At 37.7% G+C, this 113,921-nt stretch carries 125 protein-coding genes, 4 pseudogenes, 1 riboswitch and 2 other annotated features (1 of these 132 only partly in view); of the genes and pseudogenes, 88 read left to right on the top strand and 41 right to left on the bottom strand.

Annotated elements, in window-relative coordinates; translation table 11 throughout:
* Positions 1-93, top strand: partial view of a MerR family transcriptional regulator gene (locus C8K15_RS06655; protein ID WP_108585638.1) — the 3' end only. Its footprint begins 672 nt before the window's first position; the window shows 93 of its 765 coding nt (coding positions 673-765); its start codon lies beyond the left edge, outside the window; the stop codon is at positions 91-93.
* 274 nt (positions 94-367) lie between these two features.
* Positions 368-1,039 carry a YqjF family protein gene (locus C8K15_RS06650; RefSeq protein ID WP_108585637.1) on the top strand — a complete coding sequence of 224 codons (672 nt, stop codon included), beginning with the start codon at positions 368-370 and terminating at the stop codon, positions 1,037-1,039.
* A gap of 132 nt (positions 1,040-1,171) precedes the next feature.
* Here the strand turns inward: C8K15_RS06650 and C8K15_RS06645 are convergent, their stop codons facing one another.
* Both C8K15_RS06645 and asnB read right to left on the bottom strand, forming a co-directional pair.
* Complete coding sequence (locus C8K15_RS06645; RefSeq protein ID WP_108585636.1) at positions 1,172-2,422, bottom strand: erythromycin esterase family protein; 1,251 nt, start codon at positions 2,420-2,422, stop codon at positions 1,172-1,174.
* Between the two features lie 270 nt (positions 2,423-2,692).
* The gene (asnB, locus tag C8K15_RS06640; RefSeq protein WP_108585635.1) at positions 2,693-4,540 is read right to left on the bottom strand and encodes an asparagine synthase (glutamine-hydrolyzing); all 1,848 of its coding nucleotides are present in this window, start codon (positions 4,538-4,540) and stop codon (positions 2,693-2,695) included.
* 150 nt (positions 4,541-4,690) lie between these two features.
* Between asnB and C8K15_RS06635 the strand changes: the two genes are divergently transcribed.
* The gene (locus C8K15_RS06635) at positions 4,691-5,182 is read left to right on the top strand and encodes a DinB family protein (RefSeq protein WP_108585634.1); all 492 of its coding nucleotides are present in this window, start codon (positions 4,691-4,693) and stop codon (positions 5,180-5,182) included.
* Positions 5,183-5,294: 112 nt separating this feature from the next.
* Here C8K15_RS06635 and C8K15_RS06630 read toward each other — a convergent pair whose 3' ends face one another.
* Both C8K15_RS06630 and C8K15_RS06625 read right to left on the bottom strand, forming a co-directional pair.
* Complete coding sequence (locus C8K15_RS06630) at positions 5,295-6,605, bottom strand: NAD(P)-binding domain-containing protein (protein ID WP_108585633.1); 1,311 nt, start codon at positions 6,603-6,605, stop codon at positions 5,295-5,297.
* A 70-nt stretch (positions 6,606-6,675) separates the two neighbouring features.
* A complete protein-coding gene (locus C8K15_RS06625; protein WP_108585632.1) occupies positions 6,676-7,122 on the bottom strand; it encodes a MarR family winged helix-turn-helix transcriptional regulator in 447 nt (148 codons plus the stop codon).
* Between the two features lie 91 nt (positions 7,123-7,213).
* Here C8K15_RS06625 and C8K15_RS06620 point away from each other — a divergent pair, with 91 nt between their 5' ends.
* Positions 7,214-7,711, top strand: a complete 498-nt coding sequence (locus C8K15_RS06620) for a GNAT family N-acetyltransferase (protein ID WP_199224071.1) — start codon at positions 7,214-7,216, stop codon at positions 7,709-7,711.
* A gap of 85 nt (positions 7,712-7,796) precedes the next feature.
* Here C8K15_RS06620 and C8K15_RS06615 read toward each other — a convergent pair whose 3' ends face one another.
* Genes C8K15_RS06615 through C8K15_RS06605 form a run of 3 tightly spaced genes read right to left on the bottom strand, consistent with a single transcriptional unit; the run spans position 7,797 to position 9,558 of the window.
* On the bottom strand, positions 7,797-8,003 hold the full coding sequence (locus C8K15_RS06615) for a tautomerase family protein (RefSeq protein ID WP_108585631.1): 207 nt from the start codon (positions 8,001-8,003) through the stop codon (positions 7,797-7,799).
* 15 nt (positions 8,004-8,018) lie between these two features.
* Complete coding sequence (locus C8K15_RS06610; RefSeq protein WP_108585630.1) at positions 8,019-8,390, bottom strand: VOC family protein; 372 nt, start codon at positions 8,388-8,390, stop codon at positions 8,019-8,021.
* Positions 8,377-9,558, bottom strand: coding sequence for a YbfB/YjiJ family MFS transporter (locus tag C8K15_RS06605; protein ID WP_108585629.1), 1,182 nt, complete (start codon positions 9,556-9,558; stop codon positions 8,377-8,379). The genes C8K15_RS06610 and C8K15_RS06605 overlap by 14 nt, the downstream gene beginning before the upstream one ends.
* Before the next feature lie 125 nt (positions 9,559-9,683).
* Between C8K15_RS06605 and C8K15_RS06600 the strand changes: the two genes are divergently transcribed.
* The 4 genes from C8K15_RS06600 (at position 9,684) to C8K15_RS06585 (ending at position 13,610) form a co-directional block, all read left to right on the top strand.
* Entirely contained in the window at positions 9,684-10,202 is a 519-nt protein-coding gene (locus C8K15_RS06600; protein ID WP_108585628.1) for a TraR/DksA C4-type zinc finger protein, read from the top strand.
* A gap of 148 nt (positions 10,203-10,350) precedes the next feature.
* A complete protein-coding gene (locus C8K15_RS06595) occupies positions 10,351-10,854 on the top strand; it encodes a GNAT family N-acetyltransferase (protein WP_108585627.1) in 504 nt (167 codons plus the stop codon).
* Positions 10,855-11,189: 335 nt separating this feature from the next.
* Positions 11,190-12,266 carry an ATP-binding protein gene (locus tag C8K15_RS06590; RefSeq protein ID WP_108585626.1) on the top strand — a complete coding sequence of 359 codons (1,077 nt, stop codon included), beginning with the start codon at positions 11,190-11,192 and terminating at the stop codon, positions 12,264-12,266.
* A 285-nt stretch (positions 12,267-12,551) separates the two neighbouring features.
* Positions 12,552-13,610, top strand: a complete 1,059-nt coding sequence (locus C8K15_RS06585) for a two-component system sensor histidine kinase NtrB (protein ID WP_108585625.1) — start codon at positions 12,552-12,554, stop codon at positions 13,608-13,610.
* A gap of 153 nt (positions 13,611-13,763) precedes the next feature.
* Here C8K15_RS06585 and C8K15_RS06580 read toward each other — a convergent pair whose 3' ends face one another.
* The gene (locus C8K15_RS06580; protein WP_108585624.1) at positions 13,764-14,555 is read right to left on the bottom strand and encodes an SDR family oxidoreductase; all 792 of its coding nucleotides are present in this window, start codon (positions 14,553-14,555) and stop codon (positions 13,764-13,766) included.
* Between the two features lie 19 nt (positions 14,556-14,574).
* Positions 14,575-15,012 (bottom strand): OsmC family protein, encoded by a 438-nt coding sequence (locus tag C8K15_RS06575; protein WP_108585623.1) that lies wholly within the window; start codon positions 15,010-15,012, stop codon positions 14,575-14,577.
* A gap of 153 nt (positions 15,013-15,165) precedes the next feature.
* Here C8K15_RS06575 and C8K15_RS06570 point away from each other — a divergent pair, with 153 nt between their 5' ends.
* The 5 genes and pseudogenes from C8K15_RS06570 (at position 15,166) to C8K15_RS06560 (ending at position 17,543) form a co-directional block, all read left to right on the top strand.
* Complete coding sequence (locus C8K15_RS06570) at positions 15,166-15,561, top strand: DUF4181 domain-containing protein (RefSeq protein ID WP_158268267.1); 396 nt, start codon at positions 15,166-15,168, stop codon at positions 15,559-15,561.
* A 78-nt stretch (positions 15,562-15,639) separates the two neighbouring features.
* Positions 15,640-15,900 (top strand): hypothetical protein, encoded by a 261-nt coding sequence (locus C8K15_RS20725; protein WP_233260399.1) that lies wholly within the window; start codon positions 15,640-15,642, stop codon positions 15,898-15,900.
* Positions 15,870-16,031, top strand: a pseudogene (locus tag C8K15_RS21330) (histidine kinase); the annotation flags it as partial. The gene C8K15_RS20725 and the pseudogene C8K15_RS21330, both read left to right, overlap by 31 nt.
* A gap of 51 nt (positions 16,032-16,082) precedes the next feature.
* Positions 16,083-16,505 (top strand): STAS domain-containing protein, encoded by a 423-nt coding sequence (locus tag C8K15_RS20720; RefSeq protein WP_233260398.1) that lies wholly within the window; start codon positions 16,083-16,085, stop codon positions 16,503-16,505.
* Positions 16,506-16,766: 261 nt separating this feature from the next.
* Positions 16,767-17,543, top strand: coding sequence for a LysM peptidoglycan-binding and 3D domain-containing protein (locus tag C8K15_RS06560; RefSeq protein ID WP_108585689.1), 777 nt, complete (start codon positions 16,767-16,769; stop codon positions 17,541-17,543).
* Positions 17,544-17,657: 114 nt separating this feature from the next.
* On the opposite strand, the gene C8K15_RS06555 is transcribed toward C8K15_RS06560, so the two are convergent.
* Genes C8K15_RS06555 through C8K15_RS06545 form a run of 3 tightly spaced genes read right to left on the bottom strand, consistent with a single transcriptional unit; the run spans position 17,658 to position 20,360 of the window.
* The gene (locus tag C8K15_RS06555) at positions 17,658-18,323 is read right to left on the bottom strand and encodes a (2Fe-2S)-binding protein (RefSeq protein WP_108585621.1); all 666 of its coding nucleotides are present in this window, start codon (positions 18,321-18,323) and stop codon (positions 17,658-17,660) included.
* Complete coding sequence (locus C8K15_RS06550) at positions 18,316-19,359, bottom strand: FecCD family ABC transporter permease (RefSeq protein WP_108585620.1); 1,044 nt, start codon at positions 19,357-19,359, stop codon at positions 18,316-18,318. Before C8K15_RS06550 ends, C8K15_RS06555 begins: the two co-directional genes overlap by 8 nt.
* Positions 19,360-19,361: 2 nt before the next feature.
* Complete coding sequence (locus C8K15_RS06545; RefSeq protein ID WP_108585619.1) at positions 19,362-20,360, bottom strand: FecCD family ABC transporter permease; 999 nt, start codon at positions 20,358-20,360, stop codon at positions 19,362-19,364.
* A 121-nt stretch (positions 20,361-20,481) separates the two neighbouring features.
* Between C8K15_RS06545 and C8K15_RS06540 the strand changes: the two genes are divergently transcribed.
* From C8K15_RS06540 to C8K15_RS06510, 6 genes and pseudogenes are all read left to right on the top strand, one after another.
* On the top strand, positions 20,482-21,426 hold the full coding sequence (locus C8K15_RS06540) for an ABC transporter substrate-binding protein (protein ID WP_108585618.1): 945 nt from the start codon (positions 20,482-20,484) through the stop codon (positions 21,424-21,426).
* Between the two features lie 101 nt (positions 21,427-21,527).
* Positions 21,528-21,728 carry a YwbE family protein gene (locus tag C8K15_RS06535; protein WP_108585617.1) on the top strand — a complete coding sequence of 67 codons (201 nt, stop codon included), beginning with the start codon at positions 21,528-21,530 and terminating at the stop codon, positions 21,726-21,728.
* A gap of 118 nt (positions 21,729-21,846) precedes the next feature.
* Positions 21,847-21,999, top strand: a pseudogene (locus tag C8K15_RS20715) (Type 1 glutamine amidotransferase-like domain-containing protein); the annotation flags it as partial.
* Between the two features lie 141 nt (positions 22,000-22,140).
* Positions 22,141-22,761, top strand: a complete 621-nt coding sequence (locus C8K15_RS06520; protein WP_108585615.1) for an FMN-binding negative transcriptional regulator — start codon at positions 22,141-22,143, stop codon at positions 22,759-22,761.
* Positions 22,762-22,773: 12 nt separating this feature from the next.
* Positions 22,774-23,277, top strand: coding sequence for a GNAT family N-acetyltransferase (locus C8K15_RS06515; RefSeq protein ID WP_108585614.1), 504 nt, complete (start codon positions 22,774-22,776; stop codon positions 23,275-23,277).
* 161 nt (positions 23,278-23,438) lie between these two features.
* A complete protein-coding gene (locus tag C8K15_RS06510; RefSeq protein WP_108585613.1) occupies positions 23,439-25,106 on the top strand; it encodes a hypothetical protein in 1,668 nt (555 codons plus the stop codon).
* Positions 25,107-25,148: 42 nt separating this feature from the next.
* On the opposite strand, the gene C8K15_RS06505 is transcribed toward C8K15_RS06510, so the two are convergent.
* Positions 25,149-26,093 carry a 3-hydroxyacyl-CoA dehydrogenase NAD-binding domain-containing protein gene (locus C8K15_RS06505; protein ID WP_108585612.1) on the bottom strand — a complete coding sequence of 315 codons (945 nt, stop codon included), beginning with the start codon at positions 26,091-26,093 and terminating at the stop codon, positions 25,149-25,151.
* A gap of 208 nt (positions 26,094-26,301) precedes the next feature.
* Between C8K15_RS06505 and C8K15_RS06500 the strand changes: the two genes are divergently transcribed.
* From C8K15_RS06500 to serA, 5 genes are all read left to right on the top strand, one after another.
* Positions 26,302-27,036: an SDR family NAD(P)-dependent oxidoreductase gene (locus tag C8K15_RS06500; protein WP_108585611.1), complete on the top strand. Its 735-nt coding sequence runs from the start codon at positions 26,302-26,304 to the stop codon at positions 27,034-27,036.
* A 31-nt stretch (positions 27,037-27,067) separates the two neighbouring features.
* Complete coding sequence (locus tag C8K15_RS06495; RefSeq protein WP_108585610.1) at positions 27,068-27,490, top strand: NUDIX hydrolase; 423 nt, start codon at positions 27,068-27,070, stop codon at positions 27,488-27,490.
* 2 nt (positions 27,491-27,492) lie between these two features.
* The gene (locus C8K15_RS06490) at positions 27,493-27,687 is read left to right on the top strand and encodes a hypothetical protein (RefSeq protein ID WP_108585609.1); all 195 of its coding nucleotides are present in this window, start codon (positions 27,493-27,495) and stop codon (positions 27,685-27,687) included.
* A gap of 62 nt (positions 27,688-27,749) precedes the next feature.
* Positions 27,750-27,989: a binding site (T-box leader), on the top strand.
* A gap of 55 nt (positions 27,990-28,044) precedes the next feature.
* Entirely contained in the window at positions 28,045-29,205 is a 1,161-nt protein-coding gene (locus C8K15_RS06485; RefSeq protein ID WP_108585608.1) for a pyridoxal-phosphate-dependent aminotransferase family protein, read from the top strand.
* Positions 29,206-30,792, top strand: a complete 1,587-nt coding sequence (serA, locus tag C8K15_RS06480) for a phosphoglycerate dehydrogenase (protein WP_108585607.1) — start codon at positions 29,206-29,208, stop codon at positions 30,790-30,792. It abuts the gene before it with no gap.
* 232 nt (positions 30,793-31,024) lie between these two features.
* Here serA and C8K15_RS06475 read toward each other — a convergent pair whose 3' ends face one another.
* Complete coding sequence (locus C8K15_RS06475; protein WP_108585606.1) at positions 31,025-31,810, bottom strand: HAD family hydrolase; 786 nt, start codon at positions 31,808-31,810, stop codon at positions 31,025-31,027.
* Between the two features lie 104 nt (positions 31,811-31,914).
* On the bottom strand, positions 31,915-33,345 hold the full coding sequence (gene proS / locus C8K15_RS06470; RefSeq protein WP_108585605.1) for a proline--tRNA ligase: 1,431 nt from the start codon (positions 33,343-33,345) through the stop codon (positions 31,915-31,917).
* 100 nt (positions 33,346-33,445) lie between these two features.
* Positions 33,446-33,647: a binding site (T-box leader), on the bottom strand.
* Between the two features lie 103 nt (positions 33,648-33,750).
* Between proS and C8K15_RS06465 the strand changes: the two genes are divergently transcribed.
* From C8K15_RS06465 to C8K15_RS06445, 5 genes are all read left to right on the top strand, one after another.
* Positions 33,751-34,218 (top strand): hypothetical protein, encoded by a 468-nt coding sequence (locus C8K15_RS06465; protein ID WP_108585604.1) that lies wholly within the window; start codon positions 33,751-33,753, stop codon positions 34,216-34,218.
* The gene (locus C8K15_RS06460; protein ID WP_108585603.1) at positions 34,218-34,676 is read left to right on the top strand and encodes a GNAT family N-acetyltransferase; all 459 of its coding nucleotides are present in this window, start codon (positions 34,218-34,220) and stop codon (positions 34,674-34,676) included. The genes C8K15_RS06465 and C8K15_RS06460 overlap by 1 nt, the downstream gene beginning before the upstream one ends.
* Before the next feature lie 86 nt (positions 34,677-34,762).
* Positions 34,763-36,064 carry an RNA-binding domain-containing protein gene (locus C8K15_RS06455; RefSeq protein ID WP_108585602.1) on the top strand — a complete coding sequence of 434 codons (1,302 nt, stop codon included), beginning with the start codon at positions 34,763-34,765 and terminating at the stop codon, positions 36,062-36,064.
* Positions 36,065-36,069: 5 nt separating this feature from the next.
* Positions 36,070-36,453 carry a DUF3221 domain-containing protein gene (locus C8K15_RS06450; RefSeq protein ID WP_108585601.1) on the top strand — a complete coding sequence of 128 codons (384 nt, stop codon included), beginning with the start codon at positions 36,070-36,072 and terminating at the stop codon, positions 36,451-36,453.
* 52 nt (positions 36,454-36,505) lie between these two features.
* Positions 36,506-37,144 (top strand): pentapeptide repeat-containing protein, encoded by a 639-nt coding sequence (locus C8K15_RS06445; RefSeq protein WP_108585600.1) that lies wholly within the window; start codon positions 36,506-36,508, stop codon positions 37,142-37,144.
* Positions 37,145-37,185: 41 nt separating this feature from the next.
* Here C8K15_RS06445 and C8K15_RS06440 read toward each other — a convergent pair whose 3' ends face one another.
* Entirely contained in the window at positions 37,186-38,184 is a 999-nt protein-coding gene (locus C8K15_RS06440) for an inorganic phosphate transporter (RefSeq protein WP_108585599.1), read from the bottom strand.
* A 14-nt stretch (positions 38,185-38,198) separates the two neighbouring features.
* Positions 38,199-38,819, bottom strand: coding sequence for a DUF47 domain-containing protein (locus tag C8K15_RS06435; protein ID WP_108585598.1), 621 nt, complete (start codon positions 38,817-38,819; stop codon positions 38,199-38,201).
* Positions 38,820-39,099: 280 nt separating this feature from the next.
* On the opposite strand from C8K15_RS06435, the gene C8K15_RS06430 reads away from it, so the two are divergent.
* From C8K15_RS06430 to C8K15_RS06415, 5 genes are all read left to right on the top strand, one after another.
* Positions 39,100-39,645 carry an NfeD family membrane protein gene (locus tag C8K15_RS06430; RefSeq protein ID WP_108585597.1) on the top strand — a complete coding sequence of 182 codons (546 nt, stop codon included), beginning with the start codon at positions 39,100-39,102 and terminating at the stop codon, positions 39,643-39,645.
* A gap of 2 nt (positions 39,646-39,647) precedes the next feature.
* Complete coding sequence (locus C8K15_RS06425) at positions 39,648-41,189, top strand: flotillin lipid rafts scaffold protein FloT (protein ID WP_108585596.1); 1,542 nt, start codon at positions 39,648-39,650, stop codon at positions 41,187-41,189.
* Positions 41,190-41,354: 165 nt separating this feature from the next.
* A complete protein-coding gene (locus C8K15_RS06420) occupies positions 41,355-42,293 on the top strand; it encodes an HD-GYP domain-containing protein (protein WP_108585595.1) in 939 nt (312 codons plus the stop codon).
* 96 nt (positions 42,294-42,389) lie between these two features.
* Positions 42,390-42,539, top strand: coding sequence for a hypothetical protein (locus C8K15_RS20240; RefSeq protein ID WP_158268266.1), 150 nt, complete (start codon positions 42,390-42,392; stop codon positions 42,537-42,539).
* Positions 42,514-42,978, top strand: coding sequence for an NUDIX hydrolase (locus C8K15_RS06415; RefSeq protein ID WP_108585594.1), 465 nt, complete (start codon positions 42,514-42,516; stop codon positions 42,976-42,978). Before C8K15_RS20240 ends, C8K15_RS06415 begins: the two co-directional genes overlap by 26 nt.
* 126 nt (positions 42,979-43,104) lie before the next feature.
* On the opposite strand, the gene C8K15_RS06410 is transcribed toward C8K15_RS06415, so the two are convergent.
* The 4 genes from C8K15_RS06410 to C8K15_RS06395 all read right to left on the bottom strand — a co-directional run bounded on the left by C8K15_RS06410 (position 43,105) and on the right by C8K15_RS06395 (position 45,175).
* Complete coding sequence (locus C8K15_RS06410; protein ID WP_108585593.1) at positions 43,105-43,830, bottom strand: hypothetical protein; 726 nt, start codon at positions 43,828-43,830, stop codon at positions 43,105-43,107.
* A 159-nt stretch (positions 43,831-43,989) separates the two neighbouring features.
* Entirely contained in the window at positions 43,990-44,328 is a 339-nt protein-coding gene (locus C8K15_RS20710) for a GtrA family protein (protein WP_233260397.1), read from the bottom strand.
* 106 nt (positions 44,329-44,434) lie between these two features.
* Positions 44,435-44,605 (bottom strand): hypothetical protein, encoded by a 171-nt coding sequence (locus tag C8K15_RS20705; RefSeq protein WP_233260403.1) that lies wholly within the window; start codon positions 44,603-44,605, stop codon positions 44,435-44,437.
* A gap of 315 nt (positions 44,606-44,920) precedes the next feature.
* Positions 44,921-45,175: a hypothetical protein gene (locus C8K15_RS06395; protein ID WP_108585590.1), complete on the bottom strand. Its 255-nt coding sequence runs from the start codon at positions 45,173-45,175 to the stop codon at positions 44,921-44,923.
* A 108-nt stretch (positions 45,176-45,283) separates the two neighbouring features.
* Between C8K15_RS06395 and C8K15_RS06390 the strand changes: the two genes are divergently transcribed.
* Genes C8K15_RS06390 through C8K15_RS06380 form a run of 3 tightly spaced genes read left to right on the top strand, consistent with a single transcriptional unit; the run spans position 45,284 to position 47,425 of the window.
* A complete protein-coding gene (locus C8K15_RS06390; protein ID WP_108585589.1) occupies positions 45,284-46,282 on the top strand; it encodes a GNAT family N-acetyltransferase in 999 nt (332 codons plus the stop codon).
* Positions 46,272-46,763 carry a P-loop NTPase family protein gene (locus C8K15_RS06385; RefSeq protein WP_108585588.1) on the top strand — a complete coding sequence of 164 codons (492 nt, stop codon included), beginning with the start codon at positions 46,272-46,274 and terminating at the stop codon, positions 46,761-46,763. The genes C8K15_RS06390 and C8K15_RS06385 overlap by 11 nt, the downstream gene beginning before the upstream one ends.
* A gap of 2 nt (positions 46,764-46,765) precedes the next feature.
* Entirely contained in the window at positions 46,766-47,425 is a 660-nt protein-coding gene (locus C8K15_RS06380) for a Dph6-related ATP pyrophosphatase (RefSeq protein ID WP_108585587.1), read from the top strand.
* Between the two features lie 51 nt (positions 47,426-47,476).
* Here C8K15_RS06380 and C8K15_RS06375 read toward each other — a convergent pair whose 3' ends face one another.
* From C8K15_RS06375 to ribE, 5 genes are all read right to left on the bottom strand, one after another.
* A complete protein-coding gene (locus tag C8K15_RS06375) occupies positions 47,477-48,640 on the bottom strand; it encodes a class I SAM-dependent methyltransferase (RefSeq protein WP_108585586.1) in 1,164 nt (387 codons plus the stop codon).
* A gap of 365 nt (positions 48,641-49,005) precedes the next feature.
* Entirely contained in the window at positions 49,006-49,536 is a 531-nt protein-coding gene (locus C8K15_RS06370) for a histidine phosphatase family protein (RefSeq protein ID WP_108585585.1), read from the bottom strand.
* Between the two features lie 85 nt (positions 49,537-49,621).
* Positions 49,622-50,089 (bottom strand): 6,7-dimethyl-8-ribityllumazine synthase, encoded by a 468-nt coding sequence (ribH, locus tag C8K15_RS06365; RefSeq protein ID WP_108585584.1) that lies wholly within the window; start codon positions 50,087-50,089, stop codon positions 49,622-49,624.
* Between the two features lie 12 nt (positions 50,090-50,101).
* Positions 50,102-51,295 (bottom strand): bifunctional 3,4-dihydroxy-2-butanone-4-phosphate synthase/GTP cyclohydrolase II, encoded by a 1,194-nt coding sequence (locus tag C8K15_RS06360; protein WP_108585583.1) that lies wholly within the window; start codon positions 51,293-51,295, stop codon positions 50,102-50,104.
* A 15-nt stretch (positions 51,296-51,310) separates the two neighbouring features.
* Positions 51,311-51,940, bottom strand: a complete 630-nt coding sequence (gene ribE / locus C8K15_RS06355; RefSeq protein ID WP_108585582.1) for a riboflavin synthase — start codon at positions 51,938-51,940, stop codon at positions 51,311-51,313.
* 413 nt (positions 51,941-52,353) lie between these two features.
* Positions 52,354-52,498, bottom strand: a riboswitch (FMN riboswitch).
* 186 nt (positions 52,499-52,684) lie between these two features.
* On the opposite strand from ribE, the gene C8K15_RS06350 reads away from it, so the two are divergent.
* From C8K15_RS06350 to hflX, 6 genes are all read left to right on the top strand, one after another.
* On the top strand, positions 52,685-54,319 hold the full coding sequence (locus C8K15_RS06350) for an AMP-binding protein (RefSeq protein WP_108585581.1): 1,635 nt from the start codon (positions 52,685-52,687) through the stop codon (positions 54,317-54,319).
* Between the two features lie 152 nt (positions 54,320-54,471).
* A complete protein-coding gene (putP, locus tag C8K15_RS06345; protein WP_108585580.1) occupies positions 54,472-55,956 on the top strand; it encodes a sodium/proline symporter PutP in 1,485 nt (494 codons plus the stop codon).
* A 113-nt stretch (positions 55,957-56,069) separates the two neighbouring features.
* Positions 56,070-56,753, top strand: coding sequence for a VOC family protein (locus tag C8K15_RS06340; RefSeq protein WP_108585579.1), 684 nt, complete (start codon positions 56,070-56,072; stop codon positions 56,751-56,753).
* Positions 56,754-56,919: 166 nt separating this feature from the next.
* Positions 56,920-57,291 carry a DUF485 domain-containing protein gene (locus tag C8K15_RS06335; protein WP_233260396.1) on the top strand — a complete coding sequence of 124 codons (372 nt, stop codon included), beginning with the start codon at positions 56,920-56,922 and terminating at the stop codon, positions 57,289-57,291.
* The gene (locus C8K15_RS06330; RefSeq protein WP_108585578.1) at positions 57,288-58,823 is read left to right on the top strand and encodes a solute symporter family protein; all 1,536 of its coding nucleotides are present in this window, start codon (positions 57,288-57,290) and stop codon (positions 58,821-58,823) included. Before C8K15_RS06335 ends, C8K15_RS06330 begins: the two co-directional genes overlap by 4 nt.
* 369 nt (positions 58,824-59,192) lie before the next feature.
* Positions 59,193-60,464 carry a GTPase HflX gene (gene hflX / locus C8K15_RS06325; RefSeq protein ID WP_108585577.1) on the top strand — a complete coding sequence of 424 codons (1,272 nt, stop codon included), beginning with the start codon at positions 59,193-59,195 and terminating at the stop codon, positions 60,462-60,464.
* Between the two features lie 166 nt (positions 60,465-60,630).
* On the opposite strand, the gene C8K15_RS06320 is transcribed toward hflX, so the two are convergent.
* Entirely contained in the window at positions 60,631-62,346 is a 1,716-nt protein-coding gene (locus tag C8K15_RS06320; protein ID WP_108585576.1) for an ABC transporter ATP-binding protein, read from the bottom strand.
* Positions 62,347-62,612: 266 nt separating this feature from the next.
* Here C8K15_RS06320 and C8K15_RS06315 point away from each other — a divergent pair, with 266 nt between their 5' ends.
* Together C8K15_RS06315 and C8K15_RS06310 are read left to right on the top strand one after the other, a co-directional pair.
* On the top strand, positions 62,613-64,100 hold the full coding sequence (locus C8K15_RS06315) for a peptide MFS transporter (protein WP_108585575.1): 1,488 nt from the start codon (positions 62,613-62,615) through the stop codon (positions 64,098-64,100).
* Between the two features lie 178 nt (positions 64,101-64,278).
* Complete coding sequence (locus C8K15_RS06310) at positions 64,279-65,136, top strand: DUF6612 family protein (RefSeq protein ID WP_108585574.1); 858 nt, start codon at positions 64,279-64,281, stop codon at positions 65,134-65,136.
* Positions 65,137-65,195: 59 nt separating this feature from the next.
* Here the strand turns inward: C8K15_RS06310 and C8K15_RS06305 are convergent, their stop codons facing one another.
* A complete protein-coding gene (locus tag C8K15_RS06305; RefSeq protein WP_108585573.1) occupies positions 65,196-65,540 on the bottom strand; it encodes a YflT domain-containing protein in 345 nt (114 codons plus the stop codon).
* 173 nt (positions 65,541-65,713) lie between these two features.
* Between C8K15_RS06305 and C8K15_RS06300 the strand changes: the two genes are divergently transcribed.
* The 16 genes from C8K15_RS06300 to C8K15_RS06220 all read left to right on the top strand — a co-directional run bounded on the left by C8K15_RS06300 (position 65,714) and on the right by C8K15_RS06220 (position 80,522).
* Positions 65,714-66,334, top strand: coding sequence for a phosphatase PAP2 family protein (locus C8K15_RS06300; protein ID WP_108585572.1), 621 nt, complete (start codon positions 65,714-65,716; stop codon positions 66,332-66,334).
* A 95-nt stretch (positions 66,335-66,429) separates the two neighbouring features.
* Complete coding sequence (locus tag C8K15_RS06295; protein WP_108585571.1) at positions 66,430-66,567, top strand: uracil-DNA glycosylase family protein; 138 nt, start codon at positions 66,430-66,432, stop codon at positions 66,565-66,567.
* 167 nt (positions 66,568-66,734) lie between these two features.
* Positions 66,735-67,952, top strand: a complete 1,218-nt coding sequence (locus C8K15_RS06290; protein ID WP_369973713.1) for an MFS transporter — start codon at positions 66,735-66,737, stop codon at positions 67,950-67,952.
* A gap of 143 nt (positions 67,953-68,095) precedes the next feature.
* A complete protein-coding gene (locus C8K15_RS06285) occupies positions 68,096-68,467 on the top strand; it encodes a VOC family protein (protein ID WP_108585569.1) in 372 nt (123 codons plus the stop codon).
* Positions 68,448-68,990 (top strand): DNA topology modulation protein, encoded by a 543-nt coding sequence (locus C8K15_RS06280; RefSeq protein WP_108585568.1) that lies wholly within the window; start codon positions 68,448-68,450, stop codon positions 68,988-68,990. Before C8K15_RS06285 ends, C8K15_RS06280 begins: the two co-directional genes overlap by 20 nt.
* Positions 68,991-69,960: 970 nt before the next feature.
* Entirely contained in the window at positions 69,961-70,707 is a 747-nt protein-coding gene (locus C8K15_RS06270) for a gluconate 2-dehydrogenase subunit 3 family protein (protein WP_108585567.1), read from the top strand.
* Between the two features lie 16 nt (positions 70,708-70,723).
* Complete coding sequence (locus C8K15_RS06265; protein WP_108585566.1) at positions 70,724-72,433, top strand: GMC family oxidoreductase; 1,710 nt, start codon at positions 70,724-70,726, stop codon at positions 72,431-72,433.
* A 15-nt stretch (positions 72,434-72,448) separates the two neighbouring features.
* Positions 72,449-72,649 carry a twin-arginine translocase TatA/TatE family subunit gene (gene tatA, locus C8K15_RS06260; protein ID WP_108585565.1) on the top strand — a complete coding sequence of 67 codons (201 nt, stop codon included), beginning with the start codon at positions 72,449-72,451 and terminating at the stop codon, positions 72,647-72,649.
* 12 nt (positions 72,650-72,661) lie between these two features.
* Positions 72,662-73,480, top strand: a complete 819-nt coding sequence (tatC, locus tag C8K15_RS06255) for a twin-arginine translocase subunit TatC (RefSeq protein WP_108585564.1) — start codon at positions 72,662-72,664, stop codon at positions 73,478-73,480.
* Between the two features lie 149 nt (positions 73,481-73,629).
* A complete protein-coding gene (locus C8K15_RS06250) occupies positions 73,630-74,490 on the top strand; it encodes a GNAT family N-acetyltransferase (protein WP_108585563.1) in 861 nt (286 codons plus the stop codon).
* 412 nt (positions 74,491-74,902) lie between these two features.
* On the top strand, positions 74,903-76,555 hold the full coding sequence (gene abc-f, locus C8K15_RS06245; protein ID WP_108585562.1) for a ribosomal protection-like ABC-F family protein: 1,653 nt from the start codon (positions 74,903-74,905) through the stop codon (positions 76,553-76,555).
* Between the two features lie 137 nt (positions 76,556-76,692).
* Positions 76,693-77,670, top strand: a complete 978-nt coding sequence (locus C8K15_RS06240) for an ABC transporter ATP-binding protein (RefSeq protein ID WP_108585561.1) — start codon at positions 76,693-76,695, stop codon at positions 77,668-77,670.
* Positions 77,663-78,304, top strand: coding sequence for an ABC transporter permease (locus tag C8K15_RS06235; protein WP_108585560.1), 642 nt, complete (start codon positions 77,663-77,665; stop codon positions 78,302-78,304). The genes C8K15_RS06240 and C8K15_RS06235 overlap by 8 nt, the downstream gene beginning before the upstream one ends.
* A gap of 11 nt (positions 78,305-78,315) precedes the next feature.
* Positions 78,316-79,218 (top strand): ABC transporter substrate-binding protein, encoded by a 903-nt coding sequence (locus tag C8K15_RS06230; RefSeq protein WP_108585559.1) that lies wholly within the window; start codon positions 78,316-78,318, stop codon positions 79,216-79,218.
* Between the two features lie 428 nt (positions 79,219-79,646).
* On the top strand, positions 79,647-80,150 hold the full coding sequence (locus C8K15_RS06225; protein ID WP_108585558.1) for a DUF2716 domain-containing protein: 504 nt from the start codon (positions 79,647-79,649) through the stop codon (positions 80,148-80,150).
* A 72-nt stretch (positions 80,151-80,222) separates the two neighbouring features.
* Positions 80,223-80,522 carry a hypothetical protein gene (locus C8K15_RS06220; RefSeq protein WP_108585557.1) on the top strand — a complete coding sequence of 100 codons (300 nt, stop codon included), beginning with the start codon at positions 80,223-80,225 and terminating at the stop codon, positions 80,520-80,522.
* 160 nt (positions 80,523-80,682) lie between these two features.
* Here the strand turns inward: C8K15_RS06220 and C8K15_RS06215 are convergent, their stop codons facing one another.
* Positions 80,683-81,351, bottom strand: coding sequence for a hypothetical protein (locus C8K15_RS06215; RefSeq protein WP_108585556.1), 669 nt, complete (start codon positions 81,349-81,351; stop codon positions 80,683-80,685).
* A 533-nt stretch (positions 81,352-81,884) separates the two neighbouring features.
* Here C8K15_RS06215 and C8K15_RS06210 point away from each other — a divergent pair.
* A pseudogene (locus C8K15_RS06210) lies at positions 81,885-82,262 on the top strand (putative iron-sulfur cluster-binding metallochaperone); the annotation flags it as partial.
* Positions 82,263-82,551: 289 nt separating this feature from the next.
* Here the strand turns inward: C8K15_RS06210 and C8K15_RS06205 are convergent.
* From C8K15_RS06205 to C8K15_RS06195, 3 genes are all read right to left on the bottom strand, one after another.
* Positions 82,552-83,358, bottom strand: a complete 807-nt coding sequence (locus C8K15_RS06205; RefSeq protein WP_108585555.1) for a YitT family protein — start codon at positions 83,356-83,358, stop codon at positions 82,552-82,554.
* A 201-nt stretch (positions 83,359-83,559) separates the two neighbouring features.
* A complete protein-coding gene (locus tag C8K15_RS06200; RefSeq protein WP_108585554.1) occupies positions 83,560-84,375 on the bottom strand; it encodes an SGNH/GDSL hydrolase family protein in 816 nt (271 codons plus the stop codon).
* A gap of 90 nt (positions 84,376-84,465) precedes the next feature.
* Entirely contained in the window at positions 84,466-84,768 is a 303-nt protein-coding gene (locus tag C8K15_RS06195) for a nucleotide pyrophosphohydrolase (RefSeq protein WP_108585553.1), read from the bottom strand.
* A 68-nt stretch (positions 84,769-84,836) separates the two neighbouring features.
* Here C8K15_RS06195 and C8K15_RS06190 point away from each other — a divergent pair, with 68 nt between their 5' ends.
* Positions 84,837-85,427 carry a DNA-3-methyladenine glycosylase gene (locus C8K15_RS06190; protein WP_108585552.1) on the top strand — a complete coding sequence of 197 codons (591 nt, stop codon included), beginning with the start codon at positions 84,837-84,839 and terminating at the stop codon, positions 85,425-85,427.
* 64 nt (positions 85,428-85,491) lie between these two features.
* Positions 85,492-86,010 (top strand): type 1 glutamine amidotransferase domain-containing protein, encoded by a 519-nt coding sequence (locus C8K15_RS06185; RefSeq protein ID WP_108585551.1) that lies wholly within the window; start codon positions 85,492-85,494, stop codon positions 86,008-86,010.
* Between the two features lie 76 nt (positions 86,011-86,086).
* Here C8K15_RS06185 and C8K15_RS06180 read toward each other — a convergent pair whose 3' ends face one another.
* A complete protein-coding gene (locus tag C8K15_RS06180; RefSeq protein WP_255421047.1) occupies positions 86,087-87,406 on the bottom strand; it encodes a DUF2254 domain-containing protein in 1,320 nt (439 codons plus the stop codon).
* Between the two features lie 364 nt (positions 87,407-87,770).
* Between C8K15_RS06180 and C8K15_RS06175 the strand changes: the two genes are divergently transcribed.
* The 4 genes from C8K15_RS06175 to arsC all read left to right on the top strand — a co-directional run bounded on the left by C8K15_RS06175 (position 87,771) and on the right by arsC (position 91,536).
* Positions 87,771-88,913: a M20 peptidase aminoacylase family protein gene (locus C8K15_RS06175; protein ID WP_108585549.1), complete on the top strand. Its 1,143-nt coding sequence runs from the start codon at positions 87,771-87,773 to the stop codon at positions 88,911-88,913.
* A 546-nt stretch (positions 88,914-89,459) separates the two neighbouring features.
* Positions 89,460-89,792, top strand: coding sequence for an ArsR/SmtB family transcription factor (locus tag C8K15_RS06170; protein WP_108585548.1), 333 nt, complete (start codon positions 89,460-89,462; stop codon positions 89,790-89,792).
* Between the two features lie 14 nt (positions 89,793-89,806).
* Positions 89,807-91,102: an arsenic transporter gene (locus C8K15_RS06165; protein WP_108585547.1), complete on the top strand. Its 1,296-nt coding sequence runs from the start codon at positions 89,807-89,809 to the stop codon at positions 91,100-91,102.
* Between the two features lie 14 nt (positions 91,103-91,116).
* A complete protein-coding gene (gene arsC, locus C8K15_RS06160; RefSeq protein ID WP_108585546.1) occupies positions 91,117-91,536 on the top strand; it encodes an arsenate reductase (thioredoxin) in 420 nt (139 codons plus the stop codon).
* A gap of 19 nt (positions 91,537-91,555) precedes the next feature.
* Here the strand turns inward: arsC and C8K15_RS06155 are convergent, their stop codons facing one another.
* Positions 91,556-92,371, bottom strand: coding sequence for a GNAT family N-acetyltransferase (locus C8K15_RS06155; RefSeq protein ID WP_108585545.1), 816 nt, complete (start codon positions 92,369-92,371; stop codon positions 91,556-91,558).
* 223 nt (positions 92,372-92,594) lie between these two features.
* Between C8K15_RS06155 and C8K15_RS06150 the strand changes: the two genes are divergently transcribed.
* Together C8K15_RS06150 and C8K15_RS06145 are read left to right on the top strand one after the other, a co-directional pair.
* Positions 92,595-93,386, top strand: coding sequence for a GNAT family N-acetyltransferase (locus tag C8K15_RS06150; protein ID WP_108585544.1), 792 nt, complete (start codon positions 92,595-92,597; stop codon positions 93,384-93,386).
* A 78-nt stretch (positions 93,387-93,464) separates the two neighbouring features.
* A complete protein-coding gene (locus C8K15_RS06145; protein ID WP_108585543.1) occupies positions 93,465-94,265 on the top strand; it encodes an alpha/beta fold hydrolase in 801 nt (266 codons plus the stop codon).
* A 15-nt stretch (positions 94,266-94,280) separates the two neighbouring features.
* Here C8K15_RS06145 and hmpA read toward each other — a convergent pair whose 3' ends face one another.
* Entirely contained in the window at positions 94,281-95,465 is a 1,185-nt protein-coding gene (gene hmpA, locus C8K15_RS06140; RefSeq protein WP_108585542.1) for an NO-inducible flavohemoprotein, read from the bottom strand.
* Between the two features lie 153 nt (positions 95,466-95,618).
* Between hmpA and C8K15_RS06135 the strand changes: the two genes are divergently transcribed.
* Positions 95,619-96,056 carry an RrF2 family transcriptional regulator gene (locus tag C8K15_RS06135; protein ID WP_108585541.1) on the top strand — a complete coding sequence of 146 codons (438 nt, stop codon included), beginning with the start codon at positions 95,619-95,621 and terminating at the stop codon, positions 96,054-96,056.
* A gap of 129 nt (positions 96,057-96,185) precedes the next feature.
* Positions 96,186-97,115, top strand: a complete 930-nt coding sequence (locus tag C8K15_RS06130) for a manganese-dependent inorganic pyrophosphatase (RefSeq protein ID WP_108585540.1) — start codon at positions 96,186-96,188, stop codon at positions 97,113-97,115.
* Positions 97,116-97,153: 38 nt separating this feature from the next.
* On the opposite strand, the gene C8K15_RS06125 is transcribed toward C8K15_RS06130, so the two are convergent.
* A complete protein-coding gene (locus tag C8K15_RS06125) occupies positions 97,154-97,348 on the bottom strand; it encodes a hypothetical protein (protein WP_199224069.1) in 195 nt (64 codons plus the stop codon).
* A gap of 158 nt (positions 97,349-97,506) precedes the next feature.
* Between C8K15_RS06125 and C8K15_RS06120 the strand changes: the two genes are divergently transcribed.
* Complete coding sequence (locus C8K15_RS06120; protein ID WP_108585539.1) at positions 97,507-98,214, top strand: DsbA family oxidoreductase; 708 nt, start codon at positions 97,507-97,509, stop codon at positions 98,212-98,214.
* 106 nt (positions 98,215-98,320) lie between these two features.
* A complete protein-coding gene (locus C8K15_RS06115; protein WP_108585538.1) occupies positions 98,321-98,956 on the top strand; it encodes an FMN-dependent NADH-azoreductase in 636 nt (211 codons plus the stop codon).
* A gap of 65 nt (positions 98,957-99,021) precedes the next feature.
* Here C8K15_RS06115 and C8K15_RS06110 read toward each other — a convergent pair.
* Positions 99,022-99,321, bottom strand: a pseudogene (locus C8K15_RS06110) (DUF2500 domain-containing protein); the annotation flags it as partial.
* Between the two features lie 101 nt (positions 99,322-99,422).
* Here C8K15_RS06110 and C8K15_RS06105 point away from each other — a divergent pair.
* On the top strand, positions 99,423-100,445 hold the full coding sequence (locus C8K15_RS06105) for a S66 family peptidase (RefSeq protein WP_108585537.1): 1,023 nt from the start codon (positions 99,423-99,425) through the stop codon (positions 100,443-100,445).
* Between the two features lie 72 nt (positions 100,446-100,517).
* On the opposite strand, the gene C8K15_RS06100 is transcribed toward C8K15_RS06105, so the two are convergent.
* Complete coding sequence (locus tag C8K15_RS06100) at positions 100,518-101,039, bottom strand: YceI family protein (RefSeq protein WP_108585536.1); 522 nt, start codon at positions 101,037-101,039, stop codon at positions 100,518-100,520.
* Positions 101,040-101,312: 273 nt separating this feature from the next.
* Here C8K15_RS06100 and C8K15_RS06095 point away from each other — a divergent pair, with 273 nt between their 5' ends.
* From C8K15_RS06095 to C8K15_RS06075, 5 genes are all read left to right on the top strand, one after another.
* Complete coding sequence (locus C8K15_RS06095) at positions 101,313-101,621, top strand: winged helix-turn-helix transcriptional regulator (RefSeq protein ID WP_108585535.1); 309 nt, start codon at positions 101,313-101,315, stop codon at positions 101,619-101,621.
* 75 nt (positions 101,622-101,696) lie between these two features.
* Complete coding sequence (gene murB, locus C8K15_RS06090) at positions 101,697-102,611, top strand: UDP-N-acetylmuramate dehydrogenase (protein ID WP_108585534.1); 915 nt, start codon at positions 101,697-101,699, stop codon at positions 102,609-102,611.
* A gap of 280 nt (positions 102,612-102,891) precedes the next feature.
* Positions 102,892-103,185 carry a penicillin acylase family protein gene (locus tag C8K15_RS06085; protein WP_369973712.1) on the top strand — a complete coding sequence of 98 codons (294 nt, stop codon included), beginning with the start codon at positions 102,892-102,894 and terminating at the stop codon, positions 103,183-103,185.
* A 137-nt stretch (positions 103,186-103,322) separates the two neighbouring features.
* The gene (locus C8K15_RS06080; RefSeq protein WP_108585533.1) at positions 103,323-103,670 is read left to right on the top strand and encodes a fluoride efflux transporter FluC; all 348 of its coding nucleotides are present in this window, start codon (positions 103,323-103,325) and stop codon (positions 103,668-103,670) included.
* Positions 103,667-104,011 carry a fluoride efflux transporter FluC gene (locus C8K15_RS06075; RefSeq protein WP_108585532.1) on the top strand — a complete coding sequence of 115 codons (345 nt, stop codon included), beginning with the start codon at positions 103,667-103,669 and terminating at the stop codon, positions 104,009-104,011. The genes C8K15_RS06080 and C8K15_RS06075 overlap by 4 nt, the downstream gene beginning before the upstream one ends.
* A 47-nt stretch (positions 104,012-104,058) precedes the next feature.
* Here the strand turns inward: C8K15_RS06075 and C8K15_RS06070 are convergent, their stop codons facing one another.
* A complete protein-coding gene (locus C8K15_RS06070) occupies positions 104,059-105,039 on the bottom strand; it encodes a DmpA family aminopeptidase (RefSeq protein ID WP_108585531.1) in 981 nt (326 codons plus the stop codon).
* A gap of 59 nt (positions 105,040-105,098) precedes the next feature.
* Complete coding sequence (locus C8K15_RS06065; protein WP_108585530.1) at positions 105,099-105,518, bottom strand: universal stress protein; 420 nt, start codon at positions 105,516-105,518, stop codon at positions 105,099-105,101.
* A gap of 360 nt (positions 105,519-105,878) precedes the next feature.
* Between C8K15_RS06065 and C8K15_RS06060 the strand changes: the two genes are divergently transcribed.
* Genes C8K15_RS06060 through C8K15_RS06050 form a run of 3 tightly spaced genes read left to right on the top strand, consistent with a single transcriptional unit; the run spans position 105,879 to position 109,477 of the window.
* Complete coding sequence (locus C8K15_RS06060) at positions 105,879-106,244, top strand: ArsR/SmtB family transcription factor (RefSeq protein WP_108585529.1); 366 nt, start codon at positions 105,879-105,881, stop codon at positions 106,242-106,244.
* A complete protein-coding gene (locus C8K15_RS06055; protein WP_108585528.1) occupies positions 106,231-108,339 on the top strand; it encodes a heavy metal translocating P-type ATPase in 2,109 nt (702 codons plus the stop codon). Before C8K15_RS06060 ends, C8K15_RS06055 begins: the two co-directional genes overlap by 14 nt.
* Positions 108,340-108,358: 19 nt before the next feature.
* Positions 108,359-109,477, top strand: a complete 1,119-nt coding sequence (locus C8K15_RS06050; protein WP_108585527.1) for a GNAT family N-acetyltransferase — start codon at positions 108,359-108,361, stop codon at positions 109,475-109,477.
* Positions 109,478-109,513: 36 nt separating this feature from the next.
* Here the strand turns inward: C8K15_RS06050 and C8K15_RS06045 are convergent, their stop codons facing one another.
* Positions 109,514-109,669 (bottom strand): lmo0937 family membrane protein, encoded by a 156-nt coding sequence (locus tag C8K15_RS06045; protein ID WP_108585526.1) that lies wholly within the window; start codon positions 109,667-109,669, stop codon positions 109,514-109,516.
* 261 nt (positions 109,670-109,930) lie between these two features.
* Between C8K15_RS06045 and mntR the strand changes: the two genes are divergently transcribed.
* The 5 genes from mntR to C8K15_RS06020 all read left to right on the top strand — a co-directional run bounded on the left by mntR (position 109,931) and on the right by C8K15_RS06020 (position 113,724).
* Positions 109,931-110,353: a transcriptional regulator MntR gene (gene mntR / locus C8K15_RS06040; RefSeq protein ID WP_024536757.1), complete on the top strand. Its 423-nt coding sequence runs from the start codon at positions 109,931-109,933 to the stop codon at positions 110,351-110,353.
* A gap of 24 nt (positions 110,354-110,377) precedes the next feature.
* Positions 110,378-111,244, top strand: coding sequence for a CvfB family protein (locus C8K15_RS06035; RefSeq protein ID WP_108585525.1), 867 nt, complete (start codon positions 110,378-110,380; stop codon positions 111,242-111,244).
* A gap of 161 nt (positions 111,245-111,405) precedes the next feature.
* Entirely contained in the window at positions 111,406-112,320 is a 915-nt protein-coding gene (locus tag C8K15_RS06030) for a DUF1002 domain-containing protein (RefSeq protein ID WP_108585524.1), read from the top strand.
* 119 nt (positions 112,321-112,439) lie between these two features.
* Positions 112,440-113,408 (top strand): ring-cleaving dioxygenase, encoded by a 969-nt coding sequence (locus C8K15_RS06025; protein WP_108585523.1) that lies wholly within the window; start codon positions 112,440-112,442, stop codon positions 113,406-113,408.
* Between the two features lie 34 nt (positions 113,409-113,442).
* Entirely contained in the window at positions 113,443-113,724 is a 282-nt protein-coding gene (locus C8K15_RS06020) for a GNAT family N-acetyltransferase (RefSeq protein ID WP_108585522.1), read from the top strand.
* Positions 113,725-113,921: the final 197 nt, after the last annotated feature.

Genomic DNA, 113,921 nt, shown 5'->3' with positions numbered 1-113,921 from the left:
GAACGATTTACCATGTATTACGATAAAGAAGTTCCAGGTACCGCTGAATTTCTTAAAGATGCTATCCATGTCTACACTGGGTTGCGCAAATAAAAAAACGTGTATCGATGACTAAAACATCGATACAAGTTTTTTGACGTCTGAAAAATTATGGGTCACGTCCGATAAATTGAAGTTGACGTCTGACTTTTTTGGCTTCACGTCTGAAAAATAGCATCTTACGTCTGAAATCATTGAATAGGAAATTTCCCTCTATAAAATCTTTTGAAATCATAGAGAGATCCCTGGATATGATTTATTCGTTTGAATATCCCACATGTAGGAAACAATAAGTATCTAGACCTTACCGAGAGGAGAGATTTAATTCATGATAAGAAAGCCATGGTTAATGACGCAGGAATGGCACGACGTATTATTTCTTCATTGGCCTGTGCCTGCAGATTTGGTGAGGAAGTACATACCTAAAGAACTGGAACTCGATTTATATAACAACATGGCATGGATCGGTTTTGTGTTTTTTAAGGTAAAAGGGAATCGACCTAGGTTTATACCTCCTGTACCTGGGGTGAGTTCTTTTTTAGAATTAAATATTCGAACGTATGTTACATACAAGGGAAGAAAAGGTATTCATGCCTTTAGTTTAGAAGCCAGTAATTCTTTGATTGTTAAGTTGACGACTCTTGGTAACTTTTTGCCTTACAGATATGCGAATGTGAGATTAAAACGACATAAGAAAATATTCACATATAGTATATCTGAAACGTTCGTTTCTACATTTAAAGTGGTGACTAAACCAATTGAAAGTAATCATTTTGAACGATGGCTAACGGAGCGTTATCACTTATGGACCAAAACGCAACATCATTTATTTAGAATAGATACCTATCATTCGCCTTGGGTGTTGCAACATGTAAGCGGAAGAATTCATGATAAATCGAAGTTGTCGTTTTTGCAGATGGATTTTCAAGAAGATAGTCCAGTCGCTCATTATTCCAAAATGAAAAAAGCGCGATTTTTCGCGCCTGTGAGGGAATATTAAAAGGTTTTTCTTGAACCGTGTTGAGAATTTGGGGAATCGCGAATAGTCGACAAGAATGCGCGAATAGACGACATATAACCGCGCGTAGTCGACACAAAACAGCGCATAGATACATAAAATCACTATGAAGTTCTAGTCAAGAGGAGTAAGAGCTTTCGTCTGATCCATGTAGATAAAGGCATCATAACGACTTCCGATTTTTGAAGGGACGTAATTGCCATATGCTTCGTATTCGGGATTGTACACCACGCCAATTGCTCTATGGCCAATCCAATCATTAAACAAATGTCGATTTTCTTCATTAAAGATTAACAGTTTATTAATTGCACCTGTATTATGCAGTGCAGCTTCCCAAGAGTCTTTCATGGCTGGAGGCACATCAATTTGTTTATATGCAATTCCCCATTCATCAGCAGCGATGACCGTCCCTCTATTGGTTCCAAATCCCACAGCGTAGACATTTTCCTTTCTATTCTGTTGACGAAGGATTTGCCCAACATTAATCATGCCTGCCGCTTCCATGTCTGTTGCAGATGCGTCTCCAATGTGTGTGTTATGTTCCCAAATGATAATTTTCGCGTCATTACCATGGTAATCCAAGATTTCGTTGATCGCCTCAACCATATGCTCATCCCGAACATTCCAGGACAAATCATCACTTTGAACCATTGCACGATAATATTCTTCAGCATTTTGGACAACCATCGCATTGATTTTAAGACTCAAGTCCAATTCCTGTGGATCTTTGTAGTTTTCTTCGTGAGATCGAATGGAAGTTAAGAGCTTTGAAACTTCATCTACACATGCTTGTGAGAGATTAACGGAGGACATTGCATAGCTTTCAGGATGTCGGTTATATGGTTCAAAACAAGAGAATGCTTTTTTTGCCAGTACCAACTCCATGCTATCTGGTTTTGTCTTGCTTAAGTATGTAATCACTTCATTAATAGATTCCCACAAACTGTATACATCAATTCCATAGAAACCTACTTTCAGCGACGCTTCTTTTTGTTCATTGTGCACCTTCAACCATGAAACAAATTCAGCAATTTCTTCATTGGCCCACATCCAAGTTGGCCATCGATTGAATGACTTCAACACACCACGGACGTCTTTCTCCTCCTCGGTATAACCTTTTATATATCTATTAATTTGCTGGGTGGAAGGCCAATCTCCTTCCACAGCGATTAGTGTAAATCCTTTTTCCTCAATAAGCCTTTTTGATAGTTCTGCTCTTACCGTATAAAACTCGGAAGTGCCGTGACTAGCTTCACCTAGGAGAACGATCTTTGCGTCACCAATTGCTTCAATAATTGGATCTAAATCTTCAGTTGTTTCGAAAGATATAGCATGTTTCTTTATGGATTCTTTAAGAGATTTCAATTAAAACACTCCTTTTCAATGTCTGGCTTTAATTACTTTCGCTTTCGTGATGTCTAGCTCCAAGTGCCAGCTCGCACCTCCGCTTCAGAAACTCATGCGAAAACAGGTTTTCGATTCGTTTCTTCCACCGTCGGAGTCGAGCTAGAATGGCACTTTTCCCTTTTCGTATAAGTTTGAGTTAAGTGGTGCTTTTTCATTCATTTCAAGTTTACTCTGTTTCGAATAATAAAAAGAATTGATCCAAAGTTTTGACTCTGGACCAATTCTTTATTAATCAATTATTTGAATATGTGTATCTTCAAACCACACATGCATTTGTGCTAGATGGGCCAGTAACTGAGGTCCAGACATTAATTGGCCAAACCAAGGAACTTTAAATGCTGTACCTTTAGATTCAACAAGTTCGTTTAGACGGTTGCGATCAAATAATTCGTGAAGAATGGAATTTTTATCTGTTAGAATTTCTTTCAGCCACAATTGAACCTTGTCTGTGTAGTAAGGGTTATGCGTTTTTGGATATGGGCTCTTTTTTCGGTAAAGGACATCGTCAGGTAATAGACCTTCTAATGCTTTACGCAAAATACCTTTTTCTCGATTTCCAACCATTTTAATTTCCCATGGGATATTCCAAGCATATTCAACGAGTCGATGATCTGCAAATGGTACACGTACTTCTAAGCTAGCCCCCATACTCATGCGATCTTTGCGATCGAGTAGCGTAGTCATGAACCACACGATATTTAAATAAAACATTTCTCTTCGTTTTGCCTCGATAGCTGTCTCTCCATATAGTCGTGGAGTTTCAGAGACGGTCTCTTCATAAGCTTGTCGGGCATATTCTTCGAGTTTAAGTTTTTGGCGCCAATGCTCTTTTAATAACGAGGCACGTTCGGTTGTTGAACGCATCCATGGAAAACCTGTTCCGTTTAAATCATTGGTATTGTGAAACCAAGGGTAACCTCCAAAAATTTCATCCGCACATTCACCAGATAACCCGACTGTGAAATCTTGTTTTATTTCTCGACAAAACCAGAGCAAGGAAGAGTCCACATCCGCCATTCCTGGTAAATCTCGCACATGAACGGCTTCTGTTAAATAATCGATTAGTTGATCCTGTGTAATAATCGAAGAATGATGTATGGTTTGAAAAGCATTGACCACTTTCCCGATCCATGGTCCGTCTGCATTGGGCTGAAAATCATTTGCTTTAAAAAACTTGTCATTGTCTTCGTAGTCGATAGAATACGTATGAAGTGGACCTTTTCCTTCTTGCTTATAACGGTTAGCTGCGATAGCAGTAATGGCACTTGAATCAACTCCACCCGATAAAAACGTACATAAAGGAACGTCTGAAACGAGTTGCCGCTCGACTGCATCTGTTACGAGGAATCGCACTTTCTCAGCCGTCTCATCGACAGAATCCGTGTGGACTTCACTTTTAACGTTCCAGTAACGCCAAATTCGAAGACCTAGCCGTGATACAGACATTGCATGAGCAGGGCGTAATTCATTGACTCCGTGGAATACCCCTGAACCTGGCTTTCTAGATGGACCAACGGCTAATACTTCAGCCAATCCTTCCCTAGACAATTGTGATTTTATATCAGGGTGCGCAAGTAACGCTTTTATTTCTGAACCGAGAATTAAGCCACCATTATTTTCACTATAGAATAACGGTTTTACTCCTAGCCGGTCGCGCGCAATAAAAACTTTTTGTTCTTTATCATCCCAAATGGCAAAGGCGAAAATCCCATTAAAATACTCCACGCACTGCTCTTTCCATTCAATATAAGAAGTCAGTAATACTTCTGTATCGGAGTGTCCAGAAAAGGTATAGCCTCTTTGCAATAACTCTTTCCGAAGATCTTCCGTATTATATAATTCGCCGTTGTAACAAAGGGTATAGCGATTGTCTTGATGTATTTTTGTCATTGGCTGTTTACCACCGATAGGATCAACAACTGTTAATCGTCGATGACCAAAAAGTACATGTCTTTCTATCCACACATTGTCATCATCAGGACCTCGCTTAGACAGTGTCTTCGTCATTTTTTCAACGACTAGTACTTGCGTTTGTAAGTCGCGATTGAAATGAACCCATCCTGTAATACCACACATTAATCATCATCCCTTCTTGCTTAAAACATCATCAAGTTGCATCTTTCTAGCCTATGCAAAAAAATTAATATTGCTCATACGGTAGGAGTTCATCACAAGGAAGTCGAATCAATTGTATATAGAGAATGATGTTATTAAGGAGGAGTAAGCATGAAAACTTTGTTTACCTATAACTGGATGGTAAGAGAAGACTGGTATAAATGGTGTGAAGATGTACCGTTGGAAGAACTTCTCAAGGTTAGGACGGGAGGAGTAGGTGGGATTTTACATACGCTATTTCATATTATTGATGTGGAGTGGAGTTGGATTCGTGTTTTAAAAGGTAAACCCGATTTTCAGGAGAGTTTTGATGGATACAAGAGTTTAGAGAAGGTGAAAGAGTTAGATGAACTCTTTAAAAAAGAAGTCCAGGAGTTTGTAGGTTCTTGGGAAAGTGGATTGGAAAATAAGCTTTTGCAAGAAACTAGACAAGACGGAAGCATCGAAACTCTAACGTGGGGTGAAGTGATGAGGCATACCATTGCTCACGAAATTCATCATGTAGGACAGTTATCCGTTTGGTTTAGGGAAATAGGGAAACAACCCGTATCTGCGAATTTGATTGGTAAAGGCCTCACAATTTTAGAAGAACTAAAAAAGTAGCTCTCTCTCATAAGGTGAGGCTATTCCTGGTTCTATTAAATTCATATGCGGGTATGGATAAATATAAAAGGCACGGCTACTTGGATATCCAAGTAACGTGCCTTAAGCTTGATTAACAACAGCTACTTTTCCCACGGATAGTAGAACTACAAACACCCGTTTCAGGTAAATCTAATTCTACTCGTGTGGCAGCTTCTTGATCACCAGTTAAATGGGCGACGATTGATCGGACTTGTTCATAGCCTGTTGCCATTAAAAAGGTAGGTGCACGTCCATAACTCTTCATACCCACTACATAAAAGTTTTTTTCTGGTTGGCGAAGTTCAGCTTCCCCGTGAGGTCGCACAGTGCCACAGCTGTGAATGTTAGGATCGATGAGTGGTGCTAAAGCAGAAACGCTTTCTGTTGTGGAATCTATTTCCAGACGAATTTCGCGTAAAAAACTGAAATCAGGACGAGACCCTGTATTAGCAATAATTTGATCGATATTTTGTATTGATGAATCTTTCTGCTTTGAAGAACCTTGAATGGTTAAAGTGCCATCCTCTTCGATTACTTGATGTATGAGGAAAGGGGTATGGACGTTGATTTTTCCGCTATCAACTAATTGGTGAATCCGCGATCCTAGTTGACCTCTAGCTGGGAGTGCATCCAAGGCTTCACCGCCATATACTTCATCTACTCGGTTTTTACGAAGAATCCAGACGATTTCGGTTCCTTCCAGGTTGGCTAATTCCAAAATAGTATTGATTGCAGAATGACCACCGCCAACTACTGCCACGCGTTTATGTTCAAATGTAGAACGATCCTTTCCTTTAACGTCAGGGATGCCGTACGTTATCCGAGATGAAAGTGATCTTTCTTGTTGTGTCCATACATTATCCGCATTCACAGGATTAGGTTGGCCCCAAGTTCCGGTTGCATCTATCACTGCCTTTGCTTGAATACGCTCGGTGTGACCATCTCTTTCTACATATATGATAAATGATTGTTCACCACGTTCAGCATTTTTCATTTTATCTAACCCTTGTTTACTAATTGCCACTACTTTTGAATTCATCTGGATGTAGGGTTTAATTTCAGGCAAATTGGCTAATGGCATTAAGTAATCTTCTACTAGCTCTTTTCCAAAAGGTAATCGTTTCATGACTGGAGCTTTCCAGCCACAGTTCTCTAAAAGCTTTACTGCTACTTTATCTACATTATAATTCCATGATGAGAATAAACGAACGTGACTCCATTGTAAAATATTAAAACCTACGGAATGGCCAGATTCGAAAATGACGAACTTTTCATTTTTAGCTGATAAATGTGCAGCCGTTGCCAATCCAATGGGGCCAGCTCCAATTATTGCGATTGGCAATGTAGAAATAGATGGTTCACAATTCGTTAAAATGTTAAAACTCATTTTATTTGCGTTCATTGGACTTCCTCATTTCTTTTATTTGTAAAATGCAAGTATATAGCAATAAGGAAAGCAAGATTTCTCTTGCTTATAGATATGGTGTACAGCATACGCTTGATTTCGCCATAGCACTGTTTAATAATTTAATAGAGCGTAGCACTGTCTCTTGTTCAAATTCATTCATATGGGAAAATATTTCATCTAAATATGCATTCATTGATGTTTCAATTGATTGCGCTAATTTTTGTCCTTCTGCGGTTAAAGATAAGTTGAAAAAGCGTTTATCATCTAAAGAAGGGGACTTAGAAACTAACTGCATTTTTATTAAGGTTTGTATTTGTCGACTAAAAGTCGTAACGTCAATTGCTAAAGTATCTGCAATTTGTTGCATCGTAGGGCTGTGTTGCTTTTCAATTTCATATATTATATGGCTATGCACAGTTGAAATTTCTATCCCTTCAGCAGTACAACAGTTTTTATTCAAAAGAACGAAGCGGCGAGTTAAAATTTGAAAAAGCTCACGTTTGTTTTCCATGTTTCACCTCTTTAAACTAGTTATACGCTTATTGATTGCAAAATGCAACTAATACTTTGATAAAAATATTTATAAAGAACGGAGCTTGAACATGGTAATGAATATTCGTCACATGACACCTTCAGATTGGCCGCAAGTGAAAGACATTTACGAAGAAGGTATTAAATCAAAAAATGCTACATTTGAAACACAAGCACCTACATATGAGAAATGGATGGAAGCTGCTCATCCACAATGTCATTTGGTTGCAGAAGAAGATAGTCAAGTGTTGGCGTGGGCAAAAGTACTCTTTACATCTGTACGTCCTGTCTATGCAGGTGTGGGGGAAGTCAGTATTTATGTGCATCCAAGTGCGAAGGGAAAAGGTGTCGGTGGAAAACTGCTTCAAGAGCTCATTGCCGAATCTGAGCAACAAGGGTTTTGGACATTAAAGGCAGTTATTTTTCCTGAAAATGAAGCAAGTATCAACCTTCATAAGAAATGTGGCTTTCGAGTTGTTGGAACGCATGAAAGAATGGGGAAAATGGACGGGATTTGGCGAGACAATATTGTAATGGAAAGAAGAAGTACCAACGTAGGAATAAACTAAGTCTTAGTATTCGAGCGTAGGTAAGTTCGAACGAATGTCACACAAGTAATTGCAAATAACTTGTGTGACATACATGTTCAACTTTTCATTTGTTATTTGCTTGACGACGTGCAGTAACCGATTGACCACCGATCCCCCAGTTGTCAGTTTCGACTTCATCTATTACGACTACGGTTGTTTCGGGATTTTTATTTAATACATCTACGAGCAACTGCGTGACGCCATGAATAATTTCCGCTTTTTTCTCAGGCGTCACATTTTCATTTGTGATTTTAATATTCACATATGGCATTTCAATCACTCCTCGTTATTTCTCCAACCACTCAAGAAATTCCAATCGGTTACCAAAGGGATCGTTCACATAAAAACGTTTAGCTCCCGGTAATCTATGGTCCTCTTGAATTGATACGCCTTTTTCAATTATATGGGAGGAAAGTGCATCGATATCGGACACTTCGAAAGCTGGATGTGCTTTTTTAGCAGGAAGGAAGGGTTCTTCAATTCCTACATGAATATGAATATGTCCATTTGAAAACCATACACCACCATTTTTCTTTAGTTCATGTGGTTTTTCAACTTCGTCCAAAGAAAGGACACCTTGAAAAAATGAACGAGCTTCGTCTTCACTACCAATTGGTGCAGCTAGTTGAATATGATCAATTCGTTTAATTAACATCATTGGTGATTTCCACCCTCTCTTGATTAACTAATGGGAATAAAAATAGAGCACCGATAAATACAAGAAGAGCTGCGCCTAGAAGTGCCCATGTATAACTTTCTGTCTCTGCTGTTAAAACTCCTGCAAGCGAGGGCCCAATCATTTGCCCTAGAGCATAAATGGTAGTCATAATTGCGATGACCTGTGCACTTCCATGTGGATTTTTGTTACGTGCATAAGCTGTTGCAAGTGTGGTAACCCCCATAAAGGTAGCTCCAAACAAAATAGCACTTACATAAAAACTTACAGAAGAAGGAGATATGGCTGGTAAGGCTATGCCAACTGCTTGAATCACTAATAAAATCATTAATGACAACATATAGCCGTATTTACTACCGAAATATGCCCAAATGACACATGAAGGGATGGCTGTTAACCCTACTAATACCCAAACACTCGTGGCATTTCCGCTAAAAGCAGGTGTTTGTTCAGCGATTGCTACTATGAATGTTCCTGTGACGATATAACCTAACCCCTCTAGTCCATATGATGCCAGTAACCAGGGAAACCATTTGGGAGTCTTGGTCGGCTGTATATGTTTTGGTGATGGTGTTATGGGAAGTGCTGTATTATCTTCTTTAACAGTGAGAAATACGATGATACTTAATAATCCTGCCAAGCAAGCAAGGCCAATCCAAGCACCTTCATAGTGAAAGTGCTCTATTAATAACGGAACAAGCAATCCGGATATGAAAATCCCAAGACCAACCCCACCATACATAACCCCAACCCAACCAAGTTTTCGTTGCTTTGCCAGTTGATCAAGAATTAAACTCGAAGCTAAGACGAAAACGAATGCACTGGTAATACCAGACAAAAACCGCCAAAGCATCCATGAAGTATGACTATATGTAAGACCCATCAATAACGTTAATAAAATACTAATGATTATACTAAAGCGTAAATATATAGCACGCTTCCTTTTTAAAGGGACAATACTTGCGATAATGGCACCGACCAAATAACCTGCATAATTACTAGAGGCTAAGAAACCGGCAAAGCGGGTTGTAAATCCTGCTTCTTGCTGCATAAAAGGTAAGATAGGCGTGTAAGCAAAACGCCCAATACTCATGGCGATAAAAAGCGCGAAAACGCCACCGATGACGAGAGTATATGGATTTCTTAACAAGGCGGTACCCCCTTCAATTCTCTTTCTTCATCATACGCCTTTGACTCGAAATTTGAAATTAAGGTTTGATTTTCGTGATAAAGGTAATAGATAAGAAAGCGAAAAGAACATTGGAGGAACAACAAATGAATGAGAAACAATTATTACAATTAAAAGACCAACTAACTCAAGAATTAAAAGATGTAAAGAGCCGTCTTCATGATGAAAGCCATTTGGAAACTACTGAGTTATCTAATTATGATAACCATCCTGCTGATAATGCTACCGATTTAACGGATCAAAATACAGAAATGGCCATTGAAAATCATAAAGAAGAAGAAGTAGAACAAATAGAAGATGCCTTACAAGCGATGGAAAATGGAACTTACGGTGTTTGTACAGTTTGCGGAGAAGATATTCCGTTTGAACGATTAGAAGCTTTGCCTTTTGCACAAACATGTATTGACCACGCCAATCCTGATGTGGACTCGGAAAGTAGACCCTCTGAAGAAGCACTACTTGGCTCTACTACTGATCATCCACTAAAGAATGAAGGAGGAGTTCGGGATTACAATAATAGTTTTGAGGAAGTAGAGGATTTTGGTTCATCTGACTCTCCCCAAGATGCAACTAAAGGGAATCAAAAAAACTTTTATAAAAAATAAGAAAATGCAAAAGGAGATTCCATGGGAGTCTCCTTTTTTTGAATTTAATTTTTAAATCCCACAAATTTAATGTGAATGGTAAATTTTTTACCTTATAATCTAAATAACTACTAATGATAAGGAACGAGTAATTTGGGAGGAATTCTACATGAGACTAGTAGAGCCATCACTTGAGTGGAAAGAACAACATGAGAATTATACGGAGGAGTGGGGTCTTGAGAGAATGGTCCCGAGTAGCATGGATTTATCTGGATTTCGTAGTTATGAAGAGTATTTAAAGGCATTAGACATGCGGGTACAAGGTAAAGGTCAATGGGTACCAAGTTCTCATTACTTTCTAGTAAATAATTTTAATCAAATAGTGGGTATGATTGATATTCGTCACGAACTCAATGAGTATTTAAGAACGATAGGCGGCCATATTGGATATAGTATCAGACCGTCTGAACGTAAAAAAGGTTATACAAGTTATTTATTAAAAGAAGCTCTTATCATATGCAAAGAGCTCAATATAAAACAAGTTTTAATTACATGTAACGAGGATAATATCGGTTCTGCTAAAGTCATTCTAAATAACGGGGGTATAGAAGTGGATTTATTTATTACGGAAGAAGGACTAATGAAGAGAAGATTTTGGATATCTTTAAATTAACTTCAAATATATTTTAGTAGCTAATTCTTTTATATAAATATTACTTTTAACCCAATACAATAAGCCTGTTACATAGTTATAAATACCTTGATAATGATATAATATTATTAAAAAGTCTATTTATTATTAATATTACCAATTTAAAAAGCAAAAATTCATCAGAAATCATTCTAAAAATGGTAAAAATATGTTTTCAATCTAGAGTTAATCAGTTACAATGATAATTACAAGAAAATTCGGATTAGTCAATTATTTAATTGCGATAATAATCGGTTTTATACGATTTTTTGAGATCCTTCACATGTTTGTCCAGTTCGATAGAATGGAGCGGATTTATGAATCAAGTGTTAGAATCTATGGAATCAAAAGAAATTGTTAATAGTGAAGCTATGTATAGACAAATAATTGAATATTCTGTTGAAACGATTATCATTCATTTAGATCACAAGATTCTCTATATTAACCAAGCAGGCGCAGACTTTTTAAAGGGGAAAAAAGACGAAATAATAGGCGGGGACGTTTTATCTATTTTTAATGTGGAAGAGAAAGCCATGATTCGTGAACGAATTAAACAAGGAATGGATGGAAAAAAAGGAGCAACTCAATTAATTGAACAAAGCATTATACGGTTCGACGGCAGTCAGGTAGATATCGAACTATATTGTCACCCTGTTCAATATGGGAATAAAAAAGCCATTCAATCCGTTTTGCGAGATATTACGGTTCGGAAAGAAACAGAAAAAATGTTACAAGATCGTCAAAAGTTAGCATCTATCGGACAAATTGCTGCAGGGATTGCACATGAAGTGAAAAACCCACTTACTTCAGTAAAAGGATTTTTGCAATTATTAAAGGAGAGCAATTCACATCCTTATTTATTTACAATGGAAAATGAATTAGAAAAAGCAATTGATACATTGCAAAACTTGCTTCAAGTATCTAAACCAAATCTTCATGAAGAACCAATTATTCAAATTGATCTATGTAAAGAACTGAACTCTCTCATGTTATTATTTCAGGAAAAGTTATACAACATAGAAATAAAAATGGATGTTCGAGACTGTGATAAACATATCTTTGGGAAAAAGAATTTATATTTAAAAGCGTTTTTTAATTTAATGAAAAATGCTATTGAAGCAATGCCGTTCAAAGGGACACTACGGATTGAACATTATTTTCAAGATGACTATGTTCATGTGAAAATTAGCGATACGGGAGTTGGTATTCCTAAAGAGAAAATGAATTTACTTGGAACTCCGTTTTTTTCAAGTAAAACTGATGGAACTGGATTAGGCTTAACTCAAGTTTTCACCACTATTAATAATCATAACGGACAAATTGCTGTTAACAGTGTAGTGAATCAAGGTACAACCTTCCATTTGAAATTACCTCAAAATCCTGGTGGTATGTAGGAAGCAAGTTTTGGTATATTTGTAAATTTACAAAAAGTGTGGATAAACTCGAAGAATAGATAAATCGTAAACTTCATTTTGTGGAAGCATATCAGTATTTGCTATTCCTGATGAAGAAGTAATTTATTGATAAAAAGAGGCCGTTCACTTAGTTTGGACATAATACAAATCTGTTTCCTTCGTGTAGGGACAGATTCACGTTAATACCAGTCCAACGGCCGTTCTAATGCTAGAGCGGTTTTTTCTTTATGTAAAATCTTACTTCGTATTGAAAGGAGCCAAATTATGAATCAAATGATAGAGTCAGTTCAATCCAAAGACATGCTTCAAAATCAAAAGATGTATAGTCAGATATTGGAATACTCTGTTGAGACGGTTTTTATTCATGTGGATCATAAAATTTTATATATTAATCAAGCGGGTTCGAATTTTCTAAAAGGATCAAAAAAAGACATCATTGGTGCAAATCTATTAAGTATTATTCAAGACGAGTTTAAATCAATAATAGTTGAACGCATTCAAAAAGCAATGTTAGCTACAGGTCCAATTGAGGTGATCGAACAAACAATTACACGATTGGATGGGACATTTGTGGATGTGGAATTTTATTGTCATCCTGTTGAGTTTGGGGGCCGAAAAGTCATTCAAACGGGCCTAAGAGATATTACCAAACGTAAAGATGCTGAAAAACAGTTAATTGAACGAGAAAAATTAGCGTCTATTGGACAAATGGCAGTTGGGATCGCACATGAAGTCAAGAACCCATTGACTTCTGTAAAGGGATTTTTACAACTAATAAAAGAGACTAATCCTCATCCGTATTTACAAGCAATGGAATCAGAACTCGAAAAGGCGATTGATACACTCCAAAATTTGTTACAGGTTTCAAAACCAAATTTGTACTCAGAGCCAATAACTAAAATTGACTTGTGCAAAGAACTGACATCCCTTATCTTTTTATTTCAGGATAAGATGTATAACACTGAAATTGAAATGGATTTACGTAATTCAGATCAAATGATAATCGGGAAGAAAAATTTATTTTTAAAAGCATTTTTTAATTTAATAAAGAATGCACTAGAAGCTATGCCTGAAAAAGGGAAGATTAGAATCGAACATTATTTTCAGGGTGACTGTATTTACGTGAAGATTATGGATAATGGTGTTGGAATTCCAAAAGATAAAATATGTTTTTTAGGCACTCCTTTCTATTCAAGTAAAGGTGAAGGTACGGGTCTAGGTCTCGCTCAAGTATTTTCGACCATACATGAGTATGGTGGAACGATACAAGTTCAAAGTGAGCTCGGAATTGGGACAACTTTTATTGTTCGATTACCGCTGTAGCCTGATGGTAGTTATGTAGTATTCTTTTACCAAACTGGATAAGTAAGAATGCCCATTCAGATTGCATGAAAAGGGCATTTTTTGATTTACGGAATAACACCTTACAACAGCGATAAAAAAAGCACTAATCTTTGAAAGACTAGTGCAGAAAAGTTATAGGGCCTTTAACATACCGCCATCAATGATTAGTGATTGCCCAGTCATATACGTATTTGCAGGAGAAGCCAAAAATACGACTGCTTTGGCAAACTCTTCTGGTTCCCCATAGCGTCCAATTGGAATAAGATTCTTGTTAGTTTTTATGACGTCTTCAATAGAGATACCTTGTCGATCTGCTGTCAATTGATCGAGTTCGGCTACACGGTCTGTTGCTATACGACCAGGACCAATCGTATTCACTAAGATATTATGCTTGCCATATTCGCGTGCTAAGCTCTTCGTCAGTCCCACCATTCCGGATCTAAACGTATTAGAAAGAATTAATCCATCAATTACTTCTTTCGTTGAAGAAGAAGAGATATTAATAATTCGACCAAAATCGTTTGCTTGCATGTATGGTAATACAGAACGAGTCGTCCGGATATAACTTAGTAAATTTTTCTCAAAAGCAGTCATCCAGTCTTCATCTGCTAAGTCTTTAAATCCACCTGCAGTTGGTCCTCCTGTATTATTAATTAATACATCCACACCACCAAACTCTTCAATTACCCATTTAAAAAGAGCGTTCAATTCTTGGGCAGAAGACATGTCACAAGTTTTATAATGGACATTCGGGTTATTTGTCAGGTCCTTAATTTCCTCAACTGTCAGAGCAAGTGTTTCTTCAGTACGACTGGATAAAAGGACGGTAGCTCCTTCTTTTGCAAACTCAAGAGCTGTAGCTTTTCCTAGCCCTTTACTTGATGCAGTTACTAAAACGATTTTATCTGTTAGATGTAAATCCATTGAATCCCTCCTAATAAACTTAATTAACTTCAATATTCTCTGCTAATTCAATTTCAACATTACCTTTGAGCGCCCGGCTAATCATGCATGAGCTTTCTGCTTTTCTTGCTAGTTTTTGTGCTAATGCCAAATCCTTTTCCGATTGTAAGATAAGGTGAGGACGATGAATGATTTTTTTGTAGGTGATAATGCCATTACTAATATCAACAATTCCTTCTGACGTCATCGTTAAACTGTTCTTATTAATTTTGCTACGTTCTAGCATCGCTGCGAGCGTAATAATATAACAGGTTGCGGCGGCGCCAAGTAACATTTCATCCGGATTCGTTCCAATACCAGGTCCATCCATTTCCGGAGGGATTGAAATCTTAGTATGTAAGTTTGCGGTTTCAATAGTTCCTACATCATTACGAAGGCCTGGCCAATTTGCGGTTAAATGAAAAGAATGAAGTGCCATCTAACTCCTCCTTGTATGTCTATATTCTAGTGTAATTGATTATGCGAAATAATATTGTAATGAAGATTCAGAATTTGAAACTTTCTGGCAAGATTTTCAGTAAAGTTAATATAGAAACTCTATAGAACAGATATGAAAAGGGGATGTGAAAAAATGTTTTTTATTAAAGGGATCGTTTTCATACTGATTATAGTAATGATTTTTGTAGCGGGTGAAAAGGTGTTACGCAAAAAATTCAATATTGGTAAACGAGATAAGAATCGACCTCGCTATGTAAATAAGGTTCAAATGTGGGGAGAGACTATATTAATCATTGCATATATAGCAAGTATGTTCTTTGTCGCCAATGAATTATCAGAAACACGATGGATAGGCTTAGGCGTTGCTTTCTTATTCTTGATTATTGAGTTATTTCGAGCTTTAATCGAATGGATATATCAGAAGGAACAGCGTGAATATATTATTCATCTATATGCTTCTCTTATTATTGTTATATTTGTGCTAATAGCGGCATTTACGAATTGGCTTGATTTATTGATAGGATTTTAAAAATTGTTAGTTTATCTCATAATTATGGTTGGTTAGTAGAGGTGGTACACTAAGTTTACATAGTATTGGTGTAAAGGGATGTGTAAACACATGAATGAACGCATGTTAGATTTGAAAGGTAAAATCTTCCGAAACTTCGATGAAGCAGCTGAAAGTATTTTACACTTGATGAGTAAAATCGTCGAAATGAATACGTTATTCATTGCTAAGAACGATAAGAATACCAATCGTATTGTTAAAGCTGTGAATACAAAGAATGCTCTTGTTAATGAAGGTGAAGAATTACCGTTTAAAGAGACATTTTGTAAATTGAGTGTAGACCTGGCCGAGAAATATTAGTAATTGAAGATATAAATCAGTTCGAACAATCTCAATCTCTTCAAGTAACAGCAAATTTAGGAGGGGGATCGTTCATTGGTATTCCTATTTATTATGAAAATGGTGATAACTACGGAACGATTTGCGGGTTAGATACGAAAAACATAACGTTTTCTCCCCAGCATATAGAAATATTTGAAACGATGTCTTCTATACTTACATATGTACTAGAACTGGATAAAGCGAATCAACATATTCATACATTAACTGCACCATTGGTACCAATAACGAAGGGTGTGGCAATTTTACCGATTATCGGCGATGTGTCTGCTAAGCGTGCAGAAAGTATAATTCAGATTGCTTTAGCGAAGAGTCAAGATTACGATTTAGACTATTTAATTGTTGATTTATCTGGAGTTACTCAAATTAATGCTACAGTGAGTGGAGCTCTTCTAAAACTTGTAAAGATATTAGAAGTTATTGGAGTTAAGCCGATTTTGACAGGCTTCCAACCTCATATGGCCATGAATGCTCTACAAGTACATGCCGATTTAAAAGACATCATCATAGAGTCTAACTTAGAGAGGGCACTCCATGTAATTGGTTTTGTGTTAGTACGTGAATAATGAAAGTAGTAGAAACACCTTTCACATATGAAGGGTGTTTTTTTGTTTTCCTTCTCTCATGATTTATCGAAGTGTCACTATCAATTTAGTAAGAAGTGTATATTATTATCGTAAATTGGCTATTAATATATATATTACATGTGTGACAGATAGTCGACTTCTGTAATGTAATTGATAACACTTACACACGACTGTGCAATAGGTCTGACATCTGCAGGTGTTATGATGATGGTCGTTAGTGAAAAGGAGGAAATTCATATTATGAAAAAGAAGATCGTTGCACTAACTGCAATTGCAGTACTATCAGTAGGGGTGGCAGGTCAAGCATCTGCATCTAACGTTCATACGGTAGAATCAGGAGACACATTATGGTCTATATCACAAGATAATAATGTTAGTGTTGATGAATTATATGCTTGGAACGACCTAGATTCTTCTCTTATATATCCATCTCAAGATCTTAAAGTGGAAGACAAAGTAGCAACATATGTTGTTGTGAAAGGTGATTCACTTTATAAAATTGCAACTAAACACAACATTTCAGTGAATGATTTAATGAAGTGGAACAATATTTCCAGTGATTTAATTTTCCCAGGTGAGAAATTTGTATTGCAAGATACAGGTGGTGCTACTTCAACCAATAAAACGGTTCAAAAAGCAACTGCTCCTGTTTCGGCACCAACCTCTGCACCAGCTGAAAAAGCAGCTTCTGCTCCAGTAGCAGCTAAAGCTCCTTCTTCAAATAAAGGTACAGAAATGACAGTTACCGCAACAGCTTACACCGCATATTGCCCAGGTTGCTCAGGTACAACGGCAACAGGAATTGACTTACGTTCAAATCCGAATCAAAAAGTAATTGCAGTTGATCCATCAGTGATTCCACTTGGATCACGCGTATGGGTTGAAGGTTATGGTGAAGCAATCGCCGGAGATACTGGCGGAGCCATTAAAGGTAAAATTATAGATTTATTCATGGAAAATAAGCAAGACGCTTTAAACTGGGGTCGTAAAACAGTTACAATTAAAATTTTAGATTAATGCATTGTAAAAAGAGGAGCAACCGGCTCCTCTTTTTTTATTGTACTTAGTATGTGTGAAATCTAGAAAAGTATGTAAAAAAAGATTGAGCAGATGGCTCAATCTTTTTTTTTCTTATAGAGGACATGTTGAACATGGCTTAACAGCACCAGTTGTTTGATAAGAAAGACAACATGTTTTTCGTAAATCATTTTGTTCGCTCTGATAAATAGCTAAAGGATGTTGTTTTTTAACACCAAATTCACTTGCAGGAGTGTTGATTAACTGTTGAAATGTACTGGTATCTTGAAGTTTAGTTATGAAAATCCACTTCATATAAGTAAATATATTTTCAAACAGTACAACACGGGAGATACCTTTTTCTCGAGCAAGCAATTCAACTAGAGGCACAAGTGATTTTGTATACAAATCTTTAGTTATCCAGTCAACTGTATTCTGATAAACTCCTTCGGTTTTGACGGGAAACGAATAAATAGGTAACCAACTAGCCTTTGTTGATTCTTCAGCAACAGTCATAAACCTACAATCAATGGGATTAATTAATACTTCGTGTTTAATACGAGCATAAATCGTAAGAGCCGCACCGTATCCAAGTCGTTTGGCTGTCATCGAAGCTGCATGTGCTCTTGTAGGACTGCCAAAATCACTCATTAATCTAGCTATATGTTGGTTAAGGACGGTTTCTTCAAATAAATCTTTTATTGTTAAAGTGTGGAGAATTGGTTGATCTACATGCCAACGGAAATTTGCCTCCATGTCCTTCGTCAAAACACTATGCATTGGTACCACCTTTTTTCCGCTCTGTCATTAATAAGAAAATGAAATACGGTGCTCCAACAGCGGCAGTCCATACCCCTGCAGGGACTTCAACTGGAGCAAATGCAACTCGTGCAATCCAGTCGGCAATAAGTACGAGAAGGGCGCCAATTCCTGCTGAAAATAACACCATTGATTGGAACTTCGGTCCTACAATTCTTCTGGCAATATGAGGTGCGAGCAATCCAACAAATCCGATTCCTCCCGCAAAGGCAACAGCCACTCCGGTTAAACCAGTACTTAATAAAAGTAGAAGAACCCGATTTTGTATAACCCGAGAACCAACTCCCGTTGCAATATCGTCACCAAGTTCAAGAATGTTCATTTGCCTACGCATCAAGAGAGAAATCACGATTAATAGAAGAACCCATGGCATAATTATATAAATTTGAGACCAATTCGCTCCATAGATGCTTCCTGTCGTCCAAATTGTAGCTTGGCTTGCTTGATAAATAGGTCCCATTAGTATCCATACGGTCGTACCTGCGTGCATAAATGCTGCAACCGCGATACCAATTAATAAAAGTCGGAATGGAGCAATACCATTTTTCCATGACAATAAAAAGACGATAAGTGCCGTAATTGTAGCTCCTGCAAAAGCGAACAACGGTAACCACTGAATGCTCACAGTCAGAGAATTATTTTCATCTGAGAATAATGTTAAAAACAACACAACGGCAAATGATGCACCAGCAGTGACACCTATTAAGTCAGGAGATGCAAGAGGATTTTTCGTAATACCTTGTAATATTGCTCCTGATACGGCTAGTGCCATTCCAACAAAGAGAGCCATTATGATACGAGGTAATCTAAAGTCGACTAAAATAGTTCGGTCAAATTCGTCTCCGAAACCAAATAATGCAGCGATTACTTTAGCTGGAGATAAAGGAAATTCTCCAGAACCAGCTGACAAAAGCATGACCGTAACAACTGCAAGAAAAACAAGGACTGTGGCATAAAAGGGATGGCGTGTAAAATCAAGTCTATTGAAAATTTTCATTGTTATATTCCCAACTTTCTACGTGCCACAAAAATAAAGAAAGGCACCCCTATAAGAGCGGTCATAACGCCTACAGGTAATTCTTGAGGCATTAATACATAGCGGCTGCCAATGTCTGCAAGCAGTAAGAGTGCGGCACCACCTATTGCTGAATAAGGTAGAATCCAGCGATGATCGAGTCCTACCAATGAACGGATTAAATGGGGAATAATGATGCCGACGAATCCGATAGGTCCAGCAACAGCTACAGCAGAACCTGCCAAAACTACTGCGCAAACTCCGAAGAAAAACTTAATCCATACGGTTCTTTGACCTAGACCAACAGCCACATCATCACCAATACTTAATACATTAAGTTCTTTAGCACGTAAGAAAGAAAGCAAAAGGGCCCCAATCATATAAGGTAAAGCGGTAACCAGTAAATCGAGAGGTCGATTAGCTACTGAACCAGCTAACCAGAATAAAACTTGATCTAGGGCAGTTTCATTTAAAACAAGCAGTCCTTGCGTAAACGACGCAAATAACGCAGTAATAGCTGAACCTGCCAAAGTTAATTTAAGTGGTGTTAGTCCTTCGCGACCAGTACTGCTTAAGATAAATACAAGTAAAAAAGCAAATGATGCTCCTGCAAAACTAAGCCACATATAAGATTGTAAACTTTGAACAGATAAAAAAACGACGCCCACAACAACAAAGAAACTAGCTCCGGCATTTACACCGAGGATACTAGGTGAAGAAAGTGGGTTTCTAGTGATGGACTGCATAATGGCACCGGAAACACCCAGACATGCTCCTACGAAGCATGCAATTAGTGCACGAGGGAACCTAACATCACGAATAATAAGGTGTTCATTTGAAGTAGTTGGATGAAAAAAAGCTAAGTATGCATCGTGCCAGGTTGTATTGGTATAGCCGTAAACCAAACTAGCACTCATAAGAAAAAGAATGGAAATAATGCCAATTGCAATTCCCCATCCGCGGGTAGTATTTGTATGTAACATAATAAGACCTCTGAATTATTTATTTTATATAAAGCTTGTTGACAAATAAAATCGTAGCATATAAAGTACTAATTGTAAATGAAATTCATTCTCAATTGAGTGATAAAAAGGGGAAAACAAAATGAAAAAATTAGTTCTTTTATTAATAGCTTTCATGCTCGTTTTAGCAGCATGTGGAAAAACAGAAGAAAAGTCTACGAAAAATACTGAAGATAAAGCATCAGAGGAAAGCTACACAGTAACACATGCAATGGGAGAAACAACGATTAAAGGGGAGCCAAAGCGAATTGTTGTTTTGACAAATGAAGGAGTAGAGGCGCTACTTGCAATGGGTGTTACACCTGTTGGAGCAGTTGAGGCATTTACTGGTGACACATGGTATGCACATACGGCTGAACAGTTAAAAGACACGAAGTCAGTTGGTACCGAATCGGAGCCTTCTTTAGAGGCGATTGCTGCATTGAAACCTGATTTAATCATTGGGAACAAAATGCGCCAAGAAAAAGTCTATGATCAATTGAACAAAATCGCACCAACAGTATTCGCTGAAACATTACGTGGCGACTGGCAAGAAAACTTTAAACTGTATTCAAAAGCAATTAATAAAGAAGAAGTTGGGCAAGAAAAGTTAGATGCTTACAATAAACACGTTGAAGATTTGAAAGCAAAACTAGGAGATCAAACACAGCAAAAAGTGTCAATGGTCCGTTTTATGGCTGGGGATGTTCGTATTTACCATAAAGACACATTCTCAGGTGTGATTTTAGAGCAACTTGGTTTTGCTCGCCCTGCAGAACAAGACATAAATGATTTCGCAGAAAAAGGTCTCACAAAAGAACGTATTCCAGCAATGGACGGAGACATTATGTTCTACTTCACTTATGAAACTGGTGATAAAGAAGCATCGAAATTAGAAGAAGAGTGGATTAACGATCCATTATTCCAAAACCTTGAAGTGGCAAAAGCGAAAAAAGTATTTAAAGTAGATGACACGATTTGGAATACAGCTGGTGGATATTTAGCTGCAGAATTGATGTTAGATGATTTGGAAACTTACTTCAAATAAGAAATTATCGTACGTTTAATTTTCCTAGAGCCAGTGCTTTGTTTGTCAAAGCACTGGCTCTTTTTATGGTAAAATAGTGTAAATAGAAAGGGTGAGAAATCATGGCGAATGGTCAAATTCGAGCTGATGTAAAACCGGGTTTAGAAGTAAATGTGGTATTGAAGAAAGATCAACGTTCAGGCGTTAAAACAAAAGGAATTGTAAAGGATTTACTAACTAATTCTCCTCGACATCCTCACGGTATAAAAGTTCGATTGGAAGATGGACAAGTAGGACGTGTTTGTGAAATTTTAAATTCTTAACGTATGGGTGGTTAAGGCATAAATTTTTACGTGGCATCTAGTTTTCAAAACAAAGAAGTAGTTAGAGAGGTGTCACTACAACTCAAGCAAATAGGGTGGCACCACTGGGTATTAGCCTATTTTATGTCTTGGTATATTACGCGGCAGTCATTGTCCGCACTATGATGGTGGAGATGATCGAGGGTCTACCTATCAAAAGTTCATTCAAGAAGGAAAGATTGGTAGTGGCTTTGCTGCAGATGATGGTGTTGCTCTTCACTTTAGGGATGAAGAATTGCATCGAGTGGTTAGCTCTCGCCCGGATGCACAAGGTTACCGTGTGGATAAAGAGAAAGAAACGAAATTATCTACTATTTATTTAGGCTTGGAGCATTAAATTACCGCCTCAAGAATAGAAAAGGGAGCTGTTACTATTTACATTCCATCTTATTTTGAATTAAAGAGTGAACAAGAAATGCATGAAGTAATTAGGGACAATGGATTTGCAACTATTACCTCATTTCATGAAGGAACATTGACTGCTACACATCTTCCATTACTGTTGAGTGAAGATAAGAAGACATTGGTTGGTCATTTTTCAAAAGGAAATCAACAATGGAAAGACATAGAAGAGCAAGAAGTATTGGTGGTGTTTCAAGGACCCCATTGTTATATTTCTCCTTCATGGTATGAAAGCCAAGATGCCGTTCCCACGTGGAATTATGTAACAGTTCATGTGAATGGGAAGGTTCAACTTCTAAAAGAAGAAGATCCGCGACTTTGGCAATCAATGGTGAATTTAACAGAAAAATATGAAGAACTTAATAGTCCATACAATTTATATCATGTGGATACAAAATATATTAACGCATTATCGAAAGGTGTGATTGGCTTTACTATCTCTATCGATAAAATCGAAGGAAAAGCGAAGCTTAGTCAAAATCATTCAAAAGAGCGAGTGGAGCGGGTTATTGAACAGCTATCGAAAATAGAAAAGTCTGATGAACAAGATATTGCGAAACGGATGAGAAAAAAATCGCTACCTTTGGAATAGAGGAGGAGAAGTATGGAGATTCGGAAACTAAACAGTGAAGATGCTGAAGCGTATTGGGACTTGAGACTTGAAGCATTGCAACAAGATCCTGAAGCTTTTGCAACTACTTATGAAGATGCGATATCAAGAGTGAACCCTTTAAAAAGTGTTGCAAGTAAAATGGATGCTGACGATTCTGCAACACTTGGAGCGTTTATCGATAACGAATTAGTAGGCGTGATGACCATTGCAGAAGAAGGAGCCCCAAAACTTCGTCACCGAGTGAACTTGTTTGCCGTTTATGTAACGCCGAAAGTACGAGGTAAACAAGTAGGAACGGCTCTCTTGCAGGAAGTGATTAAGTATTCAAAGCAATTGCCGCATGTAGAAAAAATTAATTTAACAGTAGTATCTACAAATGAATCAGCCATAAATTTATATGAGAAATTCGGTTTTAAATCATTCGGCCTAGAACATCATGCGATGAAAATGAACGATACATATGTAGACGAAGTTTATATGAGTTTAGTTTGGTAGACGTGAGAGTAATCATCGTAATTAACTTTAATAACTACATGAAAAGAGTGATTGCTACTATTTAGCAGTCACTCTTTCTATTGGATGAGAAGTGTTCATTGAAACTTTTCACATGTTCAACCGTATTAAAGAAGACAACATCTAAGAAATGAGGAATTCAAATGGGATTAACTTTCCTTTATAGCATAGTAGTAGCCATCGTTGCGGCTTTGTTAATTATGCCGTTAACGTTACCTAAAGAGAAAAGAAAGGGTATCGTTGCTGGATTGATTGGAACAGGCGTTATATTAGCAATCATTATTTTTGCACTATATTATGTAACGAATATAGATCGAAATCCGTCGGCACTTTGGCCACTAGCTATTGTAGCGACAGGAATTGGAGCATTCTCAGCAACAGGCAAGGAACAAATGGTGAAAGGTGTGCTGTTTTTAGCAGCCATTGTCTTTGGTGGTTATATGCTAAGCGCAGTATTATTTAATGCAGATGATAAATTCGAATCAGCAAAAATGAAACAAGAAGTGGAAATCGAAGCATTCGATGAAACTGAAACACCAGCTAGTGTGCCACCAAAATTTGCACGAAACAAAATGAAAAAAGCATTTGGTCAAGTACCAAATACCAGTTACTATGAATTAGGCAGATTGCAAATTCAAAAAGTAAATGATGCGTACGTATATATTGCACCAGTTGAATTCTCTGGGTTTTTCAAATGGATGAATGGTGATACAACACCAGGTTATTTCACGATGAGTGCAACTGACTCATCAGACAATCCTAAGTTTATTGATGCAGAAATGAGTTATACACCATCTTCATTCTTCCATAAAAATGTAGCCCGTCATTTACGATTTGAAATGCCTGAAACTATTTTTTACGGAGATATGCAACTTGAAATTGATGATGAAGAAAAACCACATTATATCCGTTCTTACGGAGAATTTGTGTCAGCACGAAATGGTTTTGAAGTGACTGGAGTAGCTGTGGTGGATCCTCAATCGGGTGACATTAAAAAGTACGCACTTGATGAATTACCTGCCTTTATTGACGGAGCAGTTTCACCAGAAGTTGTAAGTTTACAAAATAGTTATTTCGGAAATTACATCCATGGTTTCTGGAATAGTAAATTTGGCAAGAAAGACGTGAAATTGCCTTCTGGCTATGGAACCGAAGCGAATGTCAGTCCTATATTTAATGTGGATGGGGAAATGTTTTATTTCACAGATTTCACAAGTCCGAAAGAAGGCGTTGATTCAATGCTCGGGTATGCCTTAACGGATGCACGAACGGGAGAGGCGACGTATTTCACAGGAAATATGGAAGAATCTTATATGGATTCACAAGCTGCACTACAAATAATTGAAAAGAAATTCATTGAGAAAAAATGGTCAGGTGAAATGCCGATCTTGTATAACTTCTACGGTGAAGCAAGTTGGTTAACACCCGTATTAGATGCCAATGGGTTCTTACAAAACTACTTTATTGTGTCTGCAGCGAACCCTGAAATATCCGCTTTTGCCAACACACCTAATGAAGCATTAAAGCTTTATAAAACAGCATTGCAACGCGGAGGAAGTACGGTCGATGGTAGTTCGAATGCTGAAGAAGCTACAGTAACAGGAAAAGTACAACGAGTGTATAAAGAACGGGTGGGTGACTTTACCCTTGTGTCGTTCATGTTAGCAGATGGAACCAATTACTTGGTATCCACTGAAGTGACACCTCTAGCAGTCTACTTAGAAGTAGGCGATACCGTAACTATTTCCTATTTGAACACAGGAGAATTGTTCTTACCTGTAAAAGAATTAACGATCACTGGATTGGAATAAGAAAAAGGCTGCCTCAGTTTTAATACGAGGTAGCCTTTTGATTTATTTAGTACGTGTTTTCAGTATCGCCATTTGTTTTTGATCTCGTGTTTGAGCGAGTTCATTAATCGTAAAGTCTCCATAAGAGTCACGCGATTTTTTAGCTAAGCGTAAGATTGTTTCTTCATCCATCATGAGATTTCCTTGTGCCGCCCAACTTTTTTCCATCGTCGAACCTAAGTGCCGCATAAATGCTTCCATACCCCCTTGGCCTCCACCTAAATGCATTCCAAGCATCGGACCAGCTACAGCCCAGCGTAAGCCAATAGAATCTTTTACGATTTCGTCGACGTCTTTCATTTCGACAACTCCTTCATCCACTAAATACATAGCTTCGCGCAACATCGCGAACTGCAAACGGTTTGCTACAAAGCCAAATACTTCTTTTTGTATATGTTGCGGAGCTTTGCCAAGTGCTTTGTAGAATGCCAGCGCATCTTCAACAGCTTCAGCTGAAGTAAAAGTGCCTGGTACAACTTCCACTAATGGCATAACCAGTGGAGGATTAAACGGATGGCCAATAAGCATACGACTCTTATTTTTCATTGATGCCGAAATATCACTTGCTGGAATGGTTGAAGAAGAGGACAGTAACAATGTATGTGGTTCAATGTAACTTTCAATCTCAGCAAACAATTGTTGTTTCAGTTCTAATTTTTCAGGACCATTTTCTTGAATAACGGCTGCGCCCCTAACAGCTTGTTGTAAGTCGGTTTCGAGTGTTAAGCGCGATTCAAAGCCGCTTGAAGGAAGTCCAAGTAACGATAAAGTTGAACCTATGGACTTGAAATATTGATCCACGACTTCTTGTAAATCAGTTCTTGGATCGAATAATCGCACGGTTAATCCATGAGCTAAAAACAAAGTGGCCCAAGAAACTCCAATTGTTCCTGCGCCTATTACAGTGACTGGATTAAAACGTTGTAAATCACTATGTACGAGTGTCATGGTTCATCCTCCTTCTTTTAACTAAAACCATGTTATCATATTTAGACAAGCTCATTGCGCGAATTTTTTGAATGAGAAAAGGATGTGCTGATATGTTTAGTGGAGTACCCGAGTGGTTTTATCTATTGGCGTTCGGAGTAGTTATTGCAATTGTAGTCATTAACGAATGGTGGACGCGTTAATATAATTTTGAAAGGTGGGATTTACTATGTATCATGCGCAGGTTGTTATTGTAACAGGTGCATCGCACGGTATTGGGCGGGGCGTTGCAGAAGCTTACGTAGCAAAAGGAGCACAAGTAATCCTAGCTGATATAAATGAGAAATTAGGAAATGAAGTGAGTCAACAGCTTAAACGTAGTGTGTTTATAAAAACAGATGTCCGTAAAGAAGAAGACGTTAAAAATTTAATAGAACAAACAATTACTCAATTCGGCCGGATTGATATCTTAATTAATAACGCAGGGAAAAGCGATTTTAAGCCTTTATTCGAATTATCGGTATCTGAGTGGGATGATGTATTCAATACTAACTTAAGAAGTGTTTTCCTATGTTCTCGTGAAGCGGCTGTACATATGCGGGAACAAGATGGAGGAGGCTCTATCGTGAATATTGCTTCTACTCGAGCAACCATGTCTGAACCGAATTCAGAAGCTTATGCCGCAACAAAAGGTGGAATTGTGGCCATTACACATGCGCTTGCAGCAACGCTATCAGAACATCATATTACAGTGAACGCAATTTCACCTGGTTGGATAGAAACGGGCGATTATAGTGAACTTCGTGATATCGACCATGAGCAACATTTATCAGGGCGGGTAGGTACTCCTTCTGACATCGCGAAAGCTTGTCTTTATTTAACGGATCCACAAAACGATTTTGTCACAGGTATTAATCTAGTTGTGGATGGAGGCATGACACGCAAAATGATTTACGAACACTAGGTTGAATTTAAATGAGTAAGGTGGGATTTCGATGTTCAAGTGGAAGGGTGCATCAGGTGTGTGCATCAATGAAGAGAATCAAATATTAATGGTATTGCAACCTGCCCATGATGAAGAACCCAAATGGACTGTTCCTTCAGGCGGACTTGAAGACAATGAGACGTTCGAACAATGTTGTGTTCGTGAATTTGAGGAAGAGACAGGTATGAAAGTGGAAGTCATATCGAAGCTTCAAAACAAGAGTGGATCTAATAAGGAATATAAAATAGAATATGAGCTGCAGTATTTTCAAGTAAAAGTAGTAAGCGGGGAATTGACATTACAAGATCCCGATGAGTTCATTTTGGATATCGGGTGGAAGTCTGTTGCTGAATTAGATCAACTCGACATGTGTTATCCGGAAGATGTTGAATTTTTAAAAGGTTTATTGCGAATTGGCAATGAGATTAATTAGACGTGTATATATGGAGTGGAATCGTGTCACGCTGGGGACGAATGGTCGAAAACATCATTCAGTGGACGGAATATCATTTTATAGTCGGAAATAAAATAGTAATGACAGAAAGTCATCCCGTAACTTGGGGTGGCTTTATTTACCACATCTTACTTGTGAAAAAATATTTTCTAAAGCAAGCGTTTACATTGAATTAATCGCATAAATGCGTATTGACAATAATTTTAAGTTTGTTATTATTAACAAAATTCAATATTTTGAAAATATGTTGATGAAGAAAGATTTTATGGGATGAAATCTTAAGAGAGCTGATGGATGGTGAGAATCAGCGATTTCTACATAAAGTAGCACTTCTGAATAGATGAGTTGAATCAATTTATTTAGGCTCATTCGCTTCATGCACGTTAAGCATGTTAACCAATGAGGCTATACTCTGTTATGACAAAGGGGTAGCGAAAAAGGGTGGTACCGCGATAGTTTTAAGCTTTTCGCCCCTTACACTAGTAAGGGGAGGATGGCTTTTTTTTGTTGGCAAAATAGAGAGGAGAATGATTATGTTAGCAGATCAACAAATCTTACGAATTCCCGGGCCTAGCCCAATCCCGCCAAGTGTTCAACGGGCTATGAGTCAACCTATGATTGGTCACCGAGGTCAAAATACATCAGAACTATTAAGAAGAATTGCTCCTAAATTAAAGAAGATTTTTGGTACATCACAAGAAATAGCTATTATTACTGCAAGTGGTACCGCGGGTTTAGAAGCGGCCGTAGTGAATGTAGTAAAACCGGGCGATGTGGTGTTAGTAATTGTTACCGGAGCTTTTGGTGATCGTTTCACATCGATATGCAAAGCGTACAACATTAGTTATCAAAGGATTGATGTTGAATGGGGCAAAGCATTAGATCCTGATGCGATTAAATCGTATCTAGAAGAACACCCGGAAATAAAGGCTATTTTCTCTACATATTGTGAAACTTCTACGGGTGTCTTAAATCCGATAAAAGAATTAAGTGAAGCTGTTCGACAAGTTAGTGAAGCATTAATTGTTGTCGACGGAGTTTCTTGTGTAGGAGGTGTAGAGACGAAGATGGACGACTGGGGAATTGACGTCATGGTTACAGGCTCTCAAAAAGCACTAATGCTTCCTGCAGGATTAAATTTTGTGGCCGCAAGTGATCGAGCATGGGACGTAATTGACCAAAATGATCAACCTCGTTTTTATTTGGACTTGAAAAGATATCGCGATAATTTACTAAAAGATACTACTCCGTTTACGCCTGCTTTGTCATTATTATTCGGGCTAGAGCAAGCTTTGAATTTGATAGACGAAGAAGGTTTGGATGAAGCTTACAAGAGACATACATTGATGATGGAAATGACACGTGGAGCTTTTCATGCATTAGAAATTCCTTTATTGACTAGTGATTCTGATGGTTCTCCTACTGTTACCGCAGTAAAACCAGATGATTTTGATGCTGAAGAATTCCGGAAAGTATTGAAACAAGAATTTGGTTTGTCCATTGCTGGAGGTCAGGGACATTTAACAGGAAAGGTAGTTCGCATCGGACATATGGGCTACTGTTCACCAGCAGATGTTCTTCAAATTATCGGAATGGTTGAAATCGGGTTAGTACTGATTGGAAAAGAGATAGTCTTAGGTAAGGGAACGGCTGCTGCTCAAAAAATTTACTTAAACCAAGGAGTGCTTAAATAAATGGCGTTTAATATCTTAATCAGTGATCCACTAAGCGAAGACGGAATTTATCCTCTAAGACAAGCAGAGGGAATGAATATTGTTATCGAAACTGGATGGTCTCCTGAAGAATTAGCAAATCGCATTAGTGAATTTGATGCCTTGCTTGTTCGAAGTCAGACCCAAGTAACAGCTGATATTATTGCCAAAGCAACTAATTTGAAAATCATCGGCCGTGCAGGAGTCGGTGTTGATAACATTGATTTAACTGCCGCTACAGAGCATGGAATAATCGTTGTTAATGCACCTGATGGTAATACAAACTCAGCTGCCGAGCATACGATGGCTATGCTAATGTCACTTGCAAGGAAAATACCCCAAGCATTTCATGCACTAAAAAATAATGAATGGGATCGAAAAAAATATGTGGGAGTCGAACTGAAAAACAAAACGCTCGGTGTAATCGGCCTCGGTAGGATTGGAGCAGAGGTTGCCGCAAGAGCTCAAGGGCAAAGGATGAATGTGATTGCCTATGATCCCTTCTTGACCGCTGAAAAGGCGCTGAAGATGGGCATCGACTTTGGTTCAGTAGAAGATGTACTTCGAAAAGCCGACTTTATTACCGTGCATACTCCATTAATGAAAGAAACAAAGCATTTAATTAATGCAGATGCATTTAAGTTGATGAAAGATGGCGTACAAATTATCAACTGCGCAAGAGGGGGCATCATTGATGAAGAAGCACTATATGACGCAATCGTTTCTAAAAAGGTAGACGGTGCGGCTTTAGATGTTTTTGAACAAGAACCGGCTGTAAATCACAAGCTCCTAACTCTAGCCGAAGTTATAGCGACCCCTCATTTAGGGGCAAGTACAATTGAAGCGCAGGAAAGTGTGGCAATCGACGTAAGTCAAGATGTCGTTAATTTTTTACATGGTGGACTGGTCCGTAATCCTGTCAATCTTCCTTCGGTATCAAAAGAAATCATGCTTAAAATTGAACCTTACTTTACCTTATCAGAGAAATTAGGTGCATTCCTAATCGGCTTAACAAATGAGGTAATTGAAGAAGTAAATATTTACTACTCAGGTGATTTGGCTAAATATGAAGTTAGTCCATTGACTCGCAATACATTAAAAGGAATGTTGAAACGCCACTTAGGCGAACATGTGAATGAAGTAAATGCTAAGTTCTTTGCAGATCGTATTGGAATACAAGTTAATGAACATAAATCAACAGCTTCAAAAGGATTTACAAATTTATTGACGGTAGAAGTAACAACGGAAAGTGGCACGAGAAGGGTAGCTGGTACACTTCTAAATGGCTTGGGAGCTCGAATTGTTAAAGTAGATAACTATATTATAGATGTTGTCCCTGAAGGGCATATCGTATTTATCAAACATAAAGACCAACCAGGTGCAATTGGTCGAGTAGGAACATTGTTGGCAAAAGAAAATATCAATATCGCTACGATGCAGGTTGGAAGATCAACGCTTGGTGGGGATGCGATTATGATGTTAACAATCGACAAACACATCGAACAAAATGAAATCGAGCACTTGAAAGAGCTGGCAGATATTTATGATGTCACGGCGATTGATTTATAGAAATTGGAATGAATAATAAAAAGTGTGGAAAATCTAAGTTGATTTTCCACACTTTTTTGTGTTTTTTTTTTAGTAACGCTAATAGAACGCCGTAATCGCTTATAGTCGACAGAGAAACGCGCATAGTCGACAAAAATCCGCGAATAGAACGGTCAGTTCCGCGCATAGTCGACAAGAAACCGTGAATAGAAAAAAATCGTCAGCCAAGAGGTCCTCACTTCAGGACACCCTTCTATAAATCCTTCAAGATAGGAAATAGGTCTTCCAAGTTGGTAATTTCATAGGAAGGTTTTATGTCTTTATCCGGTTGTTTATTCTCTCTATTTATCCATATGGAACGGATACCTGCTCGCGATGCTCCTAAAATATCGGTCATCAAATTATCGCCGACCATAATGGCATCATCTGCTTGTAGGTTACATTGAGAAAGCGCAAATTGAAAAATGGAAGGGTCAGGTTTTCCTTTTCCAAATGCTCCTGAAATGACAATGTGAGTGAAATAAGGAGCAAGTTCTGCTGTTATTTCAAGTTTGGTGTTTTGCAAAGTTGGTGAACCATTTGTTAAGAGCACAAGTTGATAATGATTTTTGAGACGATCAAGTACTTGGAGCGTTTCTGTGTATAAGAATGGATGAGCTTTCCTGGCTTTTGGAAAATGGTCAGCCAATTGTTTGCCAAGTTCTGTATCGTCGATTCCTACCCTTAGCAATCCTTTAGTCCAAGCTTCTTGACGATAGGCAGGAACTATTGTTTTCATTTTTTGAAAAAGTTCTCCCTCATCATCAAAGGTACCCCACAATCCTTCGAAAGGATTAATACCAATCATTTTAGTGAAAGGGTAGGTCTCGTAGGAAGCATAAAGTTCACTTGCTTCTATTCTGACAGCATCTTCTAACTTGGAAGGATCTATAGGAACTTTTTTTGCAGCAATTTGGCATGTGACTTGAAATGCGGTTTCTACACTTTTTTTGTCCCATAATAACGTGTCATCTAAATCAAAAATAATGGCTTTTATCAAATATAGACAGCTCCTTATTGATTAATAATCGGACAAGTAAAAGCGATGGATGAAAGAAAATAACTTTAATGCATTACGCGAACTGTAGCTTAGGCATTCTTTTGTTAATACGCTTTTGCCCAATAAACCATACTGATTGCTGGACTTTTACAGCATACACAGGTATCGCTTAAGTGCTCTTGTTCAAATGGAATGCAACGTGAACTTGCAGACGTTTCTTCTTTAATAAACTCTTCGCAAGCTAGATCTCCACACCACATAGCCTTAACAAACCCTGGGTTATCAACTAGTTTGCTTTTAAATTCATCAAATGTCACGGCTATGGATGTATGTTGTTCACGGTGTGATAAAGCCTTATCAAATAAATCTCTTTGAATTTCTTCCAGTAATGCAGGAATCTTTGTTTCAAGTTCGCCCACTGGTACGATAATTTTTTCACCGTTATCCCGTCGTACCAACACAACTTGTTCGAGTTCGATATCTTTTGGTCCCACTTCTAAACGAATTGGTATTCCTTTCATCTCGTATTCGTTAAATTTCCACCCAGGCTTTTTATCGGATGAATCAATACCCACCCGTGCAATGCTCACCAAACGGTCTTTTAACTCATATGCATAATCTAATACACCTTCTTTATGTTGGGCAATAGGTACAATCATCACTTGAGTTGGAGCGATTTTAGGTGGCATGACGAGGCCACGATTGTCGCCGTGTACCATAATCATTGCACCAATTATACGTGTAGTAAATCCCCAAGATGTTTGATGTACGTATTGTTGTTTGCCTTCTTTATCTAAATATTTAATGTCAAAAGCACGTGCAAATCCATCACCAAAATGATGAGAAGTGCCGGATTGCAAAGCTTTGCCATCATGCATTAATGTCTCAATTGTATAGGTTGATTTGGCTCCAAAAAATTTCTCTTTATCTGTTTTCTGTCCCTTGACCACTGGAATAGCTAACCACTCTTCACAAAGCTTTGCATATTCATCTAACATACGCAGAGTTTCGACTTGCGCATCTTCTTCAGATGCATGTGCCGTATGACCTTCTTCCCATAAAAATTCAAGTGTACGCAAGAAAGGACGTGTCGTTTTTTCCCATCGCACCACATTTGACCACTGGTTATATAGCTTAGGTAAGTCTCGATAAGAATGAATTATATTGCTGAAATGCTCACAAAATAAAACTTCTGAAGTAGGACGAACACATAATCGTTCAGCCAGTTTTTCATCTCCGCCATGCGTCACCCAAGCGACTTCAGGTGCAAATCCTTCGATATGATCTTTTTCTTTTTGGAGTAGAGACTCTGGTATAAATAGAGGCATATAGACGTTTTCATGACCAGTTGCTTTAATACGTGCATCTAAAGCTTCTTTAACATTGTCCCAAATTGCATAACCGTATGGCCGCAGTATCATCGACCCTCGTACGCTTGTATAATCGGCTAATTCTGCTTTCGTCACGATATCAGTAAACCATTGAGCGAAATCATCATCCATCGCTGTTATGCTTTGCACAAACTCTTTTTTCATCAGAAACACTCCTTTTAGAATTAGTTAGTCAAAATGTCCTGCTCGCATTTCAGCTTCGAGCAAGTGTAGTGCATGACTTTCAAAAAAAGCTCTGCTTCAAACGAGGGACCATATCATGGCGGTACCACCCTCATTTGAAGCAAAGCTTCACACTTTTACATGTTAACGACTGTCGCCGCGATAATCTTTCGACTTCGAACTCAAAGGTAGGTTCAAGAAGCGGTAATTAGGAGTCTTTCACCACTCAACTCCCTCTCTACAAAAACACACATTTCTTTACTAGTCCTTCTCAACGTACTTTTATATTTCTGTGATTATAGCGGTTATTGTTTTAGACTGTCAACTAATATTTAAGCGCTCTTGTGATATAATAAGCCAAAGAACTACTATGAAAAGAGGCGCATTATGTTAACATTTGAACAAAAAACCGAGATTATTGAATCTTTCCCTGAACTAACCAAAAGAGACGTTTCGTTAAAGCGTGTGAACTATCACTTCGAAGGTAGTTTATATGATAAAAAAACCGTCATTTATCATTTGCATCCTAATGGTAACGGGTTTGTATTTGTTGGAGATTTAAAGAAATATGAATCGGATAGCAAAGGTATGGTAAATATTCGTGAAGCATCGGAAGAAGAGCTACGCGAAATGATTACAGATTCTATTGGAATTTTGTCTGAAGAAGAGCAGTTTGAAGAAGAAGTTGTAGAAGAACAGATGTGGAAAAACAACGAGGGTCAAGAACTGAAACTGATTCATGAAGACACTCTTTGGAATGTGTATCATGCACACAACTTGGAAGAAAGCTACGAGTCATTCGGCGAAGCTGAAGAGTATTTACTGAGCGAAGGATTCGAATTAACTTCAAAATAATGCACATTCGCAAATTAACTCCAAAGGAAAACCCACCGTGGGAATTACTTGAGCTTGCTGATCCTTCACGTATGATTGTCGAAGGCTATATAAAGAGTAGCTGCGTCTATGTAGGGGAAATCTTAGGTGAAATAGTGGGTGTATATGTTCTTAAAGAAACGGAGAAAGTCGTCGTGGAAATTATGAATGTAGCTGTCCATGAAGATCAGCAAGGAAAAGGACTAGGCAAGCAATTAATTTCTCACGCAATTAATGAGGCTTCTAAACAAGGATATGCCAGGATAGAAATTGGGACAGGCAATTCAAGTATTTATCAATTAAAACTTTATCAACAATGTGGATTTCGTATTGTGAGTGTAGACTTCGATTATTTTACTCGTAGTTACGATGAACCTATATATGAAAATGGATTGTTGTGTCGCGATATGATTCGCTTATGTCGTACATTTGAGAGCTAGGAATTTTTCTAGTTCTCTTTTTATTAGAAAATTCAATGAATTATCGATATACTTGAACTAACAATTATCGATAGGTGGTGAACTGGTTGAATATTGAATATAAACCTAAAGTGACGAACAAGCTGTACCGAGAAGTGATTGCCTTTGCCAATGGAAATGGTGGTATATTAAAAATTGGTATGAATGATAAACAAAGTATTATAGGATTAGAGAATCCATTAGCAGATGAAAATGCCTTATACGATCAGTTAAGTAAAATGGTTGAGCCTATGCCCTTAATTGAAGTTAATCAGGAACATCTTAACGGACAAGTTATTCTAGATGTGAAAGTCAGCGCGACCGAACACGTTTATCGTAAACGGGGTACTTTGTTTGAAGAAATCTATGTTCGATATGGTTCAAAGAAACAATTATTAAGAACGGCAGAAGAAGTTCATCGGTTTATTCGTATGAGACAAGTAGACGAAAATGAAAATGCGCAAATTGATACTACTTTCCATCCTGAAGATTTCACGGAATTTGTCGACTTTGTTCAATCACAACCTAATATTAAGGATAGTTTTACAAATATAGATGAAAATCTTGAAGGTGTTCTCGCTACATACAATGCGATTCGATGGAATAACGGCGAGTTTGTATTAACTCACCTAGGTAAGTGGTTATCGAACTCGTCTCAAACACGGGCGGTATTATTACAATACAGCGGAGATCGAGTGACATCATATTGCCAACAAGCAAGCGATTTCTCTGGATCTATTGTGACTCAACTCGGCCGAATTATGGCGATATTGAAGACGGTCCAATCGTTATATCCGAACGATTTGATTCAGCAATGTGTGGTTAATGCTTTTACCCATCGAGATTACGCTTTACAAGGTGAAGTTTCTGTTGTTATTTTTGCTAATCGTGTCGAAGTCTCTTCGCCAGGCACTTTAGTGGAGGGGTTATCGATTGAGTCCGTTAAAAAAGGAGCTCGTATCGTTCGTAGAAATCCACTCTTACATTCACTTTTTGTCGATCTTGGTTTGACAGAAGGTCGGGGGGGTGGGATCCGTCGTGTAGTGGACTCGTATAATGACTGTGATGATAAGCCGAAAATTTCCATTCAAAAAGATAGTGTTACGATTAAACTTCCTCGGCTCGAAAAAGCTGAAAAAGCAAGTGCTGAACCTAAGTCTCGCAATGAGATGACTCATGAACAAGCTATAATGAGTCATTTGCTTGAGCATAGGCAAGCGAAAAACATAGACTTCCAAAAAATTTTGGGAGTATCTCCTTCACGAGTCACCCAAATTGTACGTGACATGGTTACGAAAGACTTATTAGTAGCAACAGGAGAACGTAAAGGACGAATGTATACATTATCGGTTACAAACCAGGAGGAATAAGTATCATGAAAGGTATTAAAGCTGTAATACTAATTGTAATTATTTTATTTGCTGCTCTAGTAGCTGTCGTATTTTCAATTACCTCTTTTTATCAAAAAAATGAAACTCAAAATGGATATTCGAAAGCAATAGAAGGAACGGTAGCAATAATCGATGATTCACGCGTTTTAGTCATAAGTGGTAAAGATGCAGACGAATTAAAAGGACAGACAGAAGAAGAAATGCTTAAAGGTGTCAGTGAAGCGATTTGGTTTTCATTATCGATTGACCAAGTAAAAACAGTTCAGGAAATGGATTCTGTGCGTATAACTTATAGTAAAGTTAGTGAATCATTTCCAGGACAATCAAGTGCTAATAGTTTGAAGAATATTAGTGATGAGACTAAGTAAGTTTATAAATTACTAGAGATGATTACTTTATTACGGAAGAGGTATCACAAGTGTGAAAATAGACAAACCAAAAATTCCAAAGCAATTAGAAGAGTTGGACGTTTCATTATTAATAGAGGTGGATGAAGAGCGATTTATTTCCCGGGGAATTTTGTCGAAATGGAACGTTATTGAACTTCCGGAGAACAAAATAAGTTTTGATCAAGTGCATTTCCAGGATGTAGATTTTAATAGGATTCGTTTTGATCAGGTGGAATTTATTGATTGCAAGTTCGAGCGTTGTGATTTATCTAATGTAGACTTTGGTCAAGCCATATTTCATAGAGTAGAATTCCATCAGTCAAAACTAGTTGGCGTACAGTGTACACAAAGCCGTTTCGGACATGTATTGATGGATAGTTGTGTAGCTAATTATGCTGCATTTAGTTTTAGTAAAATGAAACAAGTAAAGTTTCAGCAAACTGCTTTTAATAAAGCGGATTTTTTCGAGTGTTTATTTGATAAAGTTGAATTCAATGAATGTGAATTAGACACTGCAAATTTCACTGAAACTAGTTTAGCCAAAATAGATTTAAGTTCGTGTACGTACGAACAAATTACGGTGAGTATTGATAAACTGTCAGGTTGTACAGTTTCAACCGAACAAGCAATGGGTTTTGCGAAATCACTTGGATTACTCATAAAAGAATAAAAAGCTGTCATGCTCATGAGTTGAGCGTGACAGCTTTTTTATTAGTAGAACAAATTAAGTAATTGATAGATAACAGCAGCAAGAGCTGCACAAATTGGTAAGGTAATGACCCACGTTAAAACAATTTTACGTGCAACTCCCCATTTAACGCCTTTAACGCGTTGAGCAGAACCAACACCCATAATAGCTGAAGAAATTACATGAGTTGTTGAAACTGGTAAATGAATCGTTGTTGCTCCGAAAATGATTAATGCGGAAGATAAATCAGCCGCCGCCCCGTTAACAGGACGAATTTTCATGATTTTACCACCAACAGTTTTAATGATCTTATATCCACCGATTGATGTACCTATTCCCATTGCAAGTGCAGCAGAAACACGTACCCACATTTGAATATCATCTGTCGATTGTAGTTCAGCAGCAATTAATGCCATAGTGATGATACCCATAGCTTTTTGTGCATCGTTCGTACCGTGAGTAAAGGATTGTAATGCAGCTGTGAAAATCTGGAAAGTCCGGAAACCTTTATTCGTACGATAAAGACTATTATTTTTAAATATTACTTTGAACAAGGACATCATTAAAAATCCGACTGCAAGTGCAATAAATGGTGAAATCAGCAACGCCTGTAGAATTTTCAGGAATCCAGTATAATTTAATATACCTAAGCCAGCCGCAGAAACAGCCGCTCCAGCAATTGAACCGATCAATGCATGTGACGAACTAGAAGGAATCCCATAATACCAGGTAACTAAGTTCCAAGCAATCGCTGACAAAAGGGCAGCTAGAATAATGAGTGAGCCGTTTTGAAGCGCGAACGGATCTACGATATCTTTCGAGATCGTCTTAGCAACCCCAGTGAAAGTTAATGCGCCGATAAAGTTCATGGTAGCTGCTAGTAATACTGCAACTCGTGGCGAAAGTGCCCGTGTAGAAACTGAAGTTGCAATAGCATTTGCTGTATCATGAAAACCATTTATAAAATCAAATCCCAGTGCGAAAATGACGACTAGTATTGTTAATATGAGTACTACATCCATGTATTTTTCAGCTCCTATGCATTACGCATGATGATTGTCTCAATCGTGTTTGCCACGTTTTGAGAGTAATCTGCGATGTCTTCAAGCTGCTCGTAAATATCCTTGAACTGAATAATACGAATTGGATCTTTTTCGTTTATGAAAAGTTGTTTGATTGAAGTACGTAATACTTCATCACATTTGCGTTCATAGTCCCTAATTAATACTGCATGGTCACGCATTTTAAGTAGTTTTTTGTTTGCTAGTAATTCCATAGCCTTAACGATTTCGTCAGTACTTTTTACAATATAATGTAGGAAAGTACGCATTGATTCGTCAACTTCAATTAATGAAAACATATCTAAATGTGCTGCAAAATGTTCAATACCATCTAAAATATCATCCATTTTAATTGCTAGTTGAAGAATATCTTCACGTTCAATAGGGGTCATGAACGATTTGTTAAGCTTGGTAGTTAGCTCATGTATAAGTTTGTCGCCTTCAGTTTCGTAGTTTTTTAATTTAACACTAAGTTCTTTTAGATCTGCCACACTTACGATTTTGAAATCATCCGCGTAGTGAGCTGCTTCTCTAACAGTTTCTGAAATTTGTAGCAAAGCCGTAAAAAACGGATCTTGTTTTTTTGAACTAAACATAAAAAGCCTCCTGGACTTAAATAGGATAGGTTAACAATTGTTAACCTCAAACATCATAGCAAAAACTTTAGAAAATCAATACTCTTTTTACTCAAGTTACTCAAAATTTACATTGCTGTAACATATCGTGGCGGAACTTTGTCTTCATATTTAATTATCGCTAAAGCTAAATTTGGATTATACAATAGAAAATAAAAATTTCGGAATAATGAAACTTTTAATTATTTGTTTCGTAAATATTAGTAATCACTAAAGAATTGCTGAAATGGGAGTGACTAGGATGGTGATTGAACAAGTTTACTTTTATGCGTTACTCATTACGGGGGCTGCGACAATTCTGTATGTATTTTTCGGAGATGTTGTAGAAGGGATCGGTGAAGGTATTCCTTTTCTAAATCCCGCGGTTATTATGGCCTTGGTCACATTCGTTTCAGCAACTGGTTATGTCCTTGAGATTTCTACGTCATGGAATAGTTGGCTTGTATTTATAACTAGTATGGTAGTTGGGATGGTTCTAGATACATTACTTTACTTTTTGATTTTACTACCGATGGCATCTACAGAGGTTTCTATTGCATATACTGATGAGTCTTTAGCTGGGCAAGTAGGGAAAGTAATTACACCTATCCCTATTGATGGCTATGGAGAAATTGTTATCGAAACCGTAAGTGGATTATTGAACAAACGAGCAGCTGGTTATGATAACGAAGAAATTGATTATGGTAAAGAAGTGTTAGTGATTGAAGTGGAAGAAGGTACGTTTCTTGTTCGAGAATACGAGGCCATCGATTTCACGAAAATTGATAAAACAAAATGGGGGAATTGAGCATGACTTTAGAAGTGATGGTTGTTATCGGTATCGTGGCATTTGTATTACTAGCAATTATTGGGGTGTACGTCACGAAGTACAAAACTGTTGGACCAGATGAAGCACTTATTGTTACAGGAAGTTACTTAGGTTCGAAAACAGTGCATACAGATGATTCAGGAAATAAAATTAAAATCATCCGTGGTGGTGGTACATTCGTATTCCCAGTGTTCCAACAAGCTAAGCCACTAAGTTTATTATCAAGTAAATTAGAAGTAATGACGCCTGAAGTATATACAGAACAAGGTGTACCAGTAATGGCAGATGGAACAGCCATTATTAAAATAGGTGGGTCCATATCTGAAATCGCAACTGCTGCCGAGCAATTTTTAGGCAAATCTAAAGAAGATCGTGAAAATGAAGCAAAAGAAGTTTTAGAAGGTCACTTACGGTCGATATTAGGTTCTATGACAGTTGAAGAAATATATAAAAACCGCGATAAATTCTCACAAGAAGTTCAACGTGTCGCTTCGCAAGATTTAGCGAAAATGGGACTTATCATCGTTTCATTTACCATCAAAGATGTGCGTGATAAAAATGGATACTTGGATTCCCTTGGTAAACCTCGTATTGCCCAGGTGAAAAGAGACGCAGATATTGCAACAGCCGAAGCAGACAAAGAAACGCGCATTAAGCGTTCTGAAGCAACAAAAGAAGCACAGCAATATGAAATCGAGCGTGCGACTGAAATAGCTTTAGCGGAAAAAGAGAATCTATTAAAAGTAGCTGAATATCGTCGTGAGCAAGACATTGCTAAAGCTCGTGCTGACCAAGCCTACGAACTTCAAACGGCTCGCTCAAAACAAGAAGTAATGGAACAAGAAATGCAAATTCGAATTATTGAGCGTCAAAAACAAATTGAACTTGAAGAGAAAGAAATTTTGCGTCGAGAAAAACAATACGATTCAGAAGTGAAAAAGAAAGCAGATGCCGATCGTTATGCAGTGGAACAAACGGCAGCGGCTTCTAAGTCACGCGTAATGGCAGAAGCGGACGCAGAAAAATATAGAATTGAAGCAAAAGCGAAAGCAGAAGCGGATAAAGTTCGTTTAGATGGTGTAGCAAAAGCTGACTCTGAACGTGCACAAGGTGAAACAGAAGCAGATATTATTCGACTTAAAGGTATTGCTGAAGCTGAAGCGAAACAAAAACTCGCAGATGCATTTGACCACTATGGCCAAGCTGCGGTTCTTGATATGATTGTACGTATGATGCCGGAGTACGCGAAACAAATCGCTAGTCCTTTAGCAAATATCGACAAGATTACAGTAGTCGATACGGGCGGCGGAGAAGGTGGAGGTGCCAATAGAGTGACCTCTTACGCAACAAATCTAATGTCGACTCTACAAGAAACGTTAAAAGCCTCTTCAGGTATTGATGTAAAAGAAATGCTTGAAAACTATTCAGGAAAAGGAACCCTTCGTCCAAGCTTGGATCGTATTTCATATGAAATGCAAGACAAGAAAAAAGAAGATAAAGTAGAAGATCACGTATCCATATAATCTTAAGGCTCTCCATTTACTGGGGAGCCTTTTAAATAAGTATAAGGAAGTAAAAAAAGGGTAATTTATACATAAAATAAGATTTATAATGACAAATAGAATGGAAAAAGATACAGTTAATGAAAGTATTTACATTTAATAATGTTTAGTAGTGTGGAGGTACCTATGACATTATCCCGAAAGCAAATCATTGACATCAAAGAAAAACCTTCTCTAAATCGCTTAGTGATTGGCAATTCTGTCGCAACGTACATTGGAAAAACAGATGAACTTGCTTATGGTCTCCTAACGGTACGTCCAGAACGCTCAGTTTGGGTAAGGTACACATCAGTTCAAGGAATAGACGTGGTCGAAAAATATACAGTAGTTCTTGGAGAACTTGAAGTTGAGTATAAAGACAAAACGTTTATGTTACAAGAAGGCGATACAATAGATGCGTCAGAATATCCTGATTTACTATCGTTTTATAGTCAAGTTGGGACTGAAATTTTAATTGAAATGACGGAAAGTATATATGAATCAAATTTTAGAGATACAGAAATTGTACAACGTGATGCAGAAGCTATTGAAAAAGTTGATGGATACACATTTCAGCATTGTTCTAGAATCAAAGACTATTCCATTGAGTTTTGGAAAAAGCTAGATCAACCAATTGAGCGATCAAGAATGCTGATATGGGGAGCATATTTTCACGATATTGGGAAACTAGCAGTGCCACTAGAAATTTTAAATAAGAAAGATAAACTCACACCAACAGAATGGGAAATAATGAAGTCCCATACTACAAAAGGTGCTGAAATGATCCGTAACCACGAACTTACATGGTTACGTGATTCTGCCTTTATTGTCGAAGAACATCATGAACGATATGATGGAAAAGGTTATCCTAAAGGATTAAAAGGGAAAGAAATTTCATTGGAAGCAGCTATTGTATCGGTGGTCGATTCATTCGATGCCATGACAACCAATCGAGTTTATCGAGAAGCCCTTTCAATTGATGAAGCTATACAAGAAATTATTCGAGGTAGAGGTACTCAATTTCATCCGGAAGTAGTAGATGCTTTCCTAAACTTATTATACGAACAACAATTTAAGTGGAGATAAGAACATATGAAAAATTTTCATATATCACTATAAATAGATAAAAGCTTGCACCTCTATGGTTGCAAGCTTTCTTTTTTAATGTAGGGGTGAACTTGTATGAAAGCGATATTCTTTGATTTAGATGGAACGCTATTGAACCGAGAATATGCAGAAGCAAATGCAGATGAAGTCATTGATACATTACTAGAAATAGTGCCGATAATGAAAGGGAGTACAGTATATGAATTATTTAGAAACGATGCGTGAGATGATTGGTAATAAACCTCTATTAACGGTAGGGTGTGGGGTAATTATTGAAAAAGGAAATCAGATATTATTACAGCATCGTAAGGATGCTGATGTATGGTGCATTCCAGGAGGAGTTCTTGAACTTGGGGAACGAGTTAGTGAAGCAGCACGAAGAGAAGCTCAAGAAGAAACTGGATTAATCATTGGAGACATGGATTTCTTTGGTGTATATTCGGGTGAAGAAGGCTTTGCGGAATACGCGAATGGTGACCAAGTATTTAGCATTCAACTGATTTTCAAAACTTCCAATATATCAGGAGAATTAATTCAAAAAAGCGATGAATCCAGAGCACATGTCTATTTTGATAAGCAAGATCTACCATCTAATCTGAATTCTCATCAGCAACGCTTTATTATGGACTGGGTTCACCAAGTGCAAACCCCTATAATTAAATAAATGATTTTGCCATAGGTGTTCAAATAAATTTAGAACAAAAAATCCGAGAAGAGAAATTCTTTTCGGATTTTTTGTCATATTTAATTTATTGGTGGGAACATCTTGGTGCACCAATACATATGAAAATTATTTTTTATCTTTTTTAGCTGGCTTTTCTTTAGCTGCAGCTTTTTTCGCTTCTACTTTCACTTGTGTAGCTTCTTTTTTTGCAGCATTCTTTTCAATATTCTTTGCAGCAACCGCTAGACCGGCAAGTTTTTTCTCTTCAGCTTTAGCTAAAGCTGCTGTTTTTTGAGCTTTTACTTCTTTAACTTCAGGAGCTTTAGTTACAGGAGTTTCTACTACAGGAACTTCTGATTCAGGAGCTTCTACTTCAGGAAGCTCAGTTTCATGAGTTTCAGTTTCAGGAGCTTCTACTTCAGGAAGCTCAGTTTCATGAGTTTCAGTTTCAGGAGCTTCTACTTCAGGAACCTCTGCTTCAGGAGTTTCAGTTTCAGGAGTTTCTACTTCAGGAAGCTCAGTTTCTTCTTTGTTTGCTTCCCACTTCGCTAACGCTTTATCAATATTCTTTTGTAATGCAGTTTTTGCTTTTGGATTACTAATTTTTTCTAGATTTTTTGATAGGGCGAAAATGTTGTTTGCAGTATAACCAACAGGGACAATTGAAGCAACTAATTCTAAATCTTCAACTGTTACAGTCTCGTCATTTACGTTTTCAGTTGTTTCTGGTAGGTTAACTGCTTCTAAGTCAGTATTTAAACTATCATTTTCATTAGCCCAAACTTGACCAGCAGAAGTAGTGATAAGTCCTGCTGCTAAAATTGCTGCACTTACTTTTTTCCAATTTTTCATTTAAGTCACCTCTTAATAAATTCGCATCAATCTTTGATGCTAAGACACTATTCGCTATGGACTTAGTAATTTGTGGGGGTATTCATAAAATTATGTCTTATTTAGAAGATTAGAGATTTGAATTTCTCGGCAATAAGTAAAAAAGCCCAAACACTTTAACTAGTGTTTTAGCTTTTTCTTTTTGAACACCCAATCTCTTTGAATAATAAATCCAACAAGGAACAGAACACTATCAACGACACCCTTGATTACTAATTCTCCTCTTCCTGTTAAGAAAAACAGTCCATGCACAAGGCATGCAGATAATGCCATAATAGTTGCAGCAAGGATCATATATTTTACAAAGGAACGCTCATCGTCTTTTTCAAATACCTTTTTGCGGTTAATTGAATAAATGAAGGTTGCTGAAATTATTCGTGCTAATATCGTAGGAAAAACGATATACATTTCAGGTGCATCATCTTTCCTTAACCAAATAAACAAGCCAAATAACGCCATGTCCAACACAAATGAAGCTAATCCTGAAACGGCAAACTTAATAAATATTTTATAGATTTGAAGCGAGGATTTTAAAGGGTGAAAATGAGAGGACTTATTGTCGTTCTCATAGATTGTGTCGATTACAAATTCGTGAATGGGAACCCATGCTTCTTTCTGTTTTCAATGCTCTCCCTTTTCCTTGATTTGTTGGGTGATGAAGCACTTTCACTTCTGGAATTTTATCGATAGCTTCGAAAAAAGGAGCGAATTCCTTACCTGAGCCATCATTGACTATGATTATATGTAGAAAGCCCGTATTGATTAGCTGCTTAATCGTATGTAGGCAAGTGACTTAAGGTTAGTAAGCTTCTATAAGTATGGTCCACACAATTCCCCCTCTCCAAACTGTACCCAAATCTATGAAAATTAAGCTCAATATAAAGGAAACTTCATCATTATGTCGAATCTTGTACTTAACATCATTTGGTTAGGAGCGTGACGTGATGACTGAATTACAACCTATTTTAGTAGGGAAGAATGAACAACCATAAATAGATGAATAGATTTTCAGCAACAAAAAACCATGCGAGAGATCAACTCCTGCATGGTTCTAAGATTCAATTACGTAAAAAGCCAATATTAGTAACGAAATAATGAGTGTATTCAGTACGTAATACGTATTCCTTGTAATTTGCCTGTCAAAAAAAGGAGAACGATCAACGAATTTATAGCTTACGACCATAATTAAAATGAGGATGATTATCGATAAAAAAGTGGACATATTATAAACATGAATATCAATAAAGCGCACAAAAATAAGTGTTGCTGCCATTATAACGCCATATGCAACTCGTTTTAATTCCATCATTTATCCCCTTTCCTATTTAATTATTATAACAACTTGGTCTGTGGATAGGAAGGGAACATAGAGGTATCAACAACGTCGTACATTTAAAGGTAAGGGAGAATTCACATGATTCAATTTGTAGGGTTTGAAAAGCAATATTTATCGTCTATGGCAAGTCTTTTAGCAAAAAGACATGAAGTGGAACGGAGTTGTTATTCATTCCTGCCACAACAGTTTGAAGACCCAAAAGTAACGGAAGCTCTTCTTCAGAAAGAAGTAGAAAAACCATTCGTTAATGGTATTGTGGCACTTCGGGAAGACCATGTAATTGGGTATATGTTATATGAGTTCAAAGAAGACGCGAAAAAGGGTCGTCATATTAAGATTGACTATCCATACATAGCCATTGCAGAAGATGCTCATCCCAGACTTGTCCGATTATTATACGCTGAAGCGGGTGCAGAATGGATAGCGGGTGGCTATTTCCAACATATTATATACGTTCCAATTGGTTATGATCGTTTAGTTTACGAATGGTTAGATCAAGGATTTAGGTTCGAACAAAAATATGCAATACTTGATCTTCAAAATTATATACCAAAAGCAAAAGAGGCAGACAGAAACACATTAAGCGTTCGTCGATTAGCAGAAAGTGATACGGACATGCTAAAACGGATGTCACGTTGGAACAGTATTCACCAAGCGGCTTCGCCTTCTTGGAATCCAATAACGAAAGAGTCTCTGGAAGATGTAAAAAGTGGCTATGCGGCACTTGCAAAAGATTCCGAAGCTATCGTAATGATCGGGGAACAGGAAGATATTCCAGTTGGATTCCATGTATATTATGAAGCGGACTCCTCAGCTAATATGTATACACCTGAACGAACAGTGGAGCTTCCGGCCGCATCTACTAATCCTCAATATCGAGGACGTGGAGTAGGGAAAGCACTTGCAGATGCAAGTCATGCTCAGTTGAAAGAGTTGGGTTACGATTATTCTCTAGCCGATTGGCATACGCCGAACCACTTAGCTTCCTATTTTTGGCCAAAACTCGGGTATCAACCGTTTATGATTCGCATGATACGAAAAGTTGATAACCGAATTGCCTGGGCACATGGCCAATAAAATTCGGATTGTAGGCTCAGTTGGTAGTGGGAAAACAACGCTTGCTCGAAAACTTGCTCTTCAAAAAGGAATCGACATGTATTCATTAGATGACGTAGTCTGGTCAAGAGGTTCTGAAGGGGACTTAAGGAATTCAGATGAACAGCGTGATGCAATATTGGACGATATCCTCCTTCAATCAACATGGATTATTGAAGGTAGTCATCTCGGCTGGTCGATGAAAACATTTGAAGAAGCAGATCAAATTTACTTCCTGCATCCATGTTTACCGGTACGTATTTACAGAATTTCACGCAGGTTTATTCGACAAAAGAAAGGCATAGAACAGGTAGCTTATATCCCGACTTGGCGAATGTATAGTCGAATGTTTAAGTGGACGTATCAATATGAAACGAAATACAAAAAACAAGTCCGTAACATACTAAAAAACACACCGGAAAATGCGATTGAAATTCGCGATGGTAAAGAGTTAGGAGTTTGAAAATGAAAAATCAACCGTTTGTGGCATCATGGAGTGGTGGTAAAGATTCGGCCATGGCCTATTACCGCGCAATCCAGTCGGGCATGACCCCGAAACGATTGCTAACGATGTTTCAAGAAGATGAAGAAGTGTCAAAGTCACACGCATTGCCATTAAAAGTGGTACAAGCTCAGGCGGCTCGTTTGGATATTCCGTTAATGATTCGTGGAGCAGGTTGGGACGATTATGAATCAAAGTTTATTGATGCTATGGATGAGTGTCGAGCAAATGGAATTACACATGGAGTATTTGGCGACATTGATTTAGAAGGACACTTAGAATGGGTTCAAAAAACGTGTGCCAAATCAGGCATTGTACCGATACATCCACTTTGGCAGGAACCACGTCGTTCGATTTTAGAAGACCTGTTAGCAGTTGGTTTCGAAGCGGTGATCGTTGTGGTCAATACAAACATGATGCCGGCAGAATATGTAGGTCGAATATTTACACGACAATTGATGGATGAGTTAGAATCGCTAGGCATCGATTCATGTGGTGAAAATGGTGAGTTTCATACAGTAGTCATAGATGGCCCTATTTTTTCATCTCGTGTCCCCGTTACCTTTGGTGAAGTGCGAGAGAATGAAGGGTATGTGTTTTTAACTGTTTCTTTAGAAGCTTAATTTAAATAAAGCAGAAGGCAATCCTTTGGTCAGGATTGCCTTTTTTGCGGTTTAGGAAAGATAGTCTTTTAACTCGTTTTCTAAAAATGGTTTTGCTTGTAAGAAATCAACAAACACACGGTATTTATTCATGTCATCCGTTGTAGGTTTTTTTCCTGTAAAGTAAGCACGTATCAATATGTTTTTTGGTGTATGTTCCATATCGATGAATTCGAGTAACTGCGCTTCATAACCAACAAGTTTCAATAACTCCGCTCGAATAGAATCTGTCGCAAGAGCAGCAAAACGTTCTTTTACTAGTCCATGCTGAAGCATAACCTCTAGAGCAGGGCTGTTCAGTTGTGTGTTTAACTCATGTTGACAACAAGGCACACTCAAAATTACTTTTGCACCCCACTTAACAGCGCGAGCAAGTGCCATATCTGTTGCAACATCACATGCATGGAGTGTGACTACCATATCTACAGATGTTTCTTCATTGTAGTCATTAATATCCCCAACTAAAAACTCAAGGTGCTCATAATTCAAGTCATCCGCGATTTGTTGGCATTCTTCAATAACTTCTTTTTTTAAATCGAGCCCTGTGACGCGAATATCTAGCCCTTTTTCAATATGCAGATAATGATATAGCGCGAATGTTAAATAGGATTTCCCGGACCCGAAATCTAAAATTCGAACTGGCCGATCTTTCGGAAGATAGTCGAGAGCATCATCTATGAATTCAACAAAACGATTGATTTGACGGAACTTATCATGCTTTTGCTTTTTAACTTTGCCATCAGGAGTTTGAACACCTAGACGCACCAAAAACGGATAGGAAGTATCTTCGTCCAGCAAATAGTTTTTCTTTCGGTTGTGAGAAAGGTTGACTACTTTTTTAGAATTGACACGCTCTGATTTCCAAAGCACTTTAAACTTCTTGGAAAGTTGAATTTGGATTTTTTCCTCTTCAAATTCTGCCTGGACTTGTCGAAATTGTTGAAGCAGAAGATTAATTTTTTCTGGCACATCTGACAAATCGAGATTTTCATGCTTTAACACGCGTTCATGCTGATATTCAAACTGAATCATGTATATTCCTTTTAATTCGACAGGCTTTAATCGCACGCGTTTTACTTCATCTGACTTGGCACGAGGTTGACTAATTGTTGAAGAGATTAACTGTTTGTTGTTGATTAAATCCGTTATTTGATCGAGCATTTCTTGGAATTCCATACAATCCGCCTTCTTTTCAAGTTTCTTAACGATAGTTTATCACATTCACCATGACTCCATTTCTTATGAGTTTGTCCGAGCTAAAATCGCTGAATGGTTGGAAAGATGATTTGAATGGATGAAACACATCGTGAGTGGATGGAAAGTTGATTTGAATGGATGAAAACACAGTATGAGTGGATGAAAAGTCGATTTGAATGGATGAAAACCTATAAATGGTCGCAAATCTATTTTAAGTTGTGGGAAAGTTGAGTATGTTTGATGAAAAATATATGAATGGACAAAAAGTTAAATTGAATGGATGGAAACCCAATCAACTCACATCGCTTTAAACTAAAAAGCCTCTCTTCATCCGAGAGGCTTAATCAAATTTCCCATAGTTGTTCAATGGTGCTTTTGTTATTAACAATGGTAAGCGAAAAAACGTCTGGATTGCTTAGTGATTTCCATTCTTGAAAACCAACTGAATCATCAAAGTGTTTCAGAACCAAACTCATTAGATTACCATGTGTGACGAGCACACAATTGTTTGGTGATTCGTTTACAACTTTAAGGGCACGGTTAGTGGCTTCACGACTTGATTCGCCACCATCAAGTTTCAAGTCGAAATCTGTAAATGTTTCTTCAAGAAGCTCTAGCCAATTGGGTAAATCAGACGTGCTTAATGTTCTTTCAGCCAAATTCTCATCAATCGTGATTGAAATGTTTTTTAATTGAGCTGTTGGTTGTATGGAATGTTGAGCACGTGCAAATGGACTGGAAATGATGTGATCAATCTTTATGTCTTTGAAAAAGGAGGCTAACTCTACAGCTTGTTGATGCCCCAATTCGGTTAATCTGGCGTCGCGTTCTTGTCCTGTCGCTGAACAATGGCGAACGAGATATACCATTTTCATCTTCCAGTCACTCCTTTACTAATCATTCTTCTTTTTAAAAGTATACGATAAAAAACCCTGAAGCAATATGCTTCAGGGCCAGAGATTAAACTAGTTTTTTCATTAAATTAGCCATCTCAATTGCATTAGTTGCAGATTCCCAGCCTTTATTACCAGCTTTTGTTCCTGCACGTTCGATTGCTTGTTCAATCGTGTCTGTCGTTAACACGCCGAAAATTACTGGGATATCGTGTTGATATCCTGCATTGGCAACACCTTTTGCAGCTTCATTACATACAAAATCAAAGTGTGGCGTCGAACCACGGATTACAGTACCAAGGGTAATGACGGCATCGTATTTTTTTGACGCAGCCATTTGTTTAGCTACAAGTGGAATCTCAAATGCGCCTGGCACCCATGCAATTGTTACATTTGCATCATCCACACCATGTCTTTTAAGAGCGTCTTCGGCTCCACCTAAAAGTTTACTTGTAATGAATTCATTGAAACGTCCAACGACAATTCCAACTTTCAGTTCGGATCCAATTAAATAGCCTTCTAAATGTGTAGTCATGTATAAGCTCCTCTATAAACTTAGGAAATGCCCAAGTTTCGTTTTTTTAGTTTTCATATAATTTTCATTGTCTGTATGTGATGGAATTTCAATTGCTACGCGCTCAGTTACTTCTAATCCATAACCATCTATACCAGCAATTTTTCTAGGGTTATTAGTCAAGAGTTTCATTTTACCTATTCCTAAATCTCGTAAAATTTGTGCTCCAATGCCGTATTCACGTAGGTCATCTGCAAAGCCAAGCTGTTGATTGGCTTCTACAGTATCTAAGCCCTTATCTTGGAGAGCATATGCTTTTAGTTTGTTCATTAAGCCAATTCCACGACCTTCTTGTCGCAAATAAACTAAGACGCCGGAGCCTGCTTCTTCAATTTGTTTTAATGATGAATGAAGTTGTGCACCACAATCACATTTCCGAGAAGCAAAAACATCCCCAGTTAAACATTCTGAATGAACACGAGTGAGAATAGGTGTGTCGGTTGAAATCTGACCTTTAATGAGGGCAATATGTTCTTTGCCTGTCAACGTTTCCGTGTAACCAACCACTTGAAAATCACCATATTCAGTTGGTAAAAGAATTTCAACTTCACGTGTAATTAATTTTTCATTCTTTTGTTTGTAAGCAATTAATTCAGCGATAGTTAAGATGCCGATATTTAATCGTTCAGCAATTATCACGAGGTCATCGAGTCTGGCCATAGAACCATCTTCATTCATAATTTCACAAATGACGCCTGCTGGAGAAGATCCTGCTAATAAGGCTAAATCAACAGCTGCTTCTGTATGTCCTGCACGCTTCAATACGCCGCCTTTTTTTGCAATCAAAGGGAAAACATGGCCAGGGCGTTTAAAATCAGTCGCTTTCGATTCACTGTTTATCATTTGAAGAATCGTATGAGAACGTTCAAATGCACTAATGCCAGTCGTTGTATCCTTGTGATCTACACTGATGGTGAAAGCTGTCCCATAAGGGTCTGTATTTTGGTCTGTCATTAAACCGAACTGGAGCTGCTGAGCAATTTCCTCAGCTACTGGTACACAAATTAAGCCTTTACCTTCAGTGGCCATTAAATTGATGATTTCTGGAGTGGCAAATTCTGCAAGAGCAATAAAGTCACCCTCATTTTCACGGTCTTCATCATCCACTACAATAATGGCTTGTCCTTTTGCCAATGCTTCAACTGCTTTTTCTACTGTATAAAACATCAAGAAACCTCCTATTTAAAATCCGTGTTCTGATAACCATTCTTTTGACATGTTGGATTTAGATAAGTGAATGCGCTCTGTATATTTAGCGAGCATGTCACATTCAATATTTACTTTGTCTCCAATACCTTTGTCTCCAAGTAGTGAATCAATTTGTGTTGTAGGAATTAAGGAAATAGAAATCGATGATCGATCAACATGAAAAATAGTAAGAGATGTCCCATCGACTGCAACAGAGCCTTTTAACATCATGTATTTCATTAGACTAGGCTCTAATTCAATCTTTTTGGTAATGGCATTGGTTTCTTTTCTGATGGACCTAATGACACCAATGCCATCGATATGTCCACTAACAAAGTGACCGCCGAAACGCCCATTAGCAGACATGGCACGCTCTAAATTGACACGTGAGTTGGACGATAATTGTGCTAATGTAGTGGATTTAAAGGTTTCCGGTATAACATCTACTACAAACAAATCTTTTGTAAACGAAGAAACTGTTAAACAAACGCCATTAACTGATATACTATCGCCTCTATTTACATCATCTAAAACCGTTTTTGCTCGAATGGTTAATTCGAGTGCGTGTGGTTTTCGTTGAATGGATTTAACAGTGCCGATTTCTTCAATGATACCCGTGAACAAATTCTTTATCCTCCTGACTGAAAAGAGCATTAATGCGAACATCAAAGCCTGAATTTTGGTAATTATAGAATTTGTTTTGCAGTTACATGATTAATCCAACGACAAAATAAATCCGTCGTTTTTGAAACTGCTTATGTTGAAAAGGTCGAGCTAGAGTGAATAGGTTTTGGTTTTTTTCCACCATGGGGCAAACGGGTGGTAAGGAAAGGGAAATATAGAAGTACCTCGTTCTCGTTAATGAAATGACATCTAAACCATGACAAAAAATCTCCTCGCAAAAGCGAGAAAGCCAGAATTTAACGGTAAGTATTAGATGTAAGTATTAATGAGACAGAAGCAATTTAAATGGAATGTGTAAATGCTCGACTATATTTTAAATGAAGTGGTTAGTGAGCATAACAAAAAAACCTCTTTTTATTCTTCTCCCATCCAGACTATACTGTCGGTGTTGGATTTGCACCAACTCCACCGCTACTTTTTCAAGTACCGGGTCACGGACTTACAAATTTTCATTTGCTCACCGCCGGTAAGGAATTTCACCTTGCCCCGAAGAATATAAGTGACTATTTGTCTTTTTAATAGTAGCACAATTGTATGCAAATGATAAATTCATTTGCACAATACCCCACTTTCCGATTTTGCAGATGTTTTTCAGTGATATAAAGATGATTAAGCCCATACAATTCGTCTGAATTTTGTGATAACATTAGATTGTTCATGAATATCGCAAAGGGGGAATTTTTTATGTTAATCCAACAAACAGTCGGCACGGTAGTTAGAGAAATAGCCAAAAGCTATCCGACTACAGAAGCGTACGTATATCCAGAACATAATATTCGCAAAACATATGAGCAATTTGACCAAGAAACGGATCACTTAGCGAAGGCCTTCATGGGGATGGGGATTGCAAAAGGTGAACACGTGGCTATTTGGTCAGACAACAAACGTGAATGGTTACTAAGTCAATTTGCGACAGGTAAAATGGGTGCTGTTCTAGTCACGGTAAATACCAATTACCAAGAAAAAGAACTCGAATATTTGTTGGATCAATCGGATGCAACAACTCTTATTTTAGGTGAAGAATTTAAAGGTACTTCATATATAGATGTAATTAATGCGGTGTGCCCAGAAGTGCAGACTTCGGTAAAGGGAAATATACAATCGGAACATTTACCTTTTCTAAAACGCGTTATTGTAATGAGTGAAAACGAATATCCAGGTATTTATACTTGGCGAGAATTTGAAACACATGCATCTAAAATTACGGATGAAGAGCTTGATGAAAGATTGGACTTATTGCATGTGGATGACGTCATTAATATTCAATATACATCGGGTACTACTGGCTTTCCGAAAGGCGTCATGCTTACACATATGAACGTCGTCAACAACGGGCAAATCATTGGTGATTTTATGAAGTTAACACCACAAGACCGGTTATGCATTCCTGTACCTTTTTTCCATTGCTTTGGTTGTGTATTAGGGACGTTAGCAGCAGTTACTCATGGTACAACAATGGTATTACTGGAACAATTTGATCCGAAACGCGTTCTTCAAGCTGTGCAAGATGAAAAATGTACCGGACTTCACGGAGTACCAACTATGTTTATTGCCGAATTAAATCATCCAGATTATAAAAAATATGATACATCGTCACTACGCACAGGAATTATGGCAGGTTCTCCCTGTCCAATTGAGGTAATGAAAAAAGTTATCGACGACATGGGAGTAAGTGAAATAACTATTTGTTATGGACAAACTGAAGCATCGCCTGTTATTACACAAACGCAATCAGATGATGCTATTGAAAAACGAGTAGCAACAGTTGGAAAACCACATCCACACGTGGAAGTGAAAATTATTGATCCTGTTACTAATGAAGAGTTACCTATTGGAACACCAGGTGAATTGTGTACACGTGGCTATCACATCATGAAAGGTTACTACAAAAATGAAGCAGCTACACACGCTGCAATTGACAATGAAGGATGGCTTCATACAGGGGATATCGCGATTTTGGATAGCGAAGGATATATCGAAATTACTGGAAGAATAAAAGATATGGTCATTCGTGGTGGAGAAAATGTCTATCCTCGTGAAATTGAAGAATTCCTATATCAGCACCCCAACATTCAAGATGTTCAAGTAGTTGGAGTTCCTGATCCAAAGTATGGGGAAGAGCTAATGGCTTGGATAATTGCTAAAGATGGGGTAAGACTAAGTGAAGAAGAAATTCGAGCATATTGTAAAGGGAAAATTTCACATCATAAAATACCGCGCTATATCGAATTTATCAAATCATATCCAATGACAGCATCGGGTAAAATCCAAAAGTATCTACTAAGGGAAATGTCTAAAGATAAAATACCCACAACATAATTCGACATATTTCCCGGGAAATAGCAAAAAGCTGTTAAACGTTGGTAATTATGCGTTTTAGTAGAGAAATATCGAAAAAATATGCTCGTTCTTCTGATGTTTGTTTGTTATGATGAAGTAGAAATACTCAAAACATTCAAGGAGGAACAAATATGTCTGATTATGTATATCAATTAATTGCTATAATTATCTATATGGCTGCAATGCTTTATATTGGTTATTATTCTTACCGAAAAACAGCTAACTTAACGGATTATATGTTAGGTGGACGTTCTTTAGGTCCCATGGTTACAGCGTTAAGTGCTGGAGCAGCAGACATGTCAGGTTGGTTATTGATGGGTTTACCAGGAGCAATCTATGCAACAGGTTTAGTAGAAGCTTGGATAGCTGTTGGTTTAACAGCAGGAGCTTATTTAAACTGGTTGCTAGTTGCACCACGTTTACGTGTGTATTCACAAGTTTCGAATGATTCCATTACAATTCCAAGTTTCTTGGAAAACCGCTTGAAAGATACTTCACGTTTATTGCGTGTCGTTTCTGGTATCATCATTTTGGTATTCTTTACGTTCTATGTATCGTCAGGAATGGTAGCGGGTGGCGTCTTCTTTGACGAGTCATTCGGTTTAGACTATCATACAGGTCTTTTGATTGTATCGGCAGTAGTTATAGCCTATACACTGTTTGGTGGATTCCTTGCAGTAAGTTACACAGACGTTGTACAGGGACTAATTATGTTCTTGGCGTTGATTTTGGTACCTACTATCGGATTATTTATGGTGGGCGGCTTCGACGGCGCAGCAGAAAGCATTCGTTCTGTTGATCCGTCACGCTTGAGCTTGCTTGAAGGAGCAACTGGATTAGGTGTCATTTCTGCTATTGCTTGGGGTCTTGGCTACTTTGGCCAGCCACATATCATTGTTCGCTTTATGGCAATCAGTTCTGTAAAAGAAACAAAACAAGCACGTCGTATCGGGATTGGTTGGATGGCCTTAAGTTTGGCTGGAGCCATTGCGACAGGTTTAATTGGAATCGCTTACTATCAGCAAAATGCTGGTGAAACATTGGGTGACCCTGAGGCAGTCTTTATTGCATTAGGACAAGTTATTTTCCATCCATTTATCGCAGGTATTATGTTGGCAGCTGTACTTGCTGCAGTTATGAGCACGATTTCTTCTCAATTAATCGTTACTTCTTCAGCCTTGATTGAAGATTTGTACAAAGCTGTTATTAACAAAGATGGTTCAGATAAGCATTTTGTGTTGCTGGGCCGTCTTGCAGTACTGCTTGTATCAGTGATTGCTATGTTTATTGCATGGGAACAAAGCACGACTATCTTAGATTTAGTTGCATATGCTTGGGCTGGTTTTGGTGCTGCTTTCGGGCCTGTTATTTTGCTATCACTATTCTGGAGAAAGCTTACTACTTGGGGCGCTTTATCAGGAATGGTCGTTGGAGCAACTACAGTGGTTATTTGGGGGAATAATGAAACCCTTAAAGGCTTAATTTATGAAATTGTTCCAGGATTTGTTCTCTGTTTAATCGTTGCGGTTGTCGTAAGTCTAATTACGTACCGTAAGAATGCAGAAATCGATCGTGAATTTGATGAAACAATGGAATTATTAAAAAGAGACAGATAAGATTCAAACCCACAGTTAAATAAACTGTGGGTTTTTATATATATCTCCTTAACAAATTCAATAATTGCACATTCATTCTTAGCTCCCCATAATGTAAGTGAGGAGGGGTGTATATGATAGAACTAGATCATGTCGTGTATTTTAGTGAAAAGTCCCCGGAATTACTTGTACAAGAACATAAAGGTACATCAATCGGTGGTAAACATAAAAATTGGGGAACGGTAAATGCTTTAACCTATACAAAAAACAGTTATATTGAATATTTATCTGTAGAGCATATGAACATCGCAAAACAAGCGAATCATCCGTTAACGAATCTTTTGCTACACGATCTTGATGATGGCGAAGGATGGGGAACGATTTGTCTACGAACAGACAATATTACGGAACTAAATGAAAGATTAAATCGTGAAGGATGGGTCACTTCTGGTGTGTTAGATGCCGAGCGAGAAACCTCTTCCGGATTTATTCGAAAATGGAAAATGCTTTTTATCCAGCAAGTAGTTTCGGATAAGTTACCATTTCCATTTTTTATTGAATGGGAAGAACCGTTTGAAGAGCGCATGCAAAGTCTAAGAGAAGATGGAACATTGAAAACCATTAATGAACGTCTTCAAATATCACAATGTACAATTGCTGTGCAAGATCCAATTACCTATTTAAAAGAATGGAGCAAGCTTTTAAATGTTACACTTTCAGGAAGTTCAATAAGATTGTCAAATTGTGAGCTCGTTTTCTTAATAAGCAAACATGAACGAGAGCGTTTAGTAAATGTTCAGGTCAAAGAAATAGACTAACTGAAGAATTAGTAAAACACATGCGATTTTTGCATGTGTTTTTTTGTTAAAAAAATATCAAACTCAAAATATAATAGATTAGAAGATAATAGATTGACTTTCTAACATAATATTGTTTTAATTTTAATAGTATTCAGAAAAATACAAAAACAGAGAGGTGTATGAATTGGTAGAAAAGATAGCAAGCCGTCCGAAAACAAGAAAGGCACGCGCGGAACTTCCAGACCTTCCGAATTATAAGGCAATTGAAGAATCTCAAAATTTCAAAGCACTTATGAAGAAGAAAAAAAGATTTTTAATTCCAAGCACTATCCTGTTTCTAGGTCTTTATATTCTTTTTCCATTAATTATTTCATATACAAATGTGTTAAATTCATCATTTATCGGAGACATTTCGTGGAGTTGGGTGTATGCTCTGGGATTGTTTGTTATGACATGGATTCTTGTAACAATTTACATGAAGAAGGCTGCGGAATTTGATGGTATGGCAACTGAAACACTTAAAGAATTTAATTACAAAGAGGAGGAGAATTTATGAATCCTATAGTAATAACTATGTTTCTTGTCATTGTCGGAATCACGCTTGTTGTTACATACTTTGCAGCAAAGAAAACAAATACGACCAGTGAATTTTATACAGCTGGTGGAGGTTTAACTGGCTGGCAAAACGGACTTGCTATCGCGGGAGATTATTTATCAGCAGCTTCTTTCTTAGGAATAGCAGGAGCCATTGCATTATATGGGTTTGATGGATTCTTGTTTTCTATCGGATATTTAGTAGCTTACTTGGTTGTGTTGTTTATTGTAGCAGAGCCGCTGCGAAATTTAGGGAAATATACATTAGCTGATATGATCAACTCTAGGTTCAATGCGAAAAAGGTACGTGCAGGTGCAGCAATAAGTTCAATTACTATAGTTATTTTTTATATGATTGCACAATTGGTTGGAGCGGGTGCCTTAATACAATTGCTTTTCGATATTCCATATTGGATTGCCGTTTTATTAGTAGGAATTATGATGACGATTTATGTTTTATTTGGAGGTATGACTGCAACAAGTTGGGTGCAAATTATTAAAGCGGTCTTACTGATGACTGGTACAGTTATCATTTCATTTTTAGTATTAATGGAATTCAATTTCAATATTTTAGAGATGTTTACATTTATGAAAACAGCAACGCCACATGGGGCGGATTATTTAAATCCAGGTGTTAAATATAAGATGCCGCTAGATACACTTTCTCTTATGATTGCTCTCGTTTTAGGTACAGCAGGACTGCCGCATATATTAATGCGATTTTTTACAGTTCGTGACGCTAAAACAGCACGGAGTTCGGTTATGTGGGCGACATGGATTGTTGGTATTTTCTATGTAATGACAATCTTTTTAGGGTTTGGCGCGGCTGCTTTTGTGGGACAAGATTTGATTGTGTCGACCAATCCTGCTGGCAACATGGCCGCTCCACTATTAGCTCAAGCTCTTGGTGGGGATCTCTTAATGTCCTTTGTTTCAGCAGTGGCATTCGCAACCATTTTAGCTGTTGTAGCTGGACTTGTTCTATCTGGTGCCTCAGCATTTGCACATGACATTTATGGTCAAATTATTAAAAAAGGAAAGGCCACTGACAGAGAACAAATGCTAGCTGCTCGTTATGCTTCTCTAGGTGTAGCGGTTTTCTCCATCATCTTGGCTTTATTTGCTCAAAGTTTAAATGTTGCTTTTCTAGTGTCTCTTGCATTTTGTATAGCAGCGAGTGCTAACTTGCCAGTTATCATATACACGATTTTCTGGAACAAGTTCAATACGACAGGTGCTATTTCTTCAATGGTAACGGGACTTGTTTCTGCTATCGTCCTAGTATCTATAAGTCCTAGTGTGATGAACCCTGTTGAAGGAGTTGCGATTATTACAGGCAATCCAATCTTCCCATTAACAAATCCCGCTCTAGTTTCAGTACCGCTTGGTTTCATCGGTGGTTGGTTGGGGACACTACTTTCGAAGGAAGCAAATGAATTAAAATATGCTGAAGTAAAAGTGAAAGCAAATACGGGAGGATTCAGACAACTGTAAGAAGTTGTATCTACTTAAATGAGTATGTTACGATGTATGCATTATTAAGGAACGGAGGTTTTCCAAATGATTAATTACACATTCCGATGGAACACTTTGCGATGAAACTGAATAAAGCAAAGAACTGCTACTGGGCAGTTTAATCGGGATATGTCTATTCATTTTGAAAACCAAGTTACTATTTAGAAAAACACAGCTTGTACCTCACAATGGTGCAAGCTGATGTCATTTCTTGAACTGATATTTTTAGGTATTTTTATCAGTGCAAGAAAAGTGTGAGACCTGGACTCACTTTTTCTTTACTATTAAATGGCAGGAAAAAGGGATATTTCGATTTTCTCTCGGTAGACTTTGAGGAGGAAATGACACTTGGAAGAATTACTTGAACGCGCCATTGTTGTTGGCGTTAATTTGAAAAAAGACGAACATTTTGAATATGGTTTAGAAGAATTACACAACTTGGCCGAAGCATTAAACGTTGAAGTGGTAGGCGAAGTTACTCAAAATTTAGATCGTATAAATTCTGCGCATTACGTAGGAAAAGGGAAAATTGACGAAATTAAAGCTTTTTATGATGAAGCAGATGCAAACTTAGTTATTTTTAATGATGAGCTATCACCTTCTCAAATACGAAACCTAGAAGAAGCACTTGAATGTAAAGTCATTGACCGTACAATGTTGATTTTAGATATCTTTGCTCGTCGTGCGAAGTCGAAAGAAGCTCAAATGCAAGTGGAATTAGCCCAGCTTCAATACATGTTACCTCGATTAATTGGTTTACGTGCTTCTCTTGGTCGTCAAGGTGGTGGTACGGGTGGCGGATTCAAAAACCGTGGTGCGGGGGAAACAAAACTTGAACTCGACCGCCGAAAAATTGAAGATCAAATTGCCAAACTTCGTCGTGATTTAGAGCATGTAAAAGAACAACGAGTAACACAAAGAAAACAACGCAAGAAAAACGAAGTTCCAGTTGTATCGATTGTTGGATATACGAATGCAGGGAAATCAACCGTCATGAACCGGTTGCTTGCCAAAACTGGACAACTGGATGACAAGCAAGTGTTTGAAAAAGATATGTTGTTCGCGACTCTTGAGACATCTGTTCGACAAATTCGTTTGCCGGATCAAAAAGAATTCTTACTTACTGACACGGTAGGTTTCGTTAGTAAATTACCGACCCATTTAGTAAAAGCTTTTCGTTCCACATTGGAAGAAGCACGCGAAGCAGATTTACTATTACATGTGGTGGATGTTTCTAATGAAGAGTATCGCTATATGATGCACGTTACGAACGAAACATTGCACGCAGTGGGCGTTGAAGATGTGCCAACCCTTGAGTTATACAATAAGTCGGACTTAGCAGAGCTCAACTATCCGCGTGTAAGTGGAAATAGTCTCTGGATTTCTGCTAAAGAAGGTAAAGGTTTAGACGAATTACTTGAAACGATTCGTACACATATTTTTGCCGATTATAAGATGTGCCGCATGCTCATTCCGTATGAGCGGGGGGACATTGTGTCTTATTTGAATGAACAAGCATCTGTTCAGACATCTGAGTATGAAGAAGAAGGCACATTGATTAAAGTTGAATTAAGACAATCCGATTACGAACGGTATCATGAGTTCGTTCTTGGGAAATAAAAAACGCATTTCCGATTTTTTCGGAAATGCGTTTTTCTTTAGGTTAAATAAAGATACACTGATTTTCATCCATTGATTGTGTGTTTTCATCCACTCAACTCGGGTTTCCATCCATTCGCTTGGAGAAGGACACCATTCTTCCGGAGAAAGACACCCGTTTCGCTTTTTAGTCTTGGAATTGGATATTATGGAGTCTTGCGAACAAACCATCCGCTTCAACAAGATCAGAATAAGTGCCATCTTCCGCTATTCCATCTTTTGTGACGACAAGGACGCGGTCCGCATCACGTATTGTTGCGAAACGGTGGGCAATAATAAGGGTTGTCCGGTTTTCAGCAAGTTCTGCTAATGAATGTTGAATAATTCTTTCGGTTTCCGTATCTAGCGCAGAAGTCGCCTCATCCAAAATAAGAATAGGTGGATTTTTTAAGAACATACGAGCGATTGCTAAACGTTGCTTTTGGCCGCCAGATAATTTCAATCCTCGTTCACCGATTTGCGTATCATATCCAGCAGGAAGCTCAGAAATGAATTCTTCTAAATGGGCTTTTCGAGCAGCCTCTAACACTTCTTCATTTGTTGCATCTTTCTTACCATACGCAATATTTTCGCGAATTGTCCCTGTAAATAAGAAAACATCTTGTTGAACAATACCAATTTGTGAGCGTAAGGAATGCTTTGTCATATCCCGAATATCTATTCCATCAATTGAGATTGACCCATTTAGGACATCATAAAACCGTGGAATCAATGAACAAATAGTCGTTTTGCCAGCACCAGAAGGACCAACAAAGGCCACCGTTTCTCCAGCCTTCACCTTGAGATTAATATTTGAGAGTACTTTTTTGTGTTGATCATAACCGAAGTCCACACCATTAAATGAAATGTTCCCCTGTAAATGATTAACTGTTATAGCGTTTTCTCGATCGACAATTTCCGGATCTTGTTCAATTAAATCTAAGAATCGTCTGAAGCCGGCCATGCCTTTTGGATAAAGTTCCAGTAGCGCACTAATCTTATCAACGGGTTTTATTAAAACATTAATAAATAATACAAAGCTTACTAGTTCTCCATTTGTTAATCTGCCGTTAACTGTGAACCATGCGCCGACAACCAAGACGACCAGTGTCATGAGGCGGGTCATCATGTAAATACTGGAATGTGTTCCAGACATTACTTTATAGGCGACCAATTTTGCTAATCTAAACTGTCCGTTGTCATGTTTGAAACGTTTGATTTCAAACTCTTCATTTGTGAAAGATTGAACAACGCGAGCACCAGAAACACTGTCTTCTACTCGACCATTCACATCAGCAATTTTAATGTACATGTTCTTCCATGCTTTATTCATTTTAATATTACTGAATGCCACAAGGATAGTGAGGAATGGAACCATAATAATCGCAATGATTGCAAGCTCAGGATTGATATTGTACATGATAATAAAAGCACCAATAAAAGTCATAATTGCGATAAAGAAGTCTTCTGGGCCATGGTGAGCAAGCTCACCTATATCAAATAAATCGTTTGTAATTCGGCTCATCACATGGCCTGTTTTGGTGTTATCAAAAAAACGGAATGATTGGCGTTGTACATGAGTAAAGAGTTGTTCACGCATGTCCGTTTCTATATTAATACCTAGCTTGTGCCCTAAGTAACTAACGATATATTGAAGTACAGTACTAATCAAATAAACGGCTAGTAGGAGGACACTGACTGTGACAATTGAATCCCATTCGCCAGAAGGCAGCAATTCGTCAATAAACCACTGTACTGCTAAAGGAAAAGCAAGCTCTAAAATAGCGACAATAATGGCGCTGGTAAAGTCGATCATAAACAGACGTTTATGAGGACGATAATAAGAAAAGAATTTCTTAATCATATAGTTTCTCCTCGTGTTTTTAATACTGGCAATTATAACGGAAAAAGGTCCTAAACACGACAGAAAACTTCTGAACACGAAGGAAATCAAAGTATTTCAAGTTCCGAATGTTTTTTGACAATTTAGAGAGAGAACGTTAAAATGTAAAAGTTGTCTTTTTACTGATAAAGAAGTCCGACCTTTATTGTCAGTATATTTTGCACATTCTTTCATAAAAAGCGAACGAATGTGTATTTCTTAAAATTAAAAAGAAAGAAGGGAAAAGAATGGCGACAAGAGAAGAAATCGTCCAGTCGGTTCCTCAAAAAGGATTCTTTGGACATCCAAAAGGCTTATTAAGCTTATTCTTTACAGAGTTTTGGGAGCGTTTTTCATACTACGGTATGCGCGCAATCTTACTCTACTATATGTATTACGAATTAAATCAAGGAGGACTTGGTTTAGAACAATCAACTGCGAACTCGATTATGGCAGTATACGGATCACTTGTATATATGTCCGGGATTATCGGAGGATGGATTGCAGACCGATTACTAGGTACGACCAAAACCGTATTCTACGGTGGTATAGCAATAATGTTAGGACACTTATCGTTAGCATTACCTGGTGGAATAAACACGCTATTCATTTCAATGGCGTTTATCATAATTGGCACAGGTTTACTAAAACCAAATATTTCAAGTATTGTCGGTGAAATGTATTCAGATAACGATGTTCGTCGTGACTCTGGATTCAGTATTTTCTATATGGGAATCAACATGGGTGCATTTATCGCACCATTAATAGTAGGGACAATAGGTCTTGACTATAACTTCCACTTAGGTTTTGGAATTGCGGCAGTTGGTATGTTATTAGGATTAGTTGTTTTCATGGTTACGAAAAAGAAATATCTTGGATTAGCTGGTTCATATGTTCCGAACCCTCTACCTAAAGAAGATCGCAATAAAATGCTTTTACGCGTAGCAATTGGCTTAGCGGTAATAGCAATTATTGGCTACTTCTTAATTGAAAAAGGTATTATGACCATAGACGTCTTTACAATGATGGTATCGATTTTAGGTATCGTCATTCCAACAATTTACTTTATCGTCATGTATCGCAGCTCTAAAACAAACGCAGATGAAAAATCACGTGTTCTTGCATACATTCCATTGTTTATTTCTGCAATGGTGTTCTGGGCAATCGCTGAGCAAGGTTCAATCATATTAGCTCAATACGCAGATCAACGTACAGACTTAACCATTGGTTCTTGGGAGATTTCTCCAGCATGGTTCCAATCTTTAAACCCACTATTTGTTATTGCAATTGCACCAGTATTCGCATGGTTGTGGGTACGTCTAGGTGAAAGACAACCGTCTACGCCTAAGAAGTTCGCATTTGGTTTATTCTTTGCGAGTATGTCATTCCTAGTTATGATTATTCCGGCATACTTTAACGGAACTGAAACGTTAGTTAGCCCATACTGGTTAGTTTTAAGTTTCTTCCTTGTGGTAATTGGTGAATTGCTTCTTTCTCCAGTTGGATTATCAGCAACGACAAAACTTGCACCACAGGCTTTTGCAGCACAAACAATGAGTTTGTGGTTCTTAACAAACGCATCTGCTCAAGCAATTAACGCGCAAGTGGTGAAATTCTATAAACCAGAAAATGAAATCGTTTATTTTGGTGTCATAGGGGTTATTGCACTAATCATTGGATTAATGTTGTTCTTCTTTGCACCGAAAATCGAAAAACTTATGCGTGGCGTACGTTAAATATAAAAGAGCAAAAGCCTACCGGTGATTAATTTATCGGTAGGCTTTTTAATATGGGAGAAGAAACCTTTTCAATTAAATAAATCTTCAAATCTCAAAGAGAAACTTCCATTTGAAACCCTTTACGAGTAAACTCGTATTATATAGAAGTAAGAAAAAAGGAAAAGGTGGCGACAACATGAAGAAATGGAAGATGCTCATGGTTGCTAGTGTATTAACACTAGGTTTGGCTGGATGTAATACAACTGCAACTCCTACTTCTGAAACTGCAAAGGACAAAAAAAGTGAATTAACACTTAAGCAAGTGTTTGATAAGTCTCTTGCACAATCGGAATCTATAAAAAGCTTAAATGCAGACGTTGAAATGTCGCAGTCAATAGAAGTACCTTCTCAAAATGTAGAGATGAATACAGTAACTAATATGAATATGGACATGTTCGTTGAGCCATTAAGTATTTATCAGAAAGGTACAACTTCCACATTGGTCCCAGGTGAAGATTCTTCTGTGCAACCGCAAGAAGTAGAAATTGAAAGTTATATGACAGATAAAGGATTTTTCATGAACCATAGCATGTCGGCACAGTGGGTAAAATTGCCAGAGGATATGTATGAGCAAATGATGTCAATGTCTCAAAAGCAAGCAGATCCATCTCAACAGTTGAAAGATTTAGAAGTGTTTAAGGATGATTTTTCATTTGAACAAACAGAAGATATGTATGTACTTAAGTTATCTGCTTCAGGTGATAAATTCAATGAGTTAATCAAGAAACAAGTAACTGAAACCATTCCCGCAGTGAAACTAGACCAAGAAAACATGTTAAAAGACATGAACATTGAAAAAGTTGATTATGAAATATTTATTGATAAAAAAACATTCAATACTTCTGCATTTAATATGGATTTGAAAATGTCAGTATCGGTTGAAGGGGAAGAGATGAAGATGTCTCAAGATTTGAAATCCACGTTTAATAAATTTAATGAAATCGAACCGATTACAGTTCCTCAAGAAGTTCTAGATAATGCAAAAGAAATGTAATACAAAGCCTTCCCCAAAAATGTTTTGGGGAAGGCTTTTAATATTATTCTGCTATCTTTTTAATAAGTAAATCCTGCAGGTGTGTTTTTTAACACCACTACAACTTTATGTTCATCTAACTTTGCTTCTAATTTTTCTGCTTCTGTTTGACTGAACCCAAGTTCTTCAAATTGCGCGCGAAGTTCGTCTCCTTTTTTTCGGAAAACATTTGCAAGCGATGTGCCTAAACCTTGTTCAGTTACACCAACTGTATTCGCGTCTGCCATATCAGCTACTTGATTTGTTCGATGATTTTCATGAGTTAGTACATATATATCGTCCTCTTGAACACCTTTGGCTTTAATTTCTTGAATTCCACGAATGGCTTCATCATCAGTTAAATACTCTTTATACGTAACACTCATTATTAAAATCCTCCTTTAAATCGTTTTATTCTGACACATTAGTACTTTACCACTTCAATCATCGAATAAACTAAATCAGAGGAAACTCGAACGAAAGTCTTAGGTTCTCGACAATTGAATGATAAGGTAGTTGTAAAAATATGAAAAAATATTTTCGAAGGAGCGTGAAGAATATGAAAAAATGGTTTTATCCCTTGGGTGTTGTAACGCTTATTGGATTCATTACCTTATTTTTTAATTTTACGCATGAAGAAATGCAAGAGTTTGATAAAGAAATAGGAGAGGCACTAATAGGAAATGAATTCATTCGGTCCTTCCATTACATTGGTGAACCACTTTGGATTGCTTCTGCCGCTTTCATCTTAATTATATATTTAGCTTTTAATCGCAAGAATTATCGCGGGATGTTATTTGTGTTATTTACAGTAGCAGGCGGAAACTTGTTAAATCATTTATTGAAAGAATGGATACAGCGTGTAAGACCGGATATTCCTGACCAATTGACGAGTTTTAGTTTCCCTTCTAACCATGCGATGGTAGGTTTATTGTATTTATTTACGTATGCTTATTTATTAAATGAAAACCATAAATCGACTAAATGGCGTTTCAGTATTTGGATTAGTGCAATTGTCTTAACGCTTCTAGTGGGTTTATCTCGAGTTGCTGGGAACAATCATTATGGAACAGACGTGATAGGGGGATGGATGCTTGGTTATTCTTTCTTCATCCTAGTGGTTGTTTGGTATGAATGGCGCAATCGCAATATGGGCAAACGTAAGCCCCAACCAGAATAACCGAATCTTACGCTAATTATTAGCGTAAGATTTTTTGAAAGGGTGGTTGACGGTGTTTACTATTCCTGATGATTTAATTGATAGGGGAAAAACGAATGAAAGGACAAGCAGTGCAAGGGTTTGTTCGTAGCTACGGAAACCCTGACCCAAAGTTACTGCTTGTGGGGGAAGAACCAGGTGAAAATGAAATAGAAACTGGAGTTCCTTTTATAGGACGAGGGGTATGGCTGTAATGGCTTTAAGTTTATTATTGATTGCTTAAGTTGTTAACACGTTGTCTAGTCTAACTAGGTAGCGTGTTTTTCTTATTCTTCGCTTTCTGGTTGTAAGTTAATGATTATAAAACTATACTGATGTGTAAAGAGTTAAATAGACATGTGTAAAGACAAGGGGAGAAATGATGATTACGTCAATTAATAAAGAGAATAAGCCTCTTTCAAGAAATAAATTATTAGGAATTGCAGGGCTTGGTTGGATGTTTGATGCCATGGATGTAGGTATTCTATCTTTCGTTATAGCAGCACTCGCAATTGAATGGAACTTATCGCCAGGTCAAATGGGATGGATAGGGAGTGTTAACTCTATCGGAATGGCATTTGGAGCATTTGCGTTTGGTCTTTTTGCAGATCGTATCGGTCGCAAACGGGTCTTTATAATAACGTTGGTATTATTCTCAGTAGCAAGTGGGCTTTCAGCATTATCAACAACTCTCGCAGTTTTTTTAGTGTTCCGATTTTTTGTTGGAATGGGCCTTGGTGGAGAACTTCCTGTAGCATCTACACTTGTTTCTGAAAGTGTCGAAGCAAAAGAACGGGGTCGAGTAGTAGTATTGCTCGAAAGTTTTTGGGCAGCCGGTTGGTTAATTGCGGCATTAATTTCATATTTTATTATCCCAAATTACGGCTGGCAAGTTGCATTAGTAATTACAGCATTACCTGCTTTATACGCTATTTATTTACGATTAAATTTACCTGATTCACCACAATTCACGGCAAAGCGTGTACGGGATCGAACATACGGTCAAAATATTAAAGCTGTTTGGTCAAAAGCTTATGCGAAGCCAACGTTAATGTTATGGATATTATGGTTTACGGTCGTCTTCTCTTATTATGGCATGTTCTTATGGTTGCCAAGTGTGATGGTGATTAAAGGATTTAGCTTAATTAAGAGTTTTGAGTATGTATTATTGATGACTATTGCACAGTTGCCAGGATATTTCACTGCTGCTTGGCTAATTGAAAAAGCAGGTCGTAAATTCGTATTGGTCACTTATTTATTAGGTACAGCTGCTAGTGCATTCGTATTTGGTAATGCGGATACAACCATGTTGCTGCTGGTATCTGGTGCTTTCTTGTCCTTCTTCAATCTAGGTGCATGGGGTGCACTTTACGCTTATACACCTGAACAATATCCTTCTGTCATTCGCGCAACTGGGACTGGCATGGCAGCGGCTATCGGTCGTGTTGGTGGTATTCTAGGACCTTTATTAGTGGGGTCACTAGTAATGAAGGGTTATGATATTGGTTGGATATTCGGTATCTTCTGTGTAGCCATTGTTATAGGCGTATTAGCTGTTGTAATCCTTGGTAAAGAAACAAAACAAATTGAATTAGAATAGTGTTATTAAAGGACTCTCTAGTGAAAGGGAGTCTTTTTTTGGCGGAAAATAAATATTCGGATTTTTCAATATTCTGTAGTAGTACATGACATTCCTTGTTAAAATGAAACTATCAAATATTGTCTAACAAGGGAGAGGCGGATATGTTTAAAAGGATTGATACCGTATTTTTACCTGTACAAGACACGAATGGCGCGATTAACTGGTTTGAAGAAAAATGTGGGTTTATCTTACGATGGCATGATGAGGAAAATGGGTATGCAGCAATGGAAGTTGGAAACGGGGAAACGGCATTTACATTGGTTCGTAGCCCTCAAATGGGAAGTGGTCAACCTTCCGAGCATGAATGGTTTAATTTATATACGTCGGACATCCATGCAACCCATCAACGCATGCTAGACACTGGAGTGGAAGCCACTGCTATTGAAAGTGGTGGTAATGTGGAGTTCTTTCAATTTAAAGATCTTGATGGCAATACGATTGGAGTTTGTTCATTTGAAGGAGACGCAGCATAAACATCAACAAATATTGATTGTAGGATCAGGAGGGGCTGGGAAATCTACATTGTCCCGCAAATTAGGAGAACTATGGGATATACCAATCGTTCATTTAGATGCACTGTTTTGGCAGCCCGGATGGAATCCTTTGCCGCGTCCTAAATTTATGGAAAAAGTAAAAAATGAACTAACAAAACCACATTGGATTATTGACGGCAACTTTGATTCAAGTATTGAACTGCGAGCGAAATATGCAGATCTTATCATTTTTCTTGATTTCTCAAATGTCATCTGTTTATATCGAGCGTGCAAGAGGGCTTGGACGTATCGTGGGAAAACCAGACCAGATATGGGGAAAGACTGTAAAGAGAAGATAGATTGGGAATTTGTTCGATGGATATGGCGGTATCCAAAAGATGTGAAACCAAAGATGTTAGAACTATTAACCAATACGCAAACCGATGTTATCACGTTTAAATCACCTAAAGAAGTTGAACAATGGCTTCAAAATATCCAAAAAAAGAAGAGTGAATCATCCTAGTAGGATAATTCACTCTTTTATGATGTTTTTAAGGTAGTGTAAACTACAAGGTGATCTTCGTAATAAGAACCTTTTTTATTGTATTCGCCTGTACATGTTATAAGATTTAATTTATCTTGGGGGAAATTGCTTGTTGATTTTGGTTACGCAAAAAACATTTAGAGTAACTCACTTTAACACTCAGGTTTCCGGGGAGCTTTGGAAAGCCATCATGCTACACCATTATCTAATGAATAAGTAAAAGGGGGATGTGACACAGTCACATCCCCCTACTAATTTTCCAGGTAATCCTGCAGCTCGGATGCTTTCGTCGCTCCCCTACAACCTTGAGGCAAATTGCTTGTTGATTTTTACTTACTATAGAATCGTCACAACTTTAAGAAACCAAGCAGCCGAAGATGCTATTTCGGCTGCTACCGCATTACTTTATTTTGGTTGTTTCTTTGATTAACAATCCACCAGAGATGTTTTTGAGAATCATGAATATTAATCTATAAAGTGAGTATCACTGCTTGTTGAAAATAAAAGATGCAGAAAGAGGCAGAAATAGTATCTTCGGCCGAACATCTACATAAAGTGAGCATCTTGTCTTTAGTAAACCAAACCGCCATAACTGGACGAGCCCAGGTTGCAAGGGAGCGAAGGGTGCACACCAGCCGCAGGATGATCTAAAAAAGAGGATTTGGCGAAGTGACGAAGTTACAAGCCCTAGGTCGAAAACGTTCACAACTTTCGTTAAATAGATAACGAATGTAATAACCAAATAGATCACTTTTATCAAGAGGGAACTGGGATTCGTCTATGAGTTTTAAGACCAATACCCGTATTTATTTTCATACATAATAATGAGATAGTCCCAATGAGATTGTTTAAAACAACCCTCATTTGCCTATTCTGCTAGTAGAGTTAAAAGCTTTTGCTCTCAAAATTTATCATTGCAAAATCTAAGCATAAAAGGAGGAAAAAACATATGGAAAGTAAAGAAAAGAATATTTCAAGGCGTGATTTTCTGAAGACTTCTGGTGTTGCTACTGGTGCGTTAATCGGTGGAGGTCTCATTGGGGGACTAGTAGGCTACACGATAAATAAACCCGAACCGGAAACAAAAAATGATATGAAGCATGGTCAACACGACCAACAAATGCATAAAGGGTGGCAATTTTTCAGGAATAATCGGGAGTTTGAAATTATATCGAATGCAACAGAACGTATTTTCCCTAAAGACGATCTTGGTCCGGGGGCAATTGAACTTGGTGTTCCTTTCTTTATCGATAATCAACTAGCTGGACAGTATGGAAGTAATTCAAAAGAGTATATGCATGGACCTTTCGCAGTTGGGGCTGCCACGCAAGGATATCAAAGTCGTTTAACTCGAGCAGAAATTTTCAGACAAGGAATCGAGAAGCTTGAAGCTGAGGCAACTAGCAGATTCGAAAATGGCTTTTCAAGTATTGAAGGAACCCAGATGGATGAGATTTTAACAGCTTTTCAAAAAGACGAGATTCAAATGTCTGGTGTGACATCTGCATTTTTCTTCCGCTTACTAAGAACAGCAACTTTAGAGGGAGCCTATTCAGATCCTATCTACGGTGGCAATCAGAATATGGAAGGTTGGAAGATGAAAGGTTTCCCTGGCCATCAAATGTCCTATATCAAGGTAATCGAAAGTGAAAAGTTTCAAAAAATTGCACCGAATTCATTGGGTGGAAGTGAATAAGGAGGGGGGACTTTAAATGGTTAAAACATTACCTAAAGTAGATGTTGTAATAGTTGGTATGGGTTGGACAGGCGGCATTATTGCAGCGGAATGCGCAAAGGCTGGTTTAAAGGTTGTTGGTTTAGAGAGAGGCCAGGAGCGGGGGACAGAAGATTATTTAAAAATACATGATGAATACCGTTATGCAGTTCGATATGAATTAATGCAAAATTTAGCAAAAGAAACCATTACTATTAGAAATAATCGTAAAATGCCTGCATTGCCCATGCGTCAATTAGGATCCTTTTTACTGGGAGAAGGGTTAGGGGGTTCAGGAACTCACTGGAATGGTCATACATGGAGGTTTTATCCTTATGATTTTCAAATAAAAACAATGACGGATAAAAAATATGGTCCTAATAAATTACCAAAGGATTATCTACTCCAAGATTGGGGCCTTACCTATGATGAACTAGAACCTTATTTTTATACGTTTGAACAAACTATCGGGCTCTCTGGTGAGGATAATAATCCTTTTCTAAAGCGTAAAGACCCATTCCCTACCCCCCCAATGAAAAAGACACCGATTTTGAAAAAATTTGAGAAGGCTACACAAGAATTGGGTTATTCACCAATAATGATGCCCTCTGCAAATTTGTCTGAAGCTTATGAGAATCCAGATGGGGAAATGATAAATGCCTGCCAGTATTGTGGGTTCTGTGAACGTTTCGGTTGTGAGTATGGAGCGAAGTCCTCACCAGAAATTACTGTTGTTCCTACAGCAAGGAAGACCGGTAATTTTGATGTGCGATTCAATGCGAATGTCGTTGAAGTGATCAAAAGCGGAAAAAAGGTCACGGGTGTGAAATATATGGACACGCTTTCTGGTGAAGAATATATTCAGCCTGCAGAAGCGGTCGTGTTATCAAGTTATGTCATGAATAATGCAAAGCTATTGATGGTGTCAAAAATCGGTGATCAATATGATCCAGTAACAGGTCGAGGTACTCTTGGAAGGAGCTATTGCTATCAAATACTTCCGGGAGCGTCAGGTTTCTTCGACGATCAGATGAATACTTTTATGGGAGCAGGCGCTCTTGGTATGACCATTGATGACTTTAATGCTGATAATTTTGATCATAGTAATTTAGACTTCATTCACGGTGGTAGCCTATCAATCACACAAACGGGATCAAGACCTATTGAGACCAATCCAATTCAGCGTGATACGCCGACTTGGGGAGCAGAATTCAAAAAATCGTCTATCTACAATTACACACGAACTTTAAGTATTGGAGCACAGGGTGCTTCGATGCCTCATAAAGAGAATTTCCTTTCGTTAGATAGCAATTACAAGGATGCTTACGGGATACCACTTCTTCAAATGACCTATAATTTTACTGAACAAGATCGAGCTTTGCATAAGTATATATCGGAGAAATCAGCAGAAATTATGAAGGAAATGGGTGCGAAGACGGTTGAAAGCAGGTCGCCTATTACGGATTATGATATTGTGACTTACCAAACTACTCATAATACAGGTGGAACAGTCATGGGGGGGAGTCCAGAAAATAGTGTTGTGAACACATATCTGCAACATTGGGATGCAGAAAATCTATTTGTTGTTGGTGCAGGGAACTTTGCTCATAACGGAGGATATAACCCAACAGGTACAGTGGGCGCACTTTCTTACCGAGCTGCGGAAGGCATTATCAAATATAGCAAATCGGGTGGATCACTCGTCTAAAAAGGAGGAATTATTATGGGTGGATTAGGAGCAATAGGTGTTCCAGGATTAATCATCATTTTGGTTATTGTACTCATTGTATTTGGTCCGAAAAAACTACCGGAAATTGGAGCGGCAGTTGGGAAGACATTTTCAGAATTTAAAAAGTCGACAAGAGGACTTATAGATGACGATGAACCCGTAAAAAAAGAAGAAAAGAAATCTGAAATCCTATAGAAGGTGAAGTAAATGGACCCATACGAACATCACAATAAGAAAATAATTAGTCCATTAGATAAAAAAAAAGTGGTAGAAGTTGAAGAAGTTATAGCAAATGTGGCTGCCAGTGACGAATCACCACTTGTTGAACATTTAACGGATTTACGAAAGCAAATTATTAAGAGTGTAGCAGTATTTCTTTTTTTCTTTCTTGTCGTACTTTCAACCATTAATCTATGGTTTCCTTATGTTACAAGGGGCAATGAATTAATCGTACTTGGGCCACTTGAAGTAGTGAAATTCTATATGTCGATTTCGAGTGCGCTTTCGCTAGGCATTTCTCTACCTTTTATATTTCATTTTATTTGGCAGTTTGTTAAACCAGGATTGAACCATGCAGAGAGTCGATTTATTGGATTGTATTCACCACTAATGCTTGTACTTTTCATAGTCGGTATTTCTTTTGGCTATTTTGTTGTGAATCCTTTAAGTTATCAATTTTTAATCGGTATTGGCGAAGTGAATTTTAAAGTAATGGTATCTGCTAGTGAATATATTCACTTTTTGTTAATGACGACAGTGCCTTTAGGAATATTATTCGAACTGCCAATTATTGCGATGTTTTTATCAGCTATCGGTATCTTGACTTCAGATAAGATGAAAAAGGTACGAAAATGGTCTTATGTCGTATTAGCGATAATATCGACACTCATGACACCACCAGACTTTATCAGCGATTTTTTGGTTCTAATTCCAATGATTTTGCTGTATGAAATTAGTATTGTGGTTGTTAAAAAACTTGAACGAAAACAAATATCGAATGAAAAACTATCGATCCCCTTAGAGTAGTGGGATCGATAGTTTTTTTATTTGGAGATTTGTTAATTGCAACGAATGAGAATCATTTGTCAATTTCGTTTAAATATTTGAAAAAGAGTGACATTGGCTGCCGATTTGTGTAATATCTACTATTAAAAACGATAGGGAGATAAAATCGTATGAAATTCAACGTGTTTACACAAGCTCAGGAATTCGAAGATAAAGCAAAACCTTTTTTAAGCAAACATGAAGATTTATATAGTCTGTTTTATGGCGTGTTGCAAGGAATCAAAGCCGGGCGATATGAAAATCCGTTCATGGCTACGATTGAAGTAGAAGACTGCATTGTGGCTCTATTTCAAATGACACCTCCTCATCCTTTGAATCTTATTATTATTGATGAAACAAAAATAGATGACATTTTGACGCTTGCTGCTCATGAACTTTTCAAAAGAAAACTACCTATTCAATCGGCTGTTGGCGTGAAATCTGTAGTCACTGCATTTTCAGAGAAATGGCAAGAGACGACAAAATGCAAAGCAAAATTGTTAATGGACCAAGGTCTATACCGTTTGGATAAAGTTGATCATTCACTCGAAAAAAGTCCAGGATCGTGGCGCTATGCTAGAAAAGATGAAGCGCCAATTCTTGAAAATTGGTTTAAAGCATTTGAAATGGATACGGGACTTAAAAGTAGCCCTCTAGATGCTATTAAGGAAAAGGTTAATCAATTCTTGGAAGATGAGGAAGTATTCTTTTGGGAAGACAAAGGAAAAATCGTTTCAATGATGAAAAAAGCGCGCCCTTCTGAACGTGGAGTCACTGTATCTTTTGTCTATACTCCACATGAAGAAAGGAAAAAAGGATATGCACGCACCATGGTTGCAGCAGGTAGTGAAGAATTATTAAAGACCTATGACTTCTGTGTGCTGTACACGGATATGATGAACCCTACTTCCAACAAGATTTACCGAGAAATCGGTTACCAAAAAATTGCAGATTCAATTCACATTGAATTTGTTTCAGAAGATGGGCTATGACATGGAATTGAGCGAATTGAAGGTATAGTGGTATGAATAAGTGGTCATGATATTCAAGTGTGATGCATATAAAAATTAAGACTCAAAAAATAATTAACTAAATTGTGCCTTAATTTAAAAGTGATATGCTATAATTCATACAAACTGGTAAGGAAATGAAAAAATTACATAATCATTTCTAGGTGCGAGGCAAGAAGGGACGATGGGTGGACAATGGAAAATTAATCTTATTTCTTAGCAAATTAAACATTTTGCGAAATCGGAAATAGGATTGGTCTGCCCATTTTTCATTACTACAGAAATTCTCTTTATTAAAAAAAGAGTTTTTTGTTCTGATCTATTTTGGGTAAGTTTAATCCTTCCGATAATTCTCGGAGGGATTTTTTTGACCTTCGAAATAGGGGGAATAGGAATGGTTGTACTTGGTAAAACACAAAATGTATCCATTGAATATGGCAATAAAATAGTGGTTCAAAAAGTATCAATTGATATCAAAAAAGGAAGTTGTATTGGAGTCGTCGGTGGTAATGGTGAAGGGAAATCCACTCTGTTGTCTCTGTTTGCTGGAGAGCTAGGAGCAAGTGAAGGTTTTATTCATTGGATAGGAGGAACTCCTACAACCCATTACTTTAGACAAGAAGATCAAGCTTTTGAATTGATCGACAATCAGCTAGAGGAAAATAACCTCTCACATAAATGGCATGTTCCTAAAAATCGCTCGTATGAGGTATTGAGTGGTGGAGAACGAATGAAAAAAAGGCTTTCACAAGCATTTTCAAGTCATGTTCAGTTGTTACTTTTAGATGAACCAACAAACCATCTAGACCAACAAAGTTTAAAAGAACTGGTGAAACTCGTTAAATCCTTTTCGGGTACCTTGATTATCGTCTCACATGATCGCTATTTTTTAGATGAAGTAGCTACCACTATTTGGGAAGTAGAACACCAAAGAGTAACTGCATATGAAGGGAATTATACTACCTATCGATTGGAAAAAGAAGAACGACGCAAGGTACATTCGCGATTGTACGATGCGCAACAAAAAAAAATCACGCGGATTGATGAACAAATTGCATCACTTCAAAATTGGTCATCTAAAGCACATGCCGACTCAACAAAACAAGATGGATTTAAAGAGTTTTATCGTTCGAAAGCCAAACGCATGGACACTCAGATTCGCTCAAAACGTAAGCGTTTGGAAGGTGAACTTGCAAAAGCGAAAATCGACAGACCGTTAGAAGAAAAAGAAATTTCGTTTTCAATTGAAGGCAATCAAAAGCAAGGACATCGAGTGATTGAGGCTAAAAGACTCTCGAAAAGATTTGGTGAGCAAGTATTATGGGAAAAAGCTTCGTTTACCATTCAACGAGGCGAACGTATTGCTCTTATTGGACCAAACGGTTGTGGGAAGTCTACTTGGTTGCGCATGCTTATGGGGCAAGAAACGTTTGAAGGTGACTTGTGGAAAACCAGTGCTATGAGTATTGGCTATTTGCAACAAACAGTAGAAGACTTACCAGAAAAGAAGACACCTGAAGAATGGTTCGACCCACAAGATTTTGACGAGCGAGGACAAATTCAAACGTTAATGACAAACTTAGGTTTTGGGAAAGAACATTGGCGTCTACCAATAGGCTCTTTGAGTATGGGAGAGCGATTAAAGTTGAAACTAATGGCGTTCATGATGGAACAAAAAGACGTTTTGTTATTAGATGAACCTACCAATCATTTGGATTTGCCTTCCCGTGAACAACTGGAACAAACCTTGTCTACTTATCCAGGCACGATAATTCTTGTGACTCATGACCGTTATTTTTTGGGTAAAATTGCAAACAAGCTCCTTGTTTTTGAAAATAAATCAATGAAAAAAGTAGACATGACATTTGCTGAGTGGAATAATCACCAGAACGAGACGTTTCAACAGCAGCAGTTGCTGAAGCTAGAAATAGAGCGACAAGCGCTCCTTGGAAAAATTAGCTTTATGCCAAAAACAGACGGTAAATACGCTGAATTAGATCAACGATTCAACGAATTATGCAAACAAATAAAAGCACTGAAAGAGTAAGCTCACATCCACTCGGTGAAACTAGTTGAGTGGATGTGTTATTAAGAAGAAAATAATAAGAAATAGTGCATATGTCGAATGAATTAAGGGTAATAGAAAAAGATATACCTACTGAAGCTTAAAAAGGGGCTGACGCTGTGATACGATTTGACCAAGTAACGAAGCGATTTGCAGACGGAACTGAAGCTTTAAAAGATGTTTCATTAACTATTCCAACAGGCAAATTAACCGTGATTATAGGTCCAAGTGGTTGTGGAAAAACCACATTAATGAAGATGATAAACCACTTGGAAGTACCAACATCGGGTGATGTATTAATTGATGAACAATCTATCAAAGATCGCGATGAGGTGGAGCTCCGACGTTCCATCGGTTATGTCATTCAGCGTATTGGCTTATTTCCTCATATGACAATTGCCAAGAATGCTGCACTGGTACCCACATTAAAGGGTTGGAGTGCAGAAAAAACGAAAGAACGTGTAAGCGAACTAATGAATATTACAGGACTTGATCCCGAGACGTATTTACATCGTTTTCCTCTTGAACTTAGCGGAGGACAGCAACAACGTGTAGGAGTTGTTCGGGCACTCGCTGGAGATCCAAATATCGTGCTAATGGATGAACCTTTCAGCGCACTTGATCCAATTAGCCGAGAACAACTTCAAGATGAGTTGCGAAATCTTCAACAACGAATTCAAAAAACCATTGTTTTTGTCACGCATGACATGGACGAAGCTTTAAAAATAGCCGACCATATTATTGTACTACGCGCTGGAAAAGTGGAGCAAACGGGTTCGGCTCATGATCTGATTCATGAACCTGCAAATGACTTCGTTCGTAACTTTATCGGACAAGATCGAATCAATCGACAGCGTTCATTTGGCCAACGGAAAATTAGCGAGCTGTCATCGTACTATAAACAAGCGAAAATAGGCGAGCTGGTAGTCTCAATAAATTCATCAGAAGATGTAGAAAAAGCAATTGCTCTCTTAGAGCAACCTCAGACAGATGTATTGGCTATCTATACAAATGAAGAATTTGTTGGCTACATCGACCAAACGTCATTACTGAAAGCAGTCTTAGCTAAGGAAGTAGGTGCTTCTTCTTATGACTGACTTCTTGGAAACAATTCAAAGCCGGTCTGACCTTATTCAACAAGCGTTTTTCGAGCATATTTATTTATCGTTCGTAGCATTGGCAATCGGAATAGCTATCGCATTGCCTCTAGGTATTTTAATTGCTCGACATCGTAAATACGCTGAACCAGTAATAGGAGTAACGGCAGTTTTTCAAACAATTCCTAGTTTAGCTTTATTCGGTTTTTTAGTACCACTTATGGGAATTGGTTCAAACACGGCACTTATAGCACTTATTATTTATGCGCTTTTACCCATTTTACGTAATACATACACGGGACTTACTTCTGTAGATTCGTCCATCATAGAAGCGGGTAGAGGAATGGGAATGACAAGAACCCAAATACTAAAACAAATAGAATTCCCACTCGCCTTACCTTTTATTATGGCGGGAATTCGCACTGCAACGGTTTTAACAGTCGGAATTGCCACGCTTGCTACATTTGTAGGAGCCGGTGGTTTAGGTGACGTTATCTATCGAGGTTTACAATCGTATAATAATTCACTCGTCTTAGCAGGTGCACTTCCTGTTGCGCTACTAGCTATTAGTTTTGACTTATTATTAAAATGGGTGGAAAAGAAAGCAACACCAAAAGGAATGAAAACACAATAGGAGGAAATTCTATGAAAAAACGTTTTGCCGGATTAGTTCTACTAGCATCAGTCGCATTAGTAGGTTGTGGTTCTTCAAATGATAAAAATGAACCTATTGTTATTAGTGGAAAACAATTCACAGAGCAATATATTTTACCTCAAATTTTAGGCCAATATGTAGAAGCTAAAACGGATTATGATGTGGAATATAATGAAGGACTCGGTGAAGTGGCGATATTAACACCTGCGATTGAAAAAGGTGATATCGATATCTATGTTGAATATACGGGTACTGGTTTGCAATCGGTATTAGAGGAAGATCTTAAACAAGGCGAAAGTTCTGAAAGTGTATTAGAACGTGTTCGCGAAGGATATGAAGAGAAGTTTGACGTGACTTGGCTAGAGCCACTTGGTTTTGAAAATACGTACACTTTAGCTTATAGCAAAGACAAGCCATACAAAGCTGAAACGTATTCTGAATTAGTTGAAGCATCAAAATCAGAAGACATCGTGTTCGGTGCACCTCATGCTTTTTATGAGCGACCAGGAGATGGTTATGAAGCAATGGTCAAAGAATATCCATTTGAATTCTCTGAAAAGGAAAGCTTAGATCCAAACGTCATGTATGAAGCGGTTAAACAAGGCGATGTAGATGTCATTACCGCATTTACAACAGATGGCCGTATTGAACGATTTGACTTAGAGATTACAAAAGATGACAAAGGCTTCTTCCCAAAATATGATGCAGCACCTCTTGTGCGTCAAGAAACTCTAGAAACTTATCCAGAACTTGAAGACGTGTTAAACGAATTAGCTGGAAAGATTTCACTTGAAGATATGCAAAAAATGAATGCTCGTGTTGATATTGATCAAGAAAAACCTGAAGATGTAGCACGTGATTTCTTAATTGAAAAAGGATTAATCGAAGAGTGAAAAAATAAAAGAGAGGCTGCTTTTGCTAACGGGTTCTCTTCTGAGGTGCAAAAACTTAAAACACAACACAAAAGGACTATCAATTCGTAATCAAATTGGTAGTCCTTTGTTTATTGATATATCAATGTTATTACTTTAAAATCTTCATTTTTAGCTGTTTAATTGGCAGCCTATTTGGTCACATTACAATAAAATTTGTAATGCAACTAAAATATCTGTTATTTGATATGCTAATTGCCGTGCCAATTTACATCTCTTTTTATTAACGGAAAATTTTATATTTTACAGGTGAAAATGGAAAGTGTTGGTATGTAAATAAAAGAGGATTTTATTTTCTTATTGAACTAACGGGGCAGGTTAGCCAGGTTAGTTGAATAAGGAATGATATAATAACCCCCAATAAAAGCATCGTAAAGGAGGCTATTCAAATGGGAAATTGGATTGAATTATCCGCATTAGAATATAAAGAGGTATGGGATAGGATATATGATGAATTTAATTTTGAACCAAGCATATCAAACTTCCCATCTTTTGAAGTTCCAAATCCATTTATCACATATGATGTATCCCCGTATTTAAATTGGTCCGGAGATTCAGATACTTATGATGAGATTTATAATGACCTAGAGGATAAGTCATTGCTTGTTTTTCAAGAACTCACACAGAAGAATGAATATATGTATGCGTTAGAATGGCAGCATCCAGGTTATTGGATAAACCCCCGTTTGGAGTTTCCAAAAAGTGAGTTTGATGAATGGACAGTACCTATTTTTCCAAATGGAGATTATTACTTTTTTATTCACAAGAATTTTGAATGGGGATTATTAGGACACCCTTGGGAAAAGACCATCACTATTTTTGGAAAAGAATTGATAAAAAGTTTTGAAAAACATCAACCGAGAATGTTTCAAAAGGTATTACGTCAGGGATAATTCAAACCTTGTTAAACTAACGGGGCAGGTGAGTTAAAGAAGGCATTTCGTAAAAGTAAGGTGGTAATATTGGTGACTAAACAGGACTCAGAGGCTATATGGGATATTTTCAAAGAAATTGTTAGTCTAATAAGATATTGTTTTCTTTCTAACGAGGATAAGTTTGAGTTTAATTTAAAACAGTTAAAGGAAAAATATTGGTTTGAACAACTTTTATTGAAAGTTCCTTATCTTCTTCCGTTGATTGAAGAAGATAAGGAGCTCAGGGATTATCTAACATCGAGGAAAAATGTAAACAGTTTGTTAAGAGAAAAAGATGAACGAAAAAAATTTAAAGAATGGTTAGAGATCAAATCGAACAACAATTTTTGATATACTTAGTGTTAAAAATAGTTAAAGAATCATAATTTCTTCTTCAATGCTTTACTTCAATAAGGGGTAAAGCTTTTTTCTTATTCAACTAACTGGGCAAAAACAGGAGAAGAAAAAGGGAACTTTTCCGTCTCCTGTAAACCTTTTTCTCGAAGCAGAGTCAATGAACCGTGCTCAGGCGAGCACGTAGAATGATAGCTCCACTCATGACCAGAGTGAGACCAACTACCAACCCCCAAGTGATCCATGTCAAACCATCAGGAGCGATCAGAGATTGGCCCCGTAATGCTTGCCAGAGAAGCGAACCAACCAGACCAACATAGCCCAGGCCGATGGTCCAAACCAAAGCGACACGCTGACCCGTCGAGAGCCGCTGGAAACGCTGCACCGAGAGAAACCAGCCGAGAAAAGGCAGCACTTGGAGGGCATGTAACCCAACAAAATGGGCGATGCGTAGATCACCACCAGTGGTACTCCACCCCAGAAAGGGCAAGCCAGGGCCGCCATCTGGAACGCCAACGCTGTGAGCGCCAAAAATCGGAGGCAGATGTCCAGCGTGGTAGGCGACCAGTTGTGCTTGGGTTGCCTGCGTCATCAGGAAACCAGCAAACATGCCGAACATCATAATCACGAGGCCCAGGCGCAATGACCAGATCAAAGCGCGGTCGGTGCGACGCTCGAACAGAAGGAAGATGGCGGTCACGAAGGCAGCCAAAAAGATCATCGCTGAGCCAAAACCCATGATTCGGTACACCATATCGTCAAAGGGGGTAGCCACGTTGAAATGGCTCCGGACGCCACGGATCACCTGCAAAACAATCAGGACCATGTCTAAGAGCACTCCAATCGTGGTAATGGCAGCAAGAGCCGTGGCAATTTTTTCCAGCGCCGCAGAAATGAGAGGAGCCAGACAAACGTAAAGCAATAGACACTAAATGAGATGGCGAACTTGGCTGGCTTGGCCCAGGCAGGAGCACCAGCGATCACTCGATGATCAATGAGCAACCCCACGCACGTTGCCAGCAGTGTGATGACCATCAGCAAACCCAGCATGGTCAGTAATGCATTCAAAGCCAATCCCTGGCGAAGCCAGAGGAAGAGAGGATGAAATTTTTTTGTCGTTTGAGATGTGGAAACTATAGGAACCTCCCTGTGCTATAATGTGAATTTTTTTGGCAATCCAGCAAATGGCATTGTCTATTTGCTAGTGATACAAGTTGAATGACGATATATTTAAGCATCCAAAATTTGTTCTTTTTCAAAGCTGTAAAGGCATAGGTTTCACCTTTTGATAATTATACTGACCAATCGGAAAAATAATTACAAGATTTTCCTGACCATTAGTCAATATGTTTTTTGGGGAAAAAGTTGAAAATTATTACGTTGAAATCAATGCTTAAACCATCAGTTTTAGATTCTTTGAATCCGAGTTTGACTCATTACTTTTATTCAACGAAAGATTGTGATGTTGTCTATTTTGATACAGAGAAAAAATTGTACCTTAAGTCAGAAGTAAAGGTATCTGTTCATCAAAAAGATGATTCTTCCACAGTACCAGTTTGCTATTGCTTTAGTTGGACAAAAGAGAAAATTAAGAAATATGAAGAACAAGAACTTTCTCCTAAACCTTTAGAACACATTCGAGTAAATGTAAAAGCAGACAGATGCGGGTGTGAGGTAAATAATCCTCAAGGAAGTTGCTGTATGGGGTATGTTACGAAATATATAAAAAGTTTTTAACTAAAGCAATTATTTTTTTACTAACGGGTGCTTTAGTTTAATAAGGGAGAAGTAAATACCGCTGACTAAAAATAATAACGAAAAAAACACTGAGTATATAATCTCGGTGTTTTTTAAATCTTTTTTTATCAGAAAATGACAAAAAAGCATCGCTAAATGCGATGCTAATTCCATATCGTTTTTAATAGCTATTTACAGGGATATTTGAAATTTTGCACCTCTCAAGAAAACCCGTTATGCTTTTGCAGTCTCTCTTTTTTTTGTTGAACTTCTGTTCCTCTTAACTATTCTAATTTTTAGCGAAATTCCCAACGACTTCAACAGTTTCAAATATATTAATAAATGCTGCTTCATCATGATTGTGAACGATCTTTTTAATTTGCATCGTTTCGTATCGTGTAACAACCATCATTAATATTTGTTTTTTCTCTTGTGTATAGCCCCCGTATCCTTCTGTGATAGTAATACCTCGATAGACTGATTGTATTAAATCATTTCGAATTAAGTCTCCTTTTGTGGTAACTATGTGCATAGTTAATTTGACGTGATCAGTGAAAATGGTATCAATCACTTTACCCGTCAAATAGATAGACAAAAGTGTGTATAATGCTAAATCCCAGTTGAATACAAATCCAGATATAAGGACAATTACGCCATTCATACTTGTGAGAAGAAGACCGATACTGACATTACTAGTTCGTGAAATCATTATCGCAATAATATCCAATCCACCCGAAGTACCAGCGTATTTTAATATTATCCCAATTCCTATTCCTCCTATAACCCCACCAAAAACGGTAGAAAGTAATATATTATCGGTGACTCTAACTGTTGGCAGTAAATATAGGAAGATGGAAAGTGAAACTACACAAATCATTGTATTGATAGTAATGGTTTTTCCAAGTTTGTAATAGCCCAAAATTAATAAAGGTATATTAAAGACCAGATTCAACAAGCCAGTATTAAAGGGAGTGATTAATCCAATTAATATAGCAATACCGCTAATTCCACTACTTAAAATACCGTAAGGAACAAGAAAAAAATTAAAGGCAAATGCAACAATCAGTGAACCTAGTATGACAATTAAATTCTTCACTTCGTAACCTCTTTTCGTGAATAAGTACTTAATAAAAAACCCATCCCCCAAAAAGGGATGAGTTGTGCTCGCTATACAATCCACACCAGTAATGTACGAACAAACATGAGCTCAATCAACGTACTACTATACGTGTTCCATTGTAACAGAGGGAAAACGTATAAGCTCTTTGATTTTCTGCTTGCAACATTCAGTAGATTTCTACATAGAGTGTGGCAAAGTACCTTGTTTTTGTTGTACAAAAGGCCATAAGACATCTGCCCAAATTTTGTAACCCCGGTCGTTTGGATGAATCCCATCTTTTAATGTTGAAGGGAGTGGTATGTTTTTTGAAGACATGTTATACAGCATTGCACCATGTGTATCAAAGTAATTCCAACCTTGTTTTTTTATATAAGTTGAAGTTTCATCGACATAATCCGTATATTTGAGACCAAACTGATTGAGTGTTGGCCCGAATTTATTCGATGTACAAGGGTTTGGCGATAAGAATACAATCCGTGTATTTGGTAAGGCCTGTGAATACAATTGGTATAGTGAATCTAAAGAGTTAAAAGTGTCTTCCAACGAGACATTTTTATTGTGATTATTAATGACGGATGTTTCAATAAACAATATGTCTGGCTGCTCTTTTAAAATTGGTTCAGTGACATGATCTTCAAGTAACCCTACCGATGTATATCCAGAGTACCCATGATTTGAAATCGTGAACCTCTCCAAAGCTGGATTCGAATTCCGAAGATTAACTTCAATACGTCCACGCCAAGTTTTTGTTTGATTAGTAGACCCTGTTCCGCGAGTTACGCTGCTACCAGTCACTGCCATTTTCGCTTCGCCCGAAATCATGGCGCGGAAAATTAAGTAGTCGGCGAGAGATTGATTTGGATTGTATTTCGGGTCGTAAGTTCTAACAGATGATTCATTTGCACTAACTTGATCCTGGTGTACATCATTTCTATTATAGAAGAAGAGGAGTGTACCCGCAGTGATCCAAATTAACCACTTCCATTTGTTCATGCGGTCAACTCCTTATTTATTTATGTAATTAATGTAATATTCAGTCATCAATTACTCAATAGGAAGAAAGTAGTGTATAGTCTAAATTCCTTATGATTTTGTCCCAATCGGATATTTTATGGCATTTTTCTTCATTTTATCACGTGCTGCTTCGATTAAATCTACTCCAATTACATCGGAAAACTGCAACAAGTAAATAAATACATCGGCCATTTCATCAACAATCGCTTGTTTATCATGAGCAATTGCATCTTCCGGAGACCGCCACTGGAAACATTCTAGCAGCTCACTTGCTTCGAGCGAGATGGAAATAGCTAAGTTCCGTGCATCGTGATTACCGTCCCAGTTTCGATCATTTCTAAATTGTTGTATTTCTTGGATAATTTCTTTCATCTGTAGTTTCCCCGTTTCGATAAAATTCTATGTATTGTTAAAGTATAATAAAAGAAGGAGAAATGCACATGAATTTCCAACCAATTTCAACTAACTTTTTTCAACAACCAACGATTCAACTTGCTCAAAACTTAGTTGGTCAATATCTTGTTCATCAGCATCCTGATGGTTTATTGGTCGTAAAAATAATTGAAACTGAAGCATATATGGGATCTGAAGATCGAGCGGCACATAGTTTTGGTAATCGGCGAACGAAGCGAACTGAAGTAATGTTTGGAGAGCCAGGACTTGTTTATACCTATCAAATGCACACACATACATTGATGAACGTTGTTAGTGGTCCTATCTGTAAACCTGAGGCTATCTTGATACGAGCTGGAGAACCCATTGTTGGTCATGAATTAATGCAACAATTTCGCGGAACAACAGCAATGAAAAATTGGACAAACGGTCCGGGTAAGCTATCTAAGGCGCTAGGTGTGACTATGAGTTTCTATGGTCATCATTGGACAGAAAAACCACTTTTCATTGCACCAGGTCCAGGTGTGAAAGAACTTGAAATAGGTCCACGTGTAGGGATCCAAAATACTGGAGAAGCGGTAGATTACCCTTATCGGTTTTCTGAAAAGGGCCATCCAATGGTCTCAAAATATCGATAATAGGTTTAATGGGATATTTTAGTGGAATATTAATAGTGAACAAACTTTAAGGAGTGATTTAGAAATGGCTAAAATTGCAACTTTAATCACGAATATGTTTGAAGACATTGAGTATATGGATCCGTCAAGGGCTTTTAACGAAGCGGGACATGAAGTATTTACTATTGAAAAAGAAGCAGGCAAAGAAGTGAAAGGCAAACAAGGGGAAGCGAAGTTGAAGATTGACCATGGTATCGACGATGTGAAACCAGAAGATTTTGACGCATTGTTCCTCCCAGGTGGTTCTTCACCTGACCAATTACGTGCCGATGAAAGGTTTGTGGAATTCACAAAAGCCTTTATGGATGCAAAGAAACCAGTATTCGCAATATGTCATGGACCGCAACTGTTGATTTCGGCTAAAGCGTTAGAAGGTCGTGATGCAACTGGTTATAAATCGATTGCTCAAGATATGTTATATGCCGGTGCAAAATTTGTAGATAAAGAAGTAGTTGTTTGCCAAAATCAATTGGTAACAAGTCGACAACCTGAAGATATTCCAGCATTTAATCGTGAATCCCTAAAATTATTAGAACAACTATAAGCATGAAATGTCCCGTTTTTACGGGACGTTTTTTTGTTTGAATAACCCATACCTGTTGTTGCTTCCTTGAGTGGAATTACATTTTTTTCAGGAATTTTTCATAGTCTTTTTGATTGTTAGTAGTAGTGGCTAAGTTATATAAGGCCAGATAAAATTGTTGGCTGTCTTGTTCAAAAAGAAAAAGATTTTCAAAACCAAGTGCGGTGTGTATTGCAAAATCCCAAACTGATTGATAATCGCGTGGATTAAGCGATTTAGCCATTAAATCCAAAGCTTTTAAGATGTCCGTTGAAACAATAACATTATCTTTCGCATAGTGTCTGATATACCCTAATCCATTGTACAAATAGTGATTAAAATCTCTTTTTTGCAATAGGAGTCGAAGGTTATTCTCATCATCTGCTAAATAATTAGAAAAATCGGTTACTAGAGAAATAGAAACAAGCACTTCGCTAACTTGGTAAATAGCAGTAGTTGCTGTCTTGGGGTCGTAATTTCCAAGCGCTCTTATAGCAACCTCGACTAGTTTATTTATGCTGAATTCAATATCTTGAACTTCAGTCTGTTTCTTTCTAACGCTAAAAAACGCCAAATATTTATCTTCATCTATTTTCATCTCATGCTTTTTCCAATAAGTCAAAAGTGGTGTACTTTCAAACACGTAGCTCCCGATTGTGTGCTCAAACCTCATCATAATGTCATCTTTTTTAGCTTCTTCGATCATAGAGATAAAATCCACGAGTTGAATATAGCCCGGTGTACCTGCTTTAATTTGGAGTCCCTTTCCGTTCCGAATATCTGCATCTGTGTCATTGAAATCTTTTACTTTGTAACTATCTAGTTCATCTTTCAAAGTTCCTTTTACAATTCCCAATGCTTCTTTTTTCATGTCATCCGTCAATTGATTCACTTGTAACCACGCAACTGCATGATTAATAAAAAATATAAAAGTGGCCATCGAAAAGATTGCTAAAAAAGTCGCTGTAATCGGAACAGCAAAATAATACTCAGTGATTCTTTTATTAAGAAAGAATAAGGATAAAAGAACATAGATAAAGCTACCAGTAAAAATCCCTAAAACACGCTGTGTCGCTTTGCTGGATATAAAATTTTTAAGAATACGAGGGGAAAACTGTCCAGAAAAAGTAGTGAAAACAACTAATACCAAGTTGAATGTGAATATTGTAATCGTTAAGGTAGCTGCAGTAAGGACGCTTAAGAGAGAAAGAGTTAGTTCATAATCTACGGCAAAATACGATATCATTTTATTGCCCATGCCGTAATTCAAGTCACCATTTAAAGTTACACTTAATAAAATCATGGAAAAAAGGACGTAAAGCACGGGGGTAAACCATAAGTTTGACTTAACTTGATGGGCTAGCTCCCTTTCTGACATCCTTGTGTATTTTTTTAAATACTTATCTAGAAGATATGTTTTCATTATTTGTAATGTCCTTTCTAAAAGGCATTATTACTGTTGCAAGGCTAAAAAAAGATGGAATGATTATGTTTATACTTAGAGAATTTTAATAATTGATTTAACAGTAAGGGAACATAATGCCGTATTTAAAAGCCAATACTTCATATTGTTTACCCCAAAAAACCACCTTATACCATCCTTTTTTATAACATAGCCTTAAATACAATACCCTCATTTTCGGTATTGTACTTGTTAACTTTATATTTCTGAAAAAAAGCCTAATACTTTCACTCGAAATAGGATAATGTAATAGAAACAACATATTCATGAGGTGAAAGATATGAAAGACGGCAAGGAATCCAACAGGTCAAGAATATATGAAATATTTACGTATTTACATGAACATCCAGAAATCAGTTGGAAAGAAGTTGAGACAACAGCTTACTTAAAAAAAATGATTGAACAAGAAGGATTTAGCGTTCGAACATTTGATGACAGCACAGGTTTGGTTGTTGAGATCGGGGAAGGTCCAACATGTATCGGCATTCGCGCAGATATGGATGCACTTTGGCAAGAAGTAGATGGAGTATTCAAAGCAAATCACTCATGTGGTCATGATGCTCATATGACCATTGGTATAGGTACTTTATTGAAGATGAAAGAAGTAGGATTTCCGAAAGATATTCGCTTTAAATGGATATTTCAACCGGCTGAAGAAAAAGGACAAGGCGCTTTAAAGATGCTTAAGCAAGGTGTCTTAGACGATGTAGATTATTTATTTGGAGTCCACCTTCGACCCATTCAAGAAATTCCAGATTGTACAGCATCGGCTGCTATATGTCATGGAGCTGCTGGTATCATAAAAGGTACAATTGAAGGAGAAGATGCTCATGCTGCTAGGCCACATCTCGGTCAAAATGCAATTGAAGTAGGTGCAGCAATTGTTCATGGTTTAGAAGGCATTCGAATGGATCCACTCGTCCCTTATTCCGTGAAAATGACCAAGTTGCATGCGGGTAGTGAAACAGGCAATATCATCCCAGGAAAAGCATCATTTACACTAGATGCACGTGCTCAAACCAATGAAGCCATGCGGATTCTTCGGATAAAAGTGAATGAAGTTCTTCGCAGTGTAGAATCCATATATCACGTTAAAATAAAATTTAAAATGCACGAAGGATTAGTAGCAGCCATTGTAAATGAAGAAGCATATGATCTTATGGAACAAGCCATTATCACAGTTTTAGGTGCAGAGAAATTGGAACCACGGATCACGACTCCAGGTGGTGAAGACTTTCATTTTTACTCCCTACATAAACCCAATTTAAAAGCGACGATGCTCGGTCTAGGATGCGGGTTGTCTCCAGGACTGCATCATCCGAAAATGACATTCAATCATGAGAGTATTTATACAGGCATTGAAATTCTAACCAACACCATTCTTAATGCCATTCAATTAATCAATAATAACAAGAAAGTTTGAAACACTTTTTTTCTAGATAAGAGTAAGGGGGATGTGACTAAGTCACATCCCCCTTACTCTTACAGGTGATCTTGGCACTCAAACTTTCATCACTTCTACCTATATAAGGCTTATTGAATGGTTTTATTTCGCTGCGCTACTTTTCGAAAGAAGAAAGCGTATTTATAGCTAGTCAACTTTGTTCTTAAGATTAAGGCTAGGTACAGAATTTAAAGCTTCTCAAGCGGACTGGAACTGTTTAGTGGCAACCATGAAACCTAAAACCACTTTATCACTCAGGTTTCCGTGGAGCTTTTGAAAGCATCATGCTGCATCTTTACCTAATGAAAAGTAATGGGGGAATGTGACTTCGCCACATTCCCCCATCCCTTTGTTCTATAGCACATGGTGCAGCAGGTAAAGCGTCCTAAGCGACCTGGAACCTTATCTTCTTCAGTTGAACTTACGGATCTCTTCTAAGAATAAAGTAGTTTCTGCATTGTCCATTGAATTCATAAGGACATGCTTATATAATGAAATTATTCATAAATAGATAAGGAGATGCTTATGGATTATTTAGCAATGGAACAATATTTAAAAGGCATTGGTGATCAAAATCGTCTTAGAATTCTAAGCTATCTCATGCATCAATCATTATGTGTATGTGAACTGACCGAATTGCTGCAAATGACCCAACCCGCAATTAGTCAGCATATGCGTAAATTAAAAGATGCGGGCATTGTAAGTGAAGAAAAACGAGGTCGCTGGACAATTTGGTCATTGCAGGTTCGACACCCTCAATTTCCTGTATTGATACATTTACTCAGTTTACTACCCGCTCCAACCCGGACGGTAGAAGACTTAATTAAAGAAGGAAAAAAAGTCATGTGTGAAGCATAAGCGGAGGATTCAAAATGGATTTATGGTTAGCAAGTATAGTTTTTATTGTGACGTTAATTTTTGTAATATGGCAACCTAAGGGGCTTTCAATTGGTTGGTCAGCAATGGCTGGAGCTGCAATTGCCCTTCTAGTAGGCGTTGTGAATCTTCAAGACGTAATTGATGTAACCGAAATTGTTTGGAATGCTACATTAACGTTTATTGCGTTAATTATCATTTCGTTAATTTTAGACGAAATTGGGTTCTTTGAATGGGCAGCCCTGCATATGGCTCGCTTTGCAAAAGGAAGCGGAATTCGCATGTTCTTACTGGTCACGTTACTTGGAGCGGTAGTAGCAGCCTTGTTTGCAAACGATGGTGCAGCCCTCATCCTGACACCGATTGTATTAGCTATGGTTCGTGCACTTGATTTTAAAGATAAGATGATTTTACCGTTTATTATGGCTTCCGGATTTATTGCAGATACCGCATCACTTCCTTTTGTCATCAGTAACTTAGTAAATATCGTATCTGCAGATTTCTTTGGCATTGGATTTATCGAATATGCATCGCGCATGTTTGTTCCAAACTTATTTAGTGTTGCAGCGAGTATGTTGGTACTGTATTTATTCTTTGGAAAATCAATCCCGAAACATTTTGACGAGAAGATGTTAAAAGAGCCAAAAGCAGCGTTAAAAGATATTCGCATGTTCCATGTTTCATGGTATGTACTTAGCATATTATTGATTGGTTATTTCTTAAGCGAATCATTCAATATTCCCGTTTCCTTTATTGCAATAAGTGTAGCTCTTATCTTCTTGTTCATTGCACGTAGAAGCTCGGCAGTTCACACGAAAAATGTAATCAAAGGCGCTCCATGGGCTATTGTCTATTTCTCAATTGGTATGTATGTCGTTGTATATGGACTTCGTAATGTTGGCTTAACTTCAGTGTTAACAGAAGTAATTGAATGGACAACTAGTCATGGTTTATATACTGCAACACTTGGTATGGGCTTTATCGCGGCAATTCTATCCGCAGTTATGAACAACATGCCAACAGTCATGATTGACGCTCTTGCGATTGCCGATACTAATACAACTGGTGTGATGCGAGAAGCTCTCATTTATGCAAATATTATCGGGTCTGACTTAGGCCCGAAAATGACACCAATTGGTTCTCTTGCGACCTTACTATGGTTGCATGTATTAAGTCAAAAAGGCGTAAAAATAGCATGGGGATATTACTTTAAACTAGGTGTAATATTAACAGTTCCTACTTTATTCATTACCTTAACTGGACTTTATTTATGGTTAACTCTAATTCATTAAAAAGGATGATACTCATGGAAAAGAAAATATTTTATTTTTTATGTACCGGCAATTCATGCCGCTCACAGATGGCTGAAGCATTTGGTCATAAGTACTTAAGTGAAAAGTATAATGTATATTCAGCTGGTATTGAGGCACATGGACTTAATCCAATAGCCATTAAAGCGATGGATGAAGTGGGTATAGATATTCGTAACCAAACATCGGATATGATTGATACTGAGCTATTAAATAAAGCAGACTTCGTAGTGACATTGTGCGGGGATGCTGACGACAAATGTCCAATGACTCCACCTCATGTGAGACGCTGGCATTGGGGCTTTGACGATCCTGCACGAGCTGAAGGCACGGAAGAAGAGAAGTGGGCTGTGTTTCAAAGAGTCCGTGATGAAATTGATGCAAGAATTGAAGAGTTTTCGAAATCTGGAAGATAAACAAAAGCGACGACGTGATTTATTTCACGTCGTCACTTTTTAGATATTTCCCCATATACAATTCATTTAGATATTCACCATTAATGAATAAGGAATTAATTCGCGTGCCTTCTATGGTATATCCCATTTTCTTATAAAGGGCTAATGCGGGAAAATTGCGTTCAATCACTGTAAGTTCTAAACGAGAAATGCCAACTTCTTGTGCCCACGCTTCTGCTTTAGTCATTAACGATGTACCAACACTTTTTCCATAGTAAGCTTTACGTACACCAATTACGATAGAAGCACAGTGACTTGCTCGAGGAGATGGGCCAGTAACTACAGCGACAAAGCCAGCAAATTCTCCATTAAGGATACCGACAAATATTCTGGAAGTATCGGATTTTTTCCATTCTCCAATTCGCTTGCGGATGGCTTGAACTGATATTTTGCGCTCTTCTTTGCCGAAAAGCATAAAGTCAGATTCTGAATCAATATCTTGTTGAAGATGTATAAAAGAACGTGCATCATCTAAATCAACAGGGCGAATAATTAATATATTTTTAGGATTAGGAGAAGAACTATTCACATTTATCTCATCGGACTCTTTAATAAAAGTGATTGACCGTCCTAAGTCTATTTCTTTTATTGTATAATCAGAGTTCATCCAAGCTAAATAGTGTGTTGCAGGTGGTTTCGTTTTTTTCCACCAACTACTATTCAGAAAAGCAGCATTTGGTAAGGGTTGACCGACGATATTTTCGATAGCAGTATATGTAAGCGTGACTTCATTTTGTGAAACTTCTGCAAAAAAAGATTCTAAAGGTATGTACTTTTTCTCCATTTTCTTTACCATAAATAACCTCTTTTCTGTATCGAAAGAAATGCTTGCTGATTAGTGTAATATTATCATTTTAATAAGTATTATACACTGCTTTAAGAGTAATTTTTCTATAAAAATGAAAATAATGGGTAATATTTAATATGATAATGGAATTATTATGGAATAACGTTATAAAGTAACAATACTTCTTTGTAAACAAAATATAGACTAAAGTGCTAAGGAGTGAAGAAGTCACATGATAAGGCAATTACAAGAAATAGATCGCCAACTGACAATGAATTTTGTATCACAAGAACCAGCTGAAAATGTCTTTATAATTGGAGATATTGAAGGTCATGGTTTTCATTCGTCAATCCAAACCCTATGGGGTGATTTCAATGATCAAGGAAACCTAAGAGCTGTCCTGTTGAAATATGATAAAAACTTCATTGTCTATGCACCAGGAGATTTTGATGCAAAAGGAATCGCAACTATTATTAATAAGGATGTATCGTTCAGTTACTTGTCTGGAATTGAAGAAATCGTTAATAAGTTAACTCCTTATATAACCGCAAAACCGAAAAAGCCACGCGTTCTCTATTACGCTAAATGCGAATCGGCAGAATTACTCCCAACAATTCCAACCGAAATCACATTAGAGAAAGCCCGAGTTGATGATGCTCGAGATATAATTAATCAAATGAAAGCTATTCCGGAATTTTCTGAAGGTAATTATAGTGTCGAGCATAAGCAAGTTTCTTTAGAAAAAGGACTCGCACGTGCGTACTTTATCAAAGATCAAGGCACCATCATTAGTTCGGCATCAAGCGCAGCTGAAAACAGTCAATCTGCGATGATTGTGGGTGTGGGAACTTTACCTAGTCATCAGAAAAAAGGATTAGCAACTTACTGTATGTCGAAGCTATGTCGTGAGTTATTAGAAGAAAATAAGATGTTGTGTCTGTTTTATGACAACCCCTCTGCAGGTGCTATCTATAAGCGAATAGGCTTCGTAGACATAGGGAAATGGAGCATGTGGACATATTAATCTAGCGAAATCTGTTGATGCCACAGCATGTCAGGTGGTTTAATAGAGAAAATAGACTGCTAGAGGAGTTTGAACACAATGCTTCATTATAAAACCTATATCGTATCACCTGATGCGCCTTGGGTATCTTTTGTTCATGGAGCGGGTGGGAGTTCTTCCATTTGGTACAAGCAAATACGAGAGTTTAGAAAAGCACATAATGTCTTATTAATCGACCTTCGAGGACACGGCAAATCTGCTCGTGGACGTTGGAAGAAAGGCGATTCATTTGTCCATATTGCAGATGAAGTGAAAACTGTCTTAGATGAATTAAATATAAAACGCACACATGTTATTGGTATGTCACTCGGAACAATTGTTGCCCAAACGATAGCAGAACGTTTTCCTGAACGAATATCTTCCCTCATATTAGGCGGAGCTGTTATTCGATTGGATATCCGAACAAAACTATTATTATGGACAGGACGTGTGACAAAGCGTTTTATTCCTTATATGTTGCTATATAAATTATTCGCCTGGATTATCATGCCGAAAAAGCGTCATGAAGAATCACGTTCAATTTTCGTAAACCAAGCGAAAAAAATGTGTCAAAAAGAGTTTATTAAATGGTTCTCTTTAACTAAGCTAATTAACCCTTATTTATCTAGGTTGCAAATGAAAACAAATTCCATACCAACCCTATTCTTAATGGGAGTGGAGGATTACTTGTTTATGCCACCAGTAGAAGAAGTGGTGAAGCGTAACGCAGAATTTAAACTCATTAAAATTAAAGAATCAGGTCATGTGTGTAACATTGATCAACCGGATATATTTAATCGGCTGTCGATCGACTTTATTTCAACTAAACAAAAAACAAAAGCTATCACCTCAACTGGGTGATAGCTTTTGTTTTTTTTATGCGTGAGTTGGTTCCAAAGAAACAGCAGGACCGAAAAACTCGAAGTGAACACGATCTTCAGCAAACCCAAGTTCATATAGGGTAGGGATAATCGCTTTCATAAATGGAACAGGACCACAAACATAAATATCACTATTTGAGAAAACATTTTCTGCTAATAATTCTTTTGTAAGTAATCGATTTTCATCTGAATAAAACGACATATAAGTTGTGTCTTCCATTGTCGACATTAATTTGCGAACGTCTTTATCGAAAGCATGCAATGCATTATTTCTTGCACCATGTAAGAAAGCTACAGGACGAGTAGGAGAATTTTTAGAAATGGTATCCAACATACTCATCATAGGTGTTATTCCTACTCCGCCACTAATCAACGTAACAGGACGTGTACTTTCCATGTCTAAATAGAAATCACCAGCTGGAGCACTTACTTCGATTGTGTCTCCAATTTGAATATTTTCATGCAAGAATACTGAAACTTTTCCATTCGGATTCATTTCGTATTCTTTTTTCACTGAAATGCGGAATGTATCTTGATTAGGAGCTTGTGACAGACTATATTGACGGTTGAACAAATATGTTTCACCTGGAATAGTTAAACGAACCGTAATATATTGGCCTGGAAGGAAAGTCGGTACTCCAGATCCATCTGTTGGTTGCAGGTAGAAAGATGTGATGATGTCACTTTCAGCTACTTTGTTCACGATCTTGAAGTTTTTGAATTCTGCAAAGCCATTTTCTTGTTCTTGTGCTGCTTTGTACATCTCTTTTTCCACCGAGATGAAGACATCGGCAATCACTCCGTATGCTTCCGCCCAAGCTTGGATAATTTCATCTGTTGCGGCATCACCCAAGACTTCTTTTATGGCCCCTAGCAGATGTTCACCAACGATTGGATAGTGTTCTGCTTTTATGCCTAATGATCGATGCTTTTGAGCAATTTGTTTAACGGCAGGAAGTAATACACCTAAATTATCAATGTGTAAGGCGGCTGCATAAACCGTATTGGCAAGAGCAGTTTGTTGTCTTCCTTGTTTCTGATTAACGTGATTAAACATATTTAGTAATTCTGGGTGAGCAGTGAATAAGTTCTTGTAAAAGACACTTGTAATTTCTACACCTCGATCAGCTAAAATGGGTGCTGTTGATTTGACGATATCAATTGATTTCTGAGATAACATTTAAGGTTCCTCCTCTTTATCTTTTAATAGCTTAACTATACGCCTGTAAAATTATTAAAGAAATATATAAAATACATCTTTAATTTTTTAGACACATTTCTTTCACGTAAAAGACATAATCGTTATAATGATGAGAGAAAGTACGGTGAGGTTATGCGTTTAACGATGTACACAGATTTTTCACTGCGCGTTTTAATGTACGTGGGTGCTAAAGAAAAATCGCAATTATCAACTATACAAGAAATTTCAACTGCCTATGGCATATCGAAAAATCATTTAATGAAAGTCACATATGAATTAGGTAAACATGGATACATCGAAACAATCCGTGGTCGAGGGGGTGGTATCCGTCTTTCTATGGATCCAGCTGAAATCAATATCGGAAGTGTCGTCAGGAGAACGGAAGATGATTTTTATTTAGTTGAATGTTTTAATTGCGCAACTAACCGATGCGTCATTACCCCAGTTTGTAAACTTCGTACCTTATTACGTGACGCGTTAGAAGCTTATTTTAAAGTTCTTGATGGACATACTTTGCAAGATGTACTAGTAAATAAAGAACAACTTGGTGCCATTTTGTTTATGAAATAGGTATGTTAAAATGAACAGCGTGATAATAATACGTGTTCAAAAAGGAGCACAAAAAGAGCCGAAGAGATTGGACATCTATTTTTAGCGGACTTTTTGAACATCTGATATTTGAATTATTGGAGGATACACATGGAAAAAGTATATGTAGTAGGACACAAAAATCCAGATACAGATTCGATTTCTTCTGCGATTGTTTATGCGCATCTGAAACGTGAATTAGGAATGAATGCAGAAGCGGTTCGTTTAGGCGAAGTTCAAAATGAAACAGCATTTGCTTTAGAAAAATTCGGTTTTGAAGCGCCTCGGTTCATTGAGAAAGCTTCAAATGATGTTAAACAAATCATTTTAGTTGATCACAACGAAAAACAACAAAGTGTGGAAGATATTGATGATGTCCAAGTAATAGAAGTTATTGATCATCATCGAATTGCAAACTTTGAAACATCAGATCCATTATATTTCCGTGCTGAACCAGTAGGATGTACAGCGACGATTCTAAATAAGCTATTTAAAGAAAATGGCGTAAAGATCCCAGCAGACATTGCAGGATTAATGCTATCTGCGATTATTTCAGATTCCTTATTATTTAAATCACCTACTTGTACTGAACAAGACATTGCGGCTGCGAAAGAACTTGAAACCATTGCAGGAGTGGATGCTTTAGAGTATGGGTTAGCTATGTTAAAAGCGGGAGCCGATTTAAGCGGCAAAACGCTTGAAGACTTATTGACACTCGATGCAAAAGAATTTGGTATGGGAGACTATAAAGTGGAGATCGCTCAAATTAATGCGGTCGACGTAAATGAAGTAATGGTCCGTCAAGGAGAACTAGAAGATTTAATTTATCGAAAAATTGCTGAAAAAGGATTAGATATGTTCCTATTCATCGTTACCGATATTTTAAACAACGACTCAGTGGCGCTAGCTTTAGGTAGTCAAGCAGAGAAAGCGGGACAAGCATTTGGTGTTCCTTTTGTAAACAACATAGCGGTATTAAAAGGCGTTGTATCACGTAAAAAACAAGTAGTTCCAGTTTTAACAGAAGCGTTAAGTGAATAAGAAAAAAGTAAAAGTCGATTCCTTTTTGGAGTCGGCTTTTACTTTTCGAATAAGTGACGCAAATAGCGATTGGGCTCTTTTAAAAAATCAGCAGTTAAGCGAACATGTTCCACGTCTTCAAAAGCAGTGGGTGTCAGTTGATCTTGCTGTATTTCTAAAATGGTAGCTTCCGGATAGGCCATCAATATGGGTGAATGAGTCGAAATGAGAAATTGCGCCCCCTCTTGAACCATGTCATGAAGTAGAGCTAGAACACTTTAGCATGGCTATTAATAGACTGCGAAATCAACCAAAAGATATAGAAAATCGGACGAAAAGAAAGACGCTGGTTACGAGCAAAAAAATTGCGACTCTATCCAGAACACACTACAATTATGTTGAGGTGAACAAAATGAAAATTGAAGTATGGTCAGACTATGTATGTCCATTTTGTTATATAGGAAAACGTCGTTTAGAAGAAGCGATTCAAACATCAGGCTTAACTGAAAACATTGAAGTTCAATTTAAAGCGTATGAACTAGATCCCAATTCTCCTGCCATTTCAGACAAATCAACATATGAAATGCTTGCAGAAAAGTATCAAACAACTCCAGAAGCAGCAAAACAAATGACTACTTCTGTAAAACAGCAGGCACAAACAGTTGGGCTCGAATACGATTTTGATCGCATTAAACCAGCGAACACATTCGATGCACATCGATTAGCTAAATGGGCAGAAGCGCAAGGAAAACCTGCTGAAGCTAGTGAACGATTGTTAAAAGCGTATTTCATTGAAGCACAAGAAATTGGTCGCCACGAAGTATTGCTTAACTTAATCGAAGAAATTGGCTTGGATCGTACACAAGCTGCTGCAGTTTTAGCTTCTAATGCATTTGAAACTGAAGTGAAACAAGAAATCGAAGAAGGCATGTCACTTGGTGTGCAAGGAGTTCCTTTCTTTGTTATTAACCGTAAGTATGCGATTTCTGGGGCCCAGCCTGCAGAAGCGTTTGAAGAAGCGTTGAGAAAAGTAGCTGAAGAAGAAGGCATCTCTCCTAAACTTCAAACACTTGGACAAAAAAACGCAGGAATTTGTAAAGACGACAACTGTGAAATCTAACAAATATGAGAGCATTGTCTTTGACTTTTCGACTACGCTCTTTTATTATTGCAGTATATCTTGAATTAAAGATATATAAAATTAGGGTAAAAGGGAGTTTCTATAAATGAACATATTAGTTGTCAAAGCAAATAACCGTCCTTCTTCAGAAGGCGTTTCTAGTAAAATGCACGAAGTTTTTATGAATGAACTAACTCAAACGAATGACTTAAACATCAACACATTTGATGTATTCAAAGAAGACATGCCATATTTCGGTCAAGATTTCTTTAATGCAATGGGTAAGTCAGCACAAGCTGAGCAATTAACGGATATCGAACAACGCATTTTAACAGCATCAAACAAAGCTATGGACGCATTTTTGGATGCTGATGTCGTAGTCTTCGCATTCCCATTGTGGAACAAAACAATTCCAGCTCCACTTCAAACGTTTATTGACTACATTTATCGTGCAGGCGTAACCTTTAGTTACAATGAAAACGGTCCAGTTGGATTAGTGCCGGATAAAAAAGTCATCATCTTGAATGCACGTGGTGGTGTTTACTCAACACCTGAAATGGCTCCATCTGAAATGAGTGTTAATTATGTTCGTATGATCATGAACTTCTTCGGCATTACAAATATCGAAGAAGTGATTATCGAGGGACATGCACAATTCCAAGATCGTGCAGAACAAATTATTGCTGACGGAATGCAAGAAGTTAAAGCAGTGGCAAACCGTTTAGCGAATGTAACTGTATAAAAAAAGGTGTCGGACATGTTCATGTCCGACCCTTTTTTATAGAACAATTTTCTTTCAAAGCCTTGATAACGTGTTCCTTGAAAGGTAAGTATTCCTAAATCATCTTCAGCAAGCATACCGTATTCTTTACTCGTAACGTCTAGCTCCAATCGATCGCCGCTTTGGACTTGAAACCAAGTACTTGCTGATGAATCACCATGACCTCCTGTAGTTTCTGTACGTTTTGCAACTATTTCCGCAGGTACAGTTAACACAGGTGATTTATTATTTTTAGACCATTGAGAAATTCCTTTAACTGCAACAAAAATAAATGTACCGATTACTAAAGTGAAAATGATAACAAAAAACACAAAAAATATACCCATTCCTCCAAATACATACGTATCCATTATTTCTCATCTCCTCTATTATAAGATACGAAAACAATGTAGAATAGTTTCAATCTTACAAAAAAGGAGTGACAACAATGATTCGATACCCAAAAGCCCTTCAAAAAGAGCAAACTATTGGTATTACAGCTCCTTCATCTGGTGTAGATACTGAATTACACGATTTAGTACACCAAAGCCAAAAACAGTTTGAAAAACGGGGTTACCACATTGAAATCGGAGAAACTGTGTGGACACAATATAAAGCCGCTTCATCTTCGAAAGAAACGCGTGCTGCCGAACTAAATGCAATGCTTCAAAATAAGGACATCCAGGCTATCATTCCACCATGGGGAGGAGAAATCTTGCAAGAGATTTTACCACTTATTGAATGGGATAAAGTTCAACCAAAATGGATTCTTGGCTATTCAGATACGAGTACTTTACTGTTTGCATTTACGTTAAAGACAGGCATCGCGACTGCACATGGTACGAATTTAGTAGATTTGCGAAGTGATGAATGGGATCCAACGACCAGTAAAGTTCTAGAAATACTTTCTTCAGAAGGAGACGTAACAATTACTCAAGTTTCGTCTTCACATTACCAATCGAAATGGTCTCATGAAAAAGAACCAGATCCTTATGTTTTCAACTTGGATACTGAAACGAAGTGGGAAACCGTCAATAATTCATCTGTAGAGATGAAAGGTCGTTTGCTGGGGGGGTGTATGGACACTATTCGACATTTAATTGGCACTCCATACGGGAATGTAAGAGAATTCCAAAAAACTCATTTACGTGATGAACCACTCGTTTGGTATTTGGAAAACTGTGAAATGTCAGCAACTGATTTCCACCGAACATTAATGCAAATGCACCAATCCGGATGGTTTGATAACGCAACAGGTATTCTATTTGGACGTACGTCTGCTGGTCAAGAAGTGGGTGGTTTCACAACTCTAGATGCTTTGGAAAGATTAGCGGATGAGACAAACTTACCGATTATTTACAATGCCGATTTTGGACACGTTCCACCACAAATGACTTTCGTAAATGGTGCATATTCAGAAATTAAGGTTGCTCATGGAAAAGGCGAAATGACGATGAACTTAAAAGTATAAATAAAAAAGCTGTTCTTCTCAGAAAAAGTGAGTAGAACGGCTTTTTTTGAAGCAAGTGAACCTATTAAGCTATTAGACCGGGTTAGCTTCAAGGTCAATCGTGATTTTAATATCTTTACCAACTAATACTCCGCCAGTTTCAAGTGCTTGGTTCCAAGTTAAACCAAAGTCTTCTCTGTTAAGTTTAGTTTCAGCTGAAAAAGCTACTACTTCTTGTCCCCATGGGTTTGTACCTTTACCACCGTATTCAGCCTCAAATACAATTGGTTTCGTTACATCTTTAATTGTGATATCACCAGCGATTTCATATTCATCGTCTTTTTTCGTGATGTTGTTTGCAACAAACTTAATTTCTGGGTATGTTTCAGCATCAAAGAAATCAGAAGAACGAAGGTGATTGTCACGATCTTCGTTTCCAGTATTTATACTTGCCACTTTAATGTTAAATGCAATGTTTGCAGCAGTTAAATCTGTTTCATTCGCTTCAACTTCTCCGCCAAAATCACCAAAACTTCCACGTACTTTAGATACCATCATATGTTTTACTGAAAATCCAATGCTTGAGTGAGCTGTGTCTACGTTCCATTTTTTCATAATAAATTCCTCCAATTTGTTTTTTAATTTCTATAACCTACTATATGCGGGTATTATCTCGATGTCAATATGTCTGAATTAAAATATCTTTAATTCGAGACAAATATTTATAAGTGTCATGGCAATTTTGTATGGAAATAAATTATTAGTTCCACAAAGTTACTATATGTAAGTTAATATTAAATAATTACGTGATTACATCTAGTAATTAAATTACTTTGTTTTACACGAATTTTTTTTTGGGTTATAATTAGAAGTAATAGAGGTGAAAATATGAAAGAAACTACATTATGCCCGCGTTTATCTAAAGCGATGGATCTCATTGGAAAAAGATGGACGGGACTAATTCTTTATCAGTTATTAGATGGTCCTCAAAGATTTAACGAAATAGAATCTGCCTTGCCAGTAAGTGGTCGCCTTTTATCTGAGCGATTGAAAGAGTTAGAAAAAGAAGGAATTGTCGAACGTCATGTTTTTGCAGAAGTGCCTGTCAAAGTGGAATATTCGTTAACAGAAAAAGGAAAAGGGCTGAAAGATGCAATTGCAAACATAGAACATTGGTCAAAAGTATGGTTATCTTGAAAATCACTTGTCAAATTGGTCGTCAATACGCATACTATGTAATGAAAAGAGTTAAGCGAAAGGATTTGGCTTTTCATGAATAAACAGCGTTGGTTTGACGATCTAACTATAAAAATTTCACACGAATGTGTCAAAATAGATGAACCACTTTCCTTGCACACCATGACAAAAATGGGTGGTCGAGCAGATTTATTTGTATCTCCGACATCTGAAGAAGAAGCTATTTTTGTCGTGTCTTATGCTCACCACAACCAAATTCCATTGTTATTGCTCGGTAATGGATCTAATATGGTGGTTCGAGATGGCGGAGTCCGCGGAATCGTCTTGAACTTGTCTAAGTTAAATTGCATTAAAATTAATGGAACTCGTGTATATGCTGAAAGTGGTGCAGACATCATTGATGTCTCAAGAGCTGCAGTGAAGGAAACTTTAGCAGGACTTGAATTTGCATGCGGAATTCCGGGTTCTGTAGGTGGAGCAATGGCGATGAATGCAGGAGCTTATGGTGGCGAGATAAAAGATATTATTTTCCAAGCTACTGTATTGACGCACGAAGGTGAAAAGCTTGTATTGTCTAAAGAAGAACTCGAGCTAGATTATCGTATGAGTGTGATTACCAAAAAAGGTTATTATGTGTTGTCGGCAGAATTTGACCTAGTACCAGGTGATCAATTAACAATCGATGCAAAGGTAGCAGATTTAACTCATTTACGTGAATCGAAACAACCATTAGAATATCCGTCAGCTGGTAGTGTCTTCAAGCGTCCACCTGGCTACTTTGCAGGTAAGTTAATTCAAGACTGTGAATTACAAGGCAAGGGATTTGGCGGTGCGGAAGTTTCGATGAAGCATGCCGGCTTTATTGTTAATAAAAATAACGCAACTGCAACAGACTATATTCAAACAATTGATATGGTCCGCAAAAAGGTTCAAGAGAAATTCGGAATTTCCCTTGACCTCGAAGTGAAAATTGTTGGCGAAAATGAATAATAAAAAGCCTCGAATTTTCTTGAATTCGAGGCTTTTTGTAATTGGCTTACCAGAAAAGACGATTATTCGTCAAGGTAATTTTGTTATGCCTACTCGTGGAAAGAAACTGCAAAAGAACAAGTGGCTAATGTGAAATTAGCGTAAGCAGAAGAGATAGACTAGAGGGCTTTCTACAGTCCTCTAGTTTTTTTGTTTTCGGATCAAACTTTAGCTTTTCTTGCTTATGCAGGACTTTTTCCTTTTCACTCGAAATAGTAAGAAAGTTTAATGGGATAAGGTCATGACCAGAAGAAGGCGGATTGGAAAGTGGATAGCTTGGATTGTTGGTAGCGATAAGCCGAGTGACTGGAAGTGGGGCGATTATCATCAATTAACCTTCGACCATCCACTAAGCGGTGCATCGCCAATCTTTGCCTATTTCTTGAATCCAAAACCTGTGCCTATTGGTGGATCAAATATCTCAGTTCAAGCAGTAGGATTTACAGAGGATGGTTCTATTGATCACGGAGCTTCGTGGCGATTTGTTGCAGATTTACAGGATTTATCAAGTGCCCATCACATCGTGGGCATATGAAATCGAAGTGGTTTCACAACCAAGTAAATGACTGGGCGGAGGGGGACTATCACGAAACGGTGATTAATGGTGACATACAAGATCCCCATACGTTAACATTAACTCCAAACGAGTAATTGTTAGGGCGTGAAAAGGTAGTGAAGAATTTTCTATTGGTAGGCATAGGTGGAATGATAGGCACATTATTACGCTATACCATTATGGTCACGACGTCAGACATGCTTGTCCTATGGTTGGAGAATGGAATAGGGAGCCTCGTCTTAGGGTGGTTGACAGGGCGTGCTGTGGCGACTGGGAAAACGGCATCCGTTTTGTGGACAACAGGAGTTCTCGGTTCATTTACCACTTTTTCAACCTTTTCTGCTGAGTGGCTAGTTTTAATGCAAGAAAATATGGGATTAGCAGTTGTCTATGGACTTGGCATGACTCTGGCTTGTTTTTTTGCAGCTGCGCTTGGATTTAAGATTGGGGGATTTTCTAAATGACTCTCCTAGCAGTAGTTCTTGGCGGTTGCTTCGGTGCCATATTTCGCTATGCCATATCCCTGAAGATTCAAGGAATGAAAGGGATTTTATTCATTAACTGGATAGGTTCATTTCTGATGGGCTTATCATTACACATAGCCACGAAAACAAGCTGGATGGCTATCTTTTGGATAGTAGGCTTTTTAGGTGCATTTACCACGTTTTCAACGTTTGCAGTGCAATTGGTGGAAAGCTGGTATAAAGGTGAAATGCGAAAAGCTACTAGTTATGCGATGTTCACCCTCATCGGCGGATTTCTATTCGTCACTATCGGATGGTGGATTGGGATTGCCCTTAAATAATTAAAAACTGCCACTCTGTCATTTATTGTGACGGAGTGGCAGTTTTTTTAGAATATTCCTTTTTCTACAACTCTTCCTAAACGACCGTGTGTGGTTTCTGCGTGACGTATGGATTGATATACGGCTTCTTCAGTTGCTTCAATAACAGCTTGGAACAATTCATTCATTAGTGGGTGATCATCACGTAAGAGTGTATGTGAATCATACGGAATGTCTGACTCATGAGCAACCGTATTAGCATTAGAAAACGCGATGACAATATCGCCACTTCCATTATGTATATGTGTACCAGTTCTACCAAGGCCAATCGCAGCCCGTTTAGCAAGTCGTTTCAATTGCCGTGCATCAACAGGAGCGTCTGTAGCGACAACGATAATGACGGAACCATCTGGCTTGTCTATTTCATCTTTGTCCCAATTAGATATACGGCATTCATGTGCACGACCAAAGTTCGTAAGTGTAAGTACGCCAACATGGAAATTAAGTTCTTTATGTTGAGCCATTCGTGAAGAACTGCCTATACCTCCTTTTACTCCGTAACAAATCATGCCCTTACCCGCACCGATAGCTCCTTGCTCAAACCACCCAGACTTAGCAGCTACTAAAGCTTCTACTGCATGGTGTGGACGAACAGCTAAAAGACGCATTGAATTTAAATAGCTATCGTTGCATTCCCCGACAACAAGGTTGAGTGAGCTCGTTGAGTCACCGATAGCGGGATTTTGTTCCAACATATAGGACAGAGTTCCTTCTAAAACAGCTCCGACACTAAATGTGTTCGTAAGCATAATAGGTGATTCCATCAGTCCTAATTCTTCGAGTTGAATGAGACCAACCGTTTTCCCAAAGCCATTTAATACAAAACTTGCAGCGGGAACTTTTTGTGAAAAAGAATTTTTACTATGAGGCAAGATTGCTGTAACACCTGTGCAAATTGAATCCTTATCATTGATGTTTTGATGCAAGGTGACGTGTCCAATTTTCACACCTGGTACATCAGTAATTAAATTTAACGCGCCTTTTTTCAAGTTAATCATCTCCAAATGCAAAACTCAGACTGACCCATGAATGGACCAGTCTGAGTTTATTATTTAATTAATAAGACCGGTGAATGAACTCGTTTTGCTACTTTATGGCTAACACTGCCAAGCACCATTTCTTGCAGTGTGTTCAGACCACGGCTGCCAATGACCACAATATCATAATTTTCTTTGTTGGCATGTTCGACTATAACTGGTCCTGCTTCACCATGAAGTAATTTGATTTCAGTCGAAATTCCTTGAGATGTGAATAATTCTTTAATGGGTAAAATTTTGTTTTTGCGATCAATGTGTAGCTCTTCACTACTTATACTATGAATGACTTCAGTTCGTGTTTTATCGTAATCCAAAACATAGAGTAACGTGACGTGTGCACCTTCAGTGGAACTAGCTAAGAAAACAGCGTGAGTTGCTGCTCTCTTTGAGTGCGAAGAGCCATCTACAGCAACTAGAATTTTTTTATACAACACAATCCCCCCATAGTGAGTGATTCTTCCCTGCAATTCGTTACAATTCAATGCAAGTAAACAGCTTATGTACTTAAATATATATTCTCTAGAGTGGAAGTTAAATCCTTTATTTACACACATTCATAATAATTATTGATTAGCCGAAGCAGACACAAGATTGCGGAAAAGTCATTTTGTACAACCTGGAGAGTCACTTCGTCAACCTGGAAGACCCAAGCGTCAACCTGGACCTGATTTCTCAACCGTCTCGGCTATATAAATTGGAAAATCATCATGTGACTGTCCTTGCTTTTCAAAGTACTCGAGCATATACTTTATTTAATAATCAAATGAACGTTTGAATGAGGGGTTGATACAATGAATACTGAAACATGCGAAGTAGCATGCGTGCATGAAGAAGATGTGAAATATGTAAAACAAAACTTACCTGAATTAAAAGGCATGGCCGTTATATTCAAAGCGTTAGCAGATGAAACAAGATTAAAAATTTCATATGCATTAACGCTCCAAAGTGAATTATGTGTATGTGATGTGGCAGCGATTATTCAATCGTCCACAGCAACAGCTTCACATCATTTACGTTATTTAAAAGATATCGATTTGGCCAAGTCACAAAAAAGAGGCAAGCTTGTTTATTATCGACTAGCAGATGATCATGTTGATCAACTTGTGAAAATTGCATATGAACATGCGAAAGAAGGCGAAAAACATGAAAGAATCTAATCAACAAGAATTCCGATTAGAAAACTTAACATGTGCGAATTGCGCTATGAAATTCGAGAAAAACATTCAAGCCCTACCGAAGATCAGCGAAGTAAATGTTAATTTTGGGGCATCAAAATTACGTGTAGTTGGTCCAATTACTGTCGAAGAGTTAGAAAAAGCAGGAGCATTTGATGGCATTAAAGTCGTGCCATTGACTTCGAATCGAATCATTGAAAATACGCCTTTTTATAAAAGAAAAGAAAATATCATAACGTTCCTGTCATTTATTCTTTTAGTAGTAGGGACAATTATTTCTTTTCAAACGTCTGAGGCAGATCCATACGCGATATTCTTTTTTGCTTTATCCATAGGTATTGGCGGCTATGAAATGTTTTGGAGTGGTTTGAAAAATTTATCCCGTTTTTACTTCGATATGAAGACACTAATGACCATTGCGATTATTGGTGCTGCAATTATTGGAGAATGGCGTGAAGGGGCCGTGGTTGTCTTCTTATTCGCAGTCAGTGAAGCACTAGAGGCATATTCGATGACTAAAGCACGTCAATCCATTCGACAGCTAATGGATATTGCTCCTGCAAGTGCTTTTATTCGTAGAAATGATGAAATAATGGAACTAGCTACGGAAGATATCGTTATTGGCGATACACTTCTTGTAAAACCGGGTCAAAAAATAGCAATGGACGGCGAGGTATTGACTGGTTATTCTTCAGTCAATCAAGCTCCGATTACAGGAGAATCAATGCCTGTTGTCAAAATGCAAGGAGACGAAGTGTTTGCTGGTACATTAAATGAAGAAGGTGCCCTTGAAGTTCGTGTAACGAAACGAGTAGAAGATACCACGATTGCAAAAATCATTCATTTAGTAGAAGAAGCACAGGCGGAAAAAGCGCCATCTCAAAAATTTGTTGATCAATTTGCCAAGTATTACACACCGAGCATCATAATTATTGCTTTACTTGTAGCTGTAATTCCTCCTCTATTTATTGGCGATTGGCAAGCTTGGATTTATCAAGGGCTTGCGGTGTTAGTCGTAGGTTGTCCTTGTGCCCTTGTCGTTTCAACGCCGGTTGCTATTGTTACCGCAATTGGCAATGCAGCGAAGCAAGGGGTTCTTATCAAAGGGGGCATTCATTTAGAAGAAATGGGCCGCTTGCAGTCCATTGCTTTTGATAAAACTGGGACGTTAACTAAAGGTTTTCCAGAAGTAACTGACATATCAGCAGGAGCTACTTTTACAGAAAACGAAGTGATTCAAAAAGTAGCGTCAGTCGAATCGTATTCAGGACATCCATTAGCACGAGCGATTGTGGCGTATGCATCGGTTCAAAATATTGTCCAATCACCGATTGAAAATTTCAACTCGGTTACAGGCAAAGGTGTGAATGCCTCAGTTGATGGAATAGAAGTAGCGATAGGTAGTTTGAAATGGGCAGAAGAAATAACGACCATTTCAGACGATGTAAAGGAAAACGTAGAAATGCTCCAACAACAAGGGAAATCGGTTATGGTTGTTCTTTTTAATCATCAATATGCAGGACATTTAGCTGTTGCAGATGCAATAAGAGAAACAAGTCCGATGATTATTAAGAAATTACGAGAACTTGGGATTAAACATATGGTGATGCTAACTGGAGATCATCCGATTACAGCAGCAGCAATTGCACAAATGTTAAATTTAACTGATGTCAGAGCAGGATTAATGCCCGATGAAAAACTACACGCTGTGAAAAAATTACGTAGTGAGTTCGGACGTGTGGCAATGGTAGGGGACGGAATGAATGATGCTCCAGCCCTTGCTGCGGCGACGGTTGGTATCGCAATGGGGGGAGCGGGAACTGATGCAGCCCTTGAAACGGCAGATGTTGCTTTAATGGCTGACGACTTAGAAAAACTTCCATATACCATTCAATTGAGTAGAAAAGCATTGCGTATTATTAAAGAAAATATTATGTTTGCATTAGGTTTAAAAATAGTGGCGTTACTGCTGATCATTCCAGGATGGTTAACTCTTTGGATTGCGATATTTGCAGATATGGGTGCAACGTTACTCGTTGTTTTAAATTCAATGAGGTTAATGCGCATTCAAAAGTAACGCAGTTCGGGGGAGAAGCATGCGATTAACAGAATGGACAATGGAAGAGCAAGAACAACTGATACATTTTATGACTACGAATGCATGGCCTTTTCATGGGAATTCGAATCCAGCGAGAGAAATTATCGAAAAGACTATTGAAGAGGGCGGCTACGAGTCAGACGAAGTCAAAACTTTTTGGGTCGAAAATGATGATTATCAAAAAGTAGGAATCGTTAAAGTGTTTGATTTGCAAGATGAAATTCCTGTATTTGATTTACGCATAGCAGAAAGTTATCGAGGTCATGGATATGGTCCAGCTGCCCTAAAAAAAGTGGCGGAGTATGTATTTAATCTACCTGAAATGAAAATTCGTGTTGAAGGTCACACACGTCAAGATAACTTTGCGATGCGTAAAACTTTTGAACGTGCGGGATTTGTAAAAGAAGGACATTTGCGTAAAGCTTGGTTTTCCCCGAAAGAGAATTCTTATTACGATGCCATCACCTACGGCATTACGAGGGAAGATTTTAATGAAGGCACAACAACGCCTGTCTTATGGGATGATCAGCAGGTGACAGAACCGACGAAGGCAAAAGTTCATACCGCGATGCGGACGTTCCCTGATTCATTTGAATCGGACAGATTAATTATTCGGGCGCCAAAAGTGGAAGATGCACCACTCGTTTGGAAAAGTGTCCAAGTTTCCCATAAAGCCCTTCAACCTTGGATGCCATGGGCCCAAAACATACAAAAAATCGAAGACACAACAGGAAATATACGACAAGCTGTGGCTGATTTCGTGACAAGAAAAGATTTACGACTTCATTTGTTCTTGAAAGAAACAGGTGAGTTTATTGGGGCAAGTGGTTTTCATCGAATAAATTGGGATATTCCAAAAGTGGAAATTGGTTATTGGTTAGACAGCCGCTTTGAAGGTAAGGGCTATATGACAGAAGCCGCAGAGCGTTTAACGGAGTTTGCATTCGAAGATCTTGGTGCAAGAAGAGTAGAGATTCGTTGCGATATTGATAATGTCAGAAGTCGAGCTGTTGCAGAAAGATTAAAATTCACATTAGAAGGCATTCTAAAACAAGATTCACTTTCTGCAGATGGGAAATATGTTCGGGATACCTGTATTTATGCGAAAATAAAATAAAAAAGGGATGTCCGTATTATACGGACATCCCTTTTGTTAAAGTTTTCGTTTTCCTGTGACTAATTGTATAACTAAAATAATACCTGCAATCAATAAAAGTAAGTGAATTAGACCGCCGCCAATTTTAAGTACAAGTCCTAGTACCCAAATAATTATTAATACTACGATAATCATCCATAGCATTCTACCCATTCAAGCTCATCCTCTCTGCAATTAGGCTTTGATAGTAATAAGTTACCCTTGATATTTTAGTCATAAACCGTCTGAACATAATATTATGAAATAAATAAAATTTATCGTGCATAAGAGATAGAATTACATAAGCTGCTTAGGTCAGGCTCCTCATTTAATGGTGTCGAGGTAGATTGGCACTTTCAGCTTTTCGTTATTAATTGAGAACGGATAGCGACTATAGTACACTTATATAAGCTATGGAAAGAGAGGAACAGAGTAATGCCGACACCTAGTATGGAAGATCATATCGAACAAATCTATATGCTGATTGAGCAAAAAGGATATGCGCGTGTTTCGGATATTGCTGAATCTCTTTCAGTTCTTCCTTCTTCTGTAACAAAAATGGTTCAAAAACTCGACAAAGATGGCTACTTGATCTATGAACGCTACCGCGGCCTTATGTTAACTCCAAAAGGTTTGAAATTAGGTAAACGTTTAGTTCAACGACATGATTTGTTGGAACAGTTTTTACGTTTAATTGGCGTACAGGAAGACAAAATATATGAAGATGTAGAAGGAATCGAACACCACTTGAGCTGGAATTCAATTGACCGGATTGCTGACTTAAATCAAGCGTTGGAAGAGAATCCTGAGTTTCTTCGGAAATTAGAAGAACTTAAAGAACAGCAACAATCAGAATAGGTAAAAGTGAAAGGAGTGTCCACTATGAGCGAAATGGCATCTGGAGAAATTGTAGACTTGCAAGTAAAGTCACAAGAATCTTCTAAATGGATATTATCCAATGGTGAAATTGAAGTACCAATTAACGGATCTGAAGCACCTGAAGGAGTACAAGAAGGCGATACAATCAAAGTGTTTTTATTTAAAGATCGTCGCGGAAATTTAAGCGCAACTTCCGCATTGCCACATGTAATAAAAGGTACTTACGGTTGGGCGAGAGTGATTAAAATGGATGAGCGTGAAGGTGCGGTTGTCGATATCGGCAGTTCACGTGAAGTAATTGTGAAACCATCTGACTTGCCATTATTAAAAGAGCTATGGCCGAAAATCGGAGACCATTTATACATGACATTAAGAACCGATTTTCATGGAGATTTATTCGGTCGCCTGGCAACAGAAGACCGTGTTGCTGAAACATTCGTGGAAGCACCGACTTCTGTAATGAATGAAAACTTGAAGGCACGTGCATACCGCCTATTGCCAATCGGTTCATTCTTAATTAGTGTCCCTCAAGGATACCGGATATTTGTCCACCATACAGAACAAATGGCTGAACCGCGTATGGGTGAAGAAGTTGATATTCGTGTCATTGGGGTTAAAGAGGACGGCTCATTGAATGGTTCGATGCTGCCACGTAAAGAAGAAAGATTAATGGATGACGCCGAAACTTTATATCGTTACTTACAAGATATGGGTGGTAAAATGCCGTTTACAGATAAATCATCACCTGATGAAATTTATGACATGTTTAACTTAAGTAAAGCCTCATTCAAACGGGCATTAGGCAAGTTAATGAAAGAGAAAAAAATTGAGCAAAAAGATGGTTGGACGATAGTTAAATCCAACATTTAAAATGCAGAAAATGTGGTTAAGAGGTACAAAGAGAAAGGCGAGATTAATGCTCACCGAAACTTTTTGTACCTTTTTTTCGTACTAATAAGAGGAACAACTGCTAAAAAAATTAGTGACACCCGCTTTAATCGGAAAAAGTTATTTTGAGAGGAGAACAAGATATGAAAAAGAATAGTGTTCGTTTCGTTTCGTTCTTACTGGCAGCTTCATTGATCTTGCCTTCAGGTGCTTTAGCTAGCACTGGATCTTCGTCTTCAGATGAAGGAATTAATGAAAAATTTGGTATGCCTATTGTTGTATACGGAGCTGATTTAACAGAATCAGAAAAAGCAAGCGTTAAAGATAGTCTTGAAGTAACCAACGAATCGGAAGTTGAAGAAATCTCTGTGACAGGAGAAGATTTAGTAAACTATATTAAAGATGGTGACGCTTCTGCTCGAATGTTTTCATCTGCGAAGATTACACGTCAAGATGCTGGAAAAGGCTTAGTAATCGATATAGTTACTGAAGATAATATTACACAAGTAACAGCTGAAATGTACGAAAATGCTATGTTAACAGCTGGAATTGAAGACGCTACAGTAGAAGTCGCAGCTCCAAAAAAAGTAACAGGTCATTCAGCTTTAGTCGGAATTTACAAAGCATATGAAGTGAGTGGAGAAACGCTAGACAAAGAACGAACTGATGTGGCAAATGAAGAACTTTCAGTTGCAACTATATTAGCGAATAAATCAGACATTGACGAAGCAAAAGTAAGTGAGCTCTTAACCGAGATTAAAAAAGATATTGCAGAACAAAACCCAGCAACTAAAGAAGAAGTCGAAAAAATTGTACAAGAACAATTAACTAATTTAAAAATCGAGTTAAGCCCTGAAGATCGTCAATTATTAATTGATTTAATGGACAAAATTCGTCAATTGGATATTGATTTTAGTAAATGGTCTGATCAGTTAAATGACTTAAGTAAAACCATTGAAGATAAAATTGGAAATATCGTTGATGACGAAGGTTTTTGGCAAAGTGTTAAAAACTTTTTTAACAATTTAATTGATTCAATACGATCATTATTTAACTAAAACCTCCTCTCATGGAGGTTTTTTTCATAAAATCACATAAATTACGCAATGCTATTACAGATGATAATCTATAAGAAAAAACATCTCGAATTCGAGATATTATAATAAGGAGGCATTTCATGGAATTAGGAGGCATTCATCACGTATCCGCTATCACAGCGAATGCGGAAAAAAACTATGATTTCTTTACTCGTATATTAGGTATGAGACTCGTTAAAAAAAGCGTAAACCAAGATAATACTTCTTCGTATCATTTGTTTTATGCGGATGCAGTAGGTACGCCCGGAACGGATATGACGTATTTCGATATTCCGAGAGCGGCCAGGACTGTCGCAGGAGCATCGAGTATAAGTAATACAGCTTTTCGTGTGAAAAGTGAAGCTGCTTTGAGTTATTGGAAAGAACGCTTTACACAACATCAAGTTCATTTTGAAGATGTGGTTGAACGTTTTGGTAGAAAAACGATGTATTTTGAAGACTTTGAAGGATCTCGACTCATGTTAGTCGTTGATGATGGAGAAGGTGTTCCATACGGTACACCTTGGACAAAATCGGGTGTTCCAGAAGAATTTACAGTGGTTGGTTTAGGGCATGTCACGTTAACCGTTCGGAAGGCTGAACAAACGCAACTTGTTTTAACTGAAGTATTGGGGTTCAAAAAAGTTGGATCGTATCCTTCATTTGTAGTAGCAATGCCTGATATCACCGTATATTCTACAGGAGATGGAGGTCCCGCTTCTGAAGTGCATATTGAAGAACGACCTGATTTACCACTGGAACGACCAGGTAGAGGTAGTGTTCATCATGTTGCATTTCGTGTGAAGACGTTTGAGGACTATGACAGATGGGAAGAATTATTGCGTGCAAGAGGATTCATGACTTCTGGTAAAGTCGATCGCTATTACTTCAAATCAATTTATTTCCGCGAACCGAATGGAATATTGTATGAACTAGCGACGGATGAACCTGGATTTGCTACAGATGAGTCAATGGAAACGTTGGGTGAAACTCTCGCATTACCACCATTTTTAGAACCTCGTCGCGAACAAATAGAAGCTTCACTCCGTCCATTAACATTCAACGAGTGAGGTATGCTAAACTGTCAAAAAGGAGTGGTGAGAAATGGAATTTCAGTATAAAGAATTGGGTCAGGATGCGTATGCATTTGTGCATGAAAAAGATGGAAAAACTTTAGGGGAAATCACATGGACGTTGCTTGGGGATGTAATGGTAATGGATCACACATTCGTTATTCCAGAACTTCGAGGTACAGGGGTAGCCAAGCAGTTACTCGATCGTTCAGCAAAATTTGCTCGTGAGAACAGTTATAAAATGGAAGCCGTTTGTTCGTATGTGGTATCTGCATTTAATGAATCTGATGAATATGAAGACCTTAAAGCATAATTAAAAGGCAATCCGCTAATTAATCTTAGTGGATTGCCTTTCACGTGTAATTCGTCATATTCTTCATCCTCACATTTGAGTAAATACGAATAAAAATCCTGTTAGTACTGAAGCCCCTACCATTGTGTACATAAAATCTGATTGACTAAATACTATTTTCTTTTCCATCTCGTCATCTACTCCTTTCAAATTGGTGT

The sequence above is a fragment of the Paenisporosarcina sp. OV554 genome (assembly GCF_003058165.1).
Classification (GTDB): domain Bacteria; phylum Bacillota; class Bacilli; order Bacillales_A; family Planococcaceae; genus Paenisporosarcina.
Note: the sequence above shows the minus strand (reverse complement) of the source record. Positions and strands in the feature narration are given on the sequence as shown.

Excerpts from the sequence above, each read along its gene's own strand:
- C8K15_RS06650 (WP_108585637.1), top strand. The coding sequence starts at position 368 with ATGATAAGAAAGCCATGGTTAATGACGCAGGAATGGCACGACGTATTA.
- asnB (WP_108585635.1), bottom strand. The coding sequence starts at position 4,540 with ATGTGTGGTATTACAGGATGGGTTCATTTCAATCGCGACTTACAAACG.
- C8K15_RS06635 (WP_108585634.1), top strand. The coding sequence starts at position 4,691 with ATGAAAACTTTGTTTACCTATAACTGGATGGTAAGAGAAGACTGGTAT.
- C8K15_RS06630 (WP_108585633.1), bottom strand. The coding sequence starts at position 6,605 with ATGAACGCAAATAAAATGAGTTTTAACATTTTAACGAATTGTGAACCA.
- C8K15_RS06625 (WP_108585632.1), bottom strand. The coding sequence starts at position 7,122 with ATGGAAAACAAACGTGAGCTTTTTCAAATTTTAACTCGCCGCTTCGTT.
- C8K15_RS06620 (WP_199224071.1), top strand. The coding sequence starts at position 7,214 with ATGGTAATGAATATTCGTCACATGACACCTTCAGATTGGCCGCAAGTG.
- C8K15_RS06615 (WP_108585631.1), bottom strand. The coding sequence starts at position 8,003 with ATGCCATATGTGAATATTAAAATCACAAATGAAAATGTGACGCCTGAG.
- C8K15_RS06610 (WP_108585630.1), bottom strand. The coding sequence starts at position 8,390 with ATGATGTTAATTAAACGAATTGATCATATTCAACTAGCTGCACCAATT.
- C8K15_RS06600 (WP_108585628.1), top strand. The coding sequence starts at position 9,684 with ATGAATGAGAAACAATTATTACAATTAAAAGACCAACTAACTCAAGAA.
- C8K15_RS06595 (WP_108585627.1), top strand. The coding sequence starts at position 10,351 with ATGAGACTAGTAGAGCCATCACTTGAGTGGAAAGAACAACATGAGAAT.
- C8K15_RS06590 (WP_108585626.1), top strand. The coding sequence starts at position 11,190 with ATGAATCAAGTGTTAGAATCTATGGAATCAAAAGAAATTGTTAATAGT.
- C8K15_RS06585 (WP_108585625.1), top strand. The coding sequence starts at position 12,552 with ATGAATCAAATGATAGAGTCAGTTCAATCCAAAGACATGCTTCAAAAT.
- C8K15_RS06580 (WP_108585624.1), bottom strand. The coding sequence starts at position 14,555 with ATGGATTTACATCTAACAGATAAAATCGTTTTAGTAACTGCATCAAGT.
- C8K15_RS06575 (WP_108585623.1), bottom strand. The coding sequence starts at position 15,012 with ATGGCACTTCATTCTTTTCATTTAACCGCAAATTGGCCAGGCCTTCGT.
- C8K15_RS06570 (WP_158268267.1), top strand. The coding sequence starts at position 15,166 with ATGTTTTTTATTAAAGGGATCGTTTTCATACTGATTATAGTAATGATT.
- C8K15_RS20725 (WP_233260399.1), top strand. The coding sequence starts at position 15,640 with ATGTGTAAACACATGAATGAACGCATGTTAGATTTGAAAGGTAAAATC.
- C8K15_RS20720 (WP_233260398.1), top strand. The coding sequence starts at position 16,083 with ATGTCTTCTATACTTACATATGTACTAGAACTGGATAAAGCGAATCAA.
- C8K15_RS06560 (WP_108585689.1), top strand. The coding sequence starts at position 16,767 with ATGAAAAAGAAGATCGTTGCACTAACTGCAATTGCAGTACTATCAGTA.
- C8K15_RS06555 (WP_108585621.1), bottom strand. The coding sequence starts at position 18,323 with ATGCATAGTGTTTTGACGAAGGACATGGAGGCAAATTTCCGTTGGCAT.
- C8K15_RS06550 (WP_108585620.1), bottom strand. The coding sequence starts at position 19,359 with ATGAAAATTTTCAATAGACTTGATTTTACACGCCATCCCTTTTATGCC.
- C8K15_RS06545 (WP_108585619.1), bottom strand. The coding sequence starts at position 20,360 with ATGTTACATACAAATACTACCCGCGGATGGGGAATTGCAATTGGCATT.
- C8K15_RS06540 (WP_108585618.1), top strand. The coding sequence starts at position 20,482 with ATGAAAAAATTAGTTCTTTTATTAATAGCTTTCATGCTCGTTTTAGCA.
- C8K15_RS06535 (WP_108585617.1), top strand. The coding sequence starts at position 21,528 with ATGGCGAATGGTCAAATTCGAGCTGATGTAAAACCGGGTTTAGAAGTA.
- C8K15_RS06515 (WP_108585614.1), top strand. The coding sequence starts at position 22,774 with ATGGAGATTCGGAAACTAAACAGTGAAGATGCTGAAGCGTATTGGGAC.
- C8K15_RS06510 (WP_108585613.1), top strand. The coding sequence starts at position 23,439 with ATGGGATTAACTTTCCTTTATAGCATAGTAGTAGCCATCGTTGCGGCT.
- C8K15_RS06505 (WP_108585612.1), bottom strand. The coding sequence starts at position 26,093 with ATGACACTCGTACATAGTGATTTACAACGTTTTAATCCAGTCACTGTA.
- C8K15_RS06500 (WP_108585611.1), top strand. The coding sequence starts at position 26,302 with ATGTATCATGCGCAGGTTGTTATTGTAACAGGTGCATCGCACGGTATT.
- C8K15_RS06495 (WP_108585610.1), top strand. The coding sequence starts at position 27,068 with ATGTTCAAGTGGAAGGGTGCATCAGGTGTGTGCATCAATGAAGAGAAT.
- C8K15_RS06485 (WP_108585608.1), top strand. The coding sequence starts at position 28,045 with ATGTTAGCAGATCAACAAATCTTACGAATTCCCGGGCCTAGCCCAATC.
- serA (WP_108585607.1), top strand. The coding sequence starts at position 29,206 with ATGGCGTTTAATATCTTAATCAGTGATCCACTAAGCGAAGACGGAATT.
- proS (WP_108585605.1), bottom strand. The coding sequence starts at position 33,345 with ATGAAAAAAGAGTTTGTGCAAAGCATAACAGCGATGGATGATGATTTC.
- C8K15_RS06465 (WP_108585604.1), top strand. The coding sequence starts at position 33,751 with ATGTTAACATTTGAACAAAAAACCGAGATTATTGAATCTTTCCCTGAA.
- C8K15_RS06460 (WP_108585603.1), top strand. The coding sequence starts at position 34,218 with ATGCACATTCGCAAATTAACTCCAAAGGAAAACCCACCGTGGGAATTA.
- C8K15_RS06450 (WP_108585601.1), top strand. The coding sequence starts at position 36,070 with ATGAAAGGTATTAAAGCTGTAATACTAATTGTAATTATTTTATTTGCT.
- C8K15_RS06440 (WP_108585599.1), bottom strand. The coding sequence starts at position 38,184 with ATGGATGTAGTACTCATATTAACAATACTAGTCGTCATTTTCGCACTG.
- C8K15_RS06435 (WP_108585598.1), bottom strand. The coding sequence starts at position 38,819 with ATGTTTAGTTCAAAAAAACAAGATCCGTTTTTTACGGCTTTGCTACAA.
- C8K15_RS06430 (WP_108585597.1), top strand. The coding sequence starts at position 39,100 with ATGGTGATTGAACAAGTTTACTTTTATGCGTTACTCATTACGGGGGCT.
- C8K15_RS06425 (WP_108585596.1), top strand. The coding sequence starts at position 39,648 with ATGACTTTAGAAGTGATGGTTGTTATCGGTATCGTGGCATTTGTATTA.
- C8K15_RS06420 (WP_108585595.1), top strand. The coding sequence starts at position 41,355 with ATGACATTATCCCGAAAGCAAATCATTGACATCAAAGAAAAACCTTCT.
- C8K15_RS20240 (WP_158268266.1), top strand. The coding sequence starts at position 42,390 with ATGAAAGCGATATTCTTTGATTTAGATGGAACGCTATTGAACCGAGAA.
- C8K15_RS06415 (WP_108585594.1), top strand. The coding sequence starts at position 42,514 with ATGAATTATTTAGAAACGATGCGTGAGATGATTGGTAATAAACCTCTA.
- C8K15_RS06410 (WP_108585593.1), bottom strand. The coding sequence starts at position 43,830 with ATGAAAAATTGGAAAAAAGTAAGTGCAGCAATTTTAGCAGCAGGACTT.
- C8K15_RS20710 (WP_233260397.1), bottom strand. The coding sequence starts at position 44,328 with ATGGCGTTATTTGGCTTGTTTATTTGGTTAAGGAAAGATGATGCACCT.
- C8K15_RS06395 (WP_108585590.1), bottom strand. The coding sequence starts at position 45,175 with ATGGAATTAAAACGAGTTGCATATGGCGTTATAATGGCAGCAACACTT.
- C8K15_RS06390 (WP_108585589.1), top strand. The coding sequence starts at position 45,284 with ATGATTCAATTTGTAGGGTTTGAAAAGCAATATTTATCGTCTATGGCA.
- C8K15_RS06385 (WP_108585588.1), top strand. The coding sequence starts at position 46,272 with ATGGCCAATAAAATTCGGATTGTAGGCTCAGTTGGTAGTGGGAAAACA.
- C8K15_RS06380 (WP_108585587.1), top strand. The coding sequence starts at position 46,766 with ATGAAAAATCAACCGTTTGTGGCATCATGGAGTGGTGGTAAAGATTCG.
- C8K15_RS06375 (WP_108585586.1), bottom strand. The coding sequence starts at position 48,640 with ATGGAATTCCAAGAAATGCTCGATCAAATAACGGATTTAATCAACAAC.
- C8K15_RS06370 (WP_108585585.1), bottom strand. The coding sequence starts at position 49,536 with ATGAAAATGGTATATCTCGTTCGCCATTGTTCAGCGACAGGACAAGAA.
- ribH (WP_108585584.1), bottom strand. The coding sequence starts at position 50,089 with ATGACTACACATTTAGAAGGCTATTTAATTGGATCCGAACTGAAAGTT.
- C8K15_RS06360 (WP_108585583.1), bottom strand. The coding sequence starts at position 51,295 with ATGTTTTATACAGTAGAAAAAGCAGTTGAAGCATTGGCAAAAGGACAA.
- C8K15_RS06350 (WP_108585581.1), top strand. The coding sequence starts at position 52,685 with ATGTTAATCCAACAAACAGTCGGCACGGTAGTTAGAGAAATAGCCAAA.
- putP (WP_108585580.1), top strand. The coding sequence starts at position 54,472 with ATGTCTGATTATGTATATCAATTAATTGCTATAATTATCTATATGGCT.
- C8K15_RS06340 (WP_108585579.1), top strand. The coding sequence starts at position 56,070 with ATGATAGAACTAGATCATGTCGTGTATTTTAGTGAAAAGTCCCCGGAA.
- C8K15_RS06330 (WP_108585578.1), top strand. The coding sequence starts at position 57,288 with ATGAATCCTATAGTAATAACTATGTTTCTTGTCATTGTCGGAATCACG.
- C8K15_RS06320 (WP_108585576.1), bottom strand. The coding sequence starts at position 62,346 with ATGATTAAGAAATTCTTTTCTTATTATCGTCCTCATAAACGTCTGTTT.
- C8K15_RS06315 (WP_108585575.1), top strand. The coding sequence starts at position 62,613 with ATGGCGACAAGAGAAGAAATCGTCCAGTCGGTTCCTCAAAAAGGATTC.
- C8K15_RS06310 (WP_108585574.1), top strand. The coding sequence starts at position 64,279 with ATGAAGAAATGGAAGATGCTCATGGTTGCTAGTGTATTAACACTAGGT.
- C8K15_RS06305 (WP_108585573.1), bottom strand. The coding sequence starts at position 65,540 with ATGAGTGTTACGTATAAAGAGTATTTAACTGATGATGAAGCCATTCGT.
- C8K15_RS06300 (WP_108585572.1), top strand. The coding sequence starts at position 65,714 with ATGAAAAAATGGTTTTATCCCTTGGGTGTTGTAACGCTTATTGGATTC.
- C8K15_RS06295 (WP_108585571.1), top strand. The coding sequence starts at position 66,430 with ATGAAAGGACAAGCAGTGCAAGGGTTTGTTCGTAGCTACGGAAACCCT.
- C8K15_RS06290 (WP_369973713.1), top strand. The coding sequence starts at position 66,735 with ATGATTACGTCAATTAATAAAGAGAATAAGCCTCTTTCAAGAAATAAA.
- C8K15_RS06285 (WP_108585569.1), top strand. The coding sequence starts at position 68,096 with ATGTTTAAAAGGATTGATACCGTATTTTTACCTGTACAAGACACGAAT.
- C8K15_RS06270 (WP_108585567.1), top strand. The coding sequence starts at position 69,961 with ATGGAAAGTAAAGAAAAGAATATTTCAAGGCGTGATTTTCTGAAGACT.
- C8K15_RS06265 (WP_108585566.1), top strand. The coding sequence starts at position 70,724 with ATGGTTAAAACATTACCTAAAGTAGATGTTGTAATAGTTGGTATGGGT.
- tatA (WP_108585565.1), top strand. The coding sequence starts at position 72,449 with ATGGGTGGATTAGGAGCAATAGGTGTTCCAGGATTAATCATCATTTTG.
- tatC (WP_108585564.1), top strand. The coding sequence starts at position 72,662 with ATGGACCCATACGAACATCACAATAAGAAAATAATTAGTCCATTAGAT.
- C8K15_RS06250 (WP_108585563.1), top strand. The coding sequence starts at position 73,630 with ATGAAATTCAACGTGTTTACACAAGCTCAGGAATTCGAAGATAAAGCA.
- abc-f (WP_108585562.1), top strand. The coding sequence starts at position 74,903 with ATGGTTGTACTTGGTAAAACACAAAATGTATCCATTGAATATGGCAAT.
- C8K15_RS06235 (WP_108585560.1), top strand. The coding sequence starts at position 77,663 with ATGACTGACTTCTTGGAAACAATTCAAAGCCGGTCTGACCTTATTCAA.
- C8K15_RS06230 (WP_108585559.1), top strand. The coding sequence starts at position 78,316 with ATGAAAAAACGTTTTGCCGGATTAGTTCTACTAGCATCAGTCGCATTA.
- C8K15_RS06225 (WP_108585558.1), top strand. The coding sequence starts at position 79,647 with ATGGGAAATTGGATTGAATTATCCGCATTAGAATATAAAGAGGTATGG.
- C8K15_RS06215 (WP_108585556.1), bottom strand. The coding sequence starts at position 81,351 with ATGGTCCTGATTGTTTTGCAGGTGATCCGTGGCGTCCGGAGCCATTTC.
- C8K15_RS06200 (WP_108585554.1), bottom strand. The coding sequence starts at position 84,375 with ATGAACAAATGGAAGTGGTTAATTTGGATCACTGCGGGTACACTCCTC.
- C8K15_RS06195 (WP_108585553.1), bottom strand. The coding sequence starts at position 84,768 with ATGAAAGAAATTATCCAAGAAATACAACAATTTAGAAATGATCGAAAC.
- C8K15_RS06190 (WP_108585552.1), top strand. The coding sequence starts at position 84,837 with ATGAATTTCCAACCAATTTCAACTAACTTTTTTCAACAACCAACGATT.
- C8K15_RS06185 (WP_108585551.1), top strand. The coding sequence starts at position 85,492 with ATGGCTAAAATTGCAACTTTAATCACGAATATGTTTGAAGACATTGAG.
- C8K15_RS06180 (WP_255421047.1), bottom strand. The coding sequence starts at position 87,406 with ATGTCAGAAAGGGAGCTAGCCCATCAAGTTAAGTCAAACTTATGGTTT.
- C8K15_RS06175 (WP_108585549.1), top strand. The coding sequence starts at position 87,771 with ATGAAAGACGGCAAGGAATCCAACAGGTCAAGAATATATGAAATATTT.
- C8K15_RS06170 (WP_108585548.1), top strand. The coding sequence starts at position 89,460 with ATGGATTATTTAGCAATGGAACAATATTTAAAAGGCATTGGTGATCAA.
- C8K15_RS06165 (WP_108585547.1), top strand. The coding sequence starts at position 89,807 with ATGGATTTATGGTTAGCAAGTATAGTTTTTATTGTGACGTTAATTTTT.
- arsC (WP_108585546.1), top strand. The coding sequence starts at position 91,117 with ATGGAAAAGAAAATATTTTATTTTTTATGTACCGGCAATTCATGCCGC.
- C8K15_RS06155 (WP_108585545.1), bottom strand. The coding sequence starts at position 92,371 with ATGGTAAAGAAAATGGAGAAAAAGTACATACCTTTAGAATCTTTTTTT.
- C8K15_RS06150 (WP_108585544.1), top strand. The coding sequence starts at position 92,595 with ATGATAAGGCAATTACAAGAAATAGATCGCCAACTGACAATGAATTTT.
- C8K15_RS06145 (WP_108585543.1), top strand. The coding sequence starts at position 93,465 with ATGCTTCATTATAAAACCTATATCGTATCACCTGATGCGCCTTGGGTA.
- hmpA (WP_108585542.1), bottom strand. The coding sequence starts at position 95,465 with ATGTTATCTCAGAAATCAATTGATATCGTCAAATCAACAGCACCCATT.
- C8K15_RS06135 (WP_108585541.1), top strand. The coding sequence starts at position 95,619 with ATGCGTTTAACGATGTACACAGATTTTTCACTGCGCGTTTTAATGTAC.
- C8K15_RS06130 (WP_108585540.1), top strand. The coding sequence starts at position 96,186 with ATGGAAAAAGTATATGTAGTAGGACACAAAAATCCAGATACAGATTCG.
- C8K15_RS06125 (WP_199224069.1), bottom strand. The coding sequence starts at position 97,348 with ATGGTTCAAGAGGGGGCGCAATTTCTCATTTCGACTCATTCACCCATA.
- C8K15_RS06120 (WP_108585539.1), top strand. The coding sequence starts at position 97,507 with ATGAAAATTGAAGTATGGTCAGACTATGTATGTCCATTTTGTTATATA.
- C8K15_RS06115 (WP_108585538.1), top strand. The coding sequence starts at position 98,321 with ATGAACATATTAGTTGTCAAAGCAAATAACCGTCCTTCTTCAGAAGGC.
- C8K15_RS06105 (WP_108585537.1), top strand. The coding sequence starts at position 99,423 with ATGATTCGATACCCAAAAGCCCTTCAAAAAGAGCAAACTATTGGTATT.
- C8K15_RS06100 (WP_108585536.1), bottom strand. The coding sequence starts at position 101,039 with ATGAAAAAATGGAACGTAGACACAGCTCACTCAAGCATTGGATTTTCA.
- C8K15_RS06095 (WP_108585535.1), top strand. The coding sequence starts at position 101,313 with ATGAAAGAAACTACATTATGCCCGCGTTTATCTAAAGCGATGGATCTC.
- murB (WP_108585534.1), top strand. The coding sequence starts at position 101,697 with ATGAATAAACAGCGTTGGTTTGACGATCTAACTATAAAAATTTCACAC.
- C8K15_RS06085 (WP_369973712.1), top strand. The coding sequence starts at position 102,892 with ATGACCAGAAGAAGGCGGATTGGAAAGTGGATAGCTTGGATTGTTGGT.
- C8K15_RS06075 (WP_108585532.1), top strand. The coding sequence starts at position 103,667 with ATGACTCTCCTAGCAGTAGTTCTTGGCGGTTGCTTCGGTGCCATATTT.
- C8K15_RS06060 (WP_108585529.1), top strand. The coding sequence starts at position 105,879 with ATGAATACTGAAACATGCGAAGTAGCATGCGTGCATGAAGAAGATGTG.
- C8K15_RS06055 (WP_108585528.1), top strand. The coding sequence starts at position 106,231 with ATGAAAGAATCTAATCAACAAGAATTCCGATTAGAAAACTTAACATGT.
- C8K15_RS06050 (WP_108585527.1), top strand. The coding sequence starts at position 108,359 with ATGCGATTAACAGAATGGACAATGGAAGAGCAAGAACAACTGATACAT.
- C8K15_RS06045 (WP_108585526.1), bottom strand. The coding sequence starts at position 109,669 with ATGGGTAGAATGCTATGGATGATTATCGTAGTATTAATAATTATTTGG.
- mntR (WP_024536757.1), top strand. The coding sequence starts at position 109,931 with ATGCCGACACCTAGTATGGAAGATCATATCGAACAAATCTATATGCTG.
- C8K15_RS06035 (WP_108585525.1), top strand. The coding sequence starts at position 110,378 with ATGAGCGAAATGGCATCTGGAGAAATTGTAGACTTGCAAGTAAAGTCA.
- C8K15_RS06030 (WP_108585524.1), top strand. The coding sequence starts at position 111,406 with ATGAAAAAGAATAGTGTTCGTTTCGTTTCGTTCTTACTGGCAGCTTCA.
- C8K15_RS06025 (WP_108585523.1), top strand. The coding sequence starts at position 112,440 with ATGGAATTAGGAGGCATTCATCACGTATCCGCTATCACAGCGAATGCG.
- C8K15_RS06020 (WP_108585522.1), top strand. The coding sequence starts at position 113,443 with ATGGAATTTCAGTATAAAGAATTGGGTCAGGATGCGTATGCATTTGTG.